This is a genomic window from Microbacterium sp. SGAir0570, assembly GCF_005491085.2.
In the GTDB taxonomy this organism is placed as follows: Bacteria; Actinomycetota; Actinomycetes; order Actinomycetales; family Microbacteriaceae; genus Microbacterium; species Microbacterium arborescens.
In genome coordinates, this window is record NZ_CP027929.1 from 1585879 (window position 1) to 1697691 (window position 111813).

Annotated in this window: 117 protein-coding genes, 4 tRNA genes and 1 pseudogene (2 of these 122 cut by a window edge); 70 read left to right on the forward strand and 52 right to left on the reverse strand. The window is 68.4% G+C overall.

The features are described from left to right. The 4 genes in view from rpsP to trmD are tightly spaced (at most 4 nt apart) and all read left to right on the forward strand, a layout consistent with a single transcriptional unit that may run on beyond the window. Nucleotides 1-293, forward strand: partial view of a 30S ribosomal protein S16 gene (gene rpsP, locus C1N74_RS07535; RefSeq protein WP_023950978.1) — the 3' portion only. It extends 133 nt beyond the left edge of the window; only the last 293 of its 426 coding nucleotides appear in the window; the start codon falls outside the window, past its left edge; the stop codon is at nt 291-293. A 4-nt stretch (nt 294-297) separates the two neighbouring features. Next, complete coding sequence (locus C1N74_RS07540) at nt 298-528, forward strand: RNA-binding protein (protein WP_023950977.1); 231 nt, start codon at nt 298-300, stop codon at nt 526-528. 1 nt (nt 529) lies between these two features. Then, nucleotides 530-1147, forward strand: coding sequence for a ribosome maturation factor RimM (gene rimM, locus C1N74_RS07545; protein WP_023950976.1), 618 nt, complete (start codon nt 530-532; stop codon nt 1145-1147). Between the two features lies 1 nt (nt 1148). After that, on the forward strand, nt 1149-1853 hold the full coding sequence (trmD, locus tag C1N74_RS07550) for a tRNA (guanosine(37)-N1)-methyltransferase TrmD (protein WP_103840593.1): 705 nt from the start codon (nt 1149-1151) through the stop codon (nt 1851-1853). A gap of 28 nt (nt 1854-1881) precedes the next feature. On the opposite strand, the gene map is transcribed toward trmD, so the two are convergent. Next, the gene (map, locus tag C1N74_RS07555) at nt 1882-2664 is read right to left on the reverse strand and encodes a type I methionyl aminopeptidase (RefSeq protein WP_023950973.1); all 783 of its coding nucleotides are present in this window, start codon (nt 2662-2664) and stop codon (nt 1882-1884) included. Between the two features lie 52 nt (nt 2665-2716). Between map and C1N74_RS07560 the strand changes: the two genes are divergently transcribed. The 9 genes from C1N74_RS07560 to C1N74_RS07600 all read left to right on the forward strand — a co-directional run bounded on the left by C1N74_RS07560 (nt 2717) and on the right by C1N74_RS07600 (nt 9085). Then, nucleotides 2717-3211 carry a hypothetical protein gene (locus C1N74_RS07560; protein ID WP_064956776.1) on the forward strand — a complete coding sequence of 165 codons (495 nt, stop codon included), beginning with the start codon at nt 2717-2719 and terminating at the stop codon, nt 3209-3211. Nucleotides 3212-3366: 155 nt separating this feature from the next. Continuing rightward, nucleotides 3367-3714: a 50S ribosomal protein L19 gene (gene rplS, locus C1N74_RS07565; protein WP_023950969.1), complete on the forward strand. Its 348-nt coding sequence runs from the start codon at nt 3367-3369 to the stop codon at nt 3712-3714. A gap of 141 nt (nt 3715-3855) precedes the next feature. Further along, nucleotides 3856-4599 carry a signal peptidase I gene (lepB, locus tag C1N74_RS07570; RefSeq protein ID WP_137750275.1) on the forward strand — a complete coding sequence of 248 codons (744 nt, stop codon included), beginning with the start codon at nt 3856-3858 and terminating at the stop codon, nt 4597-4599. After that, nucleotides 4596-5255, forward strand: coding sequence for a ribonuclease HII (locus C1N74_RS07575; protein WP_023950965.1), 660 nt, complete (start codon nt 4596-4598; stop codon nt 5253-5255). The genes lepB and C1N74_RS07575 overlap by 4 nt, the downstream gene beginning before the upstream one ends. Before the next feature lie 63 nt (nt 5256-5318). Then, entirely contained in the window at nt 5319-5642 is a 324-nt protein-coding gene (locus C1N74_RS07580) for a DUF2469 family protein (RefSeq protein ID WP_023950963.1), read from the forward strand. Nucleotides 5643-5732: 90 nt separating this feature from the next. Then, nucleotides 5733-6095: a YraN family protein gene (locus C1N74_RS07585; protein ID WP_023950961.1), complete on the forward strand. Its 363-nt coding sequence runs from the start codon at nt 5733-5735 to the stop codon at nt 6093-6095. Next, on the forward strand, nt 6092-7636 hold the full coding sequence (locus C1N74_RS07590; protein ID WP_137750276.1) for a YifB family Mg chelatase-like AAA ATPase: 1545 nt from the start codon (nt 6092-6094) through the stop codon (nt 7634-7636). The genes C1N74_RS07585 and C1N74_RS07590 overlap by 4 nt, the downstream gene beginning before the upstream one ends. Next, a complete protein-coding gene (locus C1N74_RS07595) occupies nt 7633-8652 on the forward strand; it encodes a DNA-processing protein DprA (RefSeq protein ID WP_137750277.1) in 1020 nt (339 codons plus the stop codon). Before C1N74_RS07590 ends, C1N74_RS07595 begins: the two co-directional genes overlap by 4 nt. 244 nt (nt 8653-8896) lie before the next feature. Then, entirely contained in the window at nt 8897-9085 is a 189-nt protein-coding gene (locus tag C1N74_RS07600) for a YegP family protein (RefSeq protein ID WP_137750278.1), read from the forward strand. Between the two features lie 936 nt (nt 9086-10021). Here the strand turns inward: C1N74_RS07600 and C1N74_RS07605 are convergent. From C1N74_RS07605 to C1N74_RS07670, 15 genes are all read right to left on the reverse strand, one after another. Next, nucleotides 10022-12979, reverse strand: a complete 2958-nt coding sequence (locus C1N74_RS07605; RefSeq protein ID WP_137750279.1) for a fibronectin type III domain-containing protein — start codon at nt 12977-12979, stop codon at nt 10022-10024. After that, entirely contained in the window at nt 12980-13486 is a 507-nt protein-coding gene (locus C1N74_RS07610; RefSeq protein WP_137750280.1) for a hypothetical protein, read from the reverse strand. Next, nucleotides 13483-15633 carry a phage tail length tape measure family protein gene (locus tag C1N74_RS07615; protein ID WP_137750281.1) on the reverse strand — a complete coding sequence of 717 codons (2151 nt, stop codon included), beginning with the start codon at nt 15631-15633 and terminating at the stop codon, nt 13483-13485. The genes C1N74_RS07610 and C1N74_RS07615 overlap by 4 nt, the downstream gene beginning before the upstream one ends. A gap of 60 nt (nt 15634-15693) precedes the next feature. Further along, a complete protein-coding gene (locus C1N74_RS16400) occupies nt 15694-15834 on the reverse strand; it encodes a hypothetical protein (protein WP_181405593.1) in 141 nt (46 codons plus the stop codon). Next, nucleotides 15831-16034, reverse strand: coding sequence for a hypothetical protein (locus C1N74_RS07620; protein WP_137750282.1), 204 nt, complete (start codon nt 16032-16034; stop codon nt 15831-15833). The genes C1N74_RS16400 and C1N74_RS07620 overlap by 4 nt, the downstream gene beginning before the upstream one ends. 26 nt (nt 16035-16060) lie before the next feature. Beyond that, nucleotides 16061-16459 (reverse strand): HK97 gp10 family phage protein, encoded by a 399-nt coding sequence (locus C1N74_RS07625; protein ID WP_137750283.1) that lies wholly within the window; start codon nt 16457-16459, stop codon nt 16061-16063. A gap of 3 nt (nt 16460-16462) precedes the next feature. Next, nucleotides 16463-17119: an IPT/TIG domain-containing protein gene (locus C1N74_RS07630; protein ID WP_137750284.1), complete on the reverse strand. Its 657-nt coding sequence runs from the start codon at nt 17117-17119 to the stop codon at nt 16463-16465. A 13-nt stretch (nt 17120-17132) separates the two neighbouring features. Further along, nucleotides 17133-17513, reverse strand: a complete 381-nt coding sequence (locus tag C1N74_RS07635) for a hypothetical protein (protein WP_137750285.1) — start codon at nt 17511-17513, stop codon at nt 17133-17135. Beyond that, complete coding sequence (locus C1N74_RS07640; protein WP_137750286.1) at nt 17513-17824, reverse strand: head-tail connector protein; 312 nt, start codon at nt 17822-17824, stop codon at nt 17513-17515. The genes C1N74_RS07635 and C1N74_RS07640 overlap by 1 nt, the downstream gene beginning before the upstream one ends. 10 nt (nt 17825-17834) lie before the next feature. Next, nucleotides 17835-19415, reverse strand: coding sequence for an HK97 family phage prohead protease (locus C1N74_RS07645; protein WP_137750287.1), 1581 nt, complete (start codon nt 19413-19415; stop codon nt 17835-17837). After that, nucleotides 19408-20598 carry a phage portal protein gene (locus C1N74_RS07650; protein ID WP_137750288.1) on the reverse strand — a complete coding sequence of 397 codons (1191 nt, stop codon included), beginning with the start codon at nt 20596-20598 and terminating at the stop codon, nt 19408-19410. The genes C1N74_RS07645 and C1N74_RS07650 overlap by 8 nt, the downstream gene beginning before the upstream one ends. Nucleotides 20599-20661: 63 nt before the next feature. Continuing rightward, the gene (locus tag C1N74_RS07655; RefSeq protein ID WP_137750289.1) at nt 20662-22101 is read right to left on the reverse strand and encodes a terminase large subunit domain-containing protein; all 1440 of its coding nucleotides are present in this window, start codon (nt 22099-22101) and stop codon (nt 20662-20664) included. Beyond that, nucleotides 22094-22387, reverse strand: a complete 294-nt coding sequence (locus tag C1N74_RS07660) for a hypothetical protein (RefSeq protein WP_137750290.1) — start codon at nt 22385-22387, stop codon at nt 22094-22096. Before C1N74_RS07660 ends, C1N74_RS07655 begins: the two co-directional genes overlap by 8 nt. Nucleotides 22388-22477: 90 nt before the next feature. Beyond that, nucleotides 22478-22738, reverse strand: a complete 261-nt coding sequence (locus C1N74_RS07665) for an HNH endonuclease (protein ID WP_137750291.1) — start codon at nt 22736-22738, stop codon at nt 22478-22480. Next, on the reverse strand, nt 22723-23079 hold the full coding sequence (locus C1N74_RS07670; RefSeq protein ID WP_137750292.1) for a hypothetical protein: 357 nt from the start codon (nt 23077-23079) through the stop codon (nt 22723-22725). Before C1N74_RS07670 ends, C1N74_RS07665 begins: the two co-directional genes overlap by 16 nt. Nucleotides 23080-24033: 954 nt before the next feature. Here C1N74_RS07670 and C1N74_RS07675 point away from each other — a divergent pair. Both C1N74_RS07675 and C1N74_RS07680 read left to right on the forward strand, forming a co-directional pair. Beyond that, the gene (locus C1N74_RS07675) at nt 24034-24522 is read left to right on the forward strand and encodes a hypothetical protein (RefSeq protein ID WP_137750293.1); all 489 of its coding nucleotides are present in this window, start codon (nt 24034-24036) and stop codon (nt 24520-24522) included. Beyond that, nucleotides 24522-25946, forward strand: a complete 1425-nt coding sequence (locus tag C1N74_RS07680; protein WP_137750294.1) for a phage/plasmid primase, P4 family — start codon at nt 24522-24524, stop codon at nt 25944-25946. The genes C1N74_RS07675 and C1N74_RS07680 overlap by 1 nt, the downstream gene beginning before the upstream one ends. A 280-nt stretch (nt 25947-26226) precedes the next feature. Here the strand turns inward: C1N74_RS07680 and C1N74_RS07685 are convergent, their stop codons facing one another. The 3 genes from C1N74_RS07685 to C1N74_RS07695 form a co-directional block, all read right to left on the reverse strand. Beyond that, a complete protein-coding gene (locus C1N74_RS07685; RefSeq protein ID WP_137750295.1) occupies nt 26227-26406 on the reverse strand; it encodes a hypothetical protein in 180 nt (59 codons plus the stop codon). A 247-nt stretch (nt 26407-26653) separates the two neighbouring features. Then, complete coding sequence (locus C1N74_RS07690; protein ID WP_137750296.1) at nt 26654-27256, reverse strand: hypothetical protein; 603 nt, start codon at nt 27254-27256, stop codon at nt 26654-26656. 9 nt (nt 27257-27265) lie between these two features. Then, nucleotides 27266-28603 carry a recombinase family protein gene (locus C1N74_RS07695; RefSeq protein WP_181405594.1) on the reverse strand — a complete coding sequence of 446 codons (1338 nt, stop codon included), beginning with the start codon at nt 28601-28603 and terminating at the stop codon, nt 27266-27268. 20 nt (nt 28604-28623) lie between these two features. Here C1N74_RS07695 and C1N74_RS16765 point away from each other — a divergent pair. The 4 genes and pseudogenes from C1N74_RS16765 to C1N74_RS07710 form a co-directional block, all read left to right on the forward strand. Next, nucleotides 28624-28785: pseudogene (locus C1N74_RS16765) on the forward strand (DNA-processing protein DprA); the annotation flags it as partial. 51 nt (nt 28786-28836) lie between these two features. After that, nucleotides 28837-29070 carry a hypothetical protein gene (locus C1N74_RS16770; RefSeq protein ID WP_375538056.1) on the forward strand — a complete coding sequence of 78 codons (234 nt, stop codon included), beginning with the start codon at nt 28837-28839 and terminating at the stop codon, nt 29068-29070. Nucleotides 29071-29128: 58 nt separating this feature from the next. Next, nucleotides 29129-30040, forward strand: a complete 912-nt coding sequence (locus C1N74_RS07705) for a tyrosine recombinase XerC (protein ID WP_137750299.1) — start codon at nt 29129-29131, stop codon at nt 30038-30040. 80 nt (nt 30041-30120) lie between these two features. Beyond that, nucleotides 30121-30693 carry a DUF3060 domain-containing protein gene (locus tag C1N74_RS07710; protein WP_088379915.1) on the forward strand — a complete coding sequence of 191 codons (573 nt, stop codon included), beginning with the start codon at nt 30121-30123 and terminating at the stop codon, nt 30691-30693. Between the two features lie 3 nt (nt 30694-30696). Here C1N74_RS07710 and C1N74_RS07715 read toward each other — a convergent pair whose 3' ends face one another. Further along, a complete protein-coding gene (locus C1N74_RS07715) occupies nt 30697-31215 on the reverse strand; it encodes a murein hydrolase activator EnvC (protein WP_137750300.1) in 519 nt (172 codons plus the stop codon). A gap of 277 nt (nt 31216-31492) precedes the next feature. Here C1N74_RS07715 and rpsB point away from each other — a divergent pair, with 277 nt between their 5' ends. The 9 genes from rpsB (at nt 31493) to C1N74_RS07760 (ending at nt 38041) form a co-directional block, all read left to right on the forward strand. Next, nucleotides 31493-32374, forward strand: a complete 882-nt coding sequence (rpsB, locus tag C1N74_RS07720; RefSeq protein ID WP_088379916.1) for a 30S ribosomal protein S2 — start codon at nt 31493-31495, stop codon at nt 32372-32374. A 105-nt stretch (nt 32375-32479) separates the two neighbouring features. Beyond that, complete coding sequence (tsf, locus tag C1N74_RS07725) at nt 32480-33307, forward strand: translation elongation factor Ts (protein ID WP_137750301.1); 828 nt, start codon at nt 32480-32482, stop codon at nt 33305-33307. 87 nt (nt 33308-33394) lie between these two features. After that, nucleotides 33395-34114: a UMP kinase gene (gene pyrH, locus C1N74_RS07730; RefSeq protein ID WP_023950947.1), complete on the forward strand. Its 720-nt coding sequence runs from the start codon at nt 33395-33397 to the stop codon at nt 34112-34114. A 54-nt stretch (nt 34115-34168) separates the two neighbouring features. Further along, nucleotides 34169-34723, forward strand: a complete 555-nt coding sequence (gene frr, locus C1N74_RS07735; RefSeq protein WP_064956632.1) for a ribosome recycling factor — start codon at nt 34169-34171, stop codon at nt 34721-34723. A 5-nt stretch (nt 34724-34728) separates the two neighbouring features. Continuing rightward, nucleotides 34729-35739: a phosphatidate cytidylyltransferase gene (locus C1N74_RS07740; protein ID WP_064956631.1), complete on the forward strand. Its 1011-nt coding sequence runs from the start codon at nt 34729-34731 to the stop codon at nt 35737-35739. Continuing rightward, nucleotides 35736-36305: a DivIVA domain-containing protein gene (locus C1N74_RS07745; RefSeq protein WP_023950941.1), complete on the forward strand. Its 570-nt coding sequence runs from the start codon at nt 35736-35738 to the stop codon at nt 36303-36305. Before C1N74_RS07740 ends, C1N74_RS07745 begins: the two co-directional genes overlap by 4 nt. Before the next feature lie 63 nt (nt 36306-36368). Then, on the forward strand, nt 36369-37034 hold the full coding sequence (locus tag C1N74_RS07750) for a transglycosylase SLT domain-containing protein (protein WP_071918146.1): 666 nt from the start codon (nt 36369-36371) through the stop codon (nt 37032-37034). Between the two features lie 9 nt (nt 37035-37043). Then, the gene (locus tag C1N74_RS16630; protein WP_023950937.1) at nt 37044-37325 is read left to right on the forward strand and encodes a hypothetical protein; all 282 of its coding nucleotides are present in this window, start codon (nt 37044-37046) and stop codon (nt 37323-37325) included. Continuing rightward, nucleotides 37322-38041 carry an alpha/beta hydrolase gene (locus C1N74_RS07760; protein WP_023950935.1) on the forward strand — a complete coding sequence of 240 codons (720 nt, stop codon included), beginning with the start codon at nt 37322-37324 and terminating at the stop codon, nt 38039-38041. Before C1N74_RS16630 ends, C1N74_RS07760 begins: the two co-directional genes overlap by 4 nt. Before the next feature lie 3 nt (nt 38042-38044). Here C1N74_RS07760 and C1N74_RS07765 read toward each other — a convergent pair whose 3' ends face one another. Continuing rightward, nucleotides 38045-39115, reverse strand: coding sequence for an AI-2E family transporter (locus C1N74_RS07765; RefSeq protein ID WP_023950933.1), 1071 nt, complete (start codon nt 39113-39115; stop codon nt 38045-38047). A gap of 155 nt (nt 39116-39270) precedes the next feature. Here C1N74_RS07765 and C1N74_RS07770 point away from each other — a divergent pair, with 155 nt between their 5' ends. Further along, on the forward strand, nt 39271-41055 hold the full coding sequence (locus C1N74_RS07770) for a glycosyl transferase (RefSeq protein WP_071918145.1): 1785 nt from the start codon (nt 39271-39273) through the stop codon (nt 41053-41055). After that, entirely contained in the window at nt 41056-41997 is a 942-nt protein-coding gene (locus tag C1N74_RS07775; RefSeq protein ID WP_023950929.1) for a tetratricopeptide repeat protein, read from the forward strand. Nucleotides 41998-42060: 63 nt separating this feature from the next. Here C1N74_RS07775 and glgB read toward each other — a convergent pair whose 3' ends face one another. The 3 genes from glgB to glgX are packed head-to-tail and all read right to left on the reverse strand — an operon-like array spanning nt 42061 to nt 48418. Continuing rightward, a complete protein-coding gene (glgB, locus tag C1N74_RS07780) occupies nt 42061-44220 on the reverse strand; it encodes a 1,4-alpha-glucan branching protein GlgB (RefSeq protein WP_064956629.1) in 2160 nt (719 codons plus the stop codon). Continuing rightward, nucleotides 44217-46301 carry an alpha-1,4-glucan--maltose-1-phosphate maltosyltransferase gene (locus tag C1N74_RS07785; RefSeq protein ID WP_137750303.1) on the reverse strand — a complete coding sequence of 695 codons (2085 nt, stop codon included), beginning with the start codon at nt 46299-46301 and terminating at the stop codon, nt 44217-44219. Before C1N74_RS07785 ends, glgB begins: the two co-directional genes overlap by 4 nt. 47 nt (nt 46302-46348) lie before the next feature. Next, a complete protein-coding gene (glgX, locus tag C1N74_RS07790; RefSeq protein ID WP_137750304.1) occupies nt 46349-48418 on the reverse strand; it encodes a glycogen debranching protein GlgX in 2070 nt (689 codons plus the stop codon). A 44-nt stretch (nt 48419-48462) separates the two neighbouring features. Here glgX and C1N74_RS07795 point away from each other — a divergent pair, with 44 nt between their 5' ends. Together C1N74_RS07795 and mnmA are read left to right on the forward strand one after the other, a co-directional pair. Then, nucleotides 48463-49650 carry a cysteine desulfurase family protein gene (locus tag C1N74_RS07795; protein ID WP_137750305.1) on the forward strand — a complete coding sequence of 396 codons (1188 nt, stop codon included), beginning with the start codon at nt 48463-48465 and terminating at the stop codon, nt 49648-49650. Nucleotides 49651-49659: 9 nt separating this feature from the next. Further along, nucleotides 49660-50757, forward strand: a complete 1098-nt coding sequence (gene mnmA, locus C1N74_RS07800) for a tRNA 2-thiouridine(34) synthase MnmA (protein WP_023950924.1) — start codon at nt 49660-49662, stop codon at nt 50755-50757. Here mnmA and C1N74_RS07805 read toward each other — a convergent pair. Beyond that, nucleotides 50714-51730 (reverse strand): epimerase, encoded by a 1017-nt coding sequence (locus C1N74_RS07805; RefSeq protein WP_071918141.1) that lies wholly within the window; start codon nt 51728-51730, stop codon nt 50714-50716. The genes mnmA and C1N74_RS07805 overlap by 44 nt on opposite strands. A gap of 25 nt (nt 51731-51755) precedes the next feature. On the opposite strand from C1N74_RS07805, the gene C1N74_RS07810 reads away from it, so the two are divergent. Continuing rightward, a complete protein-coding gene (locus tag C1N74_RS07810; protein WP_137750307.1) occupies nt 51756-52430 on the forward strand; it encodes a DUF4166 domain-containing protein in 675 nt (224 codons plus the stop codon). A gap of 9 nt (nt 52431-52439) precedes the next feature. Further along, a complete protein-coding gene (ligA, locus tag C1N74_RS07815; RefSeq protein WP_137750308.1) occupies nt 52440-54752 on the forward strand; it encodes an NAD-dependent DNA ligase LigA in 2313 nt (770 codons plus the stop codon). 342 nt (nt 54753-55094) lie between these two features. Here the strand turns inward: ligA and C1N74_RS07820 are convergent, their stop codons facing one another. After that, nucleotides 55095-56792: a long-chain-fatty-acid--CoA ligase gene (locus tag C1N74_RS07820; RefSeq protein WP_137750309.1), complete on the reverse strand. Its 1698-nt coding sequence runs from the start codon at nt 56790-56792 to the stop codon at nt 55095-55097. Between the two features lie 52 nt (nt 56793-56844). On the opposite strand from C1N74_RS07820, the gene gatC reads away from it, so the two are divergent. From gatC to C1N74_RS07845, 6 genes are all read left to right on the forward strand, one after another. Continuing rightward, nucleotides 56845-57144, forward strand: coding sequence for an Asp-tRNA(Asn)/Glu-tRNA(Gln) amidotransferase subunit GatC (gene gatC / locus C1N74_RS07825; protein ID WP_064956622.1), 300 nt, complete (start codon nt 56845-56847; stop codon nt 57142-57144). After that, a complete protein-coding gene (gene gatA, locus C1N74_RS07830) occupies nt 57141-58652 on the forward strand; it encodes an Asp-tRNA(Asn)/Glu-tRNA(Gln) amidotransferase subunit GatA (RefSeq protein WP_137750310.1) in 1512 nt (503 codons plus the stop codon). The genes gatC and gatA overlap by 4 nt, the downstream gene beginning before the upstream one ends. Beyond that, nucleotides 58652-60169, forward strand: coding sequence for an Asp-tRNA(Asn)/Glu-tRNA(Gln) amidotransferase subunit GatB (gene gatB / locus C1N74_RS07835; RefSeq protein ID WP_137750311.1), 1518 nt, complete (start codon nt 58652-58654; stop codon nt 60167-60169). The genes gatA and gatB overlap by 1 nt, the downstream gene beginning before the upstream one ends. Nucleotides 60170-60290: 121 nt before the next feature. Then, a complete protein-coding gene (gene dinB, locus C1N74_RS07840; RefSeq protein WP_071918138.1) occupies nt 60291-61550 on the forward strand; it encodes a DNA polymerase IV in 1260 nt (419 codons plus the stop codon). Nucleotides 61551-61590: 40 nt separating this feature from the next. After that, complete coding sequence (locus C1N74_RS16635) at nt 61591-61911, forward strand: hypothetical protein (protein WP_023950908.1); 321 nt, start codon at nt 61591-61593, stop codon at nt 61909-61911. Further along, on the forward strand, nt 61886-62464 hold the full coding sequence (locus tag C1N74_RS07845; protein ID WP_258318025.1) for a hypothetical protein: 579 nt from the start codon (nt 61886-61888) through the stop codon (nt 62462-62464). The genes C1N74_RS16635 and C1N74_RS07845 overlap by 26 nt, the downstream gene beginning before the upstream one ends. Here the strand turns inward: C1N74_RS07845 and C1N74_RS07850 are convergent, their stop codons facing one another. The 5 genes from C1N74_RS07850 to orn all read right to left on the reverse strand — a co-directional run bounded on the left by C1N74_RS07850 (nt 62465) and on the right by orn (nt 64337). After that, nucleotides 62465-62935 (reverse strand): DUF2017 family protein, encoded by a 471-nt coding sequence (locus tag C1N74_RS07850; RefSeq protein ID WP_137750313.1) that lies wholly within the window; start codon nt 62933-62935, stop codon nt 62465-62467. Then, on the reverse strand, nt 62932-63231 hold the full coding sequence (gene clpS / locus C1N74_RS07855) for an ATP-dependent Clp protease adapter ClpS (RefSeq protein ID WP_064956616.1): 300 nt from the start codon (nt 63229-63231) through the stop codon (nt 62932-62934). Before clpS ends, C1N74_RS07850 begins: the two co-directional genes overlap by 4 nt. Beyond that, nucleotides 63222-63572: a metallopeptidase family protein gene (locus tag C1N74_RS07860; RefSeq protein ID WP_064956615.1), complete on the reverse strand. Its 351-nt coding sequence runs from the start codon at nt 63570-63572 to the stop codon at nt 63222-63224. Before C1N74_RS07860 ends, clpS begins: the two co-directional genes overlap by 10 nt. Nucleotides 63573-63599: 27 nt before the next feature. Beyond that, nucleotides 63600-63675: transfer RNA gene (locus tag C1N74_RS07865), tRNA-His, on the reverse strand. 38 nt (nt 63676-63713) lie between these two features. Beyond that, nucleotides 63714-64337: an oligoribonuclease gene (gene orn, locus C1N74_RS07870; protein WP_137750314.1), complete on the reverse strand. Its 624-nt coding sequence runs from the start codon at nt 64335-64337 to the stop codon at nt 63714-63716. Between the two features lie 121 nt (nt 64338-64458). Between orn and C1N74_RS07875 the strand changes: the two genes are divergently transcribed. The 7 genes from C1N74_RS07875 to C1N74_RS07905 all read left to right on the forward strand — a co-directional run bounded on the left by C1N74_RS07875 (nt 64459) and on the right by C1N74_RS07905 (nt 71923). After that, nucleotides 64459-65589 carry a Gfo/Idh/MocA family protein gene (locus tag C1N74_RS07875; RefSeq protein ID WP_137750315.1) on the forward strand — a complete coding sequence of 377 codons (1131 nt, stop codon included), beginning with the start codon at nt 64459-64461 and terminating at the stop codon, nt 65587-65589. Beyond that, complete coding sequence (locus C1N74_RS07880; RefSeq protein ID WP_137750316.1) at nt 65586-66314, forward strand: cupin domain-containing protein; 729 nt, start codon at nt 65586-65588, stop codon at nt 66312-66314. Before C1N74_RS07875 ends, C1N74_RS07880 begins: the two co-directional genes overlap by 4 nt. Then, a complete protein-coding gene (locus tag C1N74_RS07885) occupies nt 66311-67399 on the forward strand; it encodes a Gfo/Idh/MocA family protein (RefSeq protein WP_137750317.1) in 1089 nt (362 codons plus the stop codon). Before C1N74_RS07880 ends, C1N74_RS07885 begins: the two co-directional genes overlap by 4 nt. Nucleotides 67400-67441: 42 nt before the next feature. Beyond that, nucleotides 67442-68470, forward strand: a complete 1029-nt coding sequence (locus C1N74_RS07890) for a sugar ABC transporter permease (protein WP_083990662.1) — start codon at nt 67442-67444, stop codon at nt 68468-68470. Nucleotides 68471-68505: 35 nt separating this feature from the next. Further along, a complete protein-coding gene (locus tag C1N74_RS07895; RefSeq protein ID WP_233494887.1) occupies nt 68506-69393 on the forward strand; it encodes a carbohydrate ABC transporter permease in 888 nt (295 codons plus the stop codon). A gap of 44 nt (nt 69394-69437) precedes the next feature. Further along, nucleotides 69438-71105, forward strand: coding sequence for an extracellular solute-binding protein (locus tag C1N74_RS07900; RefSeq protein ID WP_137750318.1), 1668 nt, complete (start codon nt 69438-69440; stop codon nt 71103-71105). Between the two features lie 74 nt (nt 71106-71179). Continuing rightward, nucleotides 71180-71923, forward strand: a complete 744-nt coding sequence (locus C1N74_RS07905) for a hypothetical protein (protein ID WP_137750319.1) — start codon at nt 71180-71182, stop codon at nt 71921-71923. Here the strand turns inward: C1N74_RS07905 and C1N74_RS07910 are convergent. Beyond that, a tRNA-Arg gene (locus tag C1N74_RS07910) sits at nt 71897-71969 on the reverse strand. The two genes, C1N74_RS07905 and C1N74_RS07910, sit on opposite strands and share 27 nt — an antisense overlap. A 111-nt stretch (nt 71970-72080) precedes the next feature. Here C1N74_RS07910 and C1N74_RS07915 point away from each other — a divergent pair. Beyond that, on the forward strand, nt 72081-72293 hold the full coding sequence (locus C1N74_RS07915) for a methyltransferase (RefSeq protein ID WP_233494886.1): 213 nt from the start codon (nt 72081-72083) through the stop codon (nt 72291-72293). Here C1N74_RS07915 and C1N74_RS07920 read toward each other — a convergent pair. Then, complete coding sequence (locus C1N74_RS07920) at nt 72274-72927, reverse strand: YitT family protein (protein WP_137750320.1); 654 nt, start codon at nt 72925-72927, stop codon at nt 72274-72276. The two genes, C1N74_RS07915 and C1N74_RS07920, sit on opposite strands and share 20 nt — an antisense overlap. Nucleotides 72928-72988: 61 nt before the next feature. Between C1N74_RS07920 and C1N74_RS07925 the strand changes: the two genes are divergently transcribed. Beyond that, on the forward strand, nt 72989-74398 hold the full coding sequence (locus tag C1N74_RS07925; protein WP_137750321.1) for a PLP-dependent aminotransferase family protein: 1410 nt from the start codon (nt 72989-72991) through the stop codon (nt 74396-74398). Between the two features lie 29 nt (nt 74399-74427). On the opposite strand, the gene C1N74_RS07930 is transcribed toward C1N74_RS07925, so the two are convergent. Beyond that, on the reverse strand, nt 74428-74688 hold the full coding sequence (locus C1N74_RS07930; protein WP_023950875.1) for a 5'-3' exonuclease: 261 nt from the start codon (nt 74686-74688) through the stop codon (nt 74428-74430). A 116-nt stretch (nt 74689-74804) separates the two neighbouring features. On the opposite strand from C1N74_RS07930, the gene msrA reads away from it, so the two are divergent. The 5 genes from msrA to C1N74_RS07955 all read left to right on the forward strand — a co-directional run bounded on the left by msrA (nt 74805) and on the right by C1N74_RS07955 (nt 78763). Beyond that, entirely contained in the window at nt 74805-75332 is a 528-nt protein-coding gene (msrA, locus tag C1N74_RS07935; RefSeq protein WP_137750322.1) for a peptide-methionine (S)-S-oxide reductase MsrA, read from the forward strand. A gap of 153 nt (nt 75333-75485) precedes the next feature. Beyond that, a complete protein-coding gene (gene ssb, locus C1N74_RS07940; protein ID WP_023950871.1) occupies nt 75486-75977 on the forward strand; it encodes a single-stranded DNA-binding protein in 492 nt (163 codons plus the stop codon). Between the two features lie 38 nt (nt 75978-76015). Next, nucleotides 76016-76507: a DUF6993 domain-containing protein gene (locus tag C1N74_RS16640; protein WP_258318026.1), complete on the forward strand. Its 492-nt coding sequence runs from the start codon at nt 76016-76018 to the stop codon at nt 76505-76507. 56 nt (nt 76508-76563) lie between these two features. Next, complete coding sequence (ettA, locus tag C1N74_RS07950; protein ID WP_137750323.1) at nt 76564-78243, forward strand: energy-dependent translational throttle protein EttA; 1680 nt, start codon at nt 76564-76566, stop codon at nt 78241-78243. Beyond that, a complete protein-coding gene (locus C1N74_RS07955) occupies nt 78236-78763 on the forward strand; it encodes a thioesterase family protein (protein WP_258038996.1) in 528 nt (175 codons plus the stop codon). Before ettA ends, C1N74_RS07955 begins: the two co-directional genes overlap by 8 nt. On the opposite strand, the gene C1N74_RS07960 is transcribed toward C1N74_RS07955, so the two are convergent. Next, entirely contained in the window at nt 78751-79689 is a 939-nt protein-coding gene (locus C1N74_RS07960) for an acyl-CoA thioesterase II (RefSeq protein WP_103840559.1), read from the reverse strand. The two genes, C1N74_RS07955 and C1N74_RS07960, sit on opposite strands and share 13 nt — an antisense overlap. A 20-nt stretch (nt 79690-79709) precedes the next feature. On the opposite strand from C1N74_RS07960, the gene C1N74_RS07965 reads away from it, so the two are divergent. Beyond that, nucleotides 79710-80384 carry a hypothetical protein gene (locus C1N74_RS07965; protein ID WP_023950860.1) on the forward strand — a complete coding sequence of 225 codons (675 nt, stop codon included), beginning with the start codon at nt 79710-79712 and terminating at the stop codon, nt 80382-80384. A 1-nt stretch (nt 80385) separates the two neighbouring features. Here the strand turns inward: C1N74_RS07965 and C1N74_RS07970 are convergent, their stop codons facing one another. The 7 genes from C1N74_RS07970 to pepN form a co-directional block, all read right to left on the reverse strand. After that, nucleotides 80386-80856 carry a globin gene (locus tag C1N74_RS07970; RefSeq protein WP_023950858.1) on the reverse strand — a complete coding sequence of 157 codons (471 nt, stop codon included), beginning with the start codon at nt 80854-80856 and terminating at the stop codon, nt 80386-80388. Beyond that, the gene (locus C1N74_RS07975) at nt 80853-81974 is read right to left on the reverse strand and encodes a mechanosensitive ion channel family protein (RefSeq protein WP_137750324.1); all 1122 of its coding nucleotides are present in this window, start codon (nt 81972-81974) and stop codon (nt 80853-80855) included. Before C1N74_RS07975 ends, C1N74_RS07970 begins: the two co-directional genes overlap by 4 nt. A 46-nt stretch (nt 81975-82020) precedes the next feature. Then, on the reverse strand, nt 82021-82695 hold the full coding sequence (locus tag C1N74_RS07980) for a response regulator transcription factor (protein ID WP_023950854.1): 675 nt from the start codon (nt 82693-82695) through the stop codon (nt 82021-82023). Continuing rightward, on the reverse strand, nt 82685-83947 hold the full coding sequence (locus C1N74_RS07985; protein ID WP_258318027.1) for a sensor histidine kinase: 1263 nt from the start codon (nt 83945-83947) through the stop codon (nt 82685-82687). The genes C1N74_RS07980 and C1N74_RS07985 overlap by 11 nt, the downstream gene beginning before the upstream one ends. Before the next feature lie 10 nt (nt 83948-83957). Beyond that, entirely contained in the window at nt 83958-84767 is an 810-nt protein-coding gene (locus C1N74_RS07990) for an ABC transporter permease (RefSeq protein WP_064956605.1), read from the reverse strand. Further along, nucleotides 84764-85678 (reverse strand): ABC transporter ATP-binding protein, encoded by a 915-nt coding sequence (locus tag C1N74_RS07995; RefSeq protein ID WP_023950848.1) that lies wholly within the window; start codon nt 85676-85678, stop codon nt 84764-84766. Before C1N74_RS07995 ends, C1N74_RS07990 begins: the two co-directional genes overlap by 4 nt. A gap of 108 nt (nt 85679-85786) precedes the next feature. Then, nucleotides 85787-88333, reverse strand: coding sequence for an aminopeptidase N (gene pepN, locus C1N74_RS08000; RefSeq protein WP_137750325.1), 2547 nt, complete (start codon nt 88331-88333; stop codon nt 85787-85789). A 112-nt stretch (nt 88334-88445) separates the two neighbouring features. Between pepN and C1N74_RS08005 the strand changes: the two genes are divergently transcribed. The 4 genes from C1N74_RS08005 to C1N74_RS08020 are packed head-to-tail and all read left to right on the forward strand — an operon-like array spanning nt 88446 to nt 92158. After that, complete coding sequence (locus tag C1N74_RS08005) at nt 88446-88991, forward strand: ribose-5-phosphate isomerase (RefSeq protein ID WP_023950846.1); 546 nt, start codon at nt 88446-88448, stop codon at nt 88989-88991. Next, nucleotides 88991-90001: an Fpg/Nei family DNA glycosylase gene (locus C1N74_RS08010; protein WP_023950845.1), complete on the forward strand. Its 1011-nt coding sequence runs from the start codon at nt 88991-88993 to the stop codon at nt 89999-90001. Before C1N74_RS08005 ends, C1N74_RS08010 begins: the two co-directional genes overlap by 1 nt. A 4-nt stretch (nt 90002-90005) precedes the next feature. Beyond that, nucleotides 90006-90659: an FMN-binding negative transcriptional regulator gene (locus C1N74_RS08015; RefSeq protein WP_088380047.1), complete on the forward strand. Its 654-nt coding sequence runs from the start codon at nt 90006-90008 to the stop codon at nt 90657-90659. Beyond that, complete coding sequence (locus tag C1N74_RS08020; RefSeq protein WP_375538055.1) at nt 90656-92158, forward strand: amidohydrolase family protein; 1503 nt, start codon at nt 90656-90658, stop codon at nt 92156-92158. The genes C1N74_RS08015 and C1N74_RS08020 overlap by 4 nt, the downstream gene beginning before the upstream one ends. Before the next feature lie 109 nt (nt 92159-92267). Here the strand turns inward: C1N74_RS08020 and C1N74_RS08025 are convergent, their stop codons facing one another. After that, nucleotides 92268-92753 (reverse strand): DNA starvation/stationary phase protection protein, encoded by a 486-nt coding sequence (locus C1N74_RS08025; protein WP_023950842.1) that lies wholly within the window; start codon nt 92751-92753, stop codon nt 92268-92270. A gap of 109 nt (nt 92754-92862) precedes the next feature. On the opposite strand from C1N74_RS08025, the gene C1N74_RS08030 reads away from it, so the two are divergent. Further along, a complete protein-coding gene (locus C1N74_RS08030; protein WP_137750326.1) occupies nt 92863-93399 on the forward strand; it encodes a gamma carbonic anhydrase family protein in 537 nt (178 codons plus the stop codon). Nucleotides 93400-93437: 38 nt separating this feature from the next. Here the strand turns inward: C1N74_RS08030 and C1N74_RS08035 are convergent. After that, nucleotides 93438-93508 (reverse strand) — tRNA-Gly (locus C1N74_RS08035). Nucleotides 93509-93642: 134 nt separating this feature from the next. Between C1N74_RS08035 and C1N74_RS08040 the strand changes: the two genes are divergently transcribed. From C1N74_RS08040 to C1N74_RS08065, 6 genes are all read left to right on the forward strand, one after another. After that, nucleotides 93643-93716, forward strand: a tRNA-Pro gene (locus C1N74_RS08040). 71 nt (nt 93717-93787) lie between these two features. Beyond that, nucleotides 93788-95317: a trigger factor gene (gene tig / locus C1N74_RS08045; RefSeq protein WP_137750327.1), complete on the forward strand. Its 1530-nt coding sequence runs from the start codon at nt 93788-93790 to the stop codon at nt 95315-95317. 194 nt (nt 95318-95511) lie between these two features. Continuing rightward, on the forward strand, nt 95512-96096 hold the full coding sequence (locus C1N74_RS08050) for an ATP-dependent Clp protease proteolytic subunit (RefSeq protein WP_023950833.1): 585 nt from the start codon (nt 95512-95514) through the stop codon (nt 96094-96096). A 23-nt stretch (nt 96097-96119) separates the two neighbouring features. After that, nucleotides 96120-96785: an ATP-dependent Clp protease proteolytic subunit gene (locus C1N74_RS08055; RefSeq protein WP_023950830.1), complete on the forward strand. Its 666-nt coding sequence runs from the start codon at nt 96120-96122 to the stop codon at nt 96783-96785. 171 nt (nt 96786-96956) lie between these two features. Next, nucleotides 96957-98225 (forward strand): ATP-dependent Clp protease ATP-binding subunit ClpX, encoded by a 1269-nt coding sequence (gene clpX / locus C1N74_RS08060; protein WP_023950828.1) that lies wholly within the window; start codon nt 96957-96959, stop codon nt 98223-98225. A 61-nt stretch (nt 98226-98286) separates the two neighbouring features. Beyond that, nucleotides 98287-98871 carry a dihydrofolate reductase family protein gene (locus tag C1N74_RS08065; protein WP_137750328.1) on the forward strand — a complete coding sequence of 195 codons (585 nt, stop codon included), beginning with the start codon at nt 98287-98289 and terminating at the stop codon, nt 98869-98871. Here the strand turns inward: C1N74_RS08065 and C1N74_RS08070 are convergent. Beyond that, nucleotides 98868-100907 (reverse strand): M3 family metallopeptidase, encoded by a 2040-nt coding sequence (locus C1N74_RS08070; protein ID WP_137750329.1) that lies wholly within the window; start codon nt 100905-100907, stop codon nt 98868-98870. The genes C1N74_RS08065 and C1N74_RS08070 overlap by 4 nt on opposite strands. Nucleotides 100908-100975: 68 nt before the next feature. On the opposite strand from C1N74_RS08070, the gene C1N74_RS08075 reads away from it, so the two are divergent. Both C1N74_RS08075 and C1N74_RS08080 read left to right on the forward strand, forming a co-directional pair. Continuing rightward, nucleotides 100976-101599, forward strand: coding sequence for a helix-turn-helix domain-containing protein (locus tag C1N74_RS08075; protein WP_071919371.1), 624 nt, complete (start codon nt 100976-100978; stop codon nt 101597-101599). 2 nt (nt 101600-101601) lie between these two features. Next, nucleotides 101602-102924: an MFS transporter gene (locus tag C1N74_RS08080; RefSeq protein ID WP_137750330.1), complete on the forward strand. Its 1323-nt coding sequence runs from the start codon at nt 101602-101604 to the stop codon at nt 102922-102924. Between the two features lie 19 nt (nt 102925-102943). On the opposite strand, the gene C1N74_RS08085 is transcribed toward C1N74_RS08080, so the two are convergent. The 5 genes from C1N74_RS08085 to C1N74_RS08105 all read right to left on the reverse strand — a co-directional run bounded on the left by C1N74_RS08085 (nt 102944) and on the right by C1N74_RS08105 (nt 108137). Beyond that, nucleotides 102944-103177 carry a hypothetical protein gene (locus C1N74_RS08085; protein WP_023950818.1) on the reverse strand — a complete coding sequence of 78 codons (234 nt, stop codon included), beginning with the start codon at nt 103175-103177 and terminating at the stop codon, nt 102944-102946. Between the two features lies 1 nt (nt 103178). Beyond that, entirely contained in the window at nt 103179-105758 is a 2580-nt protein-coding gene (gene valS, locus C1N74_RS08090; protein ID WP_137750331.1) for a valine--tRNA ligase, read from the reverse strand. Between the two features lie 104 nt (nt 105759-105862). Next, nucleotides 105863-106684: a MetQ/NlpA family ABC transporter substrate-binding protein gene (locus C1N74_RS08095; RefSeq protein WP_137750332.1), complete on the reverse strand. Its 822-nt coding sequence runs from the start codon at nt 106682-106684 to the stop codon at nt 105863-105865. 32 nt (nt 106685-106716) lie between these two features. Then, complete coding sequence (locus tag C1N74_RS08100) at nt 106717-107388, reverse strand: methionine ABC transporter permease (protein ID WP_023950811.1); 672 nt, start codon at nt 107386-107388, stop codon at nt 106717-106719. Beyond that, entirely contained in the window at nt 107385-108137 is a 753-nt protein-coding gene (locus C1N74_RS08105) for an ATP-binding cassette domain-containing protein (protein WP_023950809.1), read from the reverse strand. Before C1N74_RS08105 ends, C1N74_RS08100 begins: the two co-directional genes overlap by 4 nt. Nucleotides 108138-108182: 45 nt before the next feature. Here C1N74_RS08105 and C1N74_RS08110 point away from each other — a divergent pair, with 45 nt between their 5' ends. After that, nucleotides 108183-108599 (forward strand): OsmC family protein, encoded by a 417-nt coding sequence (locus C1N74_RS08110; RefSeq protein WP_137750333.1) that lies wholly within the window; start codon nt 108183-108185, stop codon nt 108597-108599. 9 nt (nt 108600-108608) lie between these two features. Here the strand turns inward: C1N74_RS08110 and C1N74_RS08115 are convergent, their stop codons facing one another. Together C1N74_RS08115 and C1N74_RS08120 are read right to left on the reverse strand one after the other, a co-directional pair. After that, nucleotides 108609-109115: a GNAT family N-acetyltransferase gene (locus tag C1N74_RS08115; RefSeq protein WP_023950805.1), complete on the reverse strand. Its 507-nt coding sequence runs from the start codon at nt 109113-109115 to the stop codon at nt 108609-108611. Next, a complete protein-coding gene (locus C1N74_RS08120) occupies nt 109112-109795 on the reverse strand; it encodes a hypothetical protein (RefSeq protein ID WP_137750334.1) in 684 nt (227 codons plus the stop codon). The genes C1N74_RS08115 and C1N74_RS08120 overlap by 4 nt, the downstream gene beginning before the upstream one ends. 212 nt (nt 109796-110007) lie before the next feature. Here C1N74_RS08120 and ileS point away from each other — a divergent pair, with 212 nt between their 5' ends. Further along, nucleotides 110008-111813, forward strand: partial view of an isoleucine--tRNA ligase gene (gene ileS / locus C1N74_RS08125; protein ID WP_137750335.1) — the 5' portion only. The gene runs 1572 nt beyond the window's last position; only the first 1806 of its 3378 coding nucleotides appear in the window; the start codon lies at nt 110008-110010; its stop codon lies off the right edge, out of view.

The window sequence follows — 111813 nt, forward strand, 5'->3', positions numbered from 1 at the left end:
AGCCCTCGATCATCAAGGTCGACTCCGACCGCGCCCAGTACTGGCTGTCGGTCGGCGCTCAGCCGACCGAGCAGGTCACCGCGCTGCTGAAGCTCACGGGCGACTGGGGCAAGTTCAAGGGCGACAAGAACGCCGTCTCGACCGTCCGCACGGCCGAGGCCAAGGGCGAGTTCGTCGCAGACGCGTCGAAGAAGTCGGTCATCAAGCCGCAGGCCGCCAAGAAGGCCGAGGAGCCCGCCGCTGAGGCTCCCGCCGACGAGGCTCCCGCCGCCGACGCGACCGACGCGGAGTAATCCGTTGCTGTCCGCCGCGCTCGAGCACGTCGTCAAGGGGATCGTCGATCATCCTGATGACGTCGTCATCCGTTCCTCCTCGTCGCCCCGCGGCGAGGTCCTCGAGGTGCGCGTGCACCCCGACGACCGGGGACGGGTGATCGGGCGCGGCGGACGCACCGCCAAGGCGCTGCGGGCGCTGATCTCCGCGCTTGCCGACGGCACGCGCGTTCGCGTCGACGTCGCGGACGACTGACATGGCCGCCGACCCCGCTCGCACACAGCTGCGCGTCGGGCGCCTCGTCAAGGCGCACGGCCTCAAGGGCGCACTCAAGCTCGAGCTCTACACCGATGATCCCGACGGCCGCTTCGTGCCGGGCGCGACGTTCACGTTGCAGGTCCCCGAGGCGTCTCCCTGGCACGGCAAGTCCGTGACCGTCCGCGAGTTCCGGTGGATGAACTCGCACCCCGTTCTCTTCCTCGAGGACGTCAACGACCGCGATGCTGCCGAGAGCCTCGTCAAGGCCATCCTCTGGGTCGACCAGGACGGCGACGCCACGGTCGAGGATGACGCCTGGTTCGATCACCAGCTCGTCGGCCTCGACGTCGTGCGCGACGGCGAGCGGGTTGGACGCATCGCACGCGTCGATCATCTCCCCGCGCAGGACCTCCTCATCGTCCAGCGCGACGGCGACGACACCGAGATCCTCGTGCCGTTCGTCAAGGCGATCGTGCCCGAAGTGGATGTCGCTGCGGGCCGGGTCATCGTGACCCCGCCGGCGGGGCTGTTCGAAGACCTTCCGGCCGAGGAAGCTGACGACGCCTCCGGCGCGGCATCCGACCGGGACGGCGACGACGCCCCCTCCGAGGACTGACGTGCGCGTAGACGTCGTCACGATCTTCCCCGCATTCTTCGACGTCCTCGAGGTCTCCCTTCTCGGCAAGGCGCGCGGCGCCGGCCTCCTCGACGTCCGCGTGCACGACCTGCGGGACTACACCGCCGATCGGCACCGCACCGTCGACGACACCCCGTATGGCGGCGGTGCGGGGATGGTGATGAAGCCCGAGCCGTGGGGGCTTGCACTGGATGCGATCGTGGCGGACGCGGGCGATCGCCCGACGTTCATCTTCCCTTCGCCTGCCGGCGAGCGATTCTCGCAGAGCACCGCGCGCGAGCTGAGCGGAGCGTCGCACCTGGTCTTCGGCTGCGGCCGCTACGAGGGAATCGACGAACGCGTCTTCACCTACGCGGCGACGCTCGGCGATGTCCGGCTCATGAGTCTCGGGGACTACGTCCTCAACGGGGGAGAGGTCGCCTCGATGGCGATGATCGAGGCGATCGGGAGACTGATCCCCGGCGTCGTCGGCAATCCCGAGAGCCTCGTGGAGGAGTCTCACGAGGACGGGCTGCTGGAGTACCCCTCGTACACGAAGCCCGCATCGTGGCGCGGTCACGATGTGCCGGACGTCCTGCTCAGCGGGCATCACGGGCGCGTCGCGGAGTGGCGGCACGCCCAGCGGGTCGAGCGGACGCGCGAGCGCCGTCCCGACCTGCTTCCCGCGGACGACTCCGAAGCCTGAGCCGGAAGCCGGTCGGGGCGAGGGAGCGTCAGTCGACGCCGAGGAACGACCGGTCGGTGAGGACGACCGGACCGTCCGCGGTGATGGCGACGGTGTGCTCGGAGTGCGCACCCCGCGATCCGTCGGCGCTGCGGAGCGTCCAGCCGTCGGCATCCGTGACCAGCTTGTCGGTGCTCTGCAGGAACCACGGCTCGAGCGCGACGACGAGACCCGCACGCAGCGGGTAGCCGCGGCCCGGCTTGCCGTCGTTGGGCACGTGAGGGTCGCCGTGCATCTCGCGTCCGACGCCGTGCCCGCCGAAGTCCGTGTTGATCGACAGGCCGTCGGCGCGCGCGACCGTCGCGACCGCGTGGGAGATGTCGCCGATCTTGTTGCCGACCACGGCGGCGCCGATCGCCGCGTCGAGAGCGCGCTCAGTCGTGTCGATCAGTGCGAGGTCCTCGTCGCGCGGGGTTCCCACGACGAACGACACCGCGGAGTCGGCGACCCAGCCGTCGACGGAGACGGCGAAGTCGAGTGTGACGAGATCGCCGTCGCGGAGGGCATAGTCGTGGGGCAGGCCGTGCAGCACGGCGTCGTTGATCGACGTGCAGATGACCTTGCCGAACGGGCTGGCGCCGAACGACGGGTGGTAGTCGATGTAGCAGGACTCGGCGCCGGCGCGGCGGATCAGGTCGTGCGCGCGCCGGTCGATCGCCAGGAGGTTCGTGCCGACCTTCGTCTCGTCGCGGAGGGTCGCCAGCGTCTCGGCGACGAAACGTCCCGCGGGGCGCATCGCTTCGATCTCGGCAGGGGTGCGCAGCTCGATCATCGTGATCCTCTCTTCAGCTTCTATCCTGCCGGACCGGCGTAGCATCGGGAGCATGTGGCTGCGACGCGCGCTCTTCCATTGGCTCCTTCCGGCGGCTCTGGTGCTGCCGCTGTGGCTCGTGGTGGGCTGGGCCATCTCGGGCGCGAGCGGCTGGGTGTTCCTCTGGGTCCTGTTCATCGCGGTGCCGGCCGTTCTCGTCGGTCAGCTCGTGACGACGTTGCTGGTGCGGGCCCGGGGCACCGTTCGACACTCGCGGATGCTGTCGTGGTGGGACGTACTCGTGTTCACGCTGTGGCACGCACTCATCATCGCCATCGGGTTCTACCCCGAGGGTGCCTTCTGGCCGCTGCTTCTCGCCGCAGTCGCCGCCTTCCTCGGCGTCTTCTGGGTGTCGCTCTGGCAGCTCTTCCGCGAAGCGCGTCCCGTCTCGCTGTTCTCCGTCGCCACCGATCCCGCCTACCTGCGTGAGGCGATGCGGCCCACGACCGAACGTCGTGCCGACGAGAAGGTCGTGATCATCGAAGAGGTCCGACGCAGCGACAGCTGACGTTTTGGTCGGCCGGGCCCGGCATGGCAGAATGAACGCTTGTGCCCTGACAGATCTCTGCCTCAGGGGAGCGGCGCCCGGCGGGTGCCCGGGGCACCGCATCCTTATTCAACTCTCTCGTGGTCGACCTGAGGCGGTCGCAGGAAGAACAGATCATGCAGATCCTCGACTCCGTCGACGCAGCATCGCTGCGCAGCGACATCCCCGCATTCGCCCCCGGCGACACCGTCAAGGTGCACGTCAACATCACGGAGGGCAACCGCTCGCGTATCCAGGTCTTCCAGGGCGTCGTCATCGGCCGCTCCGGCGACGGTGTGCGCGAGACCTTCACCGTCCGGAAGATCAGCTTCCAGGTCGGCGTCGAGCGTACGTTCCCCGTCCACAGCCCGGTGATCGACCACATCGAGGTCGTCACGCGCGGTGACGTGCGTCGCGCCAAGCTGTACTACCTGCGCAACCTGCGTGGCAAGAAGGCCAAGATCAAGGAGAAGCGCGACCGCTGATCGCAGCGACGCATTCTCTGGATGCCCCGGGCTCAGGCTCGGGGCATCCGTCGTCTCCGCTGCGCGGTGACCGGTGATGGTCGCGGAATGTGCGACCCTGGGTAAGGCTCCCCGGCGGGAGAGTCGGATGAGAGGCGATGAATGACCACCGATGACCTTGCCGCGCAGGCGCCGAAGCCTGCGCGTTCACGATCACGTCGCCTCGGCCTGCTGCTTCGCGACATCCTCGCGATCGTCGCCATCGCACTCGCAGTGTCGTTCCTGGTCAAGACGTTCCTCGTCCGTTCGTTCTACATCCCATCCGGGTCGATGGAGCGGACGCTGCTGAAGGACGACCGGATCCTGGTGGACCAGCTCACGCCGCGATTCGGCGGGTATGCCCGCGGCGACGTCGTCGTCTTCCGCGACCCCGGTGGATGGCTCCCGGCCACGGTCGAGCCCGCCCGCCCGCCGCTCGTGGAGGGCATGGACTGGGTGCTCTCCGTCGTCGGGTTGTCGGCTCCCGACAGCAAGGATCACCTGATCAAGCGGATCATCGGGATGCCGGGCGACCATGTCGTCTGCTGCAATGCCGTCGGCCAGATCACGGTGAACGACGTTCCCATCGACGAGTCCTCGTACGTCTCGCTCGCGGACGGGCAATCGGCTCCGCAGGAGGTGCCGTTCGACGTGACGGTGCCCGAGAACTCGCTGTGGGTGCTCGGCGACAACCGCGATCATTCGCGGGACTCGCGCTACAACCGCGACCAGCCTTCGCAGGGGTTCGTCCCGCTCGACAACGTCGTGGGGCGCGCCTTCCTCATCACCTGGCCGCTCGACCGTTTCGGCCTCATCGACTTCCACCACGACGTCTTCGCGGGTGTGCCCGCGCCCGAAGGACGATGACCGTCGTCGCGCCCCGGCTGACCGTCGAACGGCGGCTGCTGCGCGAACACGAGTTCGTCATCGCTCTCGATGAGGTCGGGCGCGGTGCGTTGGCGGGCCCGGTCTCGGTCGGTGCCGCCGTGCTCGACGCGCGCTGCGCGCGCCGCCGGATCCCCGAGGGGCTTCGCGACTCGAAACTCGTGACCGAGCTGCGCCGGCCCGAGCTGGCGCTGCGAGCAGCCGACTGGGTCATGGCGTCGGCGGTGGGGTCGGCCACGCCGGGAGAGATCGACGAGATGGGGATCGTGCGGGCGCTCGGACTCGCTGCAGTCCGAGCGATCCAGGGTCTCGGTGCTGTCGACCCCTTCGCCCCGGAGACCGTCGTCATCCTGGACGGCAACCACGACTACGTGAGCCCGATGGCCGGACCGGGCCTGAACGTGAAGACGATCATCAAGGCCGACCGTGACTGCGCCAGTGCGGCGGCGGCATCGGTCATCGCGAAGGTGGACCGCGACACCCATATGACCGACCTGCACGATGAGACGCCGATGTACGAGTGGGCGCGGAACAAGGGTTACGCCAGCGCGCTCCATCGCGCGGCGATCCGTGAGCACGGGTTATCGCGTCATCACCGGGCGTCGTGGGCGATCGCCGACGCGCCGACGCTCTTCTGACCTCGGTGCCCTGGGTCGCCCGGACGAGAACGTCGTGCTGCCGCCGCCTAGGATGGAAGCACCATGGATGACGAAGTCTTCGAAGACTATGACCGCGAGCTGGAGCTGGCGCTCTACAAGGAGTACCGCGACGTCGTTTCGCAGTTCCAGTATGTGATCGAGACCGAGCGTCGCTTCTACCTCGCGAACGACGTCAATGTCGTCCGGCGCGACACCGAGCACGACTTCTACTTCGAACTGACGATGAACGACGTCTGGGTCTGGGACATCTATCGGGCCGATCGTTTCGTGAAGTCCGTGCGGGTGCTGACCTTCAAGGACGTCAACGTCGAGGAGCTTCAGCGTCGCGACTTCGAGCTGCCCGACGAGCTCTCGCTCGACAGCTGACCTTCCTCCCCAGGACCGTCTCCGAGCCCGTTCTGCACGGTCGCGGGGCTATGGCCACCAGGCTCTCCGCCGCCCCGCGAGAGTTCGCGTATGGCAGCGAAAGACGACCGGGGCCGCGCCGGTGAAGAGCGGGCTGCGCGGCACCTGACCCGCCTCGGCTACGAGATACTCGACCGCAACTGGCGCGATCGGCAGGGTGAAATCGACATCGTCGCGGTGTCGCGCGACGAGCTCGTCATCGTCGAGGTCAAGACCCGGCGGACCGCGGCGTACGGCCACCCGTTCGAGGCGGTCGATGATCGCAAGAAGGACCGGTTGTGGCGCCTCGCGTGCGCGTGGATCGCCGCGCATCCGGGGGAGGTGCGCGGGCGCCGGATACGCCTCGACGTCATCGGCATCACCGGCGACGACGTCGAGGCTGCGGTGCTCGAGCACGTCGAGGATCTGCGGTGAGCCTCGGCCGCACGTGGGCGGTCTCGCTCACGGGTCTGGTGGGCGACCTCGTCGAGGTCGAGGCCGACCTGTCGAATCAGACGCCCGCGTTCCGCATCGTCGGTCTCGCCGACCGGGCCCTCGCCGAGGCGCAGCAGCGCGTGCACAACGCCTGCCAGAACAGCGGGCTGCCGCTGTCGCGGCGTCGCGTGACGGTCAACCTCTCGCCGGCGAGCCTGCCGAAGCAGGGGGCGGGTTTCGACGTCGCCATCGCGGCGGCTGCGCTGGCGACAGAGCTGCCGATGGACCCGGCGTCGCTCGCCGACACCGTCCACATCGGCGAGCTGGGCCTCGACGGGCGCCTCCGCCCGGTTCCGGGCGTGCTGCCCGCTGTCATCGCCGCGGCACGGGCGGGACGACGGACGGTGATCGTTCCCGAGGCCTGCCGAGCCGAAGCCGCGCTCGTCGACGGGATTCGCGTCGTCGGATGCCGCACCCTTGCGGGCGTCGCGCGCTGGCACGGGCTCGAGATCGATGGCGACGACGAGGCGGTTCCCGAGGTGCCGGTACCGGCCGCGGACGCAGCGAGCGGGGACGGGTTGCCTGTCGACGATCTCTCGGACATCCGGGGGCAGGAGGAGGCGATCGACGCGCTCGTCGTGGCGGCAGCCGGCGGCCACCATCTGCTCATGAGCGGTCCGCCCGGTGCTGGGAAGACCATGCTCGCACGCCGCCTGCCCGGGCTCCTGCCCGCGCTCGATGACGAGACCGCCCTGCAGGTGGCATCGATACGCTCGCTGTCGGGCACGGTCGTCGACAGCCTGAGCAGAGTGCCTCCGTTCGAGGCGCCGCATCACAGCGTGAGCGTCACGGCGCTCGTTGGCGGTGGCAGCAGGTCGCTGCGGCCGGGAGCGATCGCTCGGGCGAGTGGAGGCGTGCTGTTCCTCGACGAGGCTGGGGAGTACAGTGCCCACGCGCTGGACTCTCTCCGTCAGCCGCTCGAGGCAGGATCGATCGACATCCACCGGGCGGGGTTCCGGGCGACGCTTCCGGCGAGGTTCCAGCTGGTCCTCGCCACCAACCCCTGCCCGTGCGGACAGTACGGCGTCCGCGGCGGCACGTGCTCGTGCCCCTCGCTCGCGATCCGTCGCTATCTGGGGCGCCTCTCGGGTCCGTTGCTCGACCGCATCGACATCGAGCTCTCGCTCGCGCGGGTTTCGCTGGCCGACCTGACGGCGCGCGCTCCTGCGCACATGACCACGGCCGAAGCGCGGGAGCAGGTCGCGGCCGCGCGAGCGCGGGCTGCAGCGCGGCTGGCGGCGACGCCCTGGCGGACGAACGCCGCTGTCTCCGGAGCCTGGCTGCGCGATGGACCGCTTGCACCCGAGCCGCGCGTCCGCGCTCCGCTCGATGCGGCGCTCCAGCGCGGCGCACTCACGCTGCGCGGCTACGACCGGGTGCTGCGGGTGGCGTGGTCGGTCGCCGACCTCGCCGGTCGCGAGCGCCTGACCGCGGGTGACGTCGGGCGCGCGCTGTTCCTCAAGAAGGGGCTGCAGCAGTGAGCGGCGACGACGCGCGCGCCGCGCTGGCGGGGCTCGTGCCTGCCGACGACCTCGAGGACCCCGAGAGCCGTGAGGAGCGCTGGGCCCGGGCCCGGTGGTCGGTGCTCGCGGAACCCGGTGACGGCGTCGCCGGACTCTCGATCCAACGGCTGGGAGCTGCCCGTGCGCTCGACTGCGCCCTGCGCGATGACGCGCCTCCGCCGGAACTCGACCTGAGCGTGGGGGACTGGCGCCGCGCGTGTGCCCGCTGGCGGCCGCGCCAGGATGACCATCACTATCCGATCGAGCGGGCCCGGCGGGTGGGCGTCAGGCTTGTCGTCCCGGAGGATGCGGCGTGGCCGGCGCACGTCGACGAGCTCGGCATCCATGCTCCTGTCGCCTTGTGGGCACGCGGGCACACGGACGAGCTCGCGACGGCGGGGAAGGCGACGACGAGCTCGACGGCTGTCGCGCTCGTGGGCGCCCGTGCTGCGACGCCATACGGGGTGCAGGTCGCGGGGGAGATCGCGGGAGACCTCGCCGTCGGCGGTGCGACGATCGTCTCGGGTGCCGCCATCGGCATCGACGCAGCGGCGCACCGGGCGTGCCTCGCGGTCGACGGCGTCACGATCGCCGTGCTGGCCGGCGGCGTCGACAAGGCGTACCCGTCGGGGCACGCCGGCCTGCTGACGGACGTGTCGCGCCGTGGCGTGGTCGTGAGCGAGGTGCCATGCGGCACGGCGCCGACGAAGTGGCGTTTCTTGCAACGGAAGCACAGATATGTCAAGAAAGCCGAACTCTGCGGTCGGTTCACGGTGTCGGGGAGCGTGCGGCGCATGGCCCACAGCCCCATCCATCGCATCGGGACCGGGAGCACGACACGCCACAACGACACGCCGATGAAGCGGACGCGTAGACAACTGGTGTCGCGTGCGCGAGCTACCGTCCGAACTGTGGACAGTCTGCGCCCTGTGCGCGGAGAGCCGTGTATTCACGGGGGAGTTTCCGACTCCCGCGCCCGCTCGATGTCTGGATGAAGCGGTGGACAAGATGTGTTGTACCTGGGGAGAGCGGTGCAAAACTACAGACTTGTAACTACTACCCCTTGTGGTGCCCCCCGATGTCGGCACCCATATGTAGTATTGGACTCATCGCCGATACATAGACAACGACCCACGTCGGCGATGCCGGATCGTGGGCCGTAGTTTCTCCGCTACAGAGACTTCGAGCTTACCTTCCTCCGGCAGTCACGGGTCAAACCGATGATCCAGGAGGATCAAGATGGCTCTGTTCAATCTCTACAAGACCAGCGACAAGACGCAGTTCTACTGGACGCTGGAAGCGGACAACGGCGAGGTGGTCGCTACGTCCGAGACATACACCACCAAGCAGGCCGCCAAGGATGGAATCGCGTCCGTCAAGCGCATCGCGCCGAACGCAACCATCATTGACGTGGCGGCATTCCAGTAAGGCTGCGGTCATGGCAAACGGTCGCATCTTCATCTGCCCGAACTCCCGCTGCCGCGTGAAGTTGGGTCCCTACGTGGTTCGGCGTCACGGCAACGTGCGGTGCGCGTACTGCGGAACGACTTTCCGGGTCTGACATCCGGGAACGGCGACTCGGCTGCACCTGTCCTCGGACGCGTGCAGCCGTTTCGTTTGTGTGGTCGCTGCTCGGGTGTCGGTGGTGCCCCTTGAGTTCGCCGCATGTCTTACCCCGACCTCAACTCCGGTGCTGAGCACACGAACGGCTGTATGTGCGGGCGGGTTCGGAGCCGCCGTGGGAGCGCGTGATGCGGAACGGCGAGGACATCTACGCACCGTCCCGAACTCTGGACGCCCTACGAGCGTCTGAGACGCGAGGAGTTCCTAGAACGATGCGAAGACTACGTAGCTCGCAGGCTGTACGAACCGCTGTCGTAGCGGCTGCGAATGCCCGTGGAAGCCTGTGCGGAACAATCTGGGACAACACGCCTGTAAAGAATCTTGTCTCAATGATGTTGTCCCGAGGCGTCACGTACTACGCTGTGAAGCAGAAGTTAACAGCGAAACTCCCCGCCGGAACCGCGAGCGGTAACGACGGGGAGCTTCTGAGAGCTAGCGTGAGACTAGCCAGACGACCGCGATCATGACCACAGGCTGCGCTAACAGCCTGTTCAGCTGGTCGAGGAGTGCGTTCGGCTTCGGTTCCATTTCGTCCATGGAGCCTCCTTGCTATTCAGTTGTGGTTGAGCGGCTGCTCATCTACAACAGTAGGGACGAATCGCGAGTTCTGGCTACCGCGACACGCCGATGACCACCCCGCGCCGGTGAGCATTTGTGTGTAGAGAGCCCCCCCAGCATGAAGCCGGGGGGCCTCTGTCGTTCCGTCATTTTGTCTACCCGGGAAGAACGGTCCCCGGGGGTCTATGCGGCCTCGTTGGGCACGACATCGAGGGTGACGATCCATCGCGATCCGTCCGCCTCATCTCGACGCCCGACGATCCGATAGTCGGTGACCTCGACGCCGCGGCGAAGGATCGTGATCCGGTCTTGAATCTCAAGCTGCGCGGCGAGGTCGGGGCTCTCCTGCGCGTTCCATCGGATCGAACTCACGCGGTATGAGGTACTGGCGTGATCCTCGAAGACCTCGACCATCCGCCGCCATAGAAGACTCACGTCGTTGGCGATGGTCACCCCGTGGTCGCCGAGGTAGGCATACTCCTCTTGGCGGGTGTTCTCCGTCTCGCCATCGACATAGGGCATAGCGGTATCGGCCTCCACGAGGAGAGGCTTTCGCACCTTCACCTCGGCACCCGCGGGCACTGAGGGGCCTCCGAACGTGACCGACAGCATGACGTGAGTCGCGCCCGCGGGCGGGACCACCGGGCCAATCGCGTACGTCTGGGGCCACATGGAGACGGTGCCGCTGTTCTCCACGGTCGCCGCGACCTGCTTTCGGCTGCCGTCAAGCCACGTCAGCTTGATCTGCCCCGAGGTGATCAGGTTCGAGCCCTCGACCTCGATCGAGGCGTAGACGGGCGTGCCGGGATTGACGAGTGCCGTAGGCACCCGCTGATACGCGGGGAGGTCGGGGGCTAGGGACGTACTACGCCCCATTTCGACCCGTGTGTTCCCGCCCTCGATTGCGCGGAGGATCGTCTCAGTCTCCCCGGCGCGAATCGACCAGGACTTGTGACCGTCGAGGCGGGACCAATACTTGACGTGCTCGGTCGGGAATCGGACGAGGTTCGCGAGGCGAAGCGGGGTCGAGATGTTGGTTTCGAGTGCCGCTTTGCGGACGCCGAGGAGGTCGATACTGTCGCGCAGGAAGAACGTGTTGCTGCGGGTGAAGTCATCGCCGGTCAGCGGGTCAGTCTCACGGTTCGAGCTGTCGAGGTGTGTGATCGTGTTCTTCGTGTCCCACGACTGTTGCGCGTCGATGTACTCGAAATAGCCCGGGGCGCGGGTATCGGAGAAGGTGGCTCGAACGGGTGAGTCCTTCGGGAACTGGCGGAACTGCGCGCGGTCGGATGCATCCACGAACCACGCCGCCCCAACCGAGTTGCACGCGAGGGAGAAGTGATTTGCGAGGCTCGACTCATAGACCGTGCTGCCGAGACGGTACGGGGACGCCGACCGGTCCTCAGTGATTTCGACTCCATAGAAGCCGGTCGCCTCCACGAAGCCCTCGATCTGCCCCCACACCGGTTCGGACGCGATGACGACGACGTGCGTCTCGGCGGTCGCCACGAACTGGAACTCAGGGAGCGGGGTCGTTTCGCCCGGCTGTTCGAGGTCACCGAACGGGGCGAAGCCGAAACCCTCGACGCCGATCGCGTAGTTATCCACCGCGGCGGGGGCGAGCGCTACGGCGGTGGCGCGGACGGTGTACGTGCGGCCCGGGGTGAGCCCGTCCACGGCGCGGCGGATGCCGATTCCGAACTCCGCCACGTTGACCTCAGTCGAAGGTGTCTTCGCCTGGGTCTCGCGGATCAGGCCGACCGGGGCGGGATCGACGGTGTACAGCGACCCGCGCCGCACACCGTCCGCCTCTAGCTGGATGAGCCCGCTCGGTTCGGGGATGAAGCCGGTCCAGGGGGCGTGATCCAGGTTCTCGCGCATGACGACGCGCACCGGGTCCGTGAGGAAGTCGGGGCCTTCGGCGGTGGCGATGTTCTTCGCCGCGACTCTGACGTAGTACGCGGACCCGGGGCGACGATCCTTCAGGGTGAAGGTGCGCTCGGGGCCGGAGACGATCCACTGTGCACCGATCCAATTGGCGTCACGGTCGTTGACGAGAACGACGTGGCCCGTGATCGGTGCGCCGCCGTCCGAGGTCGGAGCGTCCCACGTCAGGCGAACGTCCGTGGGGGATAGCTGAGTGACCTTGAGGTTCAGCGGTCGCCCCGGCTCGGTGGCGAGGGTGAGGGAGGTTGCCGGTCCCCACGCGCTCGCGCCCGCGGCGTTGTCGGCGCGGACACGCACGAACATGTCGGAGCCTGCCGGAAGGTCGGTCACGTCGGCAGAGGTGCCCGAGGTGGTGACGGTCTTCGGTGCCGTGAACGTCGAGTTGTTCGCGGTCTGCACCGCGTAGCCGGTGATCGGTGCGCCGCCGTTTGCGGGCGCGGTCCACGTTGCCCGGAATGTGCGTCCGCCGCGCTGGGTGAGAGCCGGTGCGCCGGGGGCTGCGGGCGCGGTGGCAAGGCGCACCGAGGCAGTGTTGGAGAACTCAGAGACGGTTCCCGCGGCCTCGGTGACGAGGTTCTTCGCTGCCACGCGGGCGTAAATGGTTGAGCCGACCGGCACGGAGAAGGTGCCGCCGCCCGATGCCTGCTTGTTCTGGGTGAAGCCGGAATCCGTTGCGACCTCTACGTGCCAGCCGGTGAGTCCCACCCCGCCGTCATCGGCGGGGCCGTCCCAGTCCACGCGAACCGACCCGGGGCCGGTTGCCGTGACGCGCGCGTTGCGGGGCGCGGTCGGGGCCTGATACCAGCGGAAGCCGCCCGATAGACCGGTGTCCCATCGGGTGCCGTTGTCGTCTCGCGCAGAGCCGCCCTCGCGACCGCCGAACCAGATGGAGCCCTGCGGTGAGATGCGGAACTCGGCTGAGGTTGCGGTGGTGTACCAGTTGCTCGAATCGAGCACGCCCGTGTCGTCGGCCTGCCCGGATGCGCCTCGGGTGCCCGTCCATGACGAGCCGCCGACCGCAACCGTGACCGTGCGGGATGCGCCGCGTCCTGAGACTGCGGTCCACACGTCGCACACGAGGATTCCGGCCTGTCCGTTCGCCATGCGGCGTCCGGTTGGCAGGCCCACGCTCTCGCGTACGGTCGCGTCAGTCCACCGCCCGCGGCGGGTGGTGTTGCCGATATTCACGTCCATTTAGAGAGTCCTCACGAGGGGGGAGTCGTCCTCGGGGAGAACAACCTCAGTTAGTGCCGAGTCGGCGAGTCGGGTGATGCGCTGCGCCCACGTCTCGGGGTCGCTCACGACGCCGTAACGGGTCGTGTTCGCGTGCGCGGCGACCGAATCAACCGCGCTCAAGGTCACGCGCAGGGTCTCCGCGCCTGACGCCTTGTCGAAGCTGACGGTCGCGAACACGTCGGCGACGCGTCCTGTGAAGATCGGGGCGAGGCGTCCGTCCTCGGTCAGCTTCCCGACCCGGACGCGGGCGTTCGGGTGAATGCGTCCGTCGTCGGCGGGGTCGCCCGCGTTGATGATGACCGCCGTAAGCGTGCCAGGGTCCACGGATACGCCGACGCCGTTTCGCTTTCCGCCGCGCTGAATCGTGAGGGACTGAAGCTCAGCGGTCCAGTCCTCCCACTCCTGAATGTCCTCGGCGAATAGCTGGATGGCGAGGGTGCCGAGTAGGGCGCGCTCGGTGATCATGCGAACGCCGCCGATCCGCCCAGGCGAACGTGTTCACGGATGGCCTCGACTACGCGGCGACCGTCCTCGGGAGTCGGGGGAAGGGTGCTCTGGAAGGTCACGTTGACAACGGGTGCGGCGCTCTGCGCGCTCCATGCGGTCGAGCCGCCTGTGCGGTACCCAGCGGAGACGTTGAGGGATGCCTCGAAGCCGTTCGACACTCGAGAACTCAGGCGACCCATCGCCGAATCGACCAGCTTGTTCGAGCCGTTCAGGCCCTTCGCGAGGCCCTGCACCATGAACTTTCCGTACGAGACGAAGAGCTTCGAGGGTGAGGCGATGCCGAAGAAGTTCTTGAACGCATCGATCGCGTTGCCCGCGATGTCGAGAAGCATGTCGGTGACGCGGCCCGCCGCGTTCGAGAGGCCTCGAACCAGACCGTTGATGATGTCGCGGCCTGCGCTGAGGAGCCAGTTACCGGCCCCCGCTAGCGCGTTCATGACGGCACCGGGGATTGACCCGAAGAAGTCCAGGACGCCGTTCCAGGTGTCGCGGATACCGTTCGAGAGGCCGTTGATGATGTCCATACCCGCGTTCACGAGCCAGACGCCCGCGGCGACGAAGAAGGCCTTGACCGCGCCGGGGATTGACCCGAAGAAGGCCATGACGTTGTTCCACGCGTCGCGCACGAAGTTGAGGAGCGACGGACCCCACGCCTTGACGATGTTGAGGACGCCCTCGACGGCCATCGTGATGAGGCTGACGATGATGTCCCACGCGCCCTCGACGATGTTCCCGATGAGTTCCCAGACGCCCTTGAAGATGTCCTGAATGCCCTGCCACGCCTGTTCCCAGTTGCCGGTGAAGACACCGGTCAGGAAGGTGATGACGCCCGAGAGCACGTCCACGACGGACTGGATGATCGGGGTGAGCGCCGCGATGACCGGAGTGAGGACGGCGGCGATCACCTGAGCGAACGTGGTCACGACGGCGATGAGCACCGGGAGCACCGCCTGCACAAGCTGCATGAGCGGCGCGATGAGGGTGAAGAGCGGGGTCACGAGCCCGAGCACCGCCGTGATGACGGGCATGATCACTGGCACGAGTGCGGCCATGAGTCCGACGAGCGAGGAGATGACGGCCTGCACGGTCGGCAGCACCGACATGAGCGCGCCGCCGAGCACGGTCGCGAACTGCATGAAGGCCTCCACCAGCGGGCCTACGAGCGGCTGGATGACCTGAAGGGCGACCCCGAGCGGTGAGAAGTTCTGCCAGAGGGTCATGACCGTCTGCGCGAATCCCGAGATGGGCGCTTCACCAGAGACAAGACCAGTGATGAAGGCGTTCACGTTCTCGATCACCGCGGCGAAGCCGGGGGAGTCCGCGAGACGAACGAAGGCGTCGTTGATGAAGTTGAGCACGCCCGTGGCGGCAGGGAGTAGCCCGACGACGAACGCCTCGGTGATCGCGCCGAAGGAGTTCTTGACCTTCTCGACGGTTCCGAGGAACGTCCCACCGAACGCCTCAGCCGACCCGCCGAACTGCTCGTTCAGGACGCCGAGGATGATGCCCTGAGCCCCGGCGACATCGCCGACCTCGGTCATCTGCTTGACCATGGCCTTCTGATCGGCGGTTAGCTGGACGCCGACCTTCGAGAGCGCGCCGACACCCTTGATCGGATCGTTCAGCGCCTTACCCACGAGCGTTGCCGCCGAGGTCATATCCGTGCCCATGGCGACCGACATGTCGAGCGCGGCCTTCGTGGCGGCGTCGAAGTTCGTGCCCTTGATCTGGGTGAAGGTCAGAAGCATGTTCTGCCCCGACTGGATGACCTCGGCCTCGACGCCGGACATGCGCTCAAGGGAGTCCGCGAGCCCGGTGATCTGATCGACGCTGCGGCCCGCTGCACCGCCCGTAGAGGCGATGGCGGCGGAGGTCTGAGCAGTCAGGCGCTCGACCTCGGCAACGGCCTTGAAGGCATCCACGAGGACCGCGCCGAAGGCTACGGCGGTGACGCCGACCATCGCGCCCGCGGCGATGCCGACACCCTTCAGCCCGGTTCCGAGCTTGCCGAGTACGCCGGACGCCTTGTCCATGTCGGCGGCGAACTTCTTTGTGTCCGCGAGAACACTGATGTTGATGGTGTTACTTGCCATCGGTGACGACACCCCCCTTGGGTGGTTGAGTGCGTCACTTAGTTGGTGACCCGGATCGCGCCGGGTGTTCGGTTACTTGTGAGATTGGTTCCACGCGTCGCAGATGGCGAGCCATTCGGCGAACGTCAGCCGTTCATAGTCGGTCGGCCGCATCCCGAGGATCGCGACCGCCTGCCCTAGTCGCTTCTCGTGCGGCGTGGGCTCGGCGTTCATGCCTCGTCGTCTGCACCCGTGATCGCGTTGACCTCCGCGAGAGTTAGCGCCTCGGCCTGCGAGAGTGTGAACTCCGGGTCTTCGCGCTTCTTACCGAGGTAGGCGAGGATCGTGAGGAACTTCGCCTTCGGTGCTCCGGGCTCGCCGATCGCGTCGATGCCGGTTCCGGTGTAGTTCTCGATCTGTGCGATCTCGCCCATCGTTAGGGCGGTCAGTTCTAGTGCCATTACTTCAGTCCGTTCTTCTGAATCAGTTCGTCGATACCTGCCTCTAGCGCTGCGAACACGGCGCTCCGGTTGGCCTGAAGGGCCTCGGTGAGGAAGGGCTGAGGCGAGATGCCTCGTGCGGGCCACCCGTAGTGGATGACTCCGGCGTATGGGGTGCGGGCTCCACCCGCGCGGACGACGGCCTTGGTCTTGCCGCGTCCGGCACGAATGGTGCCCGCGAGTGCCCCGCTCTTGGCGGGAGCGTCTGCGGCGTCCACCACGATTGAGCCGATGGAGTGCATGAGGTCCTTCATGTCCTGCGCATCGGCACCGGCCTTGGACAGGGCGCGCATCGAGCGGGAGAGCCCCTCGACGCGCACCCGACCCGAGCCGGTTCCGAAGATCGTGATGTCAGCCATGGATCAGACCCGGGTGAAGGTCCACGCGGCGGACGTGCCCGCGGCGTTGGTGACGGTGATGTTGCCTGCACCGGTTCCCGCGGGAACGGTGGCGGCGATCGTCATGTCACTGACCGCTACGAACTTCGCGCTCACCGTGCCGAACTTGACGGCGGTCGCACCCGAGAAGCGAGTACCCGAGAGAACGATCGAGTCACCGACTGCGCCCGTTGCCGGGGCGGTCGTGATCGAAGGAACGCCCGTGGTGCCGCGGTCGAGGGTCGTCTTGCCGACAACATCGAGACGGGTCTCGAAGGTGTACTCAGTCGTTGCGCCTGCTTCGCCACCGAGCGGGGGCGCGGTGAGAATCTTCACGACGCCGGTCACGTGCGGCTGATCGGCGGTAGCTACCGCGTTGCCGTGAACGGCGTAGCGGAAGGCGACCTCGCGGCCCACGTTCTCGCGAACGTACGACCAGAATGAACCGGTCGCGGTGGACTGGATAGCGCCCACGGTGAAGTACTCAAGGCGTGCGCCACCCTCCGCCGCGTCGGCGAAGGTGGTCACGTCCGAGGACGCCTCTTCGTTGTCCAGGACGACGCTCGTAGCGTCTGCCCAGAAGTCGGTACCCCCGAAGCTGAGGGCTAGGGCGGAGCCCTTGATTCTTGTCGAACCTGCCATTGTTGTTTCCTTGTTAGAGAGCTACGGGGGCCGTAGCGGTGATGGTGACCGTGAGGAATCGCGGCCCGTTTTCGCCGCCGAATGTCGCGGTGACTGGATCGCTGATGTCATCGACGGTCCAGCCGGAGTTGAGGACGGCGATGTAGGCGTTCTCTACTGCGGTATCGAGGCGGTTGGTTGTTGTTTCGTTGTCCCGAATGAGGAGCGCGAGCACCGCGGCGAACCGGACGGTGACCTTGCCGAACGTCGGACCCGGGGTTAGGTAGGGCGACTCCGGCACGACGATGACGGCGGACTCGGTGACCTTCTCAGGCACGAAGGCGTACTTACGGAGTCCGGTCGCATCGGCTACCAGTGCCGCGAACTCCTCCCGGGTTTCGGTGAGGACGCTCATTACGCCACCCCCGGACCCACGAAGGGCGCGAGCATCGCGTACACGCCCGTGAGGGGGTCGCGCGCCGTGCGGAAGGTCGGGCCTTCGAGGTTCCCGATCTGGCCCGCGTTCGCACCACGCGTGGCGCGTCGGATGAACAACTCTGCGCCGACCTCAAGCGCGGCTCGGTCGAGGATTTCCTCGGGCACCACGGCGAGGCCGACGTGCTGCGCGATGAGCACGTCAGCGGTCGCGGCGCACGCACTGATGAACGGATCGTCCTTCGTGCTCTCGATATCGAGATACGCCTTGAGGTCAGCGAGAGTTGTCATCGTCGGTGCCTCAAGATGCGGCGAGCTTCACGGGAACGATTAGCTCAGGGAACTCGTCGGCGATCGCGCCGTAGAAGTAGACAGAGAACTGCTTGGTCAGGTTCGTGATGTTCTCGTCCGAGAGCGAGAACAGAGCGCTGTCGTACTGCTTGATTGCGCGACCGTTCAGGAAGTAGGCCTCATCCCCGGTCTGACCGGCGTCCAGGTAGACGGGAAGGCCGGCGAGGTTGCCCGTCAGGCCTGGCAGGTTCAGCGAACCGGTGTGGTTGCCGTTGGCGACCGTGAAGACGCGCTCGCCCGAGACGGTCAGGCTGCGGAGCTTCTTGAAGACCGAAGCCGAGACAACCAGGGCCTCGGGTGCTGCGTTGAGCAGATCGAAGCGCATGGCAGCGTCAATCAGGGCGTCTTCCCAACGGCCCGCCTCGGATGCGGCGAGGGTCGAGCCGAGGACGACGACGCCACCGTTTGCGGTGATGGCCTTGCGCGCGTTGATGACATCGGTGACGGCCTTGCGTAGCTCGATCTTCTTGCGCTTACCGGCCTCGATGGTTAGGGCCTCAAGGGTGGTGTTCAGCACGGGGATGCTCGAACGCTCGATAGCCTGACGCGAAAGCTCGGTCCATCCGCCGAACGTCTTGATCGGAGCGGAGTCGTCCTCGAAGGTCAGCTTGCCGTAAGCGAGAGTGTCGCCTTCGTTGACCTGCTCCTCGACCTTGAGAGTGTTCGTAGCCAGACGAACGAACTCGACGGTCTTGCCTGTAGCGGGCAGGGTCCCACGCGAGAACAGACGGGCCTGAACGCCCGAGGTGTTGTCGTATAGGCGGGTGAGGTTCTGAACGTACTCGGCGCGAACCGGGGCGTCGGCCATGACCGCGCCGCTGAAGTCGCGCTGCTGAAGCTCGTCGTGACGGTGCTCCTGTGCGCGGTTGTAGGCGTCGATCGTTTCGGCGTCGCCCGAGACCATCGCCTTGATGACGGCACCGGCAGAGCGGCGGTCCACGGCGGGAGCCGCGGGGGCGGAAGTTGTGAAGGTCTCGAAGCGGCGCTCGATGTCCTCGACCTGGCCGCGGAGCTCGTTCACGTCCGCGGGAGAGACTGAATCAGTCATTGTGTGTTCTCCATTGATGGGGGTTGATTCCTCGCGAACGCTGAGGATGGATGCCCCGCTGTATGCGGGACGTTCGACTACGGAGATTTCGCGTAGAAGGGCCTTGGTGCGCACGACGACACCGGCGTCTGAGGTGCGCTGAGAGAGGGGGACGAAGCCCACCGAGAAGCGGTTCAGTGCGCCCGAACGAAGGAGGGCGAGGGTGTCGCGCCCGAGGTCGGAGAGGGCGACCTTCGCGCGGACCCATAGACCGCCGTCACGGTCCTCGGTTTCGAGGACGTGCCCGATGATCGTCTTGTGATCGCGGTAGAGCTTGATGTCCTGCGAGCCGTCGAACGCGCCGCGCTCGAAGCTCTCGCGGTACTGTCCGCCGATATCGGCGATCTCGCCGTAAGGGACGGCGAAGCCCTCGATCACACCTTCATCGGCGTTCTCGTCGGCGCGGAACTCTAGAGTCGCTTCGCGGGTTTCGAGGTCAGACATCGACGGCCTCCTCGGTTTCGGGGGCCTCGGGCTCGACTACCTCAGGGGCGGGAGCGGGGGCCGGTTCGGGCTCGGGGAGCGGGGGAAGGTTCTCGATGGCGCGCACCTCATCCGGGGTCATCCATCCGGCGCGAAGCGCGGACTCGTGAGCGGCGTAGCGCTCGGCGGTGTCACCGCGGAGAAGGGCCTCGAAGTTGAAGCGGACGCGCTGACCGCGGGGGAGGGCGCGAGATAGCGCCTCCTCGATTTCGGTCGTGTACTGCGCGAGGCCGAACTTCACCCACCCGGTGAGTTCCTGAGAGACGTTCTGGTAGCTCTGCGCGTTGCCGTCGAGGACCGCGAGCATGAGGGATGCGGGCACGCCGAAGAGTCGGGCGATATCGGTCGTGTTGTACTTCCGAGATTCGAGCCACTGCGCATCCTCGGGGGAGAGCGAGAACGGCACGAGCTTGAAGCCGTCACCAACCATGGGAGCGCCCTCGCGGTCACGCGTGGCACGTGTCAGCGCCTCCCGGTTGAGTTCCGCTTGCGCGGGCACCAGAGGCTTGTCGGTGGACCAGTAGCCGCCTGCGGGTAGGCCGGAGTCGTGGAACCAGTTCGCGGCGTAGTCGCGGACATCGAGCGCGCCGCGGAGGGTGCCCTGTGCCGCCTGAATAGGCCCGAGGCCCTTCGCGCGACCGGGCATCCGGTTGAGCTTCAGATGCTCCATGTCGCGCGAAGGGACGGGCGTCGTTCGTCCTGCGACTCTGTAGTGCGTCACTGTGCCGAAGGCGTTCATGTCCGGCTCGACATTGCGCGGGTCAAGCGGGGTGAAGTTCACGACGCGGCCCGAAGAGTCGCGGTCGATGAGGAGGTAGGCGTTGCCCTGCGCGGTGAGGGAGTTCGTGACGAGTTCGAGGAATTCGCCGACGCTCATATCTACGTTGGGCGCGCGGACGATCGCGGGCTTCGGGTCCAGCCGCTCATCGCCGCGGTAAACGTCTAGGGAGAGCTGCTTGATCGCGGTCGAGATGAGCGAGAAGGCGCGGTAGACCTCGGGAAGAGTTAGGGCGTCCTCGGGCGAGACGGCGCGGCCTGAAACCTCGCGCGAGGGGATGACGAAAGCGCCGCCGTCCGCGATGACCTCGGCGGCCCGCGTTACGGTCTTCCATGTGTCCCAAATTGCCAAAGCGACGTACTCCAAATACTGATAGGAATTCGTCGCTGTTGTCTCCTACCATTTTACCATCGAATTCGAGGGTGATATTCAGAAGAAGCTCGCGGTCTGCTGCGGTGTGACCTCCGCGGCGTGCACGGCCATAACAGTTGCCATAACCGCATCGATCTCCGTCGAGGAATCGGACGCTGAGATGATGAAGGAGTCCCCGTGAGGCTTCGAGACGGTGCGGGGGAGTTGGACCGTGAGCAGCGGGTCACCCGCGTGGCGGAGCGTCTTCCGAGCTACCCGCGCGTAGAACGAATTCGAGGCGCGCACGATATCGGCGGGAGAGTAGAGGGACACCGGGTACCCGCGGCGCTTCAGTTCGTTCCCGAGTTCGCGAAGGCGGTAGCTGTACATCACGAAGGCCGCGGGATACCGGAACGACAGTTCCTCGCAGAGTGCCGTAAGTCCTTCGAGGGTCGGGTTGACGATGGTCGCGACAAGCTGCGTGTGCGCGTTCCCGGACTCATCGAGCGCGGCGGCGGCGATGGTCGCGTACTGCTGACCCGTAGACCAGTCGAGAGCGATGACCGGCTGAGTGCCGGTAGGCCACTCGGAATCCCACGGGCGTTGACACTCACCCCACTTCGCGAGGTCGATGAAAGCCTCTGTGCCCGAGGTGAAGCGGTTGAGGCGGTAGCGCAGAATCTCGGCGTTCGAGAGCGCGCGCACGTCCGAGAGGATCGTCTCAGGGTCAAGGCGACCGCCCGAGAGCGCCGGGTTCGCGGCCTTGAGGTAGTCGAGAAGCTTCGCGTCATCGGTCGGGACGATCGACTCGGGAGCCTCCCAGCAGAAGAAGCCGAAGCGCTCAAGCGTCGGGTCGCCCGCTACCGCCCGCTCTCCCGTCTCATAGAGGTTCTTCAGTAGCTCGGACTCATCACCGCCTGCGGTCGTGATGCCGATGACGAGCGTGTTCGGGCGTCCGCCCATGCCGTTCACCACGTCCGCCCATAGCTCGCGCGGGAGGATGTGCAGTTCATCGACGAGCGCGGTCGTGATCGGGATACCTTGCAGACCCGCCGACGTTGCCGGGGCTACCCGGTAGATCGCGCCGTCGTGAGTCTCAAGACCGCGGGTGCCGGTCGAGCGGCGGAACCGCTTCGCGAGCGTCGGGTTGCCGGTGATCGCCTTCCGGGCGCGGGCATAAATGAGGTCGGCCTGTTCCTTGCTGGACGCGAGGCCAACCGTGAACGCGTTCGACTGACGGAGGAGTCCCCAGAGCCCAAGGATCGCGCCGAGTTCGGTCTTGCCGTTCTGACGCCCCATCGACACGACGACGGAGCGATAGCGAAGCTGACCCGCGCGGGCGTGCCCGGGCGGATACGTTTCGAGGATCGCGCGCAGAAGCGCACGTTGCCAGGGGTCCAGTTCGATCCCGAAGGCCTCGCGCCAGACGATGAGAATGATCGGCTCGAACCGATCCCAGTCGCTTGTGAAGTTGTCCGATAGTGGGGCGGTGTATCGAGCCGCCCCGAACTCACGAATCGTTCATGGCGTCGTTTGTCGTAGGGGCAGGGTCGTTCAGAGCGTCCAGGGCGGCGGCGAGCGGATCGACCGCGGGCATGTTCGCACGGGCCTTTTGGAAGCGGGCGAGTTCGCGGGTGTAGGTCGCGAGGAGGGACGCAACCGCGCCCTCGTCAGCGATCTGCGCGTCAAGCTGCGTTGCCATCGCGCGTAGGGCGGCGATCATGGGGGACTCCGCAGGGGTCACCGATGAACCTAGGGTCGCTAGGTAGGTTTCCAGGGTTTCTGAGAGTGTTTCGACGGTCATCGGGTCAAACCTCGGGATTATTAGGCCGGTTGTACGCGAAAAAGGTGGGGCGGGGTTCTCCGTGTGCGCCGGAGGAGAAAGGGGGTCGGCTCATCGGCGGAACCACGACTCATCGCGCCAGAAGCGGCGAAGGATCGGCCGATCCGACTTCCGTCCGTTGCAGGGATTGCACGCGGCGACGAGGTTCCATAGCTCATCGGGTCCGCCCTTCGATCGAGCGATCACATGGTCCGCAGTCGTAGCCACACCTCCGCAGTACTGACACACGTACAGGTCACGCTCTAGGCAGGCGAGGCGGACCCTGTTCCACGCGGCCCCGCGTGCTGAGTGGACGCTCATAGGTTGGTCCATTGGTCGCGCTTGCCCTGGTACGTGCGTGCGCCCACACGCTCGGCCCAGTAGTCCACTCGGGCCTGCCACCTCTGCCCCGCAGGCAGGGCGTCAAGGAAGCTCATATCGGGCTTCTCAGCTACGGCCTTCTGTCGTCGCGCGGCGCCCTCAGGCAGGGGAGCCCCGGTGTCAGCGGCGACCTTGATCGCGGCGAGGAGGGCCGTGTTCTTCGCCTTGGTCGCGGGCGCGGCTGAGGTCTTCCGCATGCGGAAGATGATCCGCTTCGCCGCATCGCAGTACTCGCATGAGCACAACGGCTCTCCGTTCTCGACCGGCTGCAAGATCGCGTGCTCAAGCGTCATGACGGCACCCCTCACAGCGGCACTGCTCGCCTCGCGCGGCGAGGTAGGTGTTGTGCGGTAGCGGCCCCGTGTACGGGCGTCCGTAGTGGTCGAGCGGGGTCTCGTCGGTGTCGTCCTTGACGTACCGCAGAGACAGCTTGTAAGACGCGGTGCAACGCTTGCAGCGGCACCCGTCGAAGTAAGTCCACTTGGTGAAGAGAGCACCTTCAGGGTGCCCGGTTCCCTCCGATGTAGCCGCGGAGGGTCGGCCTTCTAGCTCACTCACCCGAGGCAGCCCCCGAGCCGCGGAGGTCCACCTTCACGGTGATAGAGGAAGCCACCTGTCTAAGTTGGTGCAGAACGTTCGCAACTTCGTTAGCCGTCGCGGTCGAGGCAACGGTCACGTTGATATTGGTGGTCGGCATCGGGGTCTCAGCTCTCGCCTCGATTCGCGAGGCATTCTTTCAATGTGACACCTCCATTTTACCACCTCTGAAAGAGACGATATAATGAGTGAGTGCAATCGTCACGGGTTGTGCTTCTTTCAAGTGTTGGCCCCTCGGTATGCTTCCTCCTTCGCTGCCGAGGGGCCTTCTGTATTTCTATACAATGGAAGGGTGGCAATCCCGCCACACTAACCACAGTGTCGTTATGTGCTAGCGCAACCCCCGAGCAGTCCCGCTCGGGGGTTCCGTACTTGAAACGGCAATGCGGAATGGTGTAACCCCATCATCTAGGGTGAACTCGGTGTGCGAACTCCGTATATAGGGGTTGCCGTTTTGTGCTAAGATGGACTTGCCCCGCTGGGACGGGATTCGAAGGAATCCGGCAGTCGAGTCCGGGCTTTTCGATTCCTAGCACGAGCCGAAGTCTGCTATAATCTGTGTAGACAATATCTCTTTCAAAGAGGCCCCCCAACCTGATGTTCGTGCTAGGACAGCTTGGGGGGCCTCGGCCTTTGAAAGCAGATATCCCATGTTCCCTCGCACCCATGGTGCAGACGGCATCGACCGTCCCGCGTACGCCCTCCTCGGACTGAACGAAACGCTCCGCATCCGCGGCGTCGCCTACTTCTACGAACCGAACTCTCGACTCTGGGAGCGTGGCTCGTGCCCGCCCGAACTCGACTACGACCTCTACCTCTCCATGCCCGCGCGCATGAACGCTGAGTCGATCCACGACTGGATGCTGTCAGGCGCTCCGGTGGTCCCGTGGTCTGTGGGGCAGGCGGGGCAGTTTTCTCTCACTCACCAGGGAAATCAGCAGAACAAGCCGTCTGAGCAGTTCGTCCCAGAAACCTGCCCCACCAGCCCTCTCCCAGTAGTGAGTAGGGAAGAGGGTGCCCCAGAAGGTGCCCTAGAGTTGCCCCAGAGTTGCCCCGAAGATGAGACGGCGAACCTCGATGTGTTCGATTCCGGGGCACCTGTGGGGCACCCTCGGGGCATCGATCGGGGCAACTTCTGATGGCCGCGCCGTCCAACAAGGCCGACTACTTCACCGACGCCGGGAAGTTCAAGCCGCACACTATGGCCGTGATGCTCGGAGACAACATCGCGATCGGTCCCGATGGCGGGTTCTGGGTCTTCCTCACCAGCCGTGGAACGGACACCTCGAAGATCGACCCGGCTCAGATCGATCCTCGGGTCGGTGTGTGGGTGCCTGATGACGAGATCATCGATCGGCGAGTGAGCCGCATTCTCAAGAACGAGTACACGATGAGCCGGGCATCGACTGTGGAACGTCTCGTGCGTCACTCGAAGTTGACCGTGCGCCTTCCCGCAACCGAACCTGAGGCGTGGGCGCCGCTGATCAACCTTCGAAACACGATGATCGACTGGCGAGCGGTGAACGGCCACGGCGAGGACATCGGCATAGTCGAGGTGCCGCACGACCCGCGCGACCTGTCGATGACTCAGCTCCCGATCGACTACGACGCTGACGCGGCGTGCCCTCGGTTCGATGCGTGGATGAACGAGGTGTTGCCTCCCGAGGTGCAGTCGCTCGTGTGGGAATCGCTCGGCTACATGCTGATGACCGGCAACCCACTACAGCGAGCGTTCCTCCTTCTCGGCCCTGAGGGGACGGGTAAGAGTACGTTCCTGCGGGTGCTCGAACGACTCCTCGGGCGCGAGAACATCTCCGCCGAGAGCCTGAAGTCACTCACCGAGAACCGCTTCTCGGCGGCGAACCTGTTCGGGAAGACGGCGAACATCGTCGGTGACATCGACGCCTCGTACATGAACGACACGAGCCTGTTCCTACAGATCACGGGCGGCGACACGATGAGCGCTGAGTTCAAGGGCAAGACCGCGTTCCCGTTCAGCCCGTACGCGGTGCCGGTGTTCAGCACGAATAAGGTGTGGCAGTCGGCCAACACGTCGGGGGCGTACTTCCGACGCTGGGTCATCCTGCCGTTCGACCGGAAGGTAGACCGCTCGAAGCCGTTCGATGAGTCGGCGCTGTTCGCGGAGACTCCGGGCATCTTCAACAAGGCAATGCGTGCCCTCCGCGCCCTCTACTACCGGACTGAGCCGGTTCAGCAGAGAGACGGGTCGGTGATCGAGCGCCCGTTCCGTGAGTTCGAGGTGATCGGCGCGGCTCGTGAGGCTCGCGAGCGGTTCGCCCGCGACTCCGATCCGATCCGTGAATGGCTCGATGAGGATGAGGCCGTGACAGCGGACGTGGGTAACGAGCGCCTGCGGGCTACCCGCACGACGGTCTACACCCGCTATTCGCTGTGGTGCGAGCACAACGGCATTCGCCGCCCGAAGACCGGCCCCGAGTTCTACAAGGCGCTGCGCACCCTCGGCTTCGGAGAGGTCAAAACGAACGGCACCCGAGGGTTCTCGGGTATCTACGTCTATGTCCCGGGAGAGGTACGAGCGTGACCCGCCGTTACCAGCACCCCGCCCCGAGCCTCGAAGAGCGCGTTGCGCGTCTTGAGGATCAGGTGCGTTGGATGGATGCATGGATCACCGCCCACAACATCCGCGAAGTGATGGAGTGTCACGATGAGCACTCTTGAGCTTCGCGCATGGGCCGCGCGCATCCGGTTCGCCGCCATCCGAACGAACCTCGACGGCCTGCGGAGACTGCGGGCGCTGAGGGCTCTGCGGTTCTAGGTTCCACTGTGTACTTGTTGGCTTTCGGTCCGGAGCCCCGCCGGGGTCACATTCCGACTTCCACAGCGACTTCGGCGAGCGTCGCAGGTCCGAAGACCAGCCCGTCCAGCGGGTGGCTGGCGTCGGCAAGCCCGTAGCTGTCGGCTTCCTCGTCGATCGTCACCAGAACGCGGTCCTTCGCTCGCGCGAAAGCACGCACGACGGTCGGTGAAAGCTTGGTGGTCACGTTGTCTCCTTCGGGAACGCGGAAAGTACGAGGCCCCGGGGCAGGGAGTCCCGGGGCCTCGTCATCGGGTAGTGGGAGAACAACCCGGCGACATGCTCAACCGTAGCGCTCCAACATGAGGTGTGCAACAAAAATACCCAGGTCAGAGGAACTTATTTAGTGCCGATACTCTTGCGTTGTCGCTCTGTGGAATCAGACTCCATGCGCGTGGCAGAAGCGTACGGAAGTTCGCGGGTGAGCAGACCAGCTAGGCCAGATCGCGTCCTGCCTTGTCGCTGCTATCCAGCGCACGGATGTATGAGCGTCCAACGCGCTCGAACTCTTTGATCCCCTCCGCGACGCGTTGATGCTTAGCCGTTCGCTCACGGGACGCCTCCTCGTACTGCCGCGCATACTCGTCTGCGGTCACGCGATCCCGCTCGGCTAGCTCGCTACCCTCGCCAGACGCACTTCTGCGGGCGTTGGCTTCCCAATGCTGTTTTCTATCGCGCGTAGAAGTGGTTCGCTCCTGCGCCCAGACAGCGCTACGCCACTCCATGGATAGCGCAAGCAGACGTACGTGGATGTCTTCGAGTCGAGCAGACTCCTGTAGTCGCGTCTTCATCGCTTCCACCAGGGCCTCCGCGTTCCCCACACTGGCGGGCACCGCGGGTAAGTCCGCTCCGCGACCGAGCAGGTGTTCCGCGGACTGGCAATCACCAAGCGCCGCCGCGAGGGCGTCACGCAGCTGATCCCGGTTTGCACGCGTGCGAGCGCGCGCCGGTTCCTTCCTCGCAAATCGGAACGTGAGGATGCTTACGAGGAGCGCGGCCAGGGCGATGGCTCCGGTGATGATGTCGGCGAGCGTCACGATCGCAGGCTAGCGTGGCTCGACTACGACTCGCCCCAACCCGCGGCCCTTCCCGACGACGATCATCAGCCGCGAGTCCATGAGGTCACGCCGCGAGTCCAGCGGCAGGCCGTCGAAATACGTCTCCCACGCGTCGAGGACTACCTCTACGTCCCGCGACCCGTCCGGCAACTCCTCCACCGCGTCCGGGTCTTCGAGGGCGTCGGCGAGCACTGTCAGGGCCTCCACGGTGAGGCGCTGGGTCGCGGACTCCACCCGGCTCCGCCCCAGCCGCTCCGCGACCTCCTCCGCCTCACGGGCAATCCGCACGAGTTCCCGCTCGACCTCCGCGAAGTCCACGCCCGGGAGTGCCCCCATGCGCGTCCACCGGGTCCGCTCATCCTCAAGCTCACTCAGGCGGCGTGCGAGTGGGGCGGGTGCGCCGACCGTTGCGGCCCCGGCGTTACGGATGAGTGCGGCGGCGAGGTGCGACTTCACGTGCGGTTCGAGGTCGCGCCTGTAGATGGTGGCATGCGCAGTGTCCGCACTGCACTTGTAGTAGACACTGATCGCTCGCATGAGCGCCCCGCACTCGCAGCGGGCGATGCCGCTCAGGAAGTGCTTCCGACCCGGGCCGGGGCTCGTGCGTCGGGCATCATCGGCGAGGAGGTCTTGAACCGCCTCCCATACGTCCCGATCCACGATCCGGGCGACGCTCGGGTGCGCCTCGAACCTCTGCCCCTTCCGGACGACCCAACCGGCGTATGAGGGGTTCGTCAGAATCTCCCGGACGCGCACCGGGGGCTTCCCGAACCGGGTCGCGATCGAGCGGAGGGAGTGCCCGGCGAGGATGTCGGCGTAAGCGCGCCGAACCAGTTCGGCCTCCTCGGGGCGCTCGATGACGTTCCCGGGCTCAAACCCGAAGCGCCGCTTACCCGGAACCGGGAGCCCGTTCGCCACGCGCGACTCATTGCCTCGAATCTGCCGCTCACCCTTGCGCCGCGCTTCGAACGACGCGAGCGACGTGAGGAGTTCGGCGCGAAAGCGGCCCTCTGCGGTGGTGAGGTCGAGGTCACCTTCAACGGTCGCGACCGTCTTCCCGGCATCGATGAGCGCGAGCAGGTCAGCCTGCCCGCGAAGCAGTCGGTCCATGTTGACGGCGACCACCACCTCGGCGGGGGAGTCGAGGAGCCGTTGCCATGCGGTGCCCACACCGCGAGACTTGAACGCGCTCACGGCGTTGTCCTCGAACTCGGCGACCACCGTCCACCCTCGGGAGTCCGCGAGGGCGCGGCATCGCGCGAGCTGTCGGCTGATCCCTTCCGCCTTGTCGATGGACTGCCGGACGTAGATCGCGCACGTTGTCACGTCTGTGATTCTGCCAGCGCAACCGGCTCATCGCCGCGCTCTCCGATGCCACCGTGGTGGTCGAGGCGGGGTGGCGGTCGGGTTCGTTGAACACCGCGGGCCACGCAGCGGCGCTCGGGCGGGCCCTCGGGGCAGTGCCGGGGCCGGTGACCTCGGCGGCTTCGGCAGGATGCCACCGGATCCTCCGCGAATACGACGGCCGGTGCATCACGAGCGCGGAAGACGTGCGGGAGATGCTCGGATGGTCGAATCAGGCCGGCCCAGCCGTGGCTGTCGAGGGCGACGGCCGTACAGACGATGCCACGAGGGTGCTCGACGCGTTGAGCACACGAACGCCCCGCCACGTCGCGGAGATCGCTCGGCGCTCCGGCGTGGCCGGCGAGGAGGTGAGCGCCTGGTTGGGGCTCCTCGCGCTCGACGGCCGAGTCGTGTCCGACGAGCGTGGGTGGCGTCGAACGGCGAGCTGAAGGTCGGCGGCCCGCGAGCCTGGCCCGGCGGCACCGGCGTATCGGTCATGCTGGCTGCATGCTCATCTCGGAGGCGGCGGAGGCGTATGCGGAGCATCTGCTGCGCGTCCGCAGGCTGTCGGAGAACACCGTCCGGGCCTACCGCAACGATCTCGTCGATCTGGCTGCGGCGTCGGGAGACATCGAGCTCGAAGAGGTGGACATCGAGGTGCTGCGTGACTGGGTCTGGCGCGCGAGCGAACGGGGCGACGCGCGCTCGACACTGGCCCGCCGAACCGCGACCGCGCGCGGCTTCTTCGCGTGGGCGACCGAGCGCGGCGCGATCGCCAGCGATCCCGCGCTGCGCCTCGCGTCGCCGAAGCGCGCGCGAACCCTGCCCAAGGTCGCGACCGCCCAGACGATGGCGGCGGTCCTGGACGATCTGCGGGTGCGGGCGGCCGACGGAGACCCGGTCCTCCTCCGCGACCACGCGATCCTCGAGCTGCTGTACGCGACGGGCATCCGCGTTTCCGAGCTGTGCGGGCTCGACCTGGACGACGTCGACAGCGCACGGCGCACGGCGCGCGTCACCGGCAAGGGCGATAAAGACCGGGTCGTTCCGGTGGGCGGTCCGGCATTCGACGCCGTGCAGGCGTACATGGTGCGCGGGCGCCCGGTGCTCGCGGCGCGCGCCGCGAGCGCCACGGGGGCGACCCGCGCGGTGTTCCTCGGCTCACGCGGAGGCCGGCTGACCCCGCGCGGCGTGTACGCGACGGTCTCGGAGAAGCTCGCCCCCGCACTCGGGGTGGATGCGGTCGGGCCGCACACCCTGCGACATTCCGCCGCGACGCATCTGCTGGATGGCGGCGCCGACCTGCGCGCCGTTCAGGAGATCCTCGGGCACGCAAGCCTCGGCACGACGCAGATCTACACGCACGTGTCGGGGGAGCGGCTCGCCGCCGCCTATCGCCAAGCTCATCCTCGGGCCTGACGGTGCGCCGTGCCGGAGCGTCGTAGCGTGGAGCCACCGGGCTCACCGTGAGGGACCGGGAACACCGTGAGGAGACGCGTATGAGAACGCCCGCCGTCGTCGTGGGGGCGATCGCGCTCGTCGCGATGCTGGCATCGTGCACACCGGCATCCTCGGACCAGCCCGACCGTATCGTCCGCCCCACCGCGCCCCGGACGGCACCCGCCCCCTCTCCCGTGTCACCGACGACCTCGGACGTGTCGCCGGGCGCGACGGCTCCCGCTGCGCCCGAGGCAGGTGAAGTCTCGTGTGTCGACGGCGTGCTCACGATCCGCGGAAACGACCTCGACGTCTCCTTCGCCGGCGAATGCGATCTGGTCCGGATCGAAGGCACCGCGCTCGACGTCGACCTGGAACGAGCGCGTATCGGCCGTGTGGTCGCGAGCGGCGATCGCCTCGAGATCGACCTCGGCTCCGTCGACTCGCTCGAGGTCACGGGGCAGTCCGCTGACGTCGATGCCGCCGTCGTCGGCGCTCTCGCCGTCGCGGGCGACCGGAACACCGTCGAGGCCGATGAGGTCGGCGCCGTGTCGGTGTCGGGCAACGACAACCGGGTCGAAGCCGACCGTCTCGGGGCGGTCACGCAGAGCGGCGACCGCAACGCGATCGGCTGACGCTCAGCAGCACGGCAAGAGGACCGGCCGTGCCAGGCCGGCGACCATGATGAGCGGGTTGATGTACTCCCCGTGGCGGCGGATGCCGAAATGGATGCCGTGGTCGCCGACATGACCACCGGTGGCCGCGGTGCCCACCGGCTCTCCGCGGGCCACCGCGGTTCCCGGCGCGAGCGTCGTCTCGACCGGCTCGAGGCTGGTCACCAGGCCGTCATCGTGATCGATCGTCACGACGGGCCGGCCCGCCACCGGGCCGGCGAAGGCGATCGTCCCGCCGGCCGGGGCGAGGACCTCGGCGTCCGGGCCCGACAGGTCGACGCCGCGGTGACCGGGCGCGTATTCGTGCGCGGGGGCTTCGAATCCACGGACGACCGTGGGCTGTCGGAGTGGCATCGTCCACCCCGACGGCGGGGCGGGAACGGCATCCGCATGGGTACCCGGGTCGGACCCGGGATCGCCGAGGAGGAGCAGGCTCACCACGACGAGAGCTGCGGCGAGGCTTCGGACGACACGGCGGATCATGTGCCGAGTCTCGAGCCCGTGCCGAGCGCGGACGGTGCGGAGAGCCGACACGTGGAGAAGCCGACCGCCGCGCGCCTCGGGGAGGAGCGGCTCACTGCTACACTGATCACCGCACCTCGCTCGTCGAGGTGACTACGCGTGCCCTGAGCGATCGGTTCTCCGATCGTGGCGCATCTTCCCCAGGTCTCCCGCTCCGGCGGCGAGCGGAAGTGCGTCGGGCGCCAGGAGTACCGGGCCGTCGGCCCGGCGAATCAACCGAAACAGAAGGAGAACGGCCATGGCCGTCGTCACCATTCGCCAGCTGCTCGACAGCGGCGTTCACTTCGGGCACCAGACCCGCCGCTGGAACCCGAAAGTCAAGCGCTTCATCCTGACCGAGCGCTCGGGCATCCACATCATCGACCTGCAGCAGTCGCTGTCGTACATCGACCGCGCCTACGAGTACGTCAAGGAGACGGTCGCCCACGGCGGCACGATCCTCTTCGTCGGCACCAAGAAGCAGGCGCAGGAAGTCATCGCCGAGCAGGCGACCCGCGTGGGGCAGCCCTACGTCAACCAGCGCTGGCTCGGTGGTCTGCTGACCAACTTCCAGACTGTCTCGAAGCGCCTCGCCCGCATGAAGGAGCTCGAGGAGCTCGACTTCGAGAACCCGGCTGCCAGCGGCTTCACCAAGAAGGAACTGCTGCTCAAGAAGCGCGAGCTCGACAAGCTGCACAAGTCGCTCGGCGGTATCCGCAACCTGCAGAAGACCCCGTCGGCCATCTGGGTCGTCGACGCCAAGCGCGAGCACCTCGCCATCGACGAGGCCAAGAAGCTCGGCATCCCCGTGATCGGCATCCTCGACACGAACGCCGACCCCGACGAGTTCCAGTACCCGATCCCCGGCAACGACGACGCGATCCGCTCGGTGAGCCTGCTCACGCGCATCATCGCCGACGCCGCGGCCGAGGGCCTCATCCAGCGTCACCAGCCGTCCGACGAGTCGGCCGAGGCCGAGCCCCTCGCCGATTGGGAGCGCGAGCTGCTCGAGAGCGCTCCGGCTGAGACCGCTGTGGTCGAGGGCGCTGCCGCCGAGGTCGCCGCGACCGAGACGCCCGCCGACGAGGCCGGCGCCGAGGCGCAGACCGAGACCGTCGCCGCCGAGGCCACCGAGAAGTAATCAGCGCGTCTTCCTGACCCGCTACGATCGGCGCGGCCGCGGCTGAGCCCGGCCGCGCCGATCGGCATCCACGAGATCTCCCACAGACAGAAGGAGCCGCCACTCATGGCAAACTTCACCATCGCCGACATCAAGGCTCTTCGCGAGCAGCTCGGCACCGGAATGGTCGACACCAAGAAGGCCCTCGAAGAGGCCGACGGCGACGTCGAGAAGGCCGTCGAGATCCTCCGCCTCAAGGGCGCGAAGGGCAACGCGAAGCGTGCCGACCGCTCCACGAGCGAGGGCCTCGTCGTCGCGCGCGAGCAGGACGGCAAGGTCACCCTCGTCGAGCTCGCCTGCGAGACCGACTTCGTCGCGAAGAACGACCGCTTCATCGCGCTGGCCGACAAGGTCGCCGACGCTGCTGCCGCCGCATCCGCCGACTCGGTCGAGGCCGCCCTCGCCGCCGACGCTTCGGGTCAGGCGATCGAGCAGCTCATCAACGATGAGGCCGCCATCATCGGCGAGAAGGTCGAGCTGCGCCGCGTGCGCACGCTGACCGGCGACGCGTTCGAGATCTACCTCCACAAGACGAGCAAGGACCTGCCCCCGCAGATCGGCGTCGTCGTGGCGTACTCCGGCTCGGACGCCGAGACGGCTCGCTCGATCGCGCAGCACATCTCGTTCGCGAACCCCAGCTACCTGTCGCGCGAGGACGTTCCCGAGGCCGACGTCGAGAAGGAGCGCGAGATCGTCACCGAGATCTCCCGCAACGAGGGCAAGCCCGAGGCTGCTCTGCCCAAGATCGTCGAGGGCCGCGTGGGCGCGTTCTTCAAGCAGGTCGCCCTGCTCGACCAGGACTACGCGAAGGACAACAAGCTGTCCGTCGCGCAGGTCGCGAAGGATGCCGGCATCACCATCACCGACTTCGCTCGGTTCAAGGTCGGCGCGTAATTGCCCGAAAGGCCCGCATCCTCGGATGCGGGCCTTTTCCATGCCCATCCGGGCGATACTCTGCAACACAGCGACGAGAGGGACACGATGAACGATGAGAAGACCGGGCGCCGTCGCGTCCTGCTGAAGCTTTCGGGCGAGGCGTTCGGGGGCGGCCAGCTGGGCGTCAACCCCGACGTCGTCGGTCAGATCGCCCGCGAGATCGCCGAGGCGGTCGACCGGGTCGAGGTCGCGATCGTCGTCGGCGGCGGGAATTTCTTCCGCGGAGCCGAACTGAGCCAGCGCGGTATGGACCGCGGCCGTGCCGACTACATGGGCATGCTCGGCACCGTCATGAACGCCCTCGCGCTGCAGGACTTCCTCGAGCAGGCGGGGGCTGCGACGCGTGTGCAGTCGGCCATCTCGATGACGCAGGTCGCCGAGCCCTACATCCCACGCCGCGCGGAGCGCCACATGGAGAAGGGGCGCGTCGTGATCTTCGGAGCCGGCGCGGGCCTGCCCTACTTCTCGACCGACACCGTCGCCGCCCAGCGCGCGCTCGAGATCAAGGCAGACGAGGTGCTCGTCGCCAAGAACGGCGTCGACGCGGTCTACACCGCCGACCCGAAGAAGGATCCGACGGCGCAGAAGATCGAGAGCATCACGTACGGCGAGGCGCTGCAGCGCGGGCTCAAGGTCGTGGATTCGACCGCCTTCAGCCTCTGCATGGACAACCGCATCGACATGCGCGTGTTCGGCATGGAGCCGGCCGGCAACGTCACCCGCGCCCTGCTGGGCGAGCGCATCGGCACGCTCGTCACCGTGTGAGCGGCATCCGCCCGCAGACTAGACTTGACCGGACGTACCGACGAATGGAGTGACGTGATCCCCGAGATCCTCGCTGACACGAAAGCCCGCATGGAACGCGCCGTCGAGGCGGCGAAGGAGGACTTCTCCACCGTGCGAACGGGGCGGGCCAACACGGCGCTGTTCCAGAAGATCCTCGTCGACTACTACGGGTCGCCGACTCCGCTCGCTCAGCTCGCCTCGCTGAACACGCCCGAGGCGCGGACGATCATCGTCACGCCCTACGACAAGTCGGCGCTGAAGGCGATCGAGCAGGCCATCCGCGACACCCCGAACCTGGGCGTGAACCCGACGAACGACGGCAACATCGTCCGCGTCACCATGCCCGAGCTCACCGAGGAGCGCCGCAAGGAGTACGTGAAGCTCGTCCGCTCGAAGGGCGAGGACCACAAGGTCCACCTCCGCGGCATCCGGCGCAAGTCGAAGGACGAACTCGACGGTCTCAAGAGCGAGGTCGGCGAGGACGAGCTCGTGCGCGCAGAGAAGGAGCTCGACGGGCTCACGCGCGCTCACGTCGACCTCATCGACGACGCGCTCAAGCGCAAAGAGGCCGAGCTCCTCGAGGTCTGAGACCGATGAGCGCACCCGGCGACGACGCCCCGTCTCGATCAGAGCGGGAGCGCTCCCGTTCGCGCGAGCACGGTGATTCGACGTTCCAGAATCAGGTGCGCGCCGCTCGGACGGAGTTCGAGCACCAGATCGGCAAGGCTCGCGCTGATTTCGAGCAGGCCAACGAGCGCATCAACGCGCGTACGGGGCGCAATCTGTTCGTGGCGATCCTGATCGGCATCGCGATCGGCGTCGTGGTCATCGGGTCGCTCATCTTCGTGAAGTGGGTCTTCGTCCTCTTCGCGATCCCTGTCGCTCTTCTCGGCGTGTTCGAACTGGTCCGGGCCCTGCAGGCCGCGGGCCGTCGGGTCGATGTCGTGCCGCAGCTCGTGGCCGGTGCCGCGGTCCTGGCGGCCGGCTTCCTCCTCGATGCCGGCACCCACTGGGTGGTCGTGTTCGCCGCCGTCGTGTCGGTCATCGTCTGGCGCCTCATGGCGCAGATGGTGAGCGTCGAGAGCCGCCGCTACGGGCAGGTGCTCAGCGACGTGCTCATCAGCGGCTTCGTGCAGCTCTACGTGCCCTTCCTCGGCAGTTTGCTGCTGATCCTCCTGCGTGAGGACGGCGGTGAGTTCTGGGTGCTCGCGATGATCGCGGTGGTGGTCGGTGCCGACACCGGCGCCTATGCGGCGGGCCTCGCGTTCGGCAAGCATCCCATGGCCCCGCGGATCAGCCCGAAGAAGACCTGGGAGGGCTTCGCGGGAGCGGGCGTCGTGGCCGTGCTCGTCGCGGTCGGCTTCGCCTGGCTGCTTCTGGGACTGCCCGCCTGGACGGGGGTGATCATCGGTCTGGTGATCCTCGGCTCCGCGACGGTGGGCGACCTGGCCGAATCGATGATCAAACGGGATCTCGGGATCAAAGACATGAGCTCGTGGCTGCCGGGCCACGGGGGAGTGCTCGACCGTCTCGATTCCATCCTGCCGTCCACCGTCGTCGCGCTCGTCCTGTTCCACGCTCTGTCCCCCCTGGTGATGTCATGACTTCGACCGAGAGTTCCCTGTCCGCGAGCCCGTTCCCCGAGGTGCACGGGCGCGCGAAGGGATACGACCGGGCCGCCGTCGACGCTTTCCTGCGTCGCGCTCGCGAGGCGTTCGAATCGTCGGACGAGGATGAACTCGACTCCGCCGCGATCCGCGCGACCGCATTTCCGCTCGTGCGCGGGGGATACGCCGTCGCGCCCGTCGATGCGGCGATCGGACGGATCGAGGATGCCTTTGCCGCACGGGAGCGGGAACGCGCCCTGTCGCGCGCCGGTGCCCGCGCGTGGGTCGGTCGCTCGCGGAATCTCGCTCAGGAGATCCTCGACCGGCTGTCTCGCCCCCAGCGCCGGCGGTTCGACCGCGTGAGCGTGCTGTCTTACGGCTACCGGATGGACGAGGTCGATCTCGTCGCGGACCGCATCGCGCGGTACCTCGAATCCGGCGAGCCCCTCACCGTGGAGCAGGTGCGCTCGGTGGCCTTCCGGATGCAGCGCGGTGGCTACCGCGAAGCGCAGGTGGACGCCGTGCTCGACGGGGTCGTGTCCGTCATCCTCGCCATCGGGTGAGTCTGATGGAGAGATGACCCTCGCCTCGCTAAACTCGAGGGCATTGTGACTTCTCGCTCGACTGTGACCCGACGCACGACGCGCACCCCGGTCGCGCGCGTCCCGTCGTCGTCGGCCCCCGCGCGCTGGTCGCGCCGGCGCGGAGTGTCCGCCGTCTTCGCGGCCGTCGCAGCGCTCGGCATGGCCGGCGGAGCCCTTGCCCCGCTCGGGACGGCGCTCGCGGCCGCGCAGGAGAGGCCGGTCGAGGTCGTCTCGCTGTGGGCCGATTCCCGCGGTGACGCTCAGGCGCTCGCAACCGACGCCGTGGCTCCCGCCCCGGCGCACCTCGACCGCAGCGGATTCACCGTCTACGTGGCGCCCAAGCCCACCCCGACGCCGACGCCGACCCCGACCCCGGTCGACGGTGAGAGCGCGGGGACGTCGCGATCCGCGCCGGTCATGTACAGCGGTGGCGGATCGTCGACCGACTGGCTGAGCGCCGCCGGCATCCCCGAGGGCGACTGGGGATACGTCGACTACATCGTCTCGCGCGAGAGCAGCTGGAACCCGAACGCCACGAACGCCTCGTCGGGCGCGTGCGGGCTGGTGCAGGCCTATCCCTGCAGCAAGGTCCCGGGCAGCGGATACGACCCCGTCGACAACCTCAGGTGGGCCAACGGCTACGCCGTGGGGCGCTACGGCAGCTGGAGCGAGGCGTACGCATTCTGGTCCAGCAACCACTGGTGGTGACGGCGCCCCATGCCCCGTTCCAACAGGCGACGGCCGGAGCCGCGCGATGACTCGCTCGAGCGGCTGCTGAGCGGCTGGAAGCGGTCGGAGACGCGTCGTGGCGTCGAATGGACCGTCCAACCCGTGTCGGCGGCGCAGGCGCAGAAGACCTACACGTGCCCCGGCTGCGGGCGTGACATCACGCCGGGGACGGCGCACGTGGTCGCCTGGCGCGCGGACGGCGTCCTGGGCGACGCCGCGGATCTGGCCGCGCGTCGGCATTGGCATTCAGCATGTTGGAGGATCGCATGAGCTTCGAGATCCGTGGACCCGTTCAGCTCCCGGCGCGGCGCGAGGACATCGAGCTGCACACGCTCGACGACCTGACGCTGGTAGGTGAGCTCGCGCTGCCGCAGGACCGCGACCCGGTCGCGACGCTGGTCACGCTGCATCCGCTCCCGACAGCGGGCGGCTTCATGGACTCGCACATCCTGCGCAAGGCTGCGGGCCGGCTCCCGGCCCTCGCCGACCTGGCGGTGCTGCGTTTCAATACGCGCGGGACCACCTCGCCGCGTGGCACGAGCGAGGGTGCATTCGAGGGCGGTGTCGGCGAGGTCTTCGATGTCGCCGCCGCGATGGCCTTCGTGCGCGAGCGGGGACTGCCCCGACCCTGGCTCGTCGGCTGGTCGTTCGGCACGGAACTCGCCCTCAAGTACGGGCGCGACCATGACATCGAGGGCGTGATCCTGCTCTCGCCGCCGTTGCACCGCGCCACCGCCGACGAGGTCGCTGCCTGGGCCGACGATGAGCGACACGTCGTGATCGTCGTGCCCGAGTTCGACGACTACCTCAGGCCGGCCGAAGCGCGCGAGCGATTCGCGGCGATCCCGCACGCCACCCTCATCGCGGTCGAGGGCGGGAAGCATCTGTGGGTGGGGGAGAATCAGACCCGTCGCGTCCTCACCGAGATCGTCGCCGCCGTGAACCCCGACGCCCTGCCGCTCGCGGAGGAGTGGGACGACGACTGATCGTCAGCGTTCGTTCTGCCGCGGGATGACGACCTGACGGTAGATGATCAGGATGCTGGCTGCCACCGGGATCGCCACGAGCGCTCCGAGGAGCTGCCCCAGCGCAGCTCCGGCCAAGGCCGCGATGACCACGACGGCACCGGGGATCGAGACCGCCCGATTCATGATGCGCGGAGAGATGAAGTACGCCTCGACCTGCATGTAGACGAGGTACCAGATCGCCGCCCACAGCGCCGTCTGGGGCTCGGAAAGCCCAGGGATCAGACAGGTCAGCACGATGATCGCCGAGCCGGTGAGGGTTCCCACGAGCGGGATGAGCGAGAAGAAGAAGGCGATGACCGCGAGCACGGCGGGGAACGGCGCCCCGATCACGCTCAGGAAGATCGCGCTGAGCACACCGTTGATGACGCCGAGGGACACCTGGCCCATGACGTAGAAGCCGACGGATGCGGTGATCTGCTCGGCGAGGTCGATGAAACGCGGACGCCGCGATGCCGGGACGAGCTGATAGACCGCGGCCTTCAGGTTGGGCGTCGATGCCGTGAAGTAGATCGTCAGGATCAGCACGATGACGGCGCCCGTGAAGCCGCTGATGATCCCGCCGCCGATGAGGATGATCGACCCGGTGATGGACCCGCCGATCGCCCCGATGTCGAGCGAGTTGTACCAGTCGGAGAGGTACTGGAAGAGCTCGTCGACGTTCAGCTGCGGGAACGTGACGGTCAGCCAGTCCTTGACGGCGTTGACCGGGTCCCAGTTGCCGTTGGTGACGAGATCCTGGATGGCCGCGACGAGCTGGCTGATCTGCGACACGATGATCGGCACGACCATCAGGATGATGCCGGCGAAGGCGGCGAGGAGTGCGGCGAACGTGATGAGGAGCGCGGCCCAGCGCGGCAGTCGTCGTCGCTCGAGCCAGGACACCACGGGATCGAGACCCAGCGCGAGGAAGAGGGCGGTGCCGACATAGAGGAGGATCGTCGAGAGGGTCTGGATCCCCCCGATGATCACGATGCCGACGCCGACGCCGAGGGTGGCGATCAGCGCGGTGCGAAACGGGTTCTGGATCTTCACGAACGCCTCCGGGGTCGAATCACCTCACTTTACGATCCGTGCAGGGTTTCGGCGGGAGGCGCCCCTTTCACGACCTTTTCAGGTCGTTTTCGATACTCTGGAACGTCGATCAAGCGTTCGGTGGTCCCGTTCCGGATGTGGAGAGGTGTTTCTTCGTGCGTTTCGTGTGGGCTGTTGTCGCGTTCGTCCTGGCGACCGTCATGATCGGTGCGGGCATCGCGCAGCGTACGATCCTGCGCGGACCCGAGAGCGTGACCGAGTCGGTGACAGTGGCCGCGGACGCGCCGTTCACGCTGATCGACGGGTCCGTCCTGACATCGCGGCCGGGAGCCCAGTCGCTGAGCGTGCAGGGTTCCGGCACCGTCTTCGCCGCGTACGGCCGGACCTCCGACGTGACCGCGTGGCTCGCGCGCACGGACTACACGCGGCTCGGCGTCGACGAGGAGGGCGCCATCACGACGACCGACGTCGCCGCTGCTTCCGCGCCCTCGCCGAGTGCGGACGGCACCGTCCCCGCGATGCCGTCACCCGTCGGTTCGGACCTGTGGCTCGAGGAGTTCCAGCGCGACGACGCACTGACGACCTCGTTGCAGCTGCCGGAGGACATGAGCGTCCTCATCGCGTCGGACGGTACGGCCGCCGCGCCCGCCGACATCCAGGTGACCTGGCCCATCGAGTCGAACACGCCGTGGGCCGGCCCGCTCATCGTCGGTGGCGGGATCCTCCTCGCCTTCGGCATCGTCATGTACGCGCTCGGCTGGCGTCACCTGCGCCGGTCGCGCGGTCCGCGACGGAAGGGCCTCCCCATGACCGCCACGCAGCCCATCGACCTCACCGTGGAGGACGAGGCGAAGGGCGTCATCTCGTCGACGCCGCCGCGCCGACGACTCACCCGCGGCCGGCAGGCGCTGCTCGCCCTCCCGCTCGTGTCGGTCGTCGCGCTGTCCGGGTGTTCCGCGGACGCCTGGCCCCAGCTCGCGCCGAGCCCGACGCCCTCTCCCACCGCGACGGTCGTGGCGGATCCCGACCAGGCGCCACCCGCCGTGACCCAGCAGCAGGCGGAGCGCATTCTGACCCGCATCGCCGAGGACGTCTCGACGGCCGACGCGAGTGCCGACGCCGCGCTGGCGGCGACGCGCCTCGCCGGACCCGCTCTCGCGGAGCGCGAGACCAACTACACCCTGCGGTCGAAGATCGCGGATCGGGCGCCATTGCCTCCCGTTCCGGCCGAGCCGCTCGAGATCCTCTTGCCGGAGACCTTCGACAAGTGGCCTCGGACCTTCCTCGCGGTCGTCGACGGCGGCGAAGGCGCGTCGGACACGATCATGACGGTCAGCCAGCAGGACCCGTGGTCCAACTACAAGCTCGGCTACATCGCGGAGCTGGCAACCGACTCGTTCCCGGAGCTCGCGCCGGCCTACCTCGGCGCTGCGCAAGTCGCACCCGATTCGCCGTTCCTCGTGCTGCCGCCGAAGGATCTCGCCGCGGCGTATGCGGACCTGCTCACCAACGGTGACGCGAGCCCGTACGCCCGACTCTTCGAGGCGGAGGGGGATGCCTTCCGCTCGGGCGTCGCGTCGAACCGCGAGCAGATCGTCAACGACTTCAATCAGACCGGTGCCGAGACGGGAACGGTCTCCTTCACGACGCAGGCCGGCACGCAGGCGCCCATCGCCTTGCAGACGCTCGAGAGCGGCGCGGTCGTCGCGGTGACGATCACCGAGGACCACACGTTCACGCCGAGCAATCCCGACGCCGTCATCAACGTCCCCGACACCAACCCCGTGGCCAGCGCCCTGACCGGCGTGTCGCAGTCCTCGACCGGCTTCACCACAACCTACGCCGACCAGCTGTTCTTCTTCGTGCCCGGTGCGGGCTCGTCCGAGCCGATCCAGTTCCTCGGCTACCGTTCCAATGTCCTCTCAGCGAAGGTTGTCTGAATGAGCGATCCGTCTCCCAGTGCCGTGCTCCGCGGAGCCCTCGATCTGTCGTCGCTGCGTCATCGTCCTGCGGCGCCTGCTCCGGCCGGCGCCGCCGCCGAGCAGCCGGCGGGCGGCGGTTCGCGTCTGATCTTCGACGTGACCGACCAGACGTTCGGCGAAGTTCTGGAGCTCTCGCGGACCGTCCCGGTCGTCGTCGATCTCTGGGCGGAGTGGTGTGGGCCGTGCAAGCAGCTGAGCCCGGTCCTCGAGAAGGTCGTCACGGAGCTCGCCGGTCGGGTGGTCCTGGCGAAGGTGGACGTCGACGCGAACCCGCAGCTGGCGCAGGGGTTCCGGGCCCAGTCCATTCCCATGGTCGTCGCGCTCGTCGCCGGCCAGCCCGTGCCGCTGTTCACCGGCGCCGTTCCCGAGCAGCAGGTACGCGAAGTGTTCGCGCAGCTGCTGCAGCTCGCCGCCCAGCACGGTGTGACCGGCACCGTTCCGGCGGACGAGGGAACGGAGTCGGCTGAAGAGAACGCCGAGGCCCCGCTGCCCCCGCTGCACGCCGAGGCCTATGCCGCGATCGAGGCCGGCGACTACCCGCGCGCCATCAGCGCCTACGAGCGCGCGCTCGCGGAGAACCCCCGCGATGCCGACGCCCAGGCCGGGCTCGGGCAGGTGAAGCTGCTCGATCGCGTGCAGGGGCTCGATCTCGGAGAGGCGCGCGCCGCCGCGGCATCCGCTCCGCTGGACGTCGAGGCGCAGCTTCGCGTCGCCGACCTCGACGTTGCCGGCGGGCACGTCGATGATGCCTTCGGGCGACTGCTGGATCTCTTCGCAGCGGTCGACGGTGAGGCTCGGGCTACGGTGCGCGATCGGCTTCTCGAGCTTTTCGGGCTCGTGGGAGACGGCGACCCGCGCGTTCTCGCCGCGCGTCGCCGTCTGACCTCGTTGATGTTCTGACGCCGACGACACGGGCCCGGGGCCGTCACCATCGTGACATGCCCCGGGCCCGCCGCGTTGGTGTCAGCTCTCCGAGACTGCGGGCACCTCTTCGGAGGCGTGGTGCAGCCACAGCACACCGAGTGGCGGAATGACCATCGTCGCGCGTCCGTCGGACGCGTGCACGGTTCCGAAGTTGCCGACACCCGAGCCGCCGTACTCCTCGGCGTCACTGTTGAGGACCTCGCGCCACGCGCCGTCCGCGGGCAGCTCGAGCGTGTAGTCGTGCAGCGGGACTCCCGAGAAGTTGCAGATCACGGCCACGGTGTTCCCGTGGTGGTCGCGGCGCGCGAACGCCATGACGTTGGGGTTCCAGTTCGGCGCACCCAGGCGAGAGAAGGCCTCGCCGTCCGAATCGCGTGACCACAGGGCCGACTGCTCGCGGTAGGTGCGGTTCATGTCCGCGACGAACGCGTGCAGGCCGCGATGGGCCGGCTGGTCGAGCATCCACCAGTCGAGCTCGCGCGACTCGGACCATTCCGACATCTGCCCGAACTCCTGCCCCATGAACAGCAGCTGCTTTCCCGGGTGGCCCCACATGTACGCCAGGTAGGCGCGCATGTTGGCGAGCTTCTGCCAGTGATCGCCGGGCATGCGCGTGAACAGGCTGCCCTTCCCGTGCACGACCTCGTCGTGGCTGATCGGCAGGACGAAGTTCTCGCTGAAGGCGTAGACGAACGAGAACGACAGCTCGCCCTCGTGGTGCCCGCGATACATCGGGTCCCGCTTGATGTACTGGAGCGAGTCGTTCATCCAGCCCATGTTCCACTTGAACCCGAAGCCGAGGCCGCCCCACTCGGTGGGAGCAGTCACGCCCGGGAAGCTCGTGGATTCCTCGGCGATCATAGCGATGCCGGGATAGCGCTTGTAGGCCGTCGCATTGACCTCTTGGAGGAACGAGATCGCCTCGAGGTTCTCGCGCCCGCCGTGGACGTTCGGCTCCCACTGGCCCTCCTCGCGCGAGTAGTCGAGGTAGAGCATGGAGGCGACCGCATCGACCCGGAGGCCGTCGACGTGGAACTCCTCGAACCAGTAGAGCGCGTTCGCGACCAGGAAGTTCCGCACCTCGTTGCGGCCGTAGTCGAAGATCAGCGTTCCCCAGTCGCGGTGCTCGCCGCGGCGCGGATCCGGGTGCTCGTAGAGCGGCTGGCCGTCGAAGCGCGCGAGGGCGAAGGCGTCCTTCGGGAAGTGGCCCGGGACCCAGTCCATGATGACGCCGATGTCCGCCTGGTGCAGCCGGTCGATGAGGTAGCGCAGGTCGTCCGGCGACCCGAAGCGGCTGGTCGGGGAGTAGTAACCCGAGACCTGGTACCCCCACGAGCCGCCGAACGGATGCTCGGCCAGCGGGAGGAACTCGACATGGGTGAAGCCCTGCGCGCGGACGTAGTCGATGAGCTGATCGGCCGCCTCGCGGTAGCCGAGGCCGGACCGCCAGGAGCCTAGATGCACCTCGTAGACGGACATCGGCTGCGAGATGGGCGTCGAGGTGCCGCGGCGCTCAAGCCACGCGGCATCCTCCCACTCGTATGCGCTCTCAGCGACGATCGAGGCCGTCGCGGGAGGGACCTCCGACTGCCGCGCCATCGGGTCGGCCTTGTCGATCCACGCGCCGTCATCGGTCAGGATCTGGAACTTGTAGACCGTGCCGGCCGGCAGTCCCGGAACAAAGAGCTCCCAGACGCCGGAGTCTCCCATCGATCGCAGCGCGTGGCCCTGGCCGTCCCAGCCGTTGAAGTCTCCGATCACGCGGACTGCGCGTGCGTTGGGCGCCCAGACCGTGAACGAGACGCCGGGGACGCCGTTGTGCAGACGCACATGGGCGCCGAGCACTCGCCACAGCTCCTCGTGACGGCCCTCGCGGATGAGGTGCAGATCGAGCTCGCCGATAGTCGGGAGGTGACGGTACGGGTCGTCGGCCACCCACGCCGGCGCGTCGTCGTAGGTCGCGACCACGCGATAGGCCTCGGGGCGTGCGTCGAGGGCCGCCTCCCACACTCCGCCGCGGAGGTGGCGGAACGACGCCTCCGGCTGATTCGCGAACACGGCCGTGACCGTGCGCGCAAGGGGACGCCGGACGCGGATCACCCAGCCGTCGGCCGCCTGATGGGCGCCGAGGACATCGTGCGGCGCGTGGTACGAGCCGGTGGCGACCGAGTCGAGGACGTGGTCTGCGGGGGCGTTCATCGGCGTTCCTTCACGTGGAGGATGTGCACGGGTTCGACGAAGGCGTCGAGGCGCACATAGTTGTGGTCGTTCCAGGTCCAGACTGATCCGGTGAGCAGGTCTTCCACCTCGTACTCATCGCCCGGCGCGACGCCCCAGACCGAGGTGTCGAGATGCACGGTCGTCTCGCGCGCGGAGTGAGGATCGACGTTGACGACGACCAGGATCGTGTCGGCCGCACCGTCGGCCGTCAGCGCGGCGGGCAGGTGCTTCGAGAAGACCACCACGGCGTCGTCGTCGGACCAGTGGAACGAGAGGTTTCGCAGCTGCCGTAGTGCAGGATGGGCCCGGCGGATCTCGTTCAGGCGGGTGAGGAACGGCGCGAGCGATTCGCCGCGCGCTTCGGCATCCGCCCAGTCGCGGAACTTGTACTCGTACTTCTCGTTGTCGATGTTCTCTTCCGAGCCGGGCCGGGCGACGTTCTCGACGAGTTCGTATCCCGCGTACACCCCGTACGAGGCGCCGGCGGTCGCGGCGATGGCGGCGCGGATCTTGTAGGCGGGGCGTCCGCCGTACTGCAGGTACTCCGTGAGGATGTCGGGGGTGTTCACGAAGAGGTTCGGGCGCATGAAGTCCGCCGTGTCGTGAGCCACGGAGGTGAGGAACTCCTCGAGCTCCTCCTTGGTGTTCCGCCAGGTGAAGTACGAGTAGCTCTGCTGGAATCCGGACATCGCGAGGCCCTGCATGGGAGCGGGGCGGGTGAACGCCTCCGCGAGGAAGACGACCCCGGGGGTCTCGTCTGCGATGGTCGCGATGAGCCACTCCCAGAACTGCAGCGGCTTGGTGTGCGGGTTGTCGACGCGGAAGATCCGAACGCCCTGGGCGATCCAGTGCCGGACGACGCGCAGGACCTCGGCGCGGATGCCCGCGGGGTCGTTGTCGAAGTTGACCGGGTAGATGTCCTGGTACTTCTTCGGCGGGTTCTCGGCGTACGCGATCGATCCGTCGGGGAGGGTCGTGAACCACTCGGGGTGCTCGGCGACCCAGGGGTGGTCGGGGGAAGCCTGCAGCGCGAGGTCGAGCGCGACCTCCAGACCGGCTTCGGAGGCCGCGGCGAGGAAGCCGCGGAAGTCCTCGAGCGTCCCCAGGTCGGGATGCACGGCGTCGTGACCGCCCTCGGGGCCGCCGATGGCCCAGGGCGACCCGGGGTCGCCGGGACCGGCCGTCAGGGTGTTGTTGGGGCCCTTGCGGTGGGTGCGCCCGATCGGGTGGATCGGGGGGAGGTAGAGGACGTCGAATCCCATCGCGGCGACCGCGAGCAACCGGTCGCGTGCGGTGACGAAGGTGCCGCTGCGCACGGTACCGTCGGGGAGCCGCTCGGCGCCCTCCGACCGCGGGAAGAACTCGTACCAGGCGCCGACTCCGGCGCGCTCGCGCTCGACGAGCAGCTCGTGCTCGTCGCCGACGGTGACGAGGGACTGCACCGGGCGGTCGGCGAAGATGTTCGCGAGATCGGCGCTGCGGACGACCGCGAGCGCATCGACCGCATCGGCGGCGGCATCCCGGAGTCGCACGACGGCCTTGTCGAGGAGGCGACGCTCGGCCGCGGGACGGGTCTTGTCAGCGGCGGCGCGCGAGAGCAGCACAGCCCCGGCTTCTCGCATGAGGGCGACGTCGACACCGGCCGCGATCTTGATGGCGGCCGCGTGCTGCCACGTGGCGAAGTCGTCGCCGAACGCTTCGTAGCGGAACCGCCACACGCCTTCCGCGAGAGGGGCGATGAGGACGGACCATCGGTCGAACCCGTCGTTGAGGGGAGTCAGGCGGTGCAACGACTCTCGCCCATCGGGCGAGAACAGTCGCAGATGCACGCCGATCGAGTCGTGGCCTTCGCGGAACGCCGTGACGCGGAACGGCACGGCTTCGCCGCTGAAGGCCGAGGGGCGGAACCGGTCGCCGGGAACCGAGGGGGCCGGTCGCTGGAGCGGGATGCGTCCGGTGACCGTGTCGCCGGCAGACGGGAGCGGCTCGACGGTCCGGCGGGGGATCTCGGCGGTGCTGCGGAACGGGGCGGGTGAGGTCGTGCGCGTCGTTGATGCCACGGCTCGAACCTATCGCGGTGCGCGAGTTCGAAAAACGGGCTTGCGCCTCACTCGGCTCTGAGCAAAAGCAGCGTCGGTCCGGACACGGCCAGACGGTCGCCCGGGGCGAATCGAGCACCGTTCTCGAGCGGTCGCTCGTCGGCGCTCGACCACAGCGCCAGGAACGACGATGCCGATCCGACGGCGGGCAGCACGACCTCGGCGTCATCCTCCCGCCCGTGGATGACCAGCAGCACGCGGTTGCCGGGTTCGTGGGCCGGCGTCGAGGTCGCGACGTACTGCAGGGTGCGCTGCTCTGGATCGGTCCACCTCGCCTCCGTCATCGGCTCTCCCTGAGCGTCGAACCAGTGCATGACCGACGCCTCGGGCACCTCGTCGTCCGGGTCCGCGTATCGCACCGGACGGAGCGCGGGGTTCTCCGCGCGCAGCCGGGTCAACGCCCCCACGTGGGCGAGGAGGTCGACCTGCCAGTCCGCGAGCTGCCAGTCGAGCCAGGTCAGGGAGCTGTCGTGGCAGTAGGCGTTGTTGTTGCCGAGCTGGGTGCGGCCCATCTCGTCACCCGCCGTCAGCATCGGCACCCCGGCCGACAGCAGCAGGGTTCCCACGAGGTTGCGCATGGCGCGGCGTCGCGCGGCAACGATGTGATCGAGCGAGGTCTCGCCCTCCGCGCCGTGGTTGAACGACCGGTTCGTCTCGGCGCCGTCTCTGCCCTCCTCGCCGTTGGCGTCGTTGTGCTTGACGTCATACGACACGAGGTCGCGCAGCGTGAAGCCGTCGTGCGCCGTGATGAAGTTCACCCCGGCCAGCGGACCGCGCTCCGCGCCGAACAAGGGCGCGGAGCCGGCGAGGTGGGTGGCGAGACCTCCCAAGCCCGCCGGCGAGGTGCCGGCGCGTCGCAGATAGTCGATGTCGCTGAGCCAGAAGTTGCGGACGCCGTCGCGGTACCGGTCGTTCCACTCCTGCCATCCGTCGCCGAAGCCGCCGGTGTGCCATCCGCCGAGTCCGACATCCCAGGGCTCGGCGATGATCTTGTCTTCGCCCAGCACGGGGTCTTCGGCGATCGCGCGCAACAACGGATGCTGGGGGTCGAACACGTGCTGGGCGTTCCGACCGAGCGTGACGGCGAGGTCGAAGCGGAACCCGTCGATCTGCACCTCCTCGCTCCAGTACCGCAGCGAGTCGAGGACGAGCCGAGCGGCGGCGTCCGTCGATGTGTCGACCGCGTTGCCGCAACCGGTCACGTCGATGTACGCGCCGTCGTCGTGCTGCCGGTAATAGGCACGATTGTCGATTCCCCGGAAGCTCGAGCGCGGCCCGCCCAGCTCCAGTTCGGCGGTGTGGTTGTAGACGACGTCCAGGATGACCTCGATGCCGGCCGCGTGGAGCGCCCGCACCGTGCGCTTCAACTCTTTCAGGACGGCGGTAGGGCCGCTGCGGCGGGCGTCCTGGGTCGCATACGCGGCGTGCGGCGCGAAGTATCCGAGGGTGTTGTAGCCCCAGTAGTTGGTCAGCCCGAGAGCGAGGAGACGCGGCTCGCTCTCGAATGCGTGGATCGGCAGCAGTTCGACGCTCGTCACGCCGAGTGAGAGGAAGTGGTCGATCATGGCGGGGTGACCGAGACCGGCATAGGTGCCGTGCAGCGCCGGCGGGATGTCGGGATGCCGCTTGGTGAGGCCCTTCACGTGGGCCTCGTAGATGACCGTCCGGTCGCGCGGCACGCGGGGCTTGCGGATCCCGCCCCAATCGAATGCGGGATCGACGACGACCGAGCGATGATCGCCCGGAGCTCCGGAGACGATGCCCCGCCCGTAGGGGTCGAGCAGCAGGGTCTGCGGGTTGAAGACGTCGCCCGGTCCGTGGGGTCCGTCGACCCGCAGGGCGTACCGGACGCCGGCGCGCAGCGTCTCGATCTCGGCCTCCCAGACGCCCCCGCCGACGGGCGAGAGCGGCCGCTCGTCCACGGCCCAGTCGAGGTCGTCGTCGTCGAACAGCACGACGTCGATCGACGTCGCCCGCTCGGACCAGACGCGGATGGTGCCGCCGTCATCGTGGAGGGTCACGCCGAGGCCGGTGAGGCGGGGGTCGTGCAGTCCGGCCGGGCGGGTGCTGTCGGGCATGCGTTCTACAGTAATGAGCGACGATGAACGCCCGAGGAGGTGGGATGGTCGTCTATCTCGATCACGCTGCGACGACCGCGCTCCGGCCGGAAGCGCGCGACGCCTGGCTCTCGGCGCACGAGACCCTCGGCAACGCCTCGTCGGTGCACGGTGCGGGTCAAGCTGCTCGTCGCCTCCTGGAGGACGCGCGGGATGCCGTCGCCGCAGCGCTCGGGTGCGAGCCGATCGAGGTCGTCTTCACATCGGGCGGGACCGAGGCGATCAATCTGGCCGTCAAGGGCCTCTGGCTCGCCGCCGACGGTCCCGCCACGGGGCCGATCGTGCTGCCCGACGGCGAGCACCACGCGACGATCGACGCCGTCGCGTGGCTCGCGTCGCGCTGGGGCGCCGCGGTGCGCCCCGTCGGCCTCGATCGCGTCGGCCGCATCGATCCCGCGGTGTTCGCCGCGGCGCTGTCCGGGGCCGCGCTGGCGACCGCACTCGTCGCCAACAACGAGGTGGGGACGCGCAACGACGCGGCCGCTCTGGCCCGGGCGGCGCGCGACGCGGCGGTGCCGTTGCACCTGGACGCGGTCGCGGCCCTCGGCAGCATCCCCCTCCACTTCGCCGCCTGGCGGGGTGGGGGCTCTGCGTCGCATGGCCTGGTGACGATGTCCGTGTCCGGCCACAAGGTCGGCGCTCCCGTGGGCACCGGCGCGCTGGTCGTATCGCGCCACGCGCAGCTGACGCCCCTCGCCCACGGGGGCGGGCAGCAGCGGGGGCTTCGCGCCGGCACGCAGGACGTTGCCGGAGCGGCGGCGTTCGCCGCGGCGCTCGGGATCGCCGAGGCCGAGCGCGTCCACGAGGCCGTCCGGCTCGAGGGCCTCCGTGAGCGCCTCATCGTGGGCATCCGCTCGCTCGTCCCCTCGGCCGAGATCCTGGGCGACCGTCACGACCGGCTGCCGGGGAACGTGCACGTGCTCTTTCCGGGCACGATCGGCGAGACGCTGCTGTTCCTCTTCGACACCGTCGGGATCGCGGTGTCCACGGGGTCGGCGTGCCAGGCGGGCGTCACCGAGCCGTCGCACGTCGTGCTCGCGCTGGGACGTGAGGCGGACGACGCGCGGGCCGTGCTGCGTCTGACCCTCGGTCGCACGAGCACAGAGGCGGATGTCGACGCCTTCCTGGCCGCCCTTCCCGACGTCCACCGGCGTGCGGTCGCCGCCCGAGCCGGGCGTGCGAGCCGCCCGTAGAATGGAGCGATGCGAGTACTGGCTGCGATGAGCGGCGGCGTCGATTCGGCGGTCGCCGCGGCCCGAGCCGTCGACGCCGGACACGACGTCGTGGGCGTGCACCTCGCCCTCTCGCGCGCAGGCGGCACCCTGCGCGCCGGCAGCCGCGGCTGCTGCACGATCGAGGACGCGATGGATGCGCGCCGTGCCGCGGATCTGCTCGGCATCCCCTTCTACGTCTGGGACTTCTCCGAGCGATTCCGTGACGATGTCATCGACGACTTCGTCTCGGAGTACCGCGCCGGCCGGACGCCGAACCCGTGCATGCGATGCAACGAGAAGATCAAGTTCGCGGCGCTGCTCGAACGCGCGATCGAGCTCGGCTTCGATGCGGTGTGCACCGGTCACTACGCTCTCCTGGTCGACGGTCCCGAGGGGCGCGAGCTGCATCGCGCGTCGGATGCCGCGAAGGATCAGTCGTATGTGCTCGGCGTGCTCACCGCGGAGCAGCTCGCCCACACGTACTTCCCGCTCGGGTCGACGCCCTCGAAGGCGGAGGTGCGCGCCGAGGCGGCCGAGCGCGGTCTGACGGTGGCGCAGAAGCCCGACAGTCATGACATCTGCTTCATCCCCGACGGCGACACCCGCGGGTGGCTCGCCGAGAAGGTCGGGGCGGAGGCCGGCGAGATCGTCGATCGCACGGGAGCCGTTGTCGGGCGCCACGAGGGCGCTCACGCGTTCACCGTGGGTCAGCGCCGGGGGCTGCAGCTGGGAGTTCCGGCGCCGGATGGCAAGCCGCGTTTCGTTCTCGAGGTGCGGCCGGTCGACAACCGCGTCGTGGTGGGGCCGAAGGAGGCGCTGGCGACCGCCGAGATCGCGGGCGGCCGGTTCACGTGGGCAGGGCGGGCTCCGTCCGAGCGGGTCTTCGCCTGTGACGCACAGATCCGTGCGCACGCCGACCCGGTCCCGGCGCGGGCCGAGATCACCGAGAACGAGATCGTGGTCATCCCCGACACGCCGTTCGACGGTGTGGCTCCGGGGCAGACGGCCGTGATCTATGAGGGATCGCGCGTGCTCGGACAGTTCACGATCGACCGGACCGTCTCGGCCGTCCCGGTCGACGCGTGATGGAGTCGGCGGCGTCTCCGAGCGCGTCGCCCAGCGCGGTGTAGCGGAACCGATACCCCGCGTCGACGAGGCGCTCGGGGACGATCCAGCGGCTCTTCAACACCAGTTCCGGTTCGGTGCGCAGAAGCCACATGGCGGGTTCGAGCATCCACCTCCAGGAGGGGATGCCGAAGGGCATCCCGACGATCGAGCGCAGCTCTCGCATGAGCGTGCGGTTGTCCGACGCGTGCGGACTGGCGACGTTGACGACGCCCTGGAGGTCCTCGTGCGCGTCGATCCACCGGAGCGAGCCCACGACGTCGTCGATGTGCACCCAGCTGAAACGCTGTCGCCCACGCGTGCGATACCAGGGTGCGGTGCTCCCGGTCGGGTGATCGCCGATGCCGCGATAGCGACGGTGCGGGATGATCGGACCGTCGATCTGTGGGCCACCGAGTCCCAGGCGCGCGAGCGTCAGCAACATGGCGGTGGCGGGTCCCGCGCCGACCACGATGGCCATTCGGAGGGCGACGCGGCGTGTTCCGGGAAGATCCTCGGCGAAGAACGCGGCCTCCCAGGCCCGCGCGACATCGACCGAGAACCCGGTTCCGAGCTCCCCGGCGGATTCGGAGTTCGGGCGGTCGACCGAATGACGGTAGATCGTCGCCGTCGACGCGTTGATCCACAGCCGCGGGGGGAGTGCGGCGCGGCGGACGGCGTCCGAGAGGGTCTGCGTCGTCGCCACGCGGGAGCGCAGGATCTCGTCGCGGTTGTGGTCGGTGTAGCGGCAGTCCACCGATCTGCCCGCGAGGTTGACCAGGAGGTCTGCGCCGTCCACCAGCCGTTCGATGGCGCCGGTGTCCTCCCACGTGGTCTCCGCGGTACGGCCGATCGTGTCGACCGTGTAGCCGTCGGTGGTCAGAGCCTCGACGACCGCGGTGCCGATGAATCCGGAGGCGCCGGAGACGACGGCGCGGCGTGGGGTGTCGATCATGACGCCATCGTAGTAGTTTTTGAACATGTTCAGCAGGAATGCGGCGGCACCCGAGGACCCGCGCTCGATGTACGAGCGAGCGCTCGGAGCGGATCTCCTGAGCCTGCCCTCCGTGCTGCGCACCTACTTCGGCCCGGTACCCGCCGGGAGCGTGGGGCGTGGCCGGGGTGTCTACGACGAGGCGGGCTATCGCGGGCCCCACTGGCTGCGGCCGCTGATGAGCCTGTTCGCGCGGCGCGGCGTGATGTTCCGGGAGGCGGGCACCGACGTACCGTTCGCGATCACGAACACGCCCCAGCGCGACGGCACGCTCCGTGGGGAGCGCGACTTCTTCTTCGCCGGCGCACGACGCCGGATGGTGGACACGATGACCAGTCCGAGGTCGGGGGAGATCATCGACCGCCTCGGCCCTCGCGGCGGGTTGGAGGTACGTCTGCGTGCCGAGGCCGGTTCCACCGGCATGCGGTTGCGGTCCGTGGCTCTCGCCGTGCGCTGCGGCGCCCTGCGGCTGCCGCTTCCGACCGTGGCGAGGGTCACGGTCGTCGAGACGGCCGACCCCGCGGATGCCGCCGTGCAATGGGTGGACGTCAGGGTGTCGGCGTGTCTCGTGGGCGAGATCTTCCGGTACCGCGGCTCGTTCACGTACCGCATCGAACCGCGCCACGGGAACCCCGTCCAGCGCGTCGTACCCCCTGCCTAGACTGACGAGGTGGCAGACGGAGAACTCCCCGAGATCACCCTCGACGAGGCACGCGCAGAATCGCGTGACCTGATCGAGCGGATCACCGCGGCACGCGACGCGTACTACGGTCGCGATGCCGAGGTCGTCGACGATGCGACGTACGACGCGTGGATGCGCCGTCTCGACGAGCTCGAGAGGCTGCATCCCCAACTGCAGTCGCAGGACTCGCCCACCCAGACGGTCGGCGCCGCCGAGTCGACGCTGTTCGCGCCCGTGACGCACGCCGAGCGCATGCTGAGCCTCGACAACGTCTTCTCACCCGAAGAGCTGACAGATTGGTGCGTCAAAGCAGCGGCGTCGGCGGGGCGCCCGGTGCGCTGGCTCTCGGAGCTCAAGATCGACGGACTCGCGATCAGCCTGCGCTACGAGCGCGGCGTGCTGACATCTGCCGCGACGCGAGGCGACGGGCGGGTCGGCGAGGACGTCACCGTCAACGCGCTCCGCGTGAGCGGCATCCCGGAGCGACTAGCAGGAGACGGGCACCCGGCGATCGTCGAGGTGCGCGGCGAGATCTTCATCCCCGTCGCCGAGTTCACCCAGCTCAACGCGCTCCAGGCCGAGATGCGCGATCGTGTGGTCGAGGAGGCGCGGTCCCGCTCCCGCGCGTTCGACGAGGAGCGCGCCCGCATCAGTGCCGAGCGCCGATTCCCGGCCTTCGCGAACCCTCGCAACGCCGCGAGCGGGGGGCTGCGCCAGCAGCTCGACAAGAAGACGGGCCTCGAGCTCGAAGCGTCCGAGGCCCGCGTCCGTTCGCTCCGGCTCTACGTGCACGGCATCGGCGCGTGGCAGAACCCGCCGGTGTCGTCGCAGAGTGAGATCTACGCGCTGCTGGCCGAGTGGGGTCTGCCCATCAGCCCGCACTCGCAGACCCACGAGAGCATCGAGGGTGTCCTCGGCTACGTCGCGCACTACGGCGAGAACCGCCATAGCGTCGAGCACGAGCTCGACGGTGTCGTCGTCAAGATCGACGAACTGGCGCTGCACGACGAGCTGGGGGCGACCAGCCGCGCACCCCGGTGGGCGATCGCGTACAAGTACCCGCCGGAACAGGTCAACACCAAGCTTCTCGACATCGTCGTGTCGGTCGGCCGTACCGGCCGGGCCACGCCCTTCGCCGTCATGGCACCGGCCCGCGTCGCGGGCAGCGTCGTACGGCAGGCGACGTTGCACAATCAGGACGTCGTCCGGGCCAAGGGCGTTCTCATCGGCGACACCGTCGTGCTGCGGAAGGCGGGCGACGTCATCCCGGAGGTGCTCGGACCCGTGGTCGAGCTGCGCGACGGGACCGAGCGCGCGTTCGTCATGCCCACGAATTGCCCCGAGTGCGGCTCGCCCCTGCGCCCCGCCAAAGAGGGCGACATCGACCTCCGCTGTCCGAACGCGCGCTCCTGCCCGGCGCAGGTGCGTGGTCGCGTCGAGCACGTCGGGTCTCGTGGCGCCCTCGACATCGAGGCACTCGGCGAGGTCACGGCAGCAGCCCTCACGCAACCGCTGGGCGAGGCCACCCCGCCGCTGGTCACCGAGGCTGCGCTGTTCGAGTTGACTCTCGAACAGCTCGTCCCGATCGAGGTCATCGTCCGTGACTCTGAGACGGGTGAGCCGCGCGTCGACGACAAGACGGGCGAGCCCGTGCGGCGCGCTCCGTTCCGGCGCAACCCTTCGGGCGCCGAGAAGAAGGAGGGACTGACCGGCCCGCAACCGTCCGCGCAGGCACTCAAGCTCCTCGACGAACTCGAGAAGGCCAAGACCAAGGAGCTCTGGCGATTCCTCGTCGCGCTCAGCATCCGCCACGTCGGTCCGGTGGCGGCGCGCGCCCTCGCGCAGTGGTTCGGCTCGATCGCAGCGATCCGCGCCGCGACGCGGGACGAGCTGGCGGCCGTCGAGGGCGTGGGCGGCATCATCGCGGACTCTCTGATCGATTGGTTCGAGGTCGACTGGCACCGCGAGATCGTGGAACGGTGGGAAGCGGCCGGTGCGCGGCTCGAAGTGCCGGGGCACCCCGGGCCCGGCGCGGCCGTCGTCGAGGGCGGAGTCCTCGAGGGCATCACCGTCGTGGCGACGGGATCACTCGAGGGATACACCCGCGAAGGTGCACAGGAGGCCATCCTCGCCGCCGGCGGCAAAGCCGGGTCGTCCGTCTCGAAGAAGACCGACTTCGTCGCGGCGGGGCCGGGCGCAGGATCCAAACTCGCGAAGGCCGAGCAGCTCGGCGTGCGGATCATCGATGCCGCGCAGTTCCGCATCCTCGTCGAGCAGGGACCGGACGCCCTCGATTCCTGAACAGGGATGACTCAGCGCGGGTGTCCGCGGCCCGACCTACAGTGACGGCGATCTCGCGGAGGCCGCTTGTCAGATCAGCTCACCCCGCAGGAGATCGCCTGGCTTGACCGGGAGCGCCGCCGCGCCGTCAGCCGAGCTTCGCTTCCTCGATCGGGCTGTTCGGGCTCGGTCACCCCGAGGTGCTCGTCTTCGGGCTGAATGACGCGAACGCGGGCCTCTCATCGACGACGTCGTGGCGCGCGTGCGGGCCGGGTCGGACCTCACGGCCGGGGAGGTGGTGTCGTTCCCCGGTTGGACGCATCGCGTGCCGGGGACCTTCCGCGCCTGAGCGGAGGTCCGGGATCAGCCCGCGAGGAGCCGATCGCGGACCTGGCGGCGCAGCACCTTGCCGATCATCGACTTCGGGAGCTCGTCGACGACGACCACCCGGCGCGGCACCTTGTAGGGCGTCAGGATGCCGCGGCAGAAATCCTTCACGTCGGCCTCGTCGATCGTCGCCCCCGGGGCGGCGACCACCGCGGCCACCACTTCCTCGCCGGAGTGCTCGCTGGGGAGGCCGACGACGGCGGCATCGGCGATCTGCGGGTGCTGACGCAGCGCGATCTCGACCTCGGTCGGGGCGACGTTGAAGCCGCCGGTGATGATGAGTTCCTTGATCCGGTCGACGATCCGCACGAAGCCTGCCTCGTCGATGGTCACGATGTCGCCCGTGCGGAACCAGCCGTCGACGAAGACCTTCTCCGTCTCCTCGGGCTTGCCGTAGTAGCCGGTGAACACCTGGGGGCCGCGGACCAGCAGTTCGCCCCGCCCGCCCGGCTCGACGTCGCGCGTCGGTTCGTCCGGGTCCACGACGCGGCACTCCGTGCCCGGAAGCGGCAGGCCGACGGTGCCGGGGACTCGGTTCTCGGCCACGGGATTGGCCATCAGGACGGGGGAGCATTCCGACAGCCCGTATCCCTCGACGAGGTATCCGCCCGTCGATGCTTCGAACGGGACCACGAGCTCGTGAGGGAGGGCCATCGCGCCGGAGATCGCGACCTGCGTTCCCGCGAGCGACACTCCCGCGGCATCGGCCGCCCCGAGCAGGCGCTCGGCGATGGGCGGCACCAGGGGCAGGAGAGTGGCCGGATGGCGCTTGTGTACCGCGAGCACGAGTGCCGGATCGAACTTCGGGAAGAGGACGAGCCGCGCACCCATCGACATCGCGAATGTGAGGCACAGGGTCAGGCCGTAAGCGTGGAACATGGGCAGCACCGCGTAGACGACGCAGCCCGCGCCTCGCTGGATCGTCGGAGTCCAGGCCTGCGCCTGGGCGGCGTTCGCCAGGAGGTTGCGATGCGTGAGCGCTGCTCCCTTGGGGTTGCCGGTCGTGCCGCTCGTGTACTGGATGAGCGCGAGATCGCCCGTGGTCGGACCCACGTGGCTTGCCGGCAGGGGATCGTGGCGCTCGGCATCCGACCAGAATCCGTGCACGCGATTGCGGGGCACGGGAGAGGTGAGCGCCTCGCGCGACTCCCGCGCCTTGGCGATGGGCAGGCGCAGCGCCGCGCGCATGTGGAACGGCATAGCCGTGGTGATGTCGACGGCGATCACGGCGTTGAGCGCCAGATCGTCGGGGAAGTCGAGCAGCACCGACACGAGCTTGCTCCAGACGATGGCGACCTTTGCGCCGTGGTCCTCGAACTGCTTGCGCATCTCACGTGCCGTGTAGAGCGGGTTGTGCTCGATGACGACGGCTCCCAGACGCAGAACGGCGTAGAAGGCCACGATGTGCTGCGGGCAGTTGGGCAGAACGATCGCCACCCGGTCGCCGCGGCGCACTCCGGCATCCCGCAGGTACGCCGCCGCTCGTTCGATCCGGTCCTGCAGCTGCTGGTACGAGACCGTGCGGCCGAAGAACTCCAGGGCCGGGGCGTCGGGATGCTCCCGTGCGGACGTCGCGACGATGTCGACGAGCGAGCCCTCGATGGGCGGGAGATCCTCCGGCACCCCGTCGGCGTAGCTGGCGATCCAGGGACGTGGCGGGTCGTAGGTCGTCACGCTGACACCCTACGGGTCTCGCGGGCGATCGGCCCCCAACTAGAATCGTGGGGTGTCTGAAATCACCCCCGATCTCGTGCGCCACCTCGGCGTGCTCGCCCGGATCCAGCTGAACGACGAGGAGGTCGAGCGTCTCACGGGACAGCTCGACGCGATCGTCGACAACATCGCGAAGGTGTCGGAGGTGGCGACGCCGGATGTCCCGGCGACGAGCCACCCGATCGCTCTGGAGAACGTCTTCCGCGAGGACGTCCCCGGCGAGATGCTCTCGGTCGAGCAGGTGCTCCGGAACGCGCCCGAACGCGCTGACGACCGCTTCCGCGTGACCGCGATCCTGGGGGAGGAGCAGTGAGCGACATGATCCGTCTCAGTGCGGCCGAGCTCGCCGCGCGCCTGGCCGACGGCAGCGTCAGCAGTGTCGAGGTGACGCAGGCGCACCTCGACCGCATCGCGGCGGTCGATGGAGACGTGCATGCGTTCCTGCACGTCTCCGACCACGCCCTGGAGGTGGCGGGCGAGATCGACGCTCGCCGTGCTGCCGGTGAGGAGCTCGGTGAGCTGGCGGGCGTCCCCCTCGCGATCAAGGACGTCCTGGTCACCACGGACATGCCGTCGACGAGCGGGTCGAAGATCCTCGAGGGCTTCATGTCGCCGTACGACGCGACAGTCGTCTCCCGCGCCCGCGCCGCGGGACTGGTCCCGCTCGGCAAGACGAACATGGACGAGTTCGCGATGGGCTCCTCGACGGAGCACTCCGCGTATGGACCGACCCGCAACCCGTGGGACCTCGACCGCATCCCCGGCGGCTCCGGCGGCGGTTCCGCCGCCGCTGTCGCCGCGTTCGAGGCGCCGCTCGCCCTCGGTTCCGACACCGGCGGTTCGATCCGCCAGCCCGCGCACGTGACGGGCACGGTCGGAGTCAAGCCGACGTACGGCGGCGTGAGCCGCTACGGTTCCATCGCCCTCGCCTCGAGCCTCGACCAGGTCGGTCCTGTCTCCCGCACCGTTCTCGACTCGGCTCTGCTGCACGACGTCATCGGCGGCCACGACCCGCACGACTCGACGTCGCTCGCGGACCGGTGGCCCTCCTTCGCCGCTGCAGCGCGCGAAGGCGCGCGCGGGGATGTGCTGCGCGGACTCAAGGTCGGCGTCATCCGCGAGCTCGCCGATGTCGGCTTCCAGCCCGGCGTCAGCGCGTCGTTCCGCGCGTCGCTGGCAGCGATGGAGGCGCAGGGCGCCGAGATCGTCGAGATCAGCGCACCGCACTTCGAGTACGGGGTCGCGGCGTACTACCTGATCCTCCCGGCCGAGGCGTCGAGCAACCTCGCGAAGTTCGACTCGGTGCGCTTCGGACTTCGCGTCGACGTGCCCGGCGGCACCGTCGAGGACGTCATGTCCGCGACCCGCGAAGCCGGCTTCGGCGACGAGGTCAAGCGCCGCATCATCCTCGGCACCTACGCTTTGTCGGCGGGCTACTACGACGCCTACTACGGCAGCGCCCAGAAGGTGCGGACGCTCATCCAGCGCGACTTCGACGAGGCCTTCGCGCAGGTCGACGTCATCGCTACTCCGTCCGCGCCCACCACCGCGTTCCGGCTCGGCGAGCAGATCGACGATCCGCTGCAGATGTACCTGAACGACGTGACGACCATTCCCGTCAACCTCGCCGGAGTCCCGGGGATCTCCATCCCGTCGGGACTGTCGGATGACGACGGGCTGCCGGTCGGCATCCAGTTCATCGCTCCTGCGCGCCAGGACGCACAGCTGTACCGTGTGGGCGCCGCGCTCGAGACCCTGCTCGTCGACAGCTGGGGCGGCCCCCTGCTCGACCGCGCACCGATCCTGGGAGGGGCACGCTGATGGCTGCCAAGGTCGCACTGATGGACTTCGACAAGGCGCTGGAGCTCTTCGAGCCCGTGCTCGGCTTCGAGGTGCACGTCGAGCTCAACACGCGCACGAAGATGTTCTCGCCGGCCGCGAACCCGGCTCACCCCGACAACCACGGCGCTGCTCCGAACACGCTCGTCGCGCCCGTCGACATGGGCCTGCCCGGGGCGCTGCCGGTCGTCAACGAGACGGCTATCCGGTCATCGATCAGCCTGGGCCTCGCGCTCGGCTGCTCGATCGCGCCGTCGAGCCGCTTCGCGCGGAAGAACTACTTCTACCCGGATCTCGGCAAGAACTACCAGATCTCACAGTACGACGAACCGATCGCGTTCGAGGGCGCGGTCGAGGTGGAGCTCTCCGACGGCACGACCGTGACCGTCGACATCGAGCGTGCGCACATGGAGGAGGATGCCGGCAAGCTCACCCACATGGGTGGCGCGGCCGGCCGTATCCAGGGCGCCGAGTTCTCGCTGGTCGACTACAACCGGGCAGGAGTGCCGCTCGTCGAGATCGTGACCAAGCCGATCTTCGGCGCCGAGCACCGTGCGCCGGAGATCGCGAAAGCCTACGTCCGCACCATTCGCGACATCGTCATCGGCCTGGGCATCTCGGAGGCGCGCCTCGAGCGCGGCAACCTGCGCTGCGACGCGAACGTGTCGCTTCGTCCTCGGGGTCAGCACAAGCTCGGCACGCGTACCGAGACGAAGAACGTCAACTCGATGCGCTCCGTCGAGCGCGCGGTGCGCTACGAGATCCAGCGTCAGGCCGCCATCCTGGCCGAGGGTGGAACCATCACGCAGGAGACCCGGCACTGGCACGAGGACACCGGGACGACCTCGCCGGGTCGTCCGAAGTCGGACGCCGACGACTACCGGTACTTCCCCGAGCCCGATCTGCTGCCGGTCGCGCCGTCGCCCGAGCTGATCGAGGAGCTCCGCGCGGCCCTTCCCGAGCCGCCGGCCGCTCGGCGGCGCCGGCTGCAGGGCGAATGGGGCTTCACCGACCTCGAGTTCCAGGACGTCGTCAACGGCGGTCTGCTCGCTGAGGTCGATGCGACGGTCGCAGCAGGGGCGTCGCCGACCTCGGCGCGCAAGTGGTGGACCGGCGAGATCACCCGCGTCGCGAACGCGCTTGGCGCCGAGCCGCAGGCACTGGTCTCGCCCGCCGACGTGGCTGCGCTCCAGAAGCTCGTGGATGCCGGCACGCTGACCGACAAGCTGGCGCGTCAGGTGCTCGAAGGCGTGATCGACGGCGAAGGGTCGCCGCAGGAGGTCGTGGATTCGCGCGGCCTGGCCGTCGTGTCCGACGACGGCGCGCTGATCGCCGCGATCGACGACGCCCTCGCCGCCCAGCCCGACGTCCTGGCGAAGATCAAGGACGGAAAGGTGCAGGCCGCGGGAGCGGTGATCGGCGCGGTCATGAAGTCCATGAAGGGGCAGGCCGACGCGGCGCGCGTGCGCGAGCTGATCCTCGAGCGCGCGGCGCAGTAGGCGGCGCCACTGCGCGCACCACAGGCGGCGCCGCCGGCATCCTCGCGCGACGAGGGCCGGCGGCGCCGCCTCGTCGTCGGACGACCGCTCCGGTGTCCGCGGCAGAGGCGAGAATAGAGGCATGGGACGAGGCGACGGGACAGGACGCATCGTGTCGCCGCCGGATGCGGACGACGCGGGCACGCGAATCCTCCATGTCGACATGGACGCCTTCTACGCGGCCGTCGCGGTGCTGGATGATCCGTCGCTCGCGGGAAAGCCGATCATCGTCGGCGGCGTCGAGCGCCGGGGCGTCGTGTCGAGCGCCTCGTACGAAGCGAGGCGCTTCGGCGTCCGGTCGGCGATGCCGGTTGCACGCGCCCTGCAACTGTGCCCGCAGGCGATCGTGGTCCCGACGGCGTTCGAGCGCTACGCCGAGCTCTCGCAGCGCGTGATGGAGATCTTCCGATCGATCACGCCGTTGGTCGAGCCGCTGTCGATCGACGAGGCGTTTCTCGACGTGAGCGGTGCTCGTCGGCTCTGGGGGAGTCCACGCGAGATCGCGCAGCTCATCCGCGCCCGCGTGCTGAGCGAGACCGGCCTCACGTGCAGCGTCGGGGTCGCGGCGACCAAGCACGTCGCGAAGATGGCGTCGACGATCTCCAAGCCCGACGGTCTGCTCGTCGTCGCCGAGCACCAGACGCTCCGCTTCCTCGGCGGCCGGCCGGTCGGCGCGTTGTGGGGCGTCGGACCGAAGGCGGCCGAGGCGCTCCTCACCCGCGGCATCCGGACGGTCGCCGACGTCTGGGACACTCCGAGGCCCGTCCTCGATCGAGCGCTCGGGCCGGCCATGGGTGAGCGCGTCTGGCACCTCTCGCGCGGACACGACGCGCGCCAGGTGCAGACCGAGCGCGCGGAGAAGAGCGTCTCGCACGAGGAGACCTTCTCGCGCGACGTCTCCGACCTCACGGTGCTCCGGTCCGAGCTGAGGCGTCTGGCCGACCGCGTCGGTGCGCGACTGCGTGCGGGTGGCTGGGAGGCCGGGACCGTATCGATCAAGGTCCGCCTGAGCGACTTCTCGACGTACTCCCGCTCGCAGACCCTGCCCTTGGCGACCAATGTCGGGCAGCGCATCGGGTCGGCGGCGATCGAGCTGCTCTCGACGGTCGAGCTGTCGCAACCGGTGAGGCTCATCGGCGTCCGCGCGGAGAAGCTGCGTCCGGACGGCACCGGCGGCCTGACGCTCTGGGACGACGACGAGGAGTGGCGGCGCGTCGACGATGCGCTCGACGGAGCCCGGGCCCGTTTCGGCCGGGGCGCGGTGACGCGAGCGAGCGTGCTCGGACCCCGCCGAGACGTCGGCGCCATGCCGACCAATCCACGCCCCGGCCACGAACACTGACACCTGTACCGCGGCGCCCGGAGAAGGGTACGGTGGGTCCATGCCCAACCTCGCACTCGAACTCGGCAAGCAGACCGCGAACCTCGGCGTCACCAGCGTCTACGGCGAACAGCAGGATGTCGACGGCATCAGGCTCATCCCCGTCGCGCTGACGTGGAGCGGCTTCGGGGCCGGCGAGGACGACGAGGGGAACAGCGGTGGCGGTGGCGGCGGTTATGCCATCCCCGTCGGGGCGTACGTGCGCAAGGGCGACGATCTGCGATTCGAGCCGAACCTCGTCTCTCTCGTCGCCGTCGGCATCCCGTTCGTCTGGGTCGTGGGACGCGCTCTCAGCCGTGTCATCCGCGCCCTCAAGAAGTAGGGTCGCCGCGCGTCTGACCACTGCGGCGCTCATCCGTACCGTGCTCGGCGAAACCTCGCCGGGCGATGTCGTGATCATCGACGGGCGCAGCGGCGCGGGAAAGTCCACGCTCGCGCGCGAGCTGCAGCGGCAGTGGAGCGGCCCGCGAACGCCGCAGCTGGTGGCACTCGACGAGCTGTATCCCGGCTGGGACGGCCTCGCGGCGGGCGCCGAGTACGCCGTCGCGCGTGTGCTCGCCCCTCGTCGCACGGGCGCTACGGCGCGCTGGCAGCAGTGGGATTGGACGGCCGACCGCTACGGACCCGAACGGGTCGTCGCCGCCGACGAGACGATCCTCCTCGAAGGCAGCGGAGCGCTGACCGCCGCGGCCGCAGCCTTCGCGACGGTCAGTATCTGGTTGGACGCCCCGAGCGAGCTGCGCAAGCGGCGTGCCCTGGCCCGCGACGGTGAGGCGTACCGTCCGCATTGGGATCGCTGGGCCGCGCAGGAGGAGGACCATATCGCTCGAAACGATCCTCGAGGTCTCGCGACGCACGTCGTCGAACTCGTCTGATCAGACGTCGAGTGCCTGCAGCAGCATCTCCTGCCGGTATCCCAGCCACTCGTAGACGTCGAAGCGCGGGTCACCCACCGGCATGATGCTCTCGTCGCTGATGCCGATGCGCTCCGCCAGCACGAGCCGGAGGCCGGCGAGCGTCCGAAGCCACGCGGTCTGCTCCTGCGGACCGAGTGTGAGCCCATCGCCGGATGCCGGATCGACCGAGCGGCCCTGTGCAGCTCTCGTGAGCGTGGCGAGCACGAGACGCGCGTCGGAGGCGCGCGTCGCCGCGACATCGTCTCGAGTGAGCGCGCGGAACTCCGCCGCGGCATCCGCATCGTCGGGGTACGCGTCGGGGGAGAGGCGCTTGGCGGCAGGGTCGCGGGGATCGTCGGGCGCGGTGACCAGCTCGAGGTACTGGTCGACCAGCTCCTGGAGATAATCCGCCTCGGCTGGGGGCAGCGCGAACGCGACGGAGGCGGTCATGCGCCGGCTCGCCGCACGGTCGCCCAGAGGCCGAACTCGTGCATCGCGCGGGTGTGGGCCTCCATCGCCTCGCGCGGCCCCTCGGCGACGATCGCGTGCCCGTCGTGATGGACGGCGAGCATGAGCTGCGTCGCGCGATCGCGCGAGTATCCGAAGTAGGTCCGGAAGACATGGACGACGTACGACATGAGGTTCACGGGATCGTTCCACACGACGGTCTGCCACGGTTCGTCGGGGGCGGCGCGGAGATCGGTCTCGCGGTCGAGGTCGGGAAGGGCGGTGCTCATCACGCCCATCCGAGCTCGTGCAGGCGGTCATCGTCAATGCCGTAGAAGTGGGCGATCTCATGGACGAGGGTGGTGTGGATCTCGTCGCTCAGGCTCGCGACATCATCGCAGGCGTGCAGGTGCGGCTCGCGGTACACGATGATCCGGTCCGGCAGCTCGCCCTGCCCGTAGCGGTCGCGCTCGGTGAGGGCGTAACCGTCGTAGAGGCCGAGCAGGTCGAGACTGCCGTCTTCCGGGCGGTCTTCCACGACGAAGATGACGTTGTCGAGTCCGTCGACCATGTCGTCGGGGAGGCGATCGAGTTCGGCGGTCACGAGGAGCTCGAACTCCTCGACATCCATCTCGATCATCTGCACTCCCGGACCGGGGTGTTTACGTGGGGTGGCTAACGGGACTTGAACCCGCGACCCCCGCGACCACAACGCGGTGCTCTACCAACTGAGCTATAGCCACCATGTCTCCCGGTGAAACCGGGCAACCAGACGATTGTATTACACGGATGGGGCATACGACGACACGGCGGCCTCGGCGGCTGCTCGGGCCTCGTCGCTGGTGGGGCCGGGCGCGGGCACGAACACCGCGGAGCGGTAGTAGGCGAGCTCGCGAATCGACTCCCGGATGTCGGCCAGCGCACGGTGCCCGCCGTCCTTGGCCGGCGCCTGGAAGTACGCGCGGGGGAACCACCGTCGCGACAGCTCCTTGATGCTGGAGACGTCGACGTTCCGATAGTGCAGCCAGGAGTCCACCCGGGGCATGTACTTCGCGAGGAACATCCGGTCGGTGCCGATCGTGTTGCCCGCGAGGGCGGCCTTGCCTTCCGGCACGAAGCGCTGGATGTACTCGAGCACTGCCGCTTCGGCGTCGGCGAGGGGCGCGCCCGAGTCGAGTTCGGACATCAGGCCCGAGGTCTCGTGCATCGCGGTGACGAAGTCGCCCATGTTCGCGCGGGCGGCCTCGCTGGGCTGGATGACGAGCTGGAAGCCCGGGTCGAGCGGCCGGAGTTCGTAGTCGGTGACGATGACCGCCACCTCGACGAGCTCGTCGACGCTGAGATCCAGCCCCGTCATCTCGCAATCGATCCATACGAGACGGTCGTTCTCGGCTGTTCCCACCATGTCGTCCATCCTAGTGAGCGGCCGCGACACGGTCGTTTTAGAAAATCGTTGACCGCGCGCGGCACATGCGACCATCATGACTACTACGTCGTAGTAATACGTAGTAGAAGTGCGAGGAAGCATGTTCAGAATCGGCATCATCGGCACGGGCGGCATCGCCAGTGCCCACATCGGCGGGTATCTCGCGTTCCCCGAGGACTGCGAGATCGTCGCCCTCGCCGACGTCTCGCCGGGGAAGGCTGCGCAGAAGGCCGAGGAGTTCGGCATCGCCGGCGCGGTCGGGTACGACGACCCCCTCAGGATGATCGCGGAGGCCGAGCTGGACCTCGTCAGCATCGCGACTCCTCCGTCTACCCACGCCGCCCTCTCGATCGCGGCTCTGGATGCGGGCGTGAACGTTCTCGTCGAGAAGCCGATGGCGCCCTCGCTCGAGGAATGCGACGCGATGCTCGCGGCTCAGGAGCGTTCGGGCAAGGTGCTCTCGGTGGTCGCGCAGAACCGGTTTCGCGACGATCTCGCGACGCTCAAAACCGTCGTCGACTCGGGGCTGCTGGGGTCGATCTCGTCCGTGCGCGTGGACTCGGCGTGGTGGCGGGGGCTGCCGTACTACGACCTCTGGTGGCGTGGCACCTGGGAGAAGGAAGGGGGCGGCTGCACCCTCAACCATGCGATCCACCACATCGACCTGCTCCTGTGGCTCCTGGGTCGTCCGACGGAGATCACGGCGATGCTCGCGAACGCGCAGCACGACAACAGCGAGGTCGAAGACCTTTCTGTCGCGGTGTTGCGCTACGAACGCGGTCTTGCGCAGCTCACGAGCTCCGTCGTCCATCACGGCGAGGAGCAGCAGATCGTCATCCAGGGCGCGAAGGCGCGGGTGTCGCAGCCGTGGCGGGTGATCGCCGAGCGCGCCGACGGCGGCGGATTCCCTGCGAAGGGCGGCGATGCCGATCTGGTGGCGGCCATCGAAGGCGTCGTCGCCGCGCGAGAGCCTCTCGCGCACGCCGGGCACACAGGGCAGATCGCCGATGTACTGAGCGCGATCCGGGACGGCCGTGAGCCCATCGCAGGAGGGCGGGACGGCCGAAACGCGATCGAGGTCGTCGCGGCCATCTACAAGGCGGGCATCGAGCGCACCTTCGTGGACCTTCCGCTCGCGGCCGACGACCCCTACTACCGTGCCGGCCACCTCGTGGAGCGCGCGCCGCACTTCTACGAGAAGCAGACCTCCCTCGTGGAGGCGGCGTCGTGACCGCGTCATCGTTCCCCGGCGGCACCTCGTTGTCGCACCTCGACATCTACCCCGATGCCGCTCCCGACGGCGTCTGCGGCGGAAGTCCCCACATCCACCTCGTCTCGACCGAGGCGTATCTCGTCGTCGAGGGGCACGGAGCTCTTCAGACGATCGACCGTGACGGATACCGGGAGACGGGCCTGTCGGCCGGCTCGGTGGTCTGGTTCACCCCGGGCACGATCCACCGGGCGGTGAACCGAGGCGGGCTGAAGGTCCTCGTGCTGATGAGCAACGCGGGCCTGCCGGAGGCGGGCGACGCGGTGATGACCTTCCCCCCGTCCGTCGTCGGCGACCCGGACGCGTATGCGGACGCTGTGGCCCTCGGCGAGGGGGAGGGCCGGGCGGTCCGCGCCGCCCGGCGTCGCGACCTCGCCGTCACGGGATTCGAGGCGCTCCGTGCTGCGGTCGTCTCGGGCGATCGCACCCCCCTCGACGACTTCTACGAGAGCGCCGGCGCACTGGTCCGGCACCGCGCCGCCGCCTGGGGACGGATCGTGCGCGAGCGAGCCCTCGCCCAAGCCGAGGACTCGCTGAGGCTCGCCGAAGCGATCGCCCGCGGCGATGTCGGCCACCTCCGCGGTGCGCGGGCCCACGAGGCCCCGGAAGCCGCCAGCGATCGCGCGTTCGGCATGTGCGGACGCATCCGCGCCTACGACCTGACAGAACAGGAGATCCCCCGATGAGCCATTCCTACACGTTCGACCCCCTCCCGCGTCCGGTCGTCGAGCCCGGCGAGTTCGCCTTCGCCGCCGTCGGTCTCGATCACGGCCACATCTTCGGAATGACCGACGGCCTGATCGGCGCCGGCGCGACCGTGACCTGGGTCTTCGACGAGGACCCCGCACGCGCGGCGGCCTTCGCGAAGCAGTATCCGACGGCGCGAATCGCCGCGAGCGAGCAGGAGGTGCTGGACGACCCCGCGGTTCGGCTCGTCGCGACGGCCGCGATTCCGTCGCAGCGCGCTCCGATCGGTCTCCGGGCCATGGAGGCGGGCAAGCACGCCTTCGTCGACAAAGCCCCGCTCACGACCTTCGCCCAGCTGAATGCCGTTCGGGAAGCGACCGCGCGGACCGGCCTGCGATATGCCGTGTACTACGGCGAGCGCGTGCATTCCGAGGCGGCGATCCTCGCCGACCAGCTCGTCGAGCGTGGTGCGATCGGCCGGGTCATCCAGGTGGTGTGCTTCGGCCCGCATCGTATCGGCGGCGGCCGGCCCGACTGGTTCTACGACCCGGCGCAGTACGGCGGCATCCTGTGCGATATCGGAAGCCACAACTTCGATCAGATCCTCCACTACACGCGTGCGACGAATGGTCGCGTCTCGACCTCGACGATCGCGAACTACGCGCATCCCGACACCCCTGGCCTGCAGGACTTCGGCGACGCGCACGTCGTGCTGGACAACGGTGCGACAGGCTACGTCCGGGTCGACTGGTTCACGCCCGACGGCTTGGGCGTCTTCGGCGACGGGCGCACACTGCTGCTCGGTACCGACGGGTACATCGAGCTGCGGAAGTACATCGACATCACCACCAACAACGGGGGCGGTCAGGTGCTCCTGGTCAATCAGGAGACACAGCGCCGCTTCAACGCCAACGGCATGACCGGCTTCCCGTACTTCGGGCAGCTGATCCGCGACTGCCTCGACGGCACCGAGACCGCGATGAGCCAGGCCCACGCTCTGATGGCGGCGGAGCTCAGCCTGCACGCACAGGCGGGGGCGACGGTGATCGGTTCGGACGCCCGCGTGCGCCTACTGAACCCCTAGCGGCGACCCGCTCACGAGAACCACAAGGATGTGGAGTTCCGAATGACGCAATCCGTTCACACGCCGGTGCGGCTGGGGGATGCCCCACCCGCCGGCACCGCGACGCGAGCGATCACCACAGCGCGGCCCAAGCGGCGCCCGTTCCGGCGCGATCGCACGCCCCGCGCGAAGCAGACCTGGCGCCGGGCGCTCGCCCGCGACTGGCGCCTGTACACCTTCCTGCTCGCGCCGGTCGTCTTCCTGCTCGTCTTCCGCTACATCCCGATGCTCGGGAACGTGATCGCCTTCCGGCGGTTCCGTCCCGGCGGCTCGATCTTCGGCGACGAGTGGGTGGGCTTCTACTACTTCGAGGCGTTCATCTCGAACCAGCAGTTCTGGACGGTGTTCTGGAACACGGTGGTCCTGGGCGGGCTCACCCTGCTGATCACGTTCCCCCTTCCGATCGTGCTCGCGCTCATGCTCAACGAACTGCGCTCGCGTCGGTTCAAGCGCATCGTTCAGACGATCTCGTACCTTCCGCACTTCATGTCGGTTGTCATCGTCGCCGGTCTCGTGCTGCAGCTCACGGCACTCAACGGGACGGTCAATCAGGTCGTCGAGGCGATGGGCGGCGACCCCGTCCCGTTCATGCAACGGCCCGAGTGGTTCCGCTCGATCTACGTCTCCTCGGAGGTGTGGCAGACCGTCGGGTGGGGAACGATCCTCTACCTAGCCGCGCTGACCACGATCGACGATCAGCTCTACGAGGCCGCTCGGATCGACGGTGCGAATCGTTGGCAGCAGACCTGGCACATCACGCTGCCGGGGATCCGCCCGACCATGATGGTGCTCCTCATCCTCAACATCGGCTCGTTCATGGCTGTCGGATTCGAGAAGGTGCTGCTCCTGCAGAATCCGCTCATCTACTCGACGGCCGACGTCATCTCGACCTATCTCTATCGCGTCGGCATCCAGTCGGCCCAGTTCTCGTACGGAACGGCCATCGGCCTGTTCGAGGCGGTCATCGGCCTCGTGCTCGTCCTCGGCGCGAACGCCCTCTCTCGTCGATTGGTTGGTACCTCGCTGTGGTGACCGAAGCCCTGCCCCCGAAACCCGACAGTGCACGCGTGCGCCGCGAGACCGGCATCATCCGGGAGTCCCCGGGATACCGGGCCTTCCGGGTGGTCAACGCCGTCGCCCTCGTACTCGTGTGCGTCGTGACGTTGTACCCGTTCATCAACCTCGTCGCGAAGGCGTTCTCGTCCGAGGGGTACATCGCCGCCGGCGAGGTGAATCTGATCCCGCGAGGCTTCAACATCGACACCTTCCGCGTGGTCATGAACGACGGGACGTTCTGGACGAACTACGGGAACACGTTCCTCTACACGATCGTCGGAACCGTCATAGCGATGGCGATCACCACGACGTATGCCTACGCGCTGAGCAAGCCGTATCTCAAGGGACGAACCTTCTTCGTCGGCATCGCGGTGTTCACGATGTTCTTCGGCGGCGGCCTCATCCCCAACTACATCCTCATCGCGAACTACCTGGGTTGGCGCAACAGCATCTGGGCCGTCGTGGTGCCGGGAGCGCTGAGCGTGTTCAACCTGCTCGTCATGAAGTCGTTCTTCGAGAACTTCCCCGAGGAACTCGAAGAGGCCGCGGCGATCGATGGCCTCACGACCTACGGCATCTTCTTCCGGATCGTGCTGCCGCTGTCCAAGGCCGTGCTCGCGACGATGACGCTGTTCTACGCCGTCGGCATCTGGAACTCGTGGTTCAACGCGTTCCTCTTCCTGGACGACAAGACGCTGTTCCCCGTGACGGTCTATCTGCGGAATCTCATCGCAGCCGCGACGGGCGTGCAGGAGGCGATCGGCGGCGAGTCCGCGCAGGTCGCCTCGAACATCCAGGCCGTCACGATGCTGCTCACGGTGCTCCCCATCATCTGCCTGTATCCCTTCATCCAGCGCTACTTCGTCTCGGGCGTGATGCTCGGGTCGGTCAAGGGCTGAATCCCCTACGTCGAACGACGACGTTCACACAGAGGAGAAACACAATGAAAATCACTCGCCACACCCTCGCCGGTGCCGCGGGGCTGGCAGCCGTTGCCGTCGTGCTGTCCGCCTGCTCCGGCCCCGCCACCGACGATCCCGCCGGCGACGGCGCCGCCACGATCGGAGAAGCGCAGTCCGTCGGCGCGATGGAGGACTTCGAGGCCGGCGTGACCTTCGCCGCGACCGAGCCGGTGCAGTTCTCGCTCATGTACCGGGACCACCCGAACTATCCGGTGAAGGACGACTGGTCGTTCTTCCAGCATCTCGAGAACGACCACAACGTCACGTTCTCCCGCACGGACATCCCGATGGCCGATTTCGATCAGAAGAAGTCGCTCCTCATCGGCAGCGGCGAGGCGACCGACATCATCTCCTCGACGTACGCAGGTTCCGAGACGCAGTTCGTCTCGGGCGGCGCGATCCTTCCGGTCTCGGACTACTTCGACTACATGCCGAACTTCCAGCAGAAGATCGCCGACTGGGACCTCGAGGACGACCTGCAGAACCGCCGGCAGGAGGATGGGAAGATCTACCACCTGCCGGGCCTGCGCGAAGTGCCCGACGTCCAGTACTCGGTAGCCATCCGCGAGGACCTGTGGCAGAAAGCGGGTATTGCCGAGGACCCCGCGACCTGGGACGAGTACCTCGAGCAGCTCCAGAAGGTCAAGCAGGCGAATCCGGAGCTCGACTACGCGATGTCGGATCGCTGGACGGACGCGACGCCGCTCGGCTCGCTGCTGAGCATCATGGCGCCGAACTATCCGACGGCAGCGGGCTGGGGCTACGCGAACACGTGGTACGACCAGGACGCCGGCGAGTACGTGTTCACAGGTGCCTCGGACGGGTACAAGCGGGTCGTGTCGGATGCCGCCGCCCTCGTCGAGGCCGGCGTGCTCGACCCCGAGATCACCCAGAGCGATGACCAGGCGGTACAGAAGTTCATCTCGGGCAAGTCGGCCGCCATCTCCGGCAACACCCAGACGATCGCGGAATACCGGCAGAAGTTCGCCGACTCGGGCCAGGGCGATGTCCCGATCCGTCTGCTCTCGCTCCCCGGCGGGCCGGCGGGCGACAAGCTGCCGAGCGGTCGCTTCACCTCCGGCATCCTGATCTCGAGCGGCGCGGCCGAGAAGCCGTACTTCAAGGCGCTGCTGCAGTTCGTCGACTGGCTCTACTACTCCGACGAGGGCCTCGAGTTCGCTCAGTGGGGCGTGGAGGGCGAGACGTTCACGCGCGAAGCCGACGGCACGCGCAAGCTCATGGACGACATCGCATGGAGTTCGATCAACGCCGGCGCGCCCCAGCTCCTCAACGCCGACTACGGCTACAGCAACGGGGTTTTCCTGCTCGCGAACGGCTCGTCGCAAGAGCTGGTGCTCTCGATGATGACCGACGAGATCGCCGAATGGACCGCCGAGCAACTCGAGAAGAAGGAGCAGCTGCCGACCGCACCGGCCCCGCTGCTCAACGAGATCGAGCTCGAGCAGACGTCTTTGCTGCAGACGCAGCTGACGGATGCCGTCCACGCGGCGACCGCGTCGTTCATCACGGGCCAGCGCTCCATCGAGGACGACTGGGACGCGTACGTCGCCGAGCTCGAGGGCCTGGGATCCGGCCAGCTCATCGAGACGTTCAACACCGCGCTCGAGCGCACGCAGAATCAGGGATGAGCAGAGGCGGCCGGTCACGTCACCGCGGCCGGCCGCCCCGTCCCCCCACCCTCCGAGCGAAGGAGCCGAGGAAGATGGATGTCGACACCACCACGATTCGTCGAAGCGATCCCGCCGACGAGGTCGGACGCGGTCCGCTGTCCCGAGGCGCCGCGTTCGTCTACCGGCAGATGGTTCTGGAGGCGCAACTCCTGATCGCTTCACTGCCCTCCGTCGTCGCGGTGATGCTGCTCGACCGGGATCCGTCGAACATCCCCCTCTTCGTGCTCGCCGTCCTGCCGCTGGCTCCCGCCTTCGTGGCGGGCGTGGCGGCGGCGATGGTGCCGCACACCGACCTGTCGCCCGGTCGGCACTTCCTCCGCGCCTACCGGCGTGACCTCGTACCGACCCTCCGGTGGGCGGTGCCGGCGACCGCGGCCCTCGCTGTGCTCGCCTTCAACCTCATCCATCTCGACGGGGTCGACGGCGGTGCGGCGCTTCGCCCGCTCTACAGCGTTCTCGGACTGCTCATCCTCGTCTGGGGTGGGCACATGGTCGTCCTGACGGCGGGATTCGATTTCCGCGCGCGCGATGCGATCCGCGTCGCCGTGGCGCAGCTCGCTTCCCAGTGGCGTTTCACGCTGGGTGTCCTGTCGCTGCTCATCGTGGCGGTGTTCCTCGCGATCGTGGTGAGCGAGGCCGCCGTGCTGCTCTTGCTGTGGGCGTTCGCCGGCCTGCTCGCGCTCATGGCGCGACCCGTGGTGGCCGACACCGAGCGCAGGTTCACACGCCGGTCCGCAACAGCATTCGAGCGCCCCCGACAGGATTCGAACCTGTGACCAACGGATTAGAAGGCCGCTGCTCTATCCACTGAGCTACGGAGGCAGATGCTTCTACGCTATCGCGCGCCGAGGTCCGTGTCGGTCCGGCCGCCGCACACCCCTGGCTCCGCGGCGCTCGGAAGCGTAGCCTGCGGGTGTCGGAAGGGGTTCGATGATGAACGCGCAGACACGATCGACAGCACTGTGGGTGGCGTACGGCGCCGGCGGAGTGGCGGGGATGATCCGCCACCGCGGCGATGAGTACATCGTGACGATGGCGGGTGCGGATGCCGAGCTCGGCACCTACCCCACGATGGAGATCGCCAAGAACGCATTGCACGCCCACATGCCGCCGGGAGCGGACTGGCCTACGTTCCGGGAGCACTGAGCCGGGCCGCCGCCGTCGCGTCGCTGGCGCGAGGGTCGGGTGCCGGACGCATCCGGGCACCTGCGCCTCGGTCGAACAGCGGCAGGCTCACATGCACGATCGGCCCGATGAGCACGGCGAACAGCACCGTGCCGAGACCGATCGTTCCTCCGAGCAGCCAGCCGGTCACGAGCACGGTCGCCTCGACAATCAGCCGGCCGGCCCAGATCGGCCAGCCCCAGCGTCGGTGGATGCCGGTCATGAGTCCGTCGCGGGGGCCCGGACCCAGCCGAGCCCCGATGTAGATCCCCGATGCGACGCCGACCAGGATGGTGCCGGCGATGAACATGACCAGCTGTGCCGGCCACGCATCGGGTGTGCTGATGAGCGGGAGGGCGAACTGCATGGCGGCGCCCACGACGAGGATGTTCGCGACGGTGCCGACACCCGGCTTCTGACGCAGCGGGATCCACAGGAGCAGCACCAGGAAACCGGTGATGCTCACGACCCAGCCGATCCCGATGCCGGTGTTCTTGCTCACTCCCTCGGCGAAGACCGTCCACGGGTCCAGGCCGATGCCGGCATCCACCATGACGGCGCACCCGACGCCGAACAGGATGAGGCCGACGACGAGTTGCGAGAAGCGGAGGGTCACTCGTCCATTGCATCCTGAGATTGGCCATAGCGAAAGAGGCCAATTCCCGTACTGTGGCCATATGCACTCGCGAATCTCCGCCAGGTCATTGGAAGCGGCGCTCGGAGGATGGCGCACCCGCGAACCGGCCTACGAAGCGCTCGCGGACGGCATCCGACTGCTGTGCCTCGACAACCGCATCGCTGCGCGCACGCTGCTGCCCGCCGAGCGCGCCCTGGCCCAGACGCTCGGGCTGAGTCGCACGACGGTGGCGAGCGCTTACGCGAGCCTGCGCGCGAGCGGTCACATCGAGAGCCTGCGGGGGTCGGGCAGCGTGACCACAGCCCAGCCGTCGCGCGGTGGCGGGACGGTGTTCGCCGAACCCGGGTCGATCGACCTGCAGCAGGCGAGCCCGAGTGCCTGGCCCGGCCTGGCCGGTGTCATGGCGGAGACGGCGTCGGATGCCGCGCGGCTCGTGTCGCGGACCGGATACGACACGCTGGGGTCGGGTCGCCTGCGCGACACGATCGCCGAGCGCTACACCGTGCGCGGCATCCCGACGTCGCGCGAGGAGATCCTCGTCACAGCGGGCGCGCAGAGCGCCATCCACCTCATCGCGGAGGTGCTCGTGGCTCGTGGGGATCGGGTGCTGGTCGAAACTCCGACCTACCCGCATGCGGCCGAGGCCCTGCGGGCAGCGGGAGCGCGGTTGGTGGCCGTGCCCGTCACGACGGAGCGCGGCTGGGACCTCGATCGTCTGGACGAAGCTGCGCGACGGACGCGACCGGCGCTGGCATACCTGATGCCGACCCTGCAGAACCCGACGGGTCGCTCCATGACGACCGCGGAGCAGGATGCGCTGCGGGACGTGGCTCAGCGGGGCTGCACGCTCGTCGTCGACGAGACGACCGCCGAGCTGTCGTTCCGCGCGCAGGCGCCCGTGGCGCTGCGCGGTGACGATGTCGTTCGTATCGGTTCGCTGGGCAAGACCGTCTGGGGTGGCCTGCGCGTCGGGTGGGTCCGCGCTCGGCCCGAGGTGATCCGACGGCTGCACGCGGCACGGCCGGCCCGTGACCTCGGAACGCCGGAGTTCGAGCAGGAAGTCGCGGCGCGATTGATCCCACGGATGACGGAGATCCTGCCCCAGCGCGCCGAACTGCTGTCGCAGGGTTACCGTGCAGCACGAGCTGCCCTGCGTGACCGGCTGCCTGACTGGGACGTCCCCGAGGTGTCCGGCGGCGTCGCCCTGTGGGTGGGTCTACCGGCGCCGCTCAGCGGGCCGTTGGTTCTGGGAGCCCGCGCGGCGGGGGTCTATCTCAGCGCCGGCCAGCGTTTCGCCGTCGACGGCGGACACGAGAACCGCTTGCGCGTGCCGTTCACCGCGTCGCCCGCCGATCTCGAGCGTGCCGTCGAGGTCCTGGCCTCGGTCTGGGACCACGTGGCGAGCGGAGCTCGCACGGCGGGCCCGGAGCCGGTGGATGCCCTGGTGTGAGCCCCGGTCATCAGGGGCGCCGGCGGCGGTCAGCGGGAAAGGCGAAGGGTGTCGGACGCCTCGCTCATTCGCCAGAACTCACCGATGGCTCGGAAAGCGCGAGACGGCGCGTGGAAGCGGAGGGCGCGGAACCGGTCTCCGGCAGGCGTCTGCACGCGCTCGACGAGACCGTGCACGTGGCCGTCGGCCGCGACGACGCGCCAGCGATCGGCACTGAGCGCGACGAGCCTGCTTCGCGGCTGCGCCCGGGCGGCCGGGGGCTGATCGATCTGCGCCTGCATCGACGACATGACTTCCTCCTCGAGATCGAGGCTAAGAAGGGGGTCCGACATCTGCGGGAACACGCGGGCGGTGGCAGTGGTTGGCTAGGGTGAGACCTCGCGCAAGCGGGAGAACGGAGCTTTCCATGACCACCACATTCATCCTCGCCGGCGGCTGCTTCTGGTGCCTCGATGCGGCGTATCGCGCGCTCGATGGTGTGTCAGAGGTCGTGTCGGGATACATCGGCGGGCACGTTGCGAACCCGAGCTACGAGGCGGTCTGCACGGGAACGACCGGTCATGCCGAGGCGGTGTCGGTGACGTTCGACCCCGACGTCATCCCGGCCGACATCATCCTCGATGCCTTCTTCACGATGCACGACCCGCGCCAGCTCAACCGCCAGGGCGCGGACGTCGGCACACAGTACCGTTCGGCGATGTTCCCGCTCGATGACGCTCAGCTCGAGCTGTTTACCGCCGCGCGCGACCGGGCCGACGAGATGTGGGGCGGTGGTGTCGTGACGACCACGGAGCGCGCCGACACGTTCTACCCCGCCGAGGAGTACCACCAGGACTTCTTCGCGAAGAACCCGGGGCAGGGATACTGCCTCGCGGTCGCCGTTCCGAAGGTGAACAAGGTGCGCGCTCGGTTCGCGGAGTACGCCCGCAGCTGACTCCTCCCCAGCGCCGCACGTGGGCGGTTCTGCACGGATGTGCGGAACCGCCCACGTCGTTTCAGGACCGGCGGCGAAGCTGGAAGCGCTTCGGCACTCGACGGGCACTCGGGTGCCGAAGCGTCCCCTTCCGTGCCTTGCTGAGGAGCACTCATGTCAGATCGCATCACCGTCATCGGCAACATCGCCACCGAGCCCGAGCAGCGCCGCACGGGGACCGGCATCCCGGTCACGAGCTTCCGCCTCGCGAGCAGCCAGCGCTATCGAGACGCGCAGTCCGGCGAGTGGGTCGACGGCACGACCAACTGGTACCGGATCAGCGTGTTCCGCGCGCTCGGCGAGAATGCGTTCGCATCCCTGCGCAAAGGGCAGCGCGTCATCGTCGACGGGCGGCTGCGGCTGAAGGAATGGGAGGCGGGCGAGAAACGGGGCATCGAGATCGAGATCGACGCCGACGCGATCGGTCCCGATCTCAAGTGGGGGACGGCGACGTTCCAGCGCAACCCGCGTGCGGATGCCGCCGGTGCCGAACCCGCGGTCGCGACCGCGAGCCTCCCGGCCGCGGTCGACCCCGTGACCGATGGGGGAGAGTGGGCTGTCGCGCCGGTAGCCGCCTCGGACACCGCCGGGTCGACGCCGTTCTGACGCGAGGGGCGACGGGCCCCGCCGTCTAGAATTCGGGCATGCGCCTGCTCCGTTCTCCGTCGGCTCGCTCTGTCGTGGGAACGGTCGGCGCCGTCGTCGTCGCGGCGTCCCTCACCGGATGCTCGATGCTCTTCCCGGAGGAGCCCCCCGTCGCACCCGCCGCGCCCACGGCTGAGCCGACGGCGACGGCGGGGCCAGCGCCCCTGTCGCCCGAGAGCACGGCAGCCGACAATCTGCCCCTGTTCACCCAGGTGATGAATCAGGTCGCGGAGTCCTCCGACAGCGTCGCGGGCCGCGCCTACATCGACGCGCTGGTGGCGGTGGGCTTCGACAAGTCCGTGATGCAGGTGACGGCCGACCGCACCTCCGTCGACGATCCCGTCGACAGCCTGCAGTTCTCGGTGCTCTGGGCGGGGGAGTGCCTCGTCGGGCAGGTCGGTCCCTCGACGCCCGCGCCCACCGCGATGGTCCTCCCCGAACTGCCGAGCGGCGGCTGCCTGATCGGGCAGACCCGCCCCATCGACTGGTGAATCGCGGCCTCCGAGCGGACGGACTCCTCGCCCTCCCGGACTAGACTCGAGGCGTTATGGCCGAATACATCTACTCCATGGTCCGCGCCCGCAAGGCCGTCGGCGAGAAGCTCATCCTCGACGACGTCACGATGGCATTCCTTCCCGGTGCCAAGATCGGAATGGTCGGCCCCAACGGCGCCGGTAAGTCGACGATCCTGAAGATCATGGCGGGCCTTGATCAGCCCTCCAACGGCGAGGCGAAGCTCACGCCGGGCTACTCGGTCGGCATCCTGATGCAGGAGCCGGAGCTCGACGACACCAAGACCGTGCTCGAGAACATCGAGGCCGGCGTCGCGATCAAGCCCAAGCTCGATCGCTTCAACGAGATCTCGGCGCTGATGGCCGATCCCGACGCGGACTTCGATTCGCTGTTGGCCGAGATGGGCACACTCCAGGAAGAGATCGACGCCGCGGACGGGTGGGACCTCGACTCCCAGCTGCATCAGGCGATGGAAGCGCTGCGAACCCCGCCGGCGGATGCCTCCGTCGCCCCCCTCTCGGGCGGTGAGCGCCGGCGTGTCGCGCTCGCGCGGCTGCTGCTGCAGAAGCCCGACCTGCTGCTCCTCGACGAGCCCACGAACCACCTCGATGCCGAGAGCGTCCTGTGGCTCGAGCAGCACCTCCAGGCCTACAAGGGCGCCGTGATCGCCATCACCCACGATCGGTACTTCCTCGACAACGTGGCCGAGTGGATCGCCGAGGTCGACCGCGGTCGCCTCATCGGCTACGAGGGCAACTATTCGACGTACCTCCAGAAGAAGGCCGAGCGCCTCGACATCCAGGGCAAGAAGGACGCCAAGCTCGCGAAGCGTCTGAAGGACGAGCTGGAGTGGGTGCGCAGCTCGGCGAAGGGCCGCCAGACCAAGTCGAAGGCACGTCTCGCGCGCTACGAGGAGATGGCCGCCGAGGCCGAGCGCACGCGCAAGCTCGACTTCGAGGAGATCCAGATCCCGGCCGGTCCGCGCCTGGGCAGCGTCGTCATCGACGCGAAGAAGCTCCACAAGGCGTTCGGCGACCGCGTGCTGATCGACGGACTGAGCTTCAACCTCCCGCCCAACGGCATCGTCGGGGTCATCGGTCCGAACGGCGTGGGCAAGACCACGCTCTTCAAGACGATCGTGGGTCTGGAGCCGCTCGACGGCGGAGAGCTGAAGATCGGCGAGACCGTCAAGATCAGCTACGTCGACCAGTCACGCGGCAACATCGACCCCGAGAAGACCCTGTGGGAGGTCGTCTCGGACGGTCTCGACATCATCACGGTGGGCAAGACCGAGATCCCCTCGCGTGCCTACGTGTCGAAGTTCGGGTTCAAGGGACCCGATCAGCAGAAGAAGGCCGGCGTGCTCTCGGGCGGTGAGCGCAACCGCCTGAACCTCGCGCTGACGCTCAAGGAGGGCGGCAACCTCCTGCTCCTCGACGAGCCGACCAACGACCTCGACGTCGAGACCCTCAGCTCGCTGGAGAACGCGCTGCTGGAGTTCCCCGGTTGCGCCGTCGTCATCACCCACGACCGGTGGTTCCTCGACCGCATCGCGACGCACATCCTCGCGTACGAGGGCACCGAGGAGACCCCTGCGCAGTGGTATTGGTTCGAGGGCAACTTCGAGGCGTACGAGGCCAACAAGGTCGAGCGGCTCGGCGCGGATGCCGCGAACCCCGCCAAGTCGACGTACCGCAAGCTCACACGTGACTGAGTTCACGTCGGAGACGGTGGCCTCGGTGGTGACGACCGCCGGGGCCACCCGCGTCCGGATCCCTATTCATCTTCGCTGGGGCGACCTCGACGCTCTCGGGCACGTCAACAACACCTCGATGCTCAAGCTCCTGGAGGAAGCGCGCCTGCGCGCGTTCTGGAAGCCCGAGATCGGGCTGCCCGGGCCGTCAACGGCGATCCTCGACGCGCTGAGCCTGTCGGCCGAGACGATGACGCTGATCGCCCGGCAGGAGATCGAGTACCTCGCACCGGTCCCGTACGGTCAGCGTCCGCTGGACGTGCAGCTGTGGATCGGGCGTATCGGCGGCTCGAGCATCGACGTCTGCTACGAGGTCTATAGTCCTCGAGGCGACGACGTGCAGACGTGCTACGCCCGCTCGACGGCCGTCGTGGTGATGGTCTCGACGGAGACCGGCCGACCCGTGCGGCTCACGGACGACATGCGCCGGGCCTGGACTCCGATCGTCGGGGAGCCCATCGCCTACGCTCACCGACGCTGATCGTCTTCCGCATCGCCAGGAGCGGGGACGCGCACCATGATCTCTTGCGCGACGCTCGCGATCAGGGTGCCCGCACGGTCGTAGATGCGTCCCCTCGAGAGGCCGCGGCCGGCCCGGGCGCTCGGCGACTCCTGGACGTAGAGGAGCCATTCGTCGACCCGCGCGAAACGGTGCCACCACATCGCGTGGTCGAGGCTGGCGACCTTGAGGCCCGGGGTGGCCCACGCCAGCCCGTGCGCTCGGAGCACTGGCTCCTGGATCGTCAGGTCGCTGAGGAACGCGAGCGCCGCCCGGTGCACCGCGGGATCGTCCGGCAGGGCGGACCGCGTGCGCGCCCACACCGCCTGGTTCGGTGTCCTGGCAGTGTCGGGCTCCAGGTAGATCGGCCTCGTGACGTGACGCAGCTCGATGGGACTGGCCGAGAAGATGCGCCGGCTCAGCGGATGCATCCCGCTCAGCTGTTCCTCCAGAGCGGGCAGGTCCTCGGGTTGCGGCATACCGTCGGGCATCGGCTCCGCGTGCTCGACGCCGGGATCCTCATCCTCGAATGAGGCGATCATCGAGAAGATCGGCATCCCGTTCTGGAACGCCTGGGTCCTCCGGGTCGAGAAGGATCGGCCGTCGTGGATCCGGTCGACGGAGAACGTGATGTTCCGTGACGAGTCGCCCGGACGGAGGAAATACCCGTGCATCGAGTGCGGTACCCGTTCAGCGGGCACGGTGCGCATCGCGGCCATCGTCGCCTGGGCGAGCACCTGTCCACCGAACACACGGCCCTGGGGCATCACCTGCGACCTGCCGGTGAAGATGTCCTCCGTCGTCCGCGCCTCGCTCGACGAGAGATCGAGCACCCTGAGCATCGCAGCGACGGGATCCGTCTCTTCTGCGGGGCTGTCGGACCGGGGCTCTGAGCTGTGTGCGGGCATCGCTCGGTAGTCTAGGACGGATGTCCGAGCGTCTCCTCTTCCCGCATCCCGAGGTCGCCCGCGACGTCCTGACCTTCGCCGGCCGCGCGGCCCGGCACGGCGACGGGATCGTGCGTCTGCAGGCACGTGGCGGTCTCCTGGCCCTCTCGTGCGCACCGCTGTCGCCGCGCTCGCTCACCGATCCGACGCCGTTCGTCTTGGCGCTGCGGACCGCCCGAGTCGATCCCGAGCTCGAGTGCGACCTCACCGTCGATGCCGCCGCTCTGGCTCCGGATGCCGACGACGGTCGTGCCGTCCGGCTCCCCGACAGCGGCGTCACGGCGGCATGGGCCGGGGTGTCGCCGCCCCGCGCCGGGTGGCGCGAGGCGGGAAGCCTCGACTCGGCCCGGGTCTCTCTGCGCGCCCAGTGGGGGATCGCCGCCGTCGCTCGCCAACTGCCGACGGGAGCCGGCGACGACGTCGTTCACCGCGTCCGGTCGTCGGTCTGGGGCGCCCCCGACGAGGACCTCGCCGGGCTGCCGCTCGGCGTGGCGTTCGCAGCGGTCGGGATGGGCTTCATCGCGGGCGCCGAGCAGCCGGTCGTCCGCCGGACCGATGTGTGGACGCGCGTGTCGTTCGCCCGCGGCCACGTGCTGACCCGGGGACCCGTCGCCATGGGACTCACCCCGGTGCGCGCGACCGGGCCGGCACGGTGAGTCAGCCCGGCCGGGACGTGTCCGTGGCTGGTGCCGGATTCAGATCGAACGTCGGCCGCCGTTCGGAGCCCTGCGGACCGATACCGGCGGGCTCGAACGTGTTCACCATCGCGTACGCGGCACGCTCGAGGTAATCCCACAGGGTGGCTTCGTGCAGCGGGGCGAGGGCGAGCTCGTCGAGGGCGGTGCGCATGTGGCGCAGCCAACGGTCGCGGGCGTCGGGATCGACGTGGAACGGGCGGTGACGCATACGCAGCCGCGGGTGACCCCGCTCCTCGCCGTAGGTGCTCGGACCGCCCCAGTACTGCTCGAGGAACATGGTGAGCCGGCGCGCTGCAGGAGCGAGGTCGGCCTCGGGGTACATCGGCCGCAGCACGTCGTCTGCGGCGACCTCCCGGTAGAAGACGTCGACGAGGCGGACGAAGGTGTCGTGCCCGCCGACCTCGTCGTAGAAGCTGACCGGGTCGTTCACGGAGTGTCCTTCCGATGGTCGGGTGAATTGCCGTCTTCGGCGTGGGAGTCGCGAGCGTCGGGCGACGCCGTCGCCGCAGTCGAGCCCTTGCGCTTCGGCCGCCACTGCGGACGCCCCTTCACCTGCGGCGGCGCCACGGGCTGCGGCTTCGTCCGCGGCGGGTTCGCGCCTCGGACGCTCTGGGCGCCCTCGAAACCCGTCAGGATGGTCGAGTTCAACTGAGGGATCTTCACGCCCAGTTCGTCCACCGCCTGCTTGAGTCGCACGCGCAAGGCTCGTGCGACGTCGTCCTTCGCATTGGGCCGGGTCTTGACGACGACACGGATGACGAGGGCGTCGCCGCTGATCGATTCGAGGCCCCAGAGCTCGGGCTTCTCGATGATGCGGCTGCGCCACTTGGGCTCTCGAGCGAGGTCCTTGGCGGCGTCGAGCACGGTCTTCTCCACCACCTCCACGTCGGCGTCCGTCGGCACGGCGAGGTCGATGATGACTCGTGACCAGCCCTGCGACATGTTGCCGATACGGGTGATCTCGCCGTTTCGGACGAACCACAGGGTGCCGTTGACGTCTCGGACGTGCGTGACGCGCACGCTGACGTATTCGACGATGCCGGTCGCGAGGCCGAGGTCGACGACGTCACCGATGCCGATCTGGTCCTCGGCGACGATGAACATGCCGTTGAGAACGTCCTTCACGATGTTCTGCGCTCCGAAACCGAGACCCGCGCCGACGGCGGCTGACAGGAGCGTGAACGAGCCGAGGATGCCGGGGCTGAGAACCCCGACCACCATGAGCAGCGCGACGATGACGATCGTCACGTTGACGATGTTGGTCAGGATCGACCCGAGCGTTCGAGTGCGTTGAACGATGCGCACCTGTGCCAGGGGCGACATGTCGATCGCTCTCGTGTCCTCTGCCTCGGCGCGTGTCTTCGCGCCGCGCACGATGCGGTCGACGATGCGCGCGATCAGACGACGCATCAGCCAGGACAGCGCGAACGCACCCAGGACGATCCCGGCGACCGCGACGATGTTCCATCCCGCCTCGCTGAGGAACTTCCAGAACTCTTCGACGGGGAACTCCCAGGCGAGCGGGACGGCAGCGGTCACGGTGGTCATCGATCCGATAGTAACGAGCCCAGCCATGACGTTCCCGAGAGGGCCGTCAGACGTCGACGCCGGGCTCGGCGAGCCCGTGCGCGATGAGCACGGCGTGCACGCGGTCCCGCGCGGGCAACTTCGTGAGGATGCGGCCGACGTGGGTCTTCACGGTCGATTCGCTCAGGAACAGCTCGGCGGCGATCTCGAGGTTCGTCAGCCCTCGGGCCATCGCTGCCAGGACGTCCGCCTCCCGCGCCGTGAGCACGGCAGGAGTGGTGGGTTCCGGAGCGGGGAGCCCGGTCGCGGTGACGAGCTCGATCATCCGCCGAGTGATCCGCGGCGCGAGGGTGGCCTCGCCTGCGGCGACTGCGCGGACCGCCGCCACCAGCTCGTCGCGGCGCGCATCCTTCAGAAGGAAGCCGCCGGCACCGGCGCGAAGCGCTCCGAACGCGTACTCGTCGAGGTCGAACGTCGTCAGGACGAGAACGGCGACGCGCGGGTGCTCAGCCCGGATCCGCGCGGTGGCCTCGATCCCGTCCACCCCGGGCATGCGGACGTCCATGAGTACGACATCGGGAGACGACGCGGCGACGACCGCGAGCGCGGCCGCTCCGTCTGCGGCCTCGCCGACGACTTCGATGCCCTCAGCCGATTCGAGCACCATCCGGAACCCGAGCCGGATGAGCTGCTGGTCGTCGACGATCAGCACGCGGATGGGCGAGCGATGATCAGCGGTCATGATTCTCCTGTCCGAGAGGGATGCGGGCGTGGACGCGCCAGCCGCGGCCGGTTCCTGGGCCGGCCGTCACCGTGCCGCCCGCCAGGACGACGCGCTCCCGCAGGCCGCGCAGGCCATACCCCGATGACGACGTCTGCGCGGGCGCGACGGGCTCGCCGTCGTCGACGATGTCGACCTCGACGGCATCCGGGCGGTATCCGACGCCGACGTCGATGCGTTCGGCGCCACGGGCGTGGCGCATTGCGTTGGTGACGCCTTCCTGGACGATCCGCGAGATCGCCAGCTGCACCGCGCTGCTGAGCTCCGGCCGGTCGCCTGAGACGGTCAGCCGGGCGTCGAACCCGGCTGCACGGGCCGAGTCGACCGTCTCGACGGTCGTATCCCGGGCCAACGGGGCGAGCGGAGCGGCATCGTCCTCGCGCAGGATGCCGAGGGTCGCGCGCATGTCGCGCAGCGCCTCGCGACCGGTCGAAGCGATCGCCGTGGCGCCGGGCCGCGCCCGGTCGATGTCGCTCGAGGCGGCCACGCCCTCGGCCAGGGCGACCATCACGGTGAGCGAATGCGCGACGATGTCGTGCAGCTCTCGGGCGATGCGGTCGCGCTCGGCCGCCGCTGCGAGGCGGGCTTGCTGATCGCGCTCGACGACGAGCTGGCGCGATCTGTCGATGAGGGCTGCGACATAGCGATGGCGGTTGCCGACGTTGGTTCCGATGAGCGACCCGATGAGGGCGGCCAGCCCCTCGCCGACCAGCGCATTCCACGCGATCATGGGGCCGATGACGCCGGTGAACGCGAGGGCGGCGACCGACGCGGCGAGGGCGCCGAGCGCGACGCTGACCCCGATCAGACAGGCTCGGGTGCTGCGATGGACGGCGAGGGTGTACGCCGCGACCCCGAGCATGGGCCCGCCGGTCGGAGCGGGCGCCAGGAGGTACGCGAAGGCGACGACGACCGCGCAGAGGAACACCAGGGTCGGAAAGCGCCTGCGCGCGAGCAGGGAAGCGCAGGCCAGAACGACGACCACCATCACGACCGGCCCCGTGAACGGCCACATGCGACCGACACCGACCGCGTCGTCGATATGGTCGGTGAAGCTCGTGGCCGGGACCAGGGAGAACGCGAGACACAGCAGCGCCGTGAGGATGTCGGCGAAGACGGGATGCCGTGCCCAGAACCTGCGAAGCACCCCCGGCGGACGCGGAAGCCGCAGCTCGTCGTCTGGAGACGACGGACTGCGGCTTCCGGGGGACACCCCTCGTACCCTACGCGTCGGTCGCGCGAAGGATCGCCCAGCCGCCGAGCAGCGTCGCCGCGGGCCAGGCGAGCAGGGTGATGAGCCCCGTGGCGAAGTCGTCGCTTCCCGGCGACGTCACCGTCTGTGCTGCACTCGAGGGCAGGTACTGCGCGAGATCGACGATCCACGACCACGACTCGCCGCCGAAGGTGAACAGGCTGAGCACGATCGGCGCGACGAAGAGGAGCCCGACCGTGGCTGCGATCGCGCCGGCGCCGCTGCGGATGATGAAGCCCCACCCGAGCCCCAGCAGGGCGAACGTGGCCATCGCGAGGACGCCGAATGCGAGGGGGATGACCGACGAGTCAGCATCCGACCAGTCGATGGCCCGGTCGCCGAAGATGGGCGCCGACGCGATGACGGAGATGATCGTCGTCACGACCGTGGTCGCCGCGAGGAGCAACGCGAGCACCGCCGCCTTCGCCAGCAGCACGGCGCCACGGCGCGGTTCGGCTGTCAGGGTCGACCGGATCATGCCGGTGGAGTACTCCCCGGTGATCGCCATGGCCCCGAGGATGCCCGCGACGAGCATCGTGAACTGCATCGGTGCGACGATCGCGTTCACCGGCGGGAAGTCTCCGGCGAAGTCCTGCGACGCCCATGCCATGAGCAGCGACATCCCGATCGCCAGGACCGCGGTGACGCCCAGAGACCACCAGGTCGAGCGCAGGGTGAGGAGCTTGATGGCCTCGCTGCGGAGAAGCCTGCCGAACGACAGACGCACGTTCGGCTGCGTGGCGCGCGGGCGCGCCGGGGTCTGCACGGCGGTGGCGGTCATCGGACGGCTCCCTTGGTCTGGTACTCGACCGATCCCTCGGTCAGCGCGAGATAGGCGTCTTCGAGCGATCCGGCGCGCGGCGTGAGCTCATGGAGCGGGATCCCATGTGCCGCAGCGGCGTCGCCGATCGCTGCGGCGCTGAGCCCCGCGACCTGCAGGAGCCCGGGTTCGCCCGTGGTCACGGCGACGTCGGGGCCGGCGATGAGGCGGGTGAGCTCGTCGGCGCGCGGTGTGCGAACGACGACCGAGTTGCTCGTCCACGAGCGGACCAGGTCGTCGATGGCGGCGTCGGCCAGCACCTGGCCGCGGCCGAGGACGATGACGTGGTCGGCGGTGAGGGCCATCTCGCTCATGAGGTGGCTCGAGAGCAGGACCGTACGCCCCTGCGCAGCCTGCCCGCGCACGAACTGCCGCACCCACCGGACGCCTTCGGGGTCGAGGCCGTTCACCGGCTCATCGAGGATGAGGGTCTGCGGATCGCCGAGGAGCGCGGCGGCGATGCCGAGGCGCTGCCCCATCCCGAGGGAGAACTTGCCGGCCCGCTTGCCCGCCACCGAAGCGAGACCGGTGATCTCGATCACTTCGTCGACACGGGAACGCGGGATGCCGTGGGTCGCGGCCATGGCGCGGAGATGGTTGCGTGCACTCCGGCCGGTGTGCACGGCCTTCGCGTCGAGGAGGATGCCGACCTCGGTGAGGGGCGAGCGCAGCGAGCGGTAGTCGCGACCGTCGATCGTGACCCGGCCCGATGTCGGCCGGTCGAGCCCGACGATCATCCGCATCGTGGTGGACTTGCCTGCGCCGTTGGGGCCGAGGAAGCCGGTCACCTTGCCCGACTGCACGGTGAAGCTCACCCCGTCGACGGCTGTCTTGTCTCCGTACCTCTTCGTGAGGCCTTCTGCAACGATCATGCGCCCCACGCTATCGACGGGCGCATGCCGCCGTCGTCCGCCGGGAGTGCCGAGAACGACGATGGGCGTCGTACCGGAGTACGACGCCCATCAGCATTGCGAATGACGTCAGTCCTGGGCGTCGCGCTCCTGCACGGCGAGCGCCCGTTCGACACCGGCGAGGTTCTCGGCGACGAGACGGCGCAGGGCCGCAGGCGCCTCGGCGTTCTGCGAGAGCCACGCACGGGTCGCGTCGCGCAGGTCGGTGTTGGCGAGGGCCGCCGGGTACAGGCCGACGATGAGGTACTGCGCGATCTGGTAGGTGCGCGACTCCCACACCGGGAGCAGCATCCGGAAGTACTCGTCGACGAAGTCCCCGAGGTGTGCCGCGCCCGCCGGGTGGGTGAAGCCGGCGGCCGCCGAGCGCACGACGGTGTTGGGTAGATCGTCGTTCTCGATGAGGGAGGCCCACGCGGCCTTCTTCGCTTCGGCCGTGGGGAGCGCGGCCCGGGCCTGCGCGGCGAACTCCCCGCCCTTCGCGGTGTTGTCGGCCGCCAGCGCGGCGTCGATGTCCGCCGCCGAGACGGCGCCCGACGCGGCGAGCGAGACCAGAAGCGCCCAGGACAGGTCGGCGTCGATCTCCAGCCCCGGCAGGACAGTGTCGCCCGAGCGCAGCGCGCGGACGACGTCCGCGTGGGCGGCGGTCGATGCGGCCGACGCGAAGGCGGTCACGAACTGCAGCTGGCTGTCGCTTCCGGCCTCGGCCCGCTGAGCCAGTTCCCACAGCCCGTCGGCGACGCGCGCACGGGCGGCATCGCGGGTGCGCGGATCGACGTACGAGTTCGCGGCGAGCTGGAGCTGTCCGAGCGTGGTACGCACCGTGGTGGACTCGGTCTCGGTGCCGATGTTGCGAAGCACCAGGTCGATGTAATCGGTCGCCGATGCCTCGGCGTCGCGGGTCTGGTCCCATGCCGCACCCCAGACCAGGGACCGCGCGAGCGGGTCGCTGATCTTCGCGAGGTGCTCCACCGCGGTGCGGAGCGAGCGCTCGTCGAGGCGGATCTTCGCGTAGGCGAGGTCTTCGTCGTTCAAGAGCACGAGGTCGGGCTGCACACGTTCCTTGAGCTCGGGCACCTCGGTGAGGTCTCCGTCCACGTCGAGCTCGACGTGGTGCGTGCGCACGAGTGCGCCGTCCTTGAGCGAGTAGAACCCGACGCCGAGACGGTGCGGACGGATGGTGGGGTAGTCGGCGGGTGCTGTCTGGACGATGGCGAAGCGGGTGATGACCCCGTCGGCATCCGTTGCGATCTCCGGCTCGAGCGTGTTCACGCCCGCGGTCTCGAGCCACTTCTTCGACCAGGTCTCCAGCTCGCGGCCACTGGTGGCCTCGAGCTCGGCGAGCAGGTCCGACAGCTCGGTGTTGCCCCACGCGTGCTTCTGGAAGTACGCCGAGACACCGGCGAAGAAGGCTTCGACACCGACCCACGCCGCGAGCTGCTTGAGCACCGAGCCGCCCTTGGCGTATGTGATGCCGTCGAAGTTGACCTGCACGTCCTCGAGGTCGTTGATCCGGGCCACGACGGGGTGCGTCGACGGAAGCTGGTCCTGGCGATAGGCCCAGGTTTTCTCCATCGCGTTGAACGTCGTCCAGGCCTCGGTCCACTCGGTGGCCTCGGCCGTCGCGATGGTCGACGCCCACTCGGCGAACGACTCGTTGAGCCAGAGGTCGTTCCACCACTTCATCGTGACGAGGTCGCCGAACCACATGTGCGCGAGCTCGTGGAGGATCGTCACGACACGACGCTCCTTGACGGCGTCGGTGACCTTGGAGCGGAAGACGTAGGTCTCGGTGAAGGTCACCGCACCCGCGTTCTCCATGGCGCCGGCGTTGAACTCCGGCACGAAGAGCTGGTCGTACTTCGCGAAGGGATAGGGCACGCCGAACTTCTCCTCGAAGTACGCAAAGCCCTGACGCGTCTTGTCGAAGACGTAGTCGGAGTCGAGGTACTGCCACAGGCTCTTGCGCGCGTACACGCCAAGCGGGATGACGCGGCCGTCCGCGCTGGTGAGCTCGGAGAAGACCTGCTCGTACGGACCGGCGACGAGTGCGGTGATGTACGAGGAGATCCGGGGAGTCGGCTCGAAGGCCCAGGTGGCCGTCCCGCCGTCGCCGGGAACCGGCTCGGGCGTGGGGGAGTTGGAGACGACCTTCCACTCGGCGGGGGCGGTGATCGTGAAGCGGAACTCCGCCTTCAGGTCGGGCTGCTCGAAGACGGCGAAGACACGACGCGAGTCCGGGACTTCGAACTGCGAGTAGAGATAGACCTCGCCGTCGACGGGGTCGACGAACCGGTGCAGGCCCTCGCCGGTGTTGGTGTAGAGGCAGTCCGCGTCGACGATGAGCTCGTTCTGCGCCGCGAGGCCGTCGAGCGCGATGCGCGAGTCGCTGAAGGCCGCGAGGTCGATCGCGCGCCCGTTCAGCGTGATCTCGCGGACGTCGCGCGCGATCAGATCGACGAAGGTCGAGGCGCCCTCGGCGGCGGCGAAGCGGATGACGGTGCGGGAGCGGAAGATCTCCGCGCCGACGGTCAGATCGAGTGCGACGTCATAGCTCTGCGTGTCGACGATCGCGCGGCGCTCCTGCGCCTCGATGCGGGTGAGGTTCTCTCCAGGCACGTGCGTTCTGCTCCCAGGGTCGGGGTGAGGATTCGGGGCCGCGCGCTGCTGGCGCCGACGGCAACCGTGCCAGCCTACGCTTTCGGGGCTCGCACATTCATAGGATGGTGCCATGCGCATCCACATCGCGACCGACCACGCCGGTCTCGAGTTCTCCACTCAGCTCCAGCACCATCTCGCCGAGGCGGGTCACGACGTCGTCGACCATGGCCCGATCGAGTACGACCCTCTCGACGACTACCCGGCATTCTGCATTCGCGCGGCACAGGCCGTGGTGCGCGACCAGCAGGCCGGCGTCGAGGCTCTCGGCGTCGTGTTCGGCGGTTCGGGCAATGGCGAACAGATCGCGGCGAACAAGGTGCACGGGGTCCGCGCCGCGCTCGTGTGGAACATCCCGACCGCAGAACTCGCACGAGAGCACAACGACGCGAACGTGATCGCGATCGGCGCCCGCCAGCACACGTTCGACGAGGCGGTGACCTTCATCGACCGCTTCATCGCGACTCCCTTCAGCGGCGAGGAGCGTCACGCGCGCCGGATCGGTCAGCTCGCGGCGTACGAGGCCGACGGCAGCCTGCTGCCCGACCCGCGAGCGGGTGCGGAGGGCACCACCTCGCCCCTCCCGGCCACCGACTCGTTCGATCCGGAAGCGGGCTGATGCCCGAGGGCCACTCCGTCCACCGCATCGCCCGGCAGTTCGAGCGCAACGTGGTCGGACGCGTCGTCAGTGCGTCGAGCCCGCAGGGCAGGTTCGCGGAGGGCGCGGCGGTCCTCGACGGTCGCGAGGCGATCGAGGCGCGAGCGGTCGGCAAGCAGATGTTCCTTGCCTTCGAGGACGACGTCTGGCTGCGCGTCCACCTCGGCATGTACGGCGCGTGGGACTTCGCAGGCGAGATCGTCGTCGACCCGACGATCGCGTCTGCGAACGGGCGGATGGGGCACACGAACCAGCGCGGCACCGAGGTCGCACCGATCTTCGACAGCGCGGGGGAGAACTCCCTCAGCTCGATCGGAGCGCCGAGACGAGCGCGCGGGCGGGTCCGCATGAGCGAACAGACCACGGGTCTCGGTGACGACGGCGCCGCAGCGGGTGACGAGGAGTGGCCTCCGCCTGTGGTCGGCCAGGTGCGCCTGCGCCTGCTCACCGATGCGACCTGCGCCGACCTCCGGGGGCCGACGGCCTGCCAGCTGCAGACGCCCGAGGAAGTGCAGGCGACGATCGCGAAGCTCGGGCCCGATCCCTTGGTCGACGACCTCGCCGAGGGCGAGGAGCGGTTCACCGCGACGGTCCGCCGGAAGCCGACGCCGATCGGCCTGCTCCTCATGGACCAGAGCGTGGTGAGCGGGATCGGGAACGTGTACCGCGCCGAGATGCTTTTCCGAGCCCGTGTGAATCCTCATACACCGGGGCGCGACGTTCCGGAGGAGACCGTCCGGCAGCTGTGGCGCGACTGGGTCCGGCTGCTCGCGATCGGCGTCGAGACCGGCCAGATGATGACGATGGATGATCTCGACCCCGAGGCGTGGCGCCGCGCGATGGCCCACCGCGACGATCGGCACTGGGTCTACCACCGCGCGGGCCTGCCGTGCCGCATCTGCGGCACGGCGATCGTCCTCGAGGAGATGGCATCGCGCAAGCTGTACTGGTGCCCCAACTGCCAGAGATGAGCGCATGAGACAGAACCCGAGTTTCGCGATGACGGATGTCGCCGAGCTGCGCCGTGTGATCGATGAGAACCCTTGGGTCACGATCGTCAGCGCGGCAGCCGGCGGGCTCGTCGCCTCGCACTACGCCGTCCTCCTCGACGATGAACGCGACGACCTCACGATCGTGGGGCACGTCGGCCGCCCGGACGACGCGCTTCTCGGGCTCGGCGAGACCGAGATGCTGGTCGTGGTCCAGGGGCCGCACGGATACGTGTCGCCGCAGTGGTACGGCGACGTGCCGGCGGTCCCGACCTGGAACTTCGTATCGGTTCACCTCTCCGGCGTGCCCGAGATCCTCACAGCGGAGGAGAACCTGCGCGTGCTCGAGCGTCTCGTCGACCGATTCGAGGCCGGCGTCGGCACACCGCGCGGCATGTGGTCGGCTCCGAACGACGCCGACTTCGTCGGGCGTCTCGAGCGCGGCACGGTCGGATTCCGCCTCTCGCCGTCGCGCGTCGAGGCCAAGCGCAAGCTGAGCCAGAACCGGTCGGATGCCGTGGTCGACACCATCATCGCGCAGCTGGAGGAGGGCGCGACGCCATACGCGGACCCGCGGCTGGCCGGCGAGATGCGCCGCGCGCACGATGCGATTCGGGCGGGCCGGGAGAAGTCATCGTGAGCGCTCCCGCGCGCGGTGACGAGGTCGACGTCATCGCGGATGTCCGGCTGACAGGACCCGGCAGGACAGACCCCTTCGGCTCGGACCCGGTCGACGTGCACCTCGCGCGAGGAACCGTCGTCGACATCGCGCCCGCCGGTGCTCTGCCGAGGCGCGGTGTGGTGCTCGACGCGTCCGGCGGATGGCTGCTTCCCGGGCTCTGGGACCACCATGTCCACACCGTTCAGTGGGCGCTGGCGGCCCGGCGTGTCGATCTCGAAGGCATCTCGAGCGCTGCCGAGGCGGCCGCCGTGATGGGGCTCACGGGCCCGGACCACGATGGTCGGCGGATCGGCTCGGGCTTCCGCGACGCACTCTGGCCGGATCGGCCCTCCCTCGAGATGCTCGACGCGGTGACCGGCGACGCGCCGACGTATCTGATCAACTCCGATGTGCACAGCGTGTGGCTCAACAGCGCGGCGCTCCGACGCGAGGGGATGTCGGCACCCGACGGTGTGCTGCGCGAGGAACCTGCGTTCGAGATCTCACGCCGGTTGAACGCCCTCGACCCGTCTCTTGCCGACGCGGCGGTGATGGAAGCGTTGTCCGCCGCGGCCGCCCGCGGCGTGGTCGGCATCGTCGACCTCGACATGGCGTGGAACGCCGAGGCCTGGGCTCGTCGCCTCGCACGCGGATTCGACGCCGTGCGCGTGTCGTTCGGCGTCTACGCCAGCATGCTCGAGAGGGCGATCTCCGCCGGCCTGGAGACCGGCGACACGATCGACCCGGCCGGTCTCGTACGGATGGGGCCGTTCAAGGTCATCACCGACGGTTCGCTGGGCACGCGGACCGCGGCGTGCTCCCATCACTACCCAGGAGCCGAGACCGACTTCGGGGTCATGACGGTGCCTCCGGACGAGCTCGTCGCGCTGATGCGGCGGGCGACCGGCGCCGGCATCTCCTGCGCGGTGCACGCGATCGGCGACGTCGCGAACTCCCACGCCCTCGACGCCTTCGCCACGACGGGCGCCACCGGCACGATCGAGCACGCTCAGCTGGTCGCCCACGCCGATATGCCTCGTTTCGCGCGTCTCGGTGTCGGAGCCAGCATCCAGCCCTCGCACGCTGTGGACGACCGCGAGATGGCCGAGGAATTCTGGGCCGGGCAGACCGCGGTCGGCTACCCGATGCGCGAGCTCGTCGATGCGGGCGCGAATCTGCTGCTGGGCTCGGACGCGCCGGTCGCTCACCTCGACCCGTGGACCACGATGTCCGACGCGGTGTTCCGCACGCGAGACGAACGCGAGCCGTGGCGACCCCACCAGCGGATCTCCGCCGCGGTTGCTCTCGCGGCTTCCACCGCGGGCGGCTCCGAGACCGGCTCTGCGATCGAGCCCGGTGCCGTCGCCGATCTCGTCGTCGTCGACCGCGACCCGCTCGCCGCTTCCACCCCGGCCGCCTTGCGGGCGACCGCCGTGGAAGCGACTCTGCTCGCCGGTCGCGTGACGCACATCGGCTGACGCCGGCTCGACCGGATCTGCCGCGAGAACGACGAAACGGCGCGGCGATCGGTGGGGCGCGCTGTGCTGCCCGGGTCCGATCGACGCGCCGTTCCGTCGGCGCCGGGAATTACTCGGCGAGGTGCGCGAGCAGGAACCAGCGGTCCTTGTCGACGCCGCGCTTGATCTCGATCGCGACATCCTGGCTCGACAGGTCGACCTCGTCGAGGCCGTCGATCGCGGCCTGCAGGTCGACCAGAGCTGCGTCGATGTCGGACACGATGGCCTTGATCTCGTCCTGCCACTGCGCGAAACCGGCAGGGACGGCGGTGCTGGTCTTGTCGGCCATGGTCGAGACTCGGGAGTCGATCGGCAGGCCCAGGGCGACGATGCGCTCGGCGGCGGTGTCGGCGTAGTCCTGCGCGTGGGCGACGACCGAGTCGAGCAGCTCGTGGATCGCGATGAAGTTCGAGCCGCGGACGTTCCAGTGCGCCTGCTTGCCGTTGACGACCAGCGCCTGCATCTTGTGCACGACCGGGGTGAGGAACTGCGCGGCAGCGGCGGCGACCTCGGGGTCGGCGGTGAGGGCGGGGGTGGTGATGTTGGTGTCGGTCATGTCTGCGCTCCTTCTGGCAGGTCGTGGCCTGCATCTGTCCAAACGCTACTCACGCCGGAACATTCCGCAAGCAAGAGAAGGCTGGGCTCACCAGGGGTAACGTGAGGCCATGGTCGTCTCACCGAGCGCAACGATCCTGCCGCTGGGCGAGTCCCGGCCTCGTCTGCATCCGACGGTCTTCGTCGCGGACGGAGCTCGGCTGGTGGGCGATGTGACCGTCGGCGAGCTGTCGAGCGTCTGGTACAACGCCGTCGTCCGCGGTGATCGCTCGCGCATCGCGATCGGTGACCGCAGCAATGTTCAGGACGGCGTCGTGATCCATGTCGATGCGCGATCGCCCGCCCGGATCGGTGATGACGTCTCCATCGGTCACAACGCCGTCGTCCACGGATGCACGGTGGAGGACGGCTGCCTCATCGGTATGAACAGCACAGTGCTGAGCGGAGCCGTGATCGGGGCCGGGTCCCTCGTCGCCGGGGGAGCCGTCGTCCTCGAGGGGACGGTCGTCCCGCCGGGGTCTCTCGTGGCCGGCGTGCCCGCGAAGGTGCGCCGTGCTCTGACGGAGGACGAGCGGGACGGGCTCCGACGGAACGCTGCGACCTACCTGGAGCTGGCCGCCGAGCACGGGGCCGCCAGGGCCGAATGAAGAAACTCCTCCTCGCCTGAGACGAGGAGGAGTATGGGAGGGGCTGACGAGAATCGAACTCGCATCATCTGTTTGGAAGACAGAGGCTTTACCACTAAGCTACAGCCCCGCATCCGACCGGGATCGGATGTGGATCGCCGTTGCGCTGAGAACGGTGTCCAGCGCTGGCAACTCGAACAGTCTAGCGGACTCCGTCGGCTAGACTGACCACGGCCGTTTTCCGACGCACGTGTGCTGCGCGCCCGGGGCGTAGCTCAGCTTGGTAGAGCGCCCGCTTTGGGAGCGGGAGGCCGCAGGTTCAAATCCTGTCGCCCCGACAACGGCCCCACGAACCCAGACCACCGAACGGACGCGCGTGTGCGCGGCCGGATAAAGGAGAACGACAGGCATGGTCACCAGCACCGTCGAGACGCTCAGCCCCACGCGGGTGAAGCTCCACATCACGGTCAGCCCGGACGAGCTGAAGCCGAGCATCACCCACGCGTACGAGCACATCGCTCAGGACGTGCAGATCCCCGGCTTCCGCAAGGGCAAGGTGCCCGCTCCCATCATCGACCAGCGTGTCGGCCGCGGTGCGGTCATCGAGCACGCGGTCAGCGAGGGCCTCGACGGCTTCTACCGCGAAGCCGTCACCGCGAACGAGCTGCGCGTCCTCGGGCGCCCGTCGGCCGAGGTCGTCGACTGGCCCAGCGACAAGGACTTCTCCGGCGACCTGAAGGTCGAGGTCGAGGTCGACGTCCGTCCCGAGTTCGAGCTTCCCGCCTACGAGGAAATCACCATCGAGGTCGAGCCCGTCGCCACCGACGACGCCGCGATCGACGAAGAGCTCGACCGCCTGCGCGGTCGTTTCGGCACGCTCGTCACCGTCGACCGTCCCGCTGCGAAGGGCGATTTCGTCGAGCTCGACCTCGTCGCGACGATCGACGGCAACGAGATCGACCGCGCCGAGGGCGTGTCGTACGAGGTCGGCTCGGGCGAGCTGCTCGAGGGCATCGATGAGGCCATCGAGTCGCTCACCGCCGGCGAGGACACCACCTTCCGCTCGAAGCTGGTCGGCGGCGATCACGCCGGCGAAGAGGCCGAGGTCGCCGTCACGGTCAAGGCCGTCAAGGAACGCGAGCTTCCCGAGGCCGACGACGACTTCGCCCAGATGGCGAGCGAGTTCGACACCATCGCCGAGCTGCGCGACAGCCTCGCCGAGCGGGTCTCTCAGCAGAGCGTCTTCACGCAGGGCGCCGCTGCTCGCGAGAAGCTCGTCGACGCCCTCCTCGAAAAGGTCGAGATCCCGGTTCCGGCCGGACTCGTCGAGGACGAGGTCCACGCACACCTCGAAGGCGAGGGCCGTCTGGAGGATGACGTGCACCGCGCCGAGGTCACCGAGGCGAGCGAGAAGCAGTTCCGCACGCAGATGGTCCTCGACAAGATCGCCGAGACCCACGAGGTGCAGGTCTCGCAGGACGAGCTGACCCAGTACCTGATCCAGGCCTCCGCGCAGTACGGCATGGCCCCGCAGGACTTCGTCAACGCTCTCCAGCAGAACGGGCAGCTCCCGGTGATGGTCGGCGAGGTCGCCCGCAACAAGGCGCTCGCTATCGCCCTGGGCAAGGTCACGGTCGTCGACACCGATGGCAAGTCGGTCGACCTGACCGGCTTCATCACCGTCGAGGGCGAGGAGTCCGCCGCTGACGAGGTCGTCGAGGAGGCGCAGGAGATCGCCGACGAGGCCGCCGACGCCGACGCCGCCGAGGCGGAGGAGAAGCCCGCGAAGAAGGCTCCCGCGAAGAAGGCTCCCGCCAAGAAGAAGGCGGATGCGGCAGACGCGGCTCCGGCCGGCGAGGAGAAGGCTCCCGCGAAGAAGGCCCCCGCCAAGAAGGCTCCGGCCAAGAAGAAGGCCGCCGACGAGGCTGCCGCCGAGTGATCTTCTGATCTCAACGGTCGCCTGACCGGAATGAAGGGGCGGATGCTGCGGCATCCGCCCCTTCTGTTATCCGCGAGGACGCTCCGTCTCGACGGGCGCGGTGACACGGGCTATGCCCACGGCGAACACGGCCGGACGCGCGCGGCGGCGTCGGTAGATTCGACACGTCACGAAACTTCGGATCAGGAGCACACATGGCTGACCCCCTCATCGCAACAAGCGTCTTCGACAGACTGCTCAAGGACCGCATCATCTGGCTCGGGTCGGAGGTGCGCGACGAGAACGCGAACGAGATCTGCGCGAAGATCCTCCTGCTCGCCGCCGAGGACTCCGAGAAGGACATCTACCTCTACATCAACTCGCCGGGTGGCTCGATCACCGCCGGCATGGCGATCTACGACACGATGCAGTTCGTCCCGAACGACATCGTCACTGTGGGCATCGGCATGGCGGCCTCGATGGGGCAGCTGCTGCTCACCGCCGGCACCAAGGGCAAGCGCTACATCACCCCCAACGCGCGGGTGCTTCTGCACCAGCCGCACGGTGGGTTCGGCGGCACGGCCAGCGACATCCAGACGCAGGCGCAGCTGATCCTCGACATGAAGCGCCGCCTCGCCGAGATCACCGCGGCGCAGACCGGCAAGTCGGTCGAGCAGATCAACGCGGACGGCGATCGCGACCGTTGGTTCACCGCTCAGGAGGCGCTCGAGTACGGCTTCGTGGACCACATCCGCGAGTCGGCCACGGACGTGGTCGGCGGCGGCGGTACCGAGAACTGATCGACCGAAGGAGAAAGACAACGATGAACACACCCGCCTTCGGCCTTCCCCACGGCGCAGCGATGCCCTCGAGCCGCTACATCCTGCCGCAGTTCGAGGAGCGCACAGCCTACGGCTACAAGCGTCAGGACCCGTACAACAAGCTGTTCGAGGATCGCGTGATCTTCCTCGGCGTGCAGGTCGACGACGCGTCCGCCGACGACGTGATGGCTCAGCTGCTCGTGCTCGAGTCGCAGGACCCCGACCGCGACATCATCATGTACATCAACTCGCCCGGCGGCTCGTTCACGGCCATGACGGCGATCTACGACACGATGCAGTACGTGTCGCCCCAGATCCAGACGGTCGTGCTGGGTCAGGCCGCGTCGGCTGCGTCCGTGCTTCTCGCGGCGGGCGCTCCCGGCAAGCGCCTGGCCCTTCCCAACGCCCGCATCCTGATCCACCAGCCGGCCGTGGGCGAGGCCGGTCACGGTCAGGCGTCGGACATCGAGATCCAGGCCGCCGAGATCCTGCGCATGCGGACGTGGCTCGAGGAGACCATGGCGCGCCACACCAATCGCACGCAGGAGCAGGTCAACAAGGACATCGACCGCGACAAGATCCTGTCGGCCCACGAGGCGATGGAGTACGGCATCGTCGACCAGGTGCTGACGTCCCGCAAGCGCACCCCCGCCGCGATCACGTCCTGACGGGCGCGAGTGCATCGCGTATGGCCCCGGCGAGCAGCCGGGGCCATACGCGTCACTGCGGCGGTTCGACCCGAACCGTGCGCAAATCCGCGGGGATGTCTGCGGGAGAGGTTAGGCTCGGAGCACCACGCTCTCAGGTGAGCGACGGTTTCCGGCATCCAGGAGGGGTACATGGCTCGCATCGGTGAGAGTGCCGACCTGTTCAAGTGCTCGTTCTGCGGAAAGAGTCAGAAGCAGGTCCAGCAGCTGATCGCAGGACCCGGCGTCTACATCTGCGACGAGTGCGTCGAGCTGTGCAACGAGATCATCGAAGAGCGCATGGCCGAGTCCGGCGACGAGTCGGTGGCGGAGTTCGACCTTCCCAAGCCCCGTGAGATCTTCTCCTTCCTCGAGGAGTACGTCGTCGGGCAGGACCCGGCCAAGCGCGCTCTCTCGGTCGCGGTGTACAACCACTACAAGCGCGTGCGCGCTCACTCGACGCTTCAGCCTGCCGAGCAGCGCGCCGACGACGTCGAGATCGCCAAGAGCAACATCCTGCTGCTCGGGCCCACCGGCTGCGGCAAGACCTATCTCGCGCAGACGCTCGCAAAGCGACTCAACGTGCCTTTCGCCGTCGCCGACGCGACGGCGCTGACGGAAGCCGGGTACGTCGGCGAGGACGTCGAGAACATCCTCCTCAAACTGCTGCAGGCGGCCGACTTCGACGTCAAGCGTGCTGAGACCGGCATCATCTACATCGACGAGGTCGACAAGATCGCCCGCAAGGCCGAGAACCCCTCCATCACGCGAGACGTCTCCGGCGAAGGAGTCCAGCAGGCACTGCTGAAGATCCTCGAGGGCACGGTCGCGTCGGTTCCGCCGCAGGGAGGGCGCAAGCACCCTCACCAGGAGTTCATCCAGATCGATACGACGAACGTCCTGTTCATCGTGGCCGGCGCCTTCGCAGGCCTCGAAGAGATCATCTCGTCCCGCGTCGGAAAGCACGGCGTCGGCTTCGGCGCTCCGCTGCAGGAGAAGGACAAGGAGCTCGACCTCTTCCGTGAGGTCGAACCCGAAGACCTGCACAAGTTCGGTCTCATCCCCGAGTTCATCGGCCGTCTTCCCGTCGTGACCTCGGTCTCGCCGCTCGACCAGAAGGCGCTCATCGAGATCCTCACGGGCCCGAAGAACGCATTCGTGAAGCAGTATCAGCGGATGTTCGAGCTCGACGGCGTCGAGCTGGAGTTCGAAGAAGACGCACTTCGTGCGATCGCCGATCTCGCCGTCGCCCGGAAGACCGGTGCCCGCGGCCTTCGCGCGATTCTCGAGGACGTCCTCGGGCCCATCATGTTCGAGATCCCGTCCGCCGATGATGTCGATAAGGTCATCGTGACCCGTGCGGCCGTCGACGATGGCGCCGCTCCGACCCTGGTACTACGGCAGAAGCGCAAGAGCGCCTGACGCGCGGAGGCAGCGCGACGCCGTCCACCGTGATGTCGGAGGCCCGGGCTAGCCTGCCGACATGCAACGCATCATCTACGACGCGGCGACCTCGCTCGACGGCTTCATCGCCGACGCCGATGGTTCGCTCTCCTGGCTGTTCGCGGTCGACGGAGGCGACGAGCCCGATGCGAGTCTGATCCCCGCCGACGCGGGCGTTCTCGTCGAGGGGTCGACGACGTACGAATGGCTCCTCGCGGAGTCGGATCTGCTCGCGCACCCCGAGCGGTGGCAGGAGTTCCACGGTGATCGACCGACGTTCGTGTTCACCTCTCGTGATCTGCCCCGGCCGGCCGGCGCGGACGTCAGGTTCGTCTCGGGGCCCGTGCCGGCCGTCCTCCCTCGCATCCGGCAGGCAGCCGGTGATCGCGACGTCTGGATCGTGGGCGGCGGAGATCTGGCCGGGCAATTTCTCGACGCCGACGCGCTCGATCAGATCGCGGTATCGGTCGCGCCCGCGACCCTCGGTGGGGGAGCGCCCGTGCTCCCGCGCCGCATCGAGTCCGACCGGCTCTCACTGCGTTCCGCGGAGCAGGTGGGCGCTTTCGCGCGTCTGGTGTACGACATAGCGCCCGCCGACGGTGACCCTCAGGAGGGTGCGTCCTAGACGCTGAGGCCGCGGCGCACGAGGAGCGGCTCGATGCGGGCATCGCGACCACGGAAGTCACGGTATGCCTCCAGGGGGTCCTTCGACCCGCCGACCCCCAGCAGGCGCTGACGGAACCGGTCGCCGTTCGTGCGGGTCAGGCCGCCGTTCTCCGCGAACCACTCAACGGTGTCGGCGTCGAGGACCTCGCTCCAGATGTAGGAGTAGTACCCGGCACTGTACCCGCCGGAGAAGATGTGCGCGAAGTATGCCGAGGAGTAGCGCGGCGGCACCGCGGGATCGTCGAGGCCGATGTCCGCGAGCGCTGCGGCTTCGAAGGCGGCCACGTCGGTGACGGCCGCCGCTTCGTCTGCACTGAGCGAGTGCCAGGCGAGGTCGAGCCACGCGGCGGCGAGATACTCGCTCGTCGCGAATCCCTGATTGAACGTTCCGGAGGCCTCGAGCCGGTCGACGACGTCGGATCCGATCGGCTCGCCGGTCTCGACATGGCGAGCGTAGTTCGCCAGCACCTCGGGGCGGTAGATCCACATCTCGTTGACCTGGCTCGGGAACTCGACGAAGTCTCGGAACACGTTCGTCCCGGCGAAGGTCGGATAGGTGACGGTGGCGAACAACCCGTGCAGTGCGTGCCCGAACTCGTGGAAGAGGGTCGTCACCTCATCGAGCGTGAGCAGCGTCGGTGTACCCGGCGCCGGCTGGGGGACGTTGAGGTTGTTGACGACGATCGGCGTCGTGCCGCGCAGCTCCGACTGCGAAGCGATGGAGTTCATCCAGGCGCCGCCCCGCTTGGTGTCGCGGGTGTAGAGGTCGAGGATGAAGAGCCCGAGGTGCGAGCCGTCCTCGTTCGACACCTCGAATACTCGTGCGTCCTCGTGGTATGCCGGAAGGTCTCCGCGCTCACGGAACGTGACGCCGTACAGCTGTGTCGCGGCCAAGAAGACACCGTCGCGCAGCACGCGTTCGGCCTCGAACCACGGGCGCAGGGCCGTCGTGTCGATCTCCAGCGTGGTCGCGCGCACGCGCTCGGTCGCGAACGCCCAGTCAGCGGGACCCACCTCGTCGCCCAGGACGGCCCGAAGTGCCTGCTTCTCCTGCTGCGCGTTGTGGGCCGCGGGGGCGGCGAGTCGGCGCAGCAGCGACGTCACCGCTTCCGGGTTGCCCGCCGTCTGATCGGAGGTGACGTAGGCCGCGTGAGACGGAAAGCCCAGCAGCTCGGCGCGCTCGGCACGCAGCCGGACGATCTCGAGCAGCACGGGGCGGTTGTCGTGCGGGCCGGGCCGTGAACCGCGCGCACGCGACGCCTCGAGGATCCGCCGACGCGACTGCGGGTCGGTGAGCGAAGCGAGCGACGGGTGGCCCGTGAACAGCGTGAGCGTGACCACGTAGGCGCCGTTCAGTCCACGATCGGCAGCCGCACGCGCAGCGGCGGAGATCTCGCCCTCGCTCAGACCGTCGAGCTCCTCGCGCGATGCGAAGACGACGGCGAGATCGTTCGTGTCCGCCAGGAGGTTCTTCTCGAACGTCGTGGTGAGCACGGAGAGGCGGCTGTTGAGCTCGGTCAGGCGTCGCTTCGCGTCGGCGTCGAGCCCGGCGCCGGCGTGCGTCATCTGCACGAACCGCCGCTCCAGCAGATACCGCTGCTCAGCGGTGAGTCCGAGTTCCTCCCGTGCGGCATGCAGACTCTCGATCCTGGTGTAGAGGCGCTGATCGAGAAGGATCGCGTCGGAGTGCGCAGACATCATCGGCGCGAGCCTCTCATCGACTGCCTGGACTGCCGGGGTGGCGTCGGCGGAGCTGATCGTGAAGAAGGTGCGCGCGACGTCACCGAGGAGCCGTCCGCTGTTCTCCCATGCCGCAACGGTGTTCTCGAAGGTGGGCGGTTCGGGATCGGCGGTGATCGCGTCGATCTCGGCGCGTTGCTGAGCGAACGCTTTTTCAAACGCGGGCAGATAGTGATCCGGCTCGATCTCGCGGTAGTCGGGGAGGCCCCAGGGGAGGGCCGAAGCGGTCAGGAGCGGATTCGATGACGCCGGCATGTGCCCAGCCTACGCGCAACACAAAGAAGTACTTGCAAAGAACTATTTGCAAAGCTATCTTTGTGCTCATGACCGAGATCAACGACGAGGAGAAGACGCGGCGCGACGTCCGCACGCTCGACTCCGGCGCGCTGCGTGCCCTTGCGCATCCCGTCCGCGTGCGGCTGTACGACATCCTCAGTCAGCAAGGCCCTCAGACGGCGAGCTCGCTGGCGGCCATGACGGGGGAGTCGTCCGGTTCCACGAGCTACCACCTGCGCGCCCTCGCGAAGCACGACCTGATCCGCGAGATCCCGGATCGCGGCACCGCGCGCGAGCGGTGGTGGGAGCGACCCTCGGGGGGCGTCTCGTTCCCCGGACCGGACTCCTTGCGCACGCCCGCGGGGCGTGCCGCGACGCAGGTCGTGATGGGCGAGTTCCTCGACCGCCGTCACGAGCAGCTCATGCGTTTCGTCGGGACCACACTGCGCGATGAGCTCGATCCGTGGGCGGAGAACGCCCTCATCACGTCTGCCACGGTCTCGTTGACGGCCGCGCAGCTCGGCGAGGTGAACGCGAGGATCCAGCGTGTCATCGACGATGTGGTCGACGAGTACCGCGTGGACGAAGCCGCGGATGCGGCGCCCTCCGTCGACCGCCGCATCGTCTCGCTGCGCGCCGAAGCTTTTCCGATCACGACAGAGAGCGACTGATGATGAGCGTCGTCACCGACACCCCGGCTCAAGCCCCCGGGTCCGGGCGCCCGCGGCCCCTCGGGCGGGACTTCAGCCGACTGTGGTCCGCCGCCGCGTTCAGCAATCTGGCGGACGGACTGGGCCGCACCGCGGTTCCGCTCATCGCAACGACGCTCACGCGCGACCCGCTGCTGATCTCGTTGCTCGGTGCGGCGGCCTTCGTCCCGTGGCTCGTCTTCGGCGTGCCGGCCGGCATGATCGTCGATCGGTTCGACCGGCGTCGCGTGATGGCCCTGGCGAACACCGTGCGCGGGGCGGCCGCGGTCGGATTGGCGGTGCTCACTGTCACGGGCGGGCTCGATGTCGTGTGGCTGCTGATCGGCACTCTGGTCTTCGGCTTCGGCGAGACGCTCTTCGACAACGCCACCAACGCGGTCATCCCGAGCGTCGTCGGCCGAGACCAGTTGGATCGAGCCAACGGACGGATCCAGGCCGCGCAGATCACTATCGACAGCTTCCTCGCGCAGCCGGTCGCCGGCGTCCTGTTCGCCGTGTCGCTCGCGCTCCCGCTGTGGCTGGGCGCCGCCGGGTACATCGTTCCGATCGCACTCGCGCTCGTCCTTCCGCTCGCGGCGGCGCGGTCCCGAGCCTCGACCGTCGTCGGCGCCGATCAGGGCGAGGTCGTCGCCGGCACCGTGCCGGAGCCACTGCCCGCTCCGACCGTTGCCCCGGTCCCCGCCGGCGAGGCGCTGCGGTACCTCTGGCGACACCGGTTCCTGCGGGCGCTGGTCGTGTTCACCTCGGTCGTCGGATGCGCTTTCGCCTTCGCGCAGGCACCGACGCTGCTCTACTTCCTGGATGTCCACGGGGTACCCGAGATCGCCATCGGGTTCGTCACGGCGGGCGTCGGAGTCGGCGCACTCGGCGGCTCGCTCGTCGCTGCTCGTCTCGTCGCGCGATGGGGGCGCGGCAACGTGATGTGGGGAGCGAACCTGGCCGCGGCCGCATGCATGGTCGCCGTCGGGCTCGCGCCGAACATCGTCGTCGCGATCATCGCCTACGCGGGAATGGCTTTCGCGGTGTCGCTGTGGAACGTTCCGTGGGGTGCGCTGCGGCAGCAGATCATCCCGCCGGCGCTGTTCGGGCGCACTCTCGGCATCATCCGCACTCTGACCTGGGGACTCTTCCCGGTGGCGACGATCCTGGGCGGGCTGGTCGCGTCCGTCGACCTGCGACTGCCCTTCATCGCCGCCGGGGCGGTGTGCATCGTCGCGACGGCGGTCTGCACGCGACTCATCCGATCCGCGACCGGACAGGGCTCTCCCGCCGCCACCCCGGACTGAGCGGCGGGAGAGCGGGGCGTCAGAACGTGTCGTCGTCTATCTGGCCGACGACGGGAACACCGGCAGCATCGAGCGAGACGACGACGCCGTTCTCCAGTTCGGCGACGGGGCGCCCCTCGAGCCAGGTCAGCGTCCACTTCGGACGCGGATCGACGTCGAGCACGCGATCCACGGCGCGGACCTGATCACGGAATGCGGCCGGCAGAGAGGCCGGCGGCTCATCGCCGCTGGTCCACCGGGTTCCCAGACGCATCTCAGACCTCCTGCGGGGCCAGCTCGACGCGCTCCACGACGAGGTCGCCCGCGCCGTCGAGGAGTTCGAGCTCGGTGATGCGTCCGACCGCCTTCAGGTCGCCCTCGGCGCGGCGCAGGCGCTCGATCGTCGCGGCATCCGCGCGAAGCGAGAGAACCGAGACGGGGGTCTTCTGCGAGGCCTTCGCCTCGGTCTTCGCCCGTCGGATCCCGATGAGCGCGGCGCTGGCCGCGGTCAGCACGTCGGGATCGCCGGCGATACCGCTCGCCTCGGGCCAGGATGCGGCGTGCACCGAGCCCTCCTCGAACCACGACCATGCTTCCTCCGCAGCGAAGGCGAGGACCGGGGCCAGCAGACGCAGCAGCGAGGACAGCGCGAGGCGCAGTGCCAGGGCCGCCGAGGCCTGACCCGCGTCGGAGCGGTCGTACGCGCGCTCCTTGACGAGCTCGAGGTAGTCGTCGCAGAACGTCCAGAAGAAGGCCTCGGTGATCTCCAGTGCGCGAGCGTGATCGTACGCCTCGAACGCGCGCGTGGCGTCGACGATCACCCGGTCGAGCGTCGCAAGCATGGCGGCGTCGAGGTCGTGGGTCACGGCCGCGCCGTCGGGCACGGGGAACGAGAGCACGAACTTCGCCGCGTTGAGCACCTTGATGGCCAGACGGCGGCCGATCTTCACCTGCGTCGGGTTCTGCGGGTCGAACGCGGCATCGGAGCCGAGGCGGCTCGAGGCTGCCCAGTAGCGGACCGCGTCTGTGCCGTGCTGCGCGAGGATGTCGGCCGGAGTGACCACGTTCCCCTTCGACTTCGACATCTTCTTGCGGTCGGGGTCGACGATGAATCCGGAGATCGCGGCATCCGACCACGGCGCGCGGCCGTCCTCGAGAGCGCTGCGGAGCATCGTGGAGAACAGCCAGGTGCGGATGATGTCCTGCCCCTGCGGTCGCAGATCGAACGGCGCGACGAGCTGCCACAGCTCGTCGTCGCGCTGCCACCCGCCCGCCAGCTGCGGGGTCAGCGACGACGTCGCCCAGGTGTCGAAGATGTCGCGCTCGGCGTCGAACCCGCCCGGCACCCCGCGCTGCTCGGCGGTGTAGCCCGAGGGGACATCGGTGGTCGGGTCGATCGGGAGCTGAGCGGCATCGGGGGTGATGACGCGCTCGTAATCGCGTTCGCCGTTCTCGTCGAGTCCGTACCAGATCGGAATGGGCACGCCGAAGAACCGCTGACGCGACACGAGCCAGTCGCCGGTGAGTCCGTTCGTCCAGTTCTCGTAGCGAACCCGCATGAAGTCGGGGTGCCACGACATCTCCTGGCCGAGCGAGATGAGGCGCGACCGCAGCTCTTCGTCGCGGGCTCCGTTGCGCAGGTACCACTGGCGCGTCGAGACGATCTCGAGCGGACGGTCGCCCTTCTCGAAGAACTTCACCGGGTGGCTGAAGGGCTTGGACACCTCGAGCAGCTCCCCGGACTCCTGCAGGAGTTCCACGATGCGCTTCTTGGCGCTGAAGACGGTCTTTCCGGCGAGTTCCGCGTATGCGGCGCGCGCGGCATCCGCGACGATGACGTCGGGCGCGTCGGCGACGATGCGGCCGTCGTGACCGAGGATCGTGCGGTTGGGCAGGTCGAGCTCGCGCCACCAGATGATGTCCGTCACGTCACCGAAGGTGCAGATCATCGCGATTCCCGAGCCTTTGTCGGGCTGAGCGAGGTGGTGCGGGAGAACCGGCACCTCGACGTCGAAGAGCGGTGTGCGCACGGTCTTGCCGAAGTACGGCTGATAGCGCTCGTCGTCCGGGTTCGCGACGAGGGCGACGCACGCCGGCAGCAGCTCCGGGCGCGTCGTCTCGATGTGGATGTCGCCGCTGCCGTCGGTCTTGTGGAACGCGATCCGGTGGTACGACGCCTGCTGCTCGCGATCCTCGAGCTCGGCCTGAGCGATCGCGGAGCGGAAGTCGATGTCCCACAGCGTGGGAGCGAGCGCCTGATACGCCTCGCCCCGCTCGAGGTTGCGCAGGAACGCGAGCTGGCTGGTGCGGATGGTCTCGTCGGAGATGGTCCGGTACGTCTGGGTCCAGTCGACGGAGAGCCCGAGCTGACGGAAGAGCGACTCGAACTGCTTCTCGTCCTCGATGGTCAGCTTCTCGCACAGCTCGATGAAGTTGCGACGGCTGATGGGCACCTGGTCGGCGGCGCGGCTCGACTTGTTGTCGCCGCCCTCGAACGGCGGGACGAACGACTCGTCGTACGGGAGGGTCGGGTCGCAGCGCACGCCGTAGTAGTTCTGGACACGGCGCTCGGTGGGAAGACCGTTGTCGTCCCAGCCCATCGGGTAGAACACGCTCTTGCCGCGCATGCGCTCGAACCGCACCTTCAGATCGGTGTGCGTGAACGAGAACACGTGGCCGATGTGCAGCGAGCCGGATGCCGTCGGGGGAGGCGTGTCGACGGAGAAGACGCCGCCACGGCCCGTCTCAGCGGCGCGCGCGCGATCGAACAAGTAGGTGCCCTGCTCGGCCCAGGCGGCGTCCCACTTCTGCTCGAGGCCTTCCAGAGCGGGCTTCTCGGGAATGTGCGCTGTCATGGGAACTCCTCGACGATATGTGCGGCACTGTGTGAGCGTGCCTGAGTGTGCGTCGTCCGAGTCTACCGGGGGTGGGGCGCCGCATCGGTGCCCCACCCGTGTGGTCAGAAGGCGGCTTCGATGGTCTCGTTGCCCTCGATGACCTTGCGCACCTCGTCGCTCGTGAACGCGTCGATGAGTGCCTTCGTGGCGGGGGAGTCCGCCTCGGCCGAGGGCACCACGAGCTGCAGCGCGAAGCGGTCGTCGAGCTCGGTGAGCAGGCCGTCGTCCTGAGGGGTCAGGCCGAGCGCGGCGATGTGCGACGGCCACTGGAAGACCAGGTCCGCCTCGTCATACGCCGTGTTCAGCTGATTGATCTCGAGCGAGAGGAACTGCAGGTTCTTCGGGTTCTCTGAGACATCGTCGAGCGTCGCGGTGTAGGGGTCGATGCCCGGGGTCAGTCCGATCACGCCGGCGTCGGCGAGGAGCTTGAGCGCACGGGCGGTGTTCGACGAGTCGTTCGGGATGGCGACCGTCGCACCGTCGGGGAGCTGATCGATGTCGGTCAGGGTCTTCGAATAGAACGCGATGACGAAGTTGTAGATGGGTTGGACCGCCTCGAGTGAGGCCCCGTTCTTCTCGTTGAACTCCTGCATGTACGGCTCGTGCTGCGAGAAGTTCGCGTCGATGTCGCCGGCGGCGAGCATGTTGTTGACCGTGACGTAGTCCGACACCGGTACGAGCTCGATCTCGTACCCGTCGGAGATCGCCGCTCCGGCGGCCTCGACGATGTCGGTCGCGGGGGCGGTCACTGCACCCACGCGCAGTGTCGTGACGCCGGAATCGGCGTCGCCCGGTGAGCCGGCGCAGCCGGCGAGCAGCCCGGCGGTCGCCAGCGTGGCGACCGCCGCCGTGACGAGGCGAGCGCGAACGGAGCGGAAGGACATGGGTTCTCCTTGTGAGAGTCGGTGGGCAGGAGTCAACGGTGGTCGAGACGGATCGACAGGCGGTGACCGATCGATTGGATGACCAGGACGACGACCAGGATGACGGCGATCGTGAAGTACATCAGCGGATAGTCGTACTCCTGGTAGCCGTAGCGCAGGGCGAAGTCGCCGATCCCGCCGCCGCCCACCACGCCGAGCACGGTGGAGTACGACAGCAGACTGATCGTCGCCGACGTCAGGGCGTAGACGAGGCCGGGGAAGGCTTCCGGGAGGAGGAAACGCACGATCGTCTGCGGAAGCGTCGCTCCCATCGTGCGAGCGACCCGCGGGATTCCGGGGCTGATCTCGCGCAAGATCTGCTCCACCAGACGCGCGTAGATCGCGACGGCGACGAAGCAGAGCGAGAACGTCGCCGCGGGCGTGCCGAATGTCGTCCCGTAGACGAGCCGGGTCACCGGCACGAGGAACACGACGAGCAGCAGGAACGGGAACGAGCGGACGACGTTGATGAAGAGGTTCCCGGTCCACCACACCGCGCGATTCGGTGCGGCGCCGCCCCGGCGGGTCAGGTATACGAGCATGCCGAGCGGCAGTCCGAGGAGCACCGCCGCCGCGAGAGAGACCAGAAGCATGTAGCCGGTCTCGCCGAGGGCCTCGAGCAGGTCTTCGCCCCGGCGGCCGAGCGAGTCGGCGAGACCGCTCATGCGCCGAGCTCCCGTCGGGCGCGGTCGAGATAGCTCTCCGAGCCGAGGTCGGGCTCGGGCTGCACCCGCAGGATGTCGTGGACTCGCCCGTCCTCGAACAGGGCGACACGGTCGCAGACCCGCCGGACGACGGCGAGATCATGTGTCACGACGACCACGGTCGTGCCGAACCGGTCGCGGGCCGCGCGGAGCAGTGCGAGCACGCCGTCGGTGGTGCTGGCATCGAGAGACGAGGTCGGCTCGTCGCACAGCAGGATGTCCGGGCGCGCGACGAGCGCACGGGCGATGCCGACGCGCTGGCGCTGGCCTCCGCTCAGCTCGGCGGGGTACGCGTGTTCGCGGCCGCCCAGGCCGACGAAGCGCAGCACCTCGTCGACCGAGGCCCGTCGCTCTCGCGCGTGTTCGCGGCCACTCAGATCGAGAGCGATCGAGACGTTCTGAAGCACGGTCCGGTTCGCCAGGAGGTGCACGCCCTGGAACACCACTCCGATGCGCCGGCGAAGCGTGCGCAGCGCCGCCCGGCTGAGTCTCTGCGGGTCCTGTCCCAGCACCCGGACGGCGCCCGCCGTCGCGCTGATCTCGCCCGTGAGCAGGGCGAGAAGCGTGCTCTTCCCCGCGCCGCTCTCGCCGATGACTCCGAAGATCTCGCCCGGCGCGACCGTGAGATCGACGCCCGACAGGGCGCGGGTGCCGCCAGGGTACGTGACGCCGACCCCGCTCAGGGAGATCGGATCGTCGGTCGGGCGCACGCCGCATCCTCCAATAGTTGGACGACGTTCAACTATAGTCGACGCATGGCCACCCGGTACCGCACCTCAGCTCTGAACGACGACGGCGGGACGGGGGTCAGTCGTGTGCCGGATGGTCTGGAGGTCGCGGTATCCAACCCGTTGCAGCCGGGGCACGACAGGCGCGCGAGCAACCCGGAGCAGCTCCTCGCCCTGGCCTGGGCGACGTGCCTGAACGCCACGGCGCAGGCGATCGTGTCGGGAGCGCATCGCACCGCCGTGCGCGTCGAGGTCGCCTTGCGCGACGCCGAAGGCCGCGAGGGATACGAGTTCGTCGTGACCGCCTTCGTCTCGGGCGAGGGGCTGGACGAGAGCGAAGCCTCGAACCTCGCCGTCGCTGCGCACGCGCGTTGCCCGATCTCGCGCCTGCTGCAGGCTTCACCGCTGGCCGAGGTGCGTGGCGAGGCCTGGTCGGCGATCTGACGAGGCCGCTCAGCGATCGACGGCGAAGCCGAGGTGAGGCATGTCCACGCCTCGGTAGTGCACCATGAATCGGCGGCGAACGGTCATGCCGAGCCGGATGGCCACGTTCATGGACGCGATGTTGGTGTCACGGACCTTGGCCCAGATGGCGGGGGCACCGAGCTCGCGGAACCCCCAGTCCCGCGCCGCGGTCGCGGCCTCTGTCGCGTATCCCCGATGCCAGTGCGCCCTGTGGAACAGGTAGCCGACCTCGAGAACCTGTTCGTCGCCGACGAACTGTCGCGTGATGCCGCACTGCCCGATCATGCCCACTCCGGGGAGGTCGACGGCCCAGAGTCCGAAACCGTCCTCCTCGTAGCGACGAAGATTGCGCGCGAGCCACTGCGCGCTTTCGTCGTCGTCGAAGGCCCCCTCGTAGGCGGTCATCGCGATGGGGTCGGTCAGTATCTCGCGGAGCGGGCCCAGGTCATCCTCCGTCATCAGCCGCAGGACCAGGCGTTCGGTGCGGGCGATCATCGGTTCGACTCCGGGGCGGATGCCTCGTCGCGCACGTCCCATCCGAGCGCAGCGGCGAACGCGGGGGCATGCGCCTCGACCTGCCGACGGGAGGCCGTCGCTCCGGCCAGCGCACGGATGTCGGTGAAGGCGAGCGCTTCCAGGCCGCGCAGGTCGAGATCCGTGCTCGACAGGGCACGTGTGTCGAACTCATCCACCGTGGTGTCGATGAAACCGACGCGCTCGAGCACCGCACCCGGGGCGTCGAGCGTGCCGATGCGGCAATCGACGATGAGGACGTCCCGCAGCGTCGCGGCGGGCACCGAGAGGTAGTCGATCCGGATGCCGCGGAGGATGACGCCGTCCCAGCGAGCACGCTGAGCATCGAGGGTGCCGATCCGCCCGCCGTTGAGTGTCACGGTGCGCCAGCTGCCGTCGCCCGAGCGGAACTCGGCCGTCGCGAGGTCGATGAGCGCGACGTCGGCGAGCACCGCACCGGTGAGATCGAGCCGGTCGGGGGTCCCCGGCCCGACGACGCTCTCGCTCACGCGTGCGTGGGCACCGTCGACGGGCCCGGCCCCGACCGTGATCGAGGACCCGACGAGATCCGCATGCCGGGACAGGATGGCATGTTCGAGGTGACGGGGGAGGTCGGGGTCGCTCGCGCGAGGCGGAGCGGGGCGGGAGCGCGGGCGGGCCATACCTTCAGCGTATGCCGACGGTATGATGGGGTCATCAGCACCGATCCGGCCATCACCGGGGAGCTCTCGGAAGAACGGCGGCCATCCGCCCAGTAGAACCGAGCGGGGCAGGCCCGTGACAGCCGCTGGGAGAGTGGCCCTCCGGGGCAAGCGGGGTGGTACCGCGGTCGCACGATCGTCCTCGCAGGAAGTCCGACCCTGCGAGAGAAGCCATGACCTATCCGAAGTCCTCTGCTTTCGGCCCCGCCGCCGACAGCGTCGTGCCCAGCCCCCGCTTCCCCGACGTCGAGCGTGAGGTGCTGGCGTTCTGGGAGCGGGACGACACCTTCCGCAGCTCGATCGCGCGACGGGAGGGGGCACCCGAGTGGGTCTTCTACGACGGCCCGCCCTTCGCCAACGGCCTGCCGCACTACGGTCACCTCCTCACCGGGTACGCCAAGGACGTCTTCCCGCGCTTCCAGACGATGCGCGGAAAGAAGGTCGACCGCGTCTTCGGCTGGGACACCCACGGTCTCCCGGCTGAGCTCGAAGCGATGAAGCAGCTCGGAATCACCGAGAAGAGCGAGATCGAGGCGATGGGCATCGCCGCCTTCAACGACAAGGCGCGTTCCTCCGTGCTCGAGTACACGCGCGAGTGGGAGGACTATGTCACCCGCCAGGCGCGCTGGGTCGACTTCGAGCGCGGATACAAGACGCTCGACACGGGCTTCATGGAGTCGGTGCTCTGGGCGTTCAAGGAGCTGTGGGACAAGGACCTCGCGTACGAGGGCCACCGCGTGCTGCCCTACTGCTGGCGCGACGAGACGCCGCTGTCGAACCATGAGCTGCGCATGGACGACGACGTCTACAAGATGCGCCAGGATCCCTCGGTGACCGTCACCTTCCCGTTCGTCGGCGCCAAGGCCGAGTCGCTCGGACTCACCGGTGTGCGCGCTCTCGCGTGGACGACGACGCCGTGGACTCTGCCGACAAACCTCGCCCTCGCCGTCGGCCCCGACATCCGCTACGTCGTGCTGCCCGGCGGTCCGGCCGGCGCGGCCGACGTCCACGAGGACCGCGCCGAGGCCGACGCGCACCGCTACCTCCTCGCCGAGGAGCTGCTCAGCGGCTACGCGAAGGACCTCGGGTACGCCGACGCCGAAGAAGCGCGCGCGGCGGTGGAGCGGACGCTTCCGGGCAGCGAGCTCGCCGATGTGCAGTACGACCGGCTCTTCGACTACTACGCGGATGCCGAGACCTGGGGCACCGGTTCGGCATGGCGCGTGCTCGTCGACGACTACGTCACCACCACGGACGGAACCGGTATCGTCCACCAGGCGCCGGCCTACGGCGAGGACGACCAGCGCGTGACTGCCGCGGCCGGTATCCCGCTGATCATGAGCCTCGACGACGGCGGGCGCTTCCTCCCGCAGGTCACCGACGTGGCGGGCGAGCTGTGGATGGACGCCAACCGGCCCCTCATCCGCCTGCTGAAGGCCGAGGGCCGTCTCCTTCGCGAGGCGAGCTACGAGCACTCCTACCCGCATTGCTGGCGCTGCCGCAACCCGCTCATCTACAAGGCTGTGTCGAGCTGGTTCGTGCGCGTCACGGCGATCAAGGACCGCCTGCTCGAGCTCAACGAGCAGATCACCTGGGCGCCCGAGAACGTCAAGCACGGGCAGTTCGGGAAGTGGCTCGAGGGCGCGCGCGACTGGTCCATCAGTCGTAACCGCTTCTGGGGATCCCCGATCCCGGTCTGGAAGAGCGACGACCCCGAGTACCCGCGTACCGATGTGTACGGCTCGCTCGCGGACATCGAACGCGACTTCGGGCGTCTGCCGCGCAACGAGGCCGGCGAGATCGACCTGCACCGGCCGTTCATCGACGACCTGACGCGTCCGAACCCCGACGACCCCACGGGCCGCTCCACGATGCGCCGCATCGAGGACGTCTTCGACGTGTGGTTCGACTCGGGGTCGATGCCCTACGCACAGGTGCACTACCCCTTCGAGAACCGCGAGTGGTTCGACGAGCACGCG

Excerpts from the sequence above, each read along its gene's own strand:
- ssb (WP_023950871.1), top strand. The coding sequence starts at position 75,486 with ATGTCAGATCGCATCACCGTCATCGGCAACATCGCCACCGAGCCCGAG.
- C1N74_RS07635 (WP_137750285.1), bottom strand. The coding sequence starts at position 17,513 with ATGAGCGTCCTCACCGAAACCCGGGAGGAGTTCGCGGCACTGGTAGCC.
- rpsB (WP_088379916.1), top strand. The coding sequence starts at position 31,493 with ATGGCCGTCGTCACCATTCGCCAGCTGCTCGACAGCGGCGTTCACTTC.
- C1N74_RS16770 (WP_375538056.1), top strand. The coding sequence starts at position 28,837 with ATGCTCGGATGGTCGAATCAGGCCGGCCCAGCCGTGGCTGTCGAGGGC.
- C1N74_RS07850 (WP_137750313.1), bottom strand. The coding sequence starts at position 62,935 with ATGACCGCCTCCGTCGCGTTCGCGCTGCCCCCAGCCGAGGCGGATTAT.
- C1N74_RS08095 (WP_137750332.1), bottom strand. The coding sequence starts at position 106,684 with ATGTCCTTCCGCTCCGTTCGCGCTCGCCTCGTCACGGCGGCGGTCGCC.
- C1N74_RS07600 (WP_137750278.1), top strand. The coding sequence starts at position 8,897 with ATGGCTCTGTTCAATCTCTACAAGACCAGCGACAAGACGCAGTTCTAC.
- dinB (WP_071918138.1), top strand. The coding sequence starts at position 60,291 with ATGGGACGAGGCGACGGGACAGGACGCATCGTGTCGCCGCCGGATGCG.
- C1N74_RS07885 (WP_137750317.1), top strand. The coding sequence starts at position 66,311 with ATGAGCCATTCCTACACGTTCGACCCCCTCCCGCGTCCGGTCGTCGAG.
- C1N74_RS07630 (WP_137750284.1), bottom strand. The coding sequence starts at position 17,119 with ATGGCAGGTTCGACAAGAATCAAGGGCTCCGCCCTAGCCCTCAGCTTC.
- C1N74_RS07975 (WP_137750324.1), bottom strand. The coding sequence starts at position 81,974 with ATGACCACCGTGACCGCTGCCGTCCCGCTCGCCTGGGAGTTCCCCGTC.
- C1N74_RS07740 (WP_064956631.1), top strand. The coding sequence starts at position 34,729 with ATGAGCGCACCCGGCGACGACGCCCCGTCTCGATCAGAGCGGGAGCGC.
- tig (WP_137750327.1), top strand. The coding sequence starts at position 93,788 with ATGGTCACCAGCACCGTCGAGACGCTCAGCCCCACGCGGGTGAAGCTC.
- C1N74_RS07580 (WP_023950963.1), top strand. The coding sequence starts at position 5,319 with ATGGATGACGAAGTCTTCGAAGACTATGACCGCGAGCTGGAGCTGGCG.
- rplS (WP_023950969.1), top strand. The coding sequence starts at position 3,367 with ATGCAGATCCTCGACTCCGTCGACGCAGCATCGCTGCGCAGCGACATC.
- valS (WP_137750331.1), bottom strand. The coding sequence starts at position 105,758 with ATGACAGCGCACATTCCCGAGAAGCCCGCTCTGGAAGGCCTCGAGCAG.
- orn (WP_137750314.1), bottom strand. The coding sequence starts at position 64,337 with ATGGTGGGAACAGCCGAGAACGACCGTCTCGTATGGATCGATTGCGAG.
- C1N74_RS07900 (WP_137750318.1), top strand. The coding sequence starts at position 69,438 with ATGAAAATCACTCGCCACACCCTCGCCGGTGCCGCGGGGCTGGCAGCC.
- C1N74_RS07680 (WP_137750294.1), top strand. The coding sequence starts at position 24,522 with ATGGCCGCGCCGTCCAACAAGGCCGACTACTTCACCGACGCCGGGAAG.
- C1N74_RS07775 (WP_023950929.1), top strand. The coding sequence starts at position 41,056 with ATGAGCGATCCGTCTCCCAGTGCCGTGCTCCGCGGAGCCCTCGATCTG.
- clpS (WP_064956616.1), bottom strand. The coding sequence starts at position 63,231 with ATGGGCGTGATGAGCACCGCCCTTCCCGACCTCGACCGCGAGACCGAT.
- C1N74_RS07585 (WP_023950961.1), top strand. The coding sequence starts at position 5,733 with ATGGCAGCGAAAGACGACCGGGGCCGCGCCGGTGAAGAGCGGGCTGCG.
- C1N74_RS07605 (WP_137750279.1), bottom strand. The coding sequence starts at position 12,979 with ATGGACGTGAATATCGGCAACACCACCCGCCGCGGGCGGTGGACTGAC.
- C1N74_RS07980 (WP_023950854.1), bottom strand. The coding sequence starts at position 82,695 with ATGACCGCTGATCATCGCTCGCCCATCCGCGTGCTGATCGTCGACGAC.
- C1N74_RS07860 (WP_064956615.1), bottom strand. The coding sequence starts at position 63,572 with ATGATCGAGATGGATGTCGAGGAGTTCGAGCTCCTCGTGACCGCCGAA.
- C1N74_RS07965 (WP_023950860.1), top strand. The coding sequence starts at position 79,710 with ATGTCCGAGCGTCTCCTCTTCCCGCATCCCGAGGTCGCCCGCGACGTC.
- glgX (WP_137750304.1), bottom strand. The coding sequence starts at position 48,418 with ATGCCCGACAGCACCCGCCCGGCCGGACTGCACGACCCCCGCCTCACC.
- C1N74_RS08085 (WP_023950818.1), bottom strand. The coding sequence starts at position 103,177 with ATGCGTCTGGGAACCCGGTGGACCAGCGGCGATGAGCCGCCGGCCTCT.
- msrA (WP_137750322.1), top strand. The coding sequence starts at position 74,805 with ATGACCACCACATTCATCCTCGCCGGCGGCTGCTTCTGGTGCCTCGAT.
- C1N74_RS07990 (WP_064956605.1), bottom strand. The coding sequence starts at position 84,767 with ATGACCGCCACCGCCGTGCAGACCCCGGCGCGCCCGCGCGCCACGCAG.
- C1N74_RS07795 (WP_137750305.1), top strand. The coding sequence starts at position 48,463 with ATGGTCGTCTATCTCGATCACGCTGCGACGACCGCGCTCCGGCCGGAA.
- C1N74_RS08100 (WP_023950811.1), bottom strand. The coding sequence starts at position 107,388 with ATGAGCGGTCTCGCCGACTCGCTCGGCCGCCGGGGCGAAGACCTGCTC.
- tsf (WP_137750301.1), top strand. The coding sequence starts at position 32,480 with ATGGCAAACTTCACCATCGCCGACATCAAGGCTCTTCGCGAGCAGCTC.
- C1N74_RS07745 (WP_023950941.1), top strand. The coding sequence starts at position 35,736 with ATGACTTCGACCGAGAGTTCCCTGTCCGCGAGCCCGTTCCCCGAGGTG.
- C1N74_RS16630 (WP_023950937.1), top strand. The coding sequence starts at position 37,044 with ATGCCCCGTTCCAACAGGCGACGGCCGGAGCCGCGCGATGACTCGCTC.
- C1N74_RS07930 (WP_023950875.1), bottom strand. The coding sequence starts at position 74,688 with ATGTCGTCGATGCAGGCGCAGATCGATCAGCCCCCGGCCGCCCGGGCG.
- C1N74_RS08080 (WP_137750330.1), top strand. The coding sequence starts at position 101,602 with ATGAGCGTCGTCACCGACACCCCGGCTCAAGCCCCCGGGTCCGGGCGC.
- C1N74_RS07710 (WP_088379915.1), top strand. The coding sequence starts at position 30,121 with ATGAGAACGCCCGCCGTCGTCGTGGGGGCGATCGCGCTCGTCGCGATG.
- glgB (WP_064956629.1), bottom strand. The coding sequence starts at position 44,220 with ATGAACGCCCCCGCAGACCACGTCCTCGACTCGGTCGCCACCGGCTCG.
- C1N74_RS07665 (WP_137750291.1), bottom strand. The coding sequence starts at position 22,738 with ATGGACCAACCTATGAGCGTCCACTCAGCACGCGGGGCCGCGTGGAAC.
- C1N74_RS08010 (WP_023950845.1), top strand. The coding sequence starts at position 88,991 with ATGCCCGAGGGCCACTCCGTCCACCGCATCGCCCGGCAGTTCGAGCGC.
- C1N74_RS07560 (WP_064956776.1), top strand. The coding sequence starts at position 2,717 with ATGTGGCTGCGACGCGCGCTCTTCCATTGGCTCCTTCCGGCGGCTCTG.
- C1N74_RS08075 (WP_071919371.1), top strand. The coding sequence starts at position 100,976 with ATGACCGAGATCAACGACGAGGAGAAGACGCGGCGCGACGTCCGCACG.
- C1N74_RS07675 (WP_137750293.1), top strand. The coding sequence starts at position 24,034 with ATGTTCCCTCGCACCCATGGTGCAGACGGCATCGACCGTCCCGCGTAC.
- C1N74_RS07640 (WP_137750286.1), bottom strand. The coding sequence starts at position 17,824 with ATGACAACTCTCGCTGACCTCAAGGCGTATCTCGATATCGAGAGCACG.
- mnmA (WP_023950924.1), top strand. The coding sequence starts at position 49,660 with ATGCGAGTACTGGCTGCGATGAGCGGCGGCGTCGATTCGGCGGTCGCC.
- C1N74_RS08110 (WP_137750333.1), top strand. The coding sequence starts at position 108,183 with ATGGCCACCCGGTACCGCACCTCAGCTCTGAACGACGACGGCGGGACG.
- C1N74_RS07925 (WP_137750321.1), top strand. The coding sequence starts at position 72,989 with ATGCACTCGCGAATCTCCGCCAGGTCATTGGAAGCGGCGCTCGGAGGA.
- C1N74_RS07805 (WP_071918141.1), bottom strand. The coding sequence starts at position 51,730 with ATGATCGACACCCCACGCCGCGCCGTCGTCTCCGGCGCCTCCGGATTC.
- C1N74_RS08065 (WP_137750328.1), top strand. The coding sequence starts at position 98,287 with ATGCAACGCATCATCTACGACGCGGCGACCTCGCTCGACGGCTTCATC.
- C1N74_RS07715 (WP_137750300.1), bottom strand. The coding sequence starts at position 31,215 with ATGATCCGCCGTGTCGTCCGAAGCCTCGCCGCAGCTCTCGTCGTGGTG.
- C1N74_RS07625 (WP_137750283.1), bottom strand. The coding sequence starts at position 16,459 with ATGGCTGACATCACGATCTTCGGAACCGGCTCGGGTCGGGTGCGCGTC.
- C1N74_RS07660 (WP_137750290.1), bottom strand. The coding sequence starts at position 22,387 with ATGACCGTCGAAACACTCTCAGAAACCCTGGAAACCTACCTAGCGACC.
- C1N74_RS08005 (WP_023950846.1), top strand. The coding sequence starts at position 88,446 with ATGCGCATCCACATCGCGACCGACCACGCCGGTCTCGAGTTCTCCACT.
- C1N74_RS08115 (WP_023950805.1), bottom strand. The coding sequence starts at position 109,115 with ATGATCGCCCGCACCGAACGCCTGGTCCTGCGGCTGATGACGGAGGAT.
- C1N74_RS07915 (WP_233494886.1), top strand. The coding sequence starts at position 72,081 with ATGAACGCGCAGACACGATCGACAGCACTGTGGGTGGCGTACGGCGCC.
- C1N74_RS07890 (WP_083990662.1), top strand. The coding sequence starts at position 67,442 with ATGACGCAATCCGTTCACACGCCGGTGCGGCTGGGGGATGCCCCACCC.
- C1N74_RS08025 (WP_023950842.1), bottom strand. The coding sequence starts at position 92,753 with ATGACCGACACCAACATCACCACCCCCGCCCTCACCGCCGACCCCGAG.
- C1N74_RS07995 (WP_023950848.1), bottom strand. The coding sequence starts at position 85,678 with ATGATCGTTGCAGAAGGCCTCACGAAGAGGTACGGAGACAAGACAGCC.
- C1N74_RS08015 (WP_088380047.1), top strand. The coding sequence starts at position 90,006 with ATGAGACAGAACCCGAGTTTCGCGATGACGGATGTCGCCGAGCTGCGC.
- C1N74_RS08120 (WP_137750334.1), bottom strand. The coding sequence starts at position 109,795 with ATGGCCCGCCCGCGCTCCCGCCCCGCTCCGCCTCGCGCGAGCGACCCC.
- C1N74_RS08055 (WP_023950830.1), top strand. The coding sequence starts at position 96,120 with ATGAACACACCCGCCTTCGGCCTTCCCCACGGCGCAGCGATGCCCTCG.
- C1N74_RS07610 (WP_137750280.1), bottom strand. The coding sequence starts at position 13,486 with ATGATCACCGAGCGCGCCCTACTCGGCACCCTCGCCATCCAGCTATTC.
- C1N74_RS07705 (WP_137750299.1), top strand. The coding sequence starts at position 29,129 with ATGCTCATCTCGGAGGCGGCGGAGGCGTATGCGGAGCATCTGCTGCGC.
- C1N74_RS07905 (WP_137750319.1), top strand. The coding sequence starts at position 71,180 with ATGGATGTCGACACCACCACGATTCGTCGAAGCGATCCCGCCGACGAG.
- C1N74_RS07575 (WP_023950965.1), top strand. The coding sequence starts at position 4,596 with ATGACCGTCGTCGCGCCCCGGCTGACCGTCGAACGGCGGCTGCTGCGC.
- C1N74_RS07670 (WP_137750292.1), bottom strand. The coding sequence starts at position 23,079 with ATGACGCTTGAGCACGCGATCTTGCAGCCGGTCGAGAACGGAGAGCCG.
- C1N74_RS16400 (WP_181405593.1), bottom strand. The coding sequence starts at position 15,834 with ATGAACGCCGAGCCCACGCCGCACGAGAAGCGACTAGGGCAGGCGGTC.
- C1N74_RS07960 (WP_103840559.1), bottom strand. The coding sequence starts at position 79,689 with ATGCCCGCACACAGCTCAGAGCCCCGGTCCGACAGCCCCGCAGAAGAG.
- map (WP_023950973.1), bottom strand. The coding sequence starts at position 2,664 with ATGATCGAGCTGCGCACCCCTGCCGAGATCGAAGCGATGCGCCCCGCG.
- C1N74_RS16640 (WP_258318026.1), top strand. The coding sequence starts at position 76,016 with ATGCGCCTGCTCCGTTCTCCGTCGGCTCGCTCTGTCGTGGGAACGGTC.
- clpX (WP_023950828.1), top strand. The coding sequence starts at position 96,957 with ATGGCTCGCATCGGTGAGAGTGCCGACCTGTTCAAGTGCTCGTTCTGC.
- C1N74_RS08070 (WP_137750329.1), bottom strand. The coding sequence starts at position 100,907 with ATGCCGGCGTCATCGAATCCGCTCCTGACCGCTTCGGCCCTCCCCTGG.
- C1N74_RS08050 (WP_023950833.1), top strand. The coding sequence starts at position 95,512 with ATGGCTGACCCCCTCATCGCAACAAGCGTCTTCGACAGACTGCTCAAG.
- C1N74_RS08030 (WP_137750326.1), top strand. The coding sequence starts at position 92,863 with ATGGTCGTCTCACCGAGCGCAACGATCCTGCCGCTGGGCGAGTCCCGG.
- gatB (WP_137750311.1), top strand. The coding sequence starts at position 58,652 with ATGGCTGCCAAGGTCGCACTGATGGACTTCGACAAGGCGCTGGAGCTC.
- rimM (WP_023950976.1), top strand. The coding sequence starts at position 530 with ATGGCCGCCGACCCCGCTCGCACACAGCTGCGCGTCGGGCGCCTCGTC.
- C1N74_RS07620 (WP_137750282.1), bottom strand. The coding sequence starts at position 16,034 with ATGGGCGAGATCGCACAGATCGAGAACTACACCGGAACCGGCATCGAC.
- pyrH (WP_023950947.1), top strand. The coding sequence starts at position 33,395 with ATGAACGATGAGAAGACCGGGCGCCGTCGCGTCCTGCTGAAGCTTTCG.
- C1N74_RS07760 (WP_023950935.1), top strand. The coding sequence starts at position 37,322 with ATGAGCTTCGAGATCCGTGGACCCGTTCAGCTCCCGGCGCGGCGCGAG.
- C1N74_RS16635 (WP_023950908.1), top strand. The coding sequence starts at position 61,591 with ATGCCCAACCTCGCACTCGAACTCGGCAAGCAGACCGCGAACCTCGGC.
- C1N74_RS07645 (WP_137750287.1), bottom strand. The coding sequence starts at position 19,415 with ATGTCTGACCTCGAAACCCGCGAAGCGACTCTAGAGTTCCGCGCCGAC.
- C1N74_RS07875 (WP_137750315.1), top strand. The coding sequence starts at position 64,459 with ATGTTCAGAATCGGCATCATCGGCACGGGCGGCATCGCCAGTGCCCAC.
- lepB (WP_137750275.1), top strand. The coding sequence starts at position 3,856 with ATGACCACCGATGACCTTGCCGCGCAGGCGCCGAAGCCTGCGCGTTCA.
- C1N74_RS07810 (WP_137750307.1), top strand. The coding sequence starts at position 51,756 with ATGTTCAGCAGGAATGCGGCGGCACCCGAGGACCCGCGCTCGATGTAC.
- ettA (WP_137750323.1), top strand. The coding sequence starts at position 76,564 with ATGGCCGAATACATCTACTCCATGGTCCGCGCCCGCAAGGCCGTCGGC.